At 61.2% G+C, this 112282-nt stretch carries 110 protein-coding genes and 2 pseudogenes (1 of these 112 cut by a window edge); 56 read left to right on the forward strand and 56 right to left on the reverse strand.

Annotation, left to right across the window (positions count from 1 at the left end):
• Positions 1-36 precede the first annotated feature (36 nt).
• The 4 genes from CAG25_RS22605 to ligD all read left to right on the forward strand — a co-directional run bounded on the left by CAG25_RS22605 (position 37) and on the right by ligD (position 5745).
• Positions 37-672, forward strand: coding sequence for a tellurite resistance TerB family protein (locus CAG25_RS22605; protein WP_371857743.1), 636 nt, complete (start codon positions 37-39; stop codon positions 670-672).
• Positions 673-839: 167 nt separating this feature from the next.
• Entirely contained in the window at positions 840-2216 is a 1377-nt protein-coding gene (locus CAG25_RS22610; protein WP_085613004.1) for an iron-containing redox enzyme family protein, read from the forward strand.
• 11 nt (positions 2217-2227) lie between these two features.
• A complete protein-coding gene (locus CAG25_RS22615) occupies positions 2228-3181 on the forward strand; it encodes a methyltransferase (protein ID WP_085613005.1) in 954 nt (317 codons plus the stop codon).
• A gap of 17 nt (positions 3182-3198) precedes the next feature.
• A complete protein-coding gene (gene ligD, locus CAG25_RS22620) occupies positions 3199-5745 on the forward strand; it encodes a DNA ligase D (RefSeq protein WP_085613006.1) in 2547 nt (848 codons plus the stop codon).
• Here the strand turns inward: ligD and CAG25_RS22625 are convergent, their stop codons facing one another.
• Both CAG25_RS22625 and CAG25_RS22630 read right to left on the reverse strand, forming a co-directional pair.
• Positions 5746-6150, reverse strand: coding sequence for a hypothetical protein (locus tag CAG25_RS22625; protein ID WP_178076493.1), 405 nt, complete (start codon positions 6148-6150; stop codon positions 5746-5748).
• 117 nt (positions 6151-6267) lie between these two features.
• Positions 6268-6582 carry a DUF2388 domain-containing protein gene (locus CAG25_RS22630; protein WP_011333537.1) on the reverse strand — a complete coding sequence of 105 codons (315 nt, stop codon included), beginning with the start codon at positions 6580-6582 and terminating at the stop codon, positions 6268-6270.
• A gap of 247 nt (positions 6583-6829) precedes the next feature.
• On the opposite strand from CAG25_RS22630, the pseudogene CAG25_RS29155 reads away from it, so the two are divergent.
• Positions 6830-7588: pseudogene (locus CAG25_RS29155) on the forward strand (MCP four helix bundle domain-containing protein); the annotation flags it as partial.
• A 129-nt stretch (positions 7589-7717) separates the two neighbouring features.
• Complete coding sequence (locus CAG25_RS29160) at positions 7718-8443, forward strand: methyl-accepting chemotaxis protein (RefSeq protein ID WP_371857744.1); 726 nt, start codon at positions 7718-7720, stop codon at positions 8441-8443.
• Positions 8444-8483: 40 nt separating this feature from the next.
• Here the strand turns inward: CAG25_RS29160 and CAG25_RS22640 are convergent, their stop codons facing one another.
• The gene (locus CAG25_RS22640; RefSeq protein ID WP_085613009.1) at positions 8484-8909 is read right to left on the reverse strand and encodes a nuclear transport factor 2 family protein; all 426 of its coding nucleotides are present in this window, start codon (positions 8907-8909) and stop codon (positions 8484-8486) included.
• Between the two features lie 432 nt (positions 8910-9341).
• Between CAG25_RS22640 and mqo the strand changes: the two genes are divergently transcribed.
• On the forward strand, positions 9342-10991 hold the full coding sequence (mqo, locus tag CAG25_RS22645) for a malate dehydrogenase (quinone) (protein WP_064595368.1): 1650 nt from the start codon (positions 9342-9344) through the stop codon (positions 10989-10991).
• Positions 10992-11057: 66 nt separating this feature from the next.
• On the opposite strand, the gene CAG25_RS22650 is transcribed toward mqo, so the two are convergent.
• The 3 genes from CAG25_RS22650 to CAG25_RS22660 all read right to left on the reverse strand — a co-directional run bounded on the left by CAG25_RS22650 (position 11058) and on the right by CAG25_RS22660 (position 13657).
• Complete coding sequence (locus CAG25_RS22650; RefSeq protein ID WP_085613010.1) at positions 11058-11486, reverse strand: nuclear transport factor 2 family protein; 429 nt, start codon at positions 11484-11486, stop codon at positions 11058-11060.
• Between the two features lie 403 nt (positions 11487-11889).
• Positions 11890-12756 carry a CAP domain-containing protein gene (locus tag CAG25_RS22655; RefSeq protein ID WP_085613011.1) on the reverse strand — a complete coding sequence of 289 codons (867 nt, stop codon included), beginning with the start codon at positions 12754-12756 and terminating at the stop codon, positions 11890-11892.
• Positions 12757-12886: 130 nt separating this feature from the next.
• Positions 12887-13657, reverse strand: a complete 771-nt coding sequence (locus tag CAG25_RS22660) for an alpha/beta hydrolase (protein ID WP_085613012.1) — start codon at positions 13655-13657, stop codon at positions 12887-12889.
• 111 nt (positions 13658-13768) lie between these two features.
• Here CAG25_RS22660 and CAG25_RS22665 point away from each other — a divergent pair, with 111 nt between their 5' ends.
• A complete protein-coding gene (locus CAG25_RS22665; protein WP_085613013.1) occupies positions 13769-14713 on the forward strand; it encodes an aldo/keto reductase in 945 nt (314 codons plus the stop codon).
• Between the two features lie 54 nt (positions 14714-14767).
• On the opposite strand, the gene paoC is transcribed toward CAG25_RS22665, so the two are convergent.
• The 4 genes from paoC to CAG25_RS22685 all read right to left on the reverse strand — a co-directional run bounded on the left by paoC (position 14768) and on the right by CAG25_RS22685 (position 20535).
• A complete protein-coding gene (gene paoC / locus CAG25_RS22670) occupies positions 14768-16966 on the reverse strand; it encodes an aldehyde oxidoreductase molybdenum-binding subunit PaoC (protein ID WP_085613014.1) in 2199 nt (732 codons plus the stop codon).
• Positions 16963-17919: a xanthine dehydrogenase family protein subunit M gene (locus tag CAG25_RS22675; RefSeq protein ID WP_085613015.1), complete on the reverse strand. Its 957-nt coding sequence runs from the start codon at positions 17917-17919 to the stop codon at positions 16963-16965. The genes paoC and CAG25_RS22675 overlap by 4 nt, the downstream gene beginning before the upstream one ends.
• Entirely contained in the window at positions 17916-18539 is a 624-nt protein-coding gene (paoA, locus tag CAG25_RS22680) for an aldehyde dehydrogenase iron-sulfur subunit PaoA (RefSeq protein WP_260329069.1), read from the reverse strand. Before paoA ends, CAG25_RS22675 begins: the two co-directional genes overlap by 4 nt.
• Positions 18540-18780: 241 nt before the next feature.
• The gene (locus tag CAG25_RS22685) at positions 18781-20535 is read right to left on the reverse strand and encodes an L-lactate permease (protein WP_085613017.1); all 1755 of its coding nucleotides are present in this window, start codon (positions 20533-20535) and stop codon (positions 18781-18783) included.
• 234 nt (positions 20536-20769) lie between these two features.
• Between CAG25_RS22685 and CAG25_RS22690 the strand changes: the two genes are divergently transcribed.
• Positions 20770-20976 carry a hypothetical protein gene (locus CAG25_RS22690; protein ID WP_064382340.1) on the forward strand — a complete coding sequence of 69 codons (207 nt, stop codon included), beginning with the start codon at positions 20770-20772 and terminating at the stop codon, positions 20974-20976.
• 43 nt (positions 20977-21019) lie between these two features.
• Here the strand turns inward: CAG25_RS22690 and CAG25_RS22695 are convergent, their stop codons facing one another.
• Entirely contained in the window at positions 21020-21292 is a 273-nt protein-coding gene (locus tag CAG25_RS22695; RefSeq protein WP_039770930.1) for a hypothetical protein, read from the reverse strand.
• 224 nt (positions 21293-21516) lie between these two features.
• Here CAG25_RS22695 and CAG25_RS22700 point away from each other — a divergent pair, with 224 nt between their 5' ends.
• Both CAG25_RS22700 and CAG25_RS22705 read left to right on the forward strand, forming a co-directional pair.
• The gene (locus tag CAG25_RS22700; RefSeq protein WP_085613018.1) at positions 21517-22596 is read left to right on the forward strand and encodes a hypothetical protein; all 1080 of its coding nucleotides are present in this window, start codon (positions 21517-21519) and stop codon (positions 22594-22596) included.
• A gap of 2 nt (positions 22597-22598) precedes the next feature.
• Positions 22599-22952: a DUF1428 domain-containing protein gene (locus CAG25_RS22705; protein WP_064595389.1), complete on the forward strand. Its 354-nt coding sequence runs from the start codon at positions 22599-22601 to the stop codon at positions 22950-22952.
• 15 nt (positions 22953-22967) lie between these two features.
• On the opposite strand, the gene CAG25_RS22710 is transcribed toward CAG25_RS22705, so the two are convergent.
• The gene (locus CAG25_RS22710) at positions 22968-23162 is read right to left on the reverse strand and encodes a hypothetical protein (protein WP_007957125.1); all 195 of its coding nucleotides are present in this window, start codon (positions 23160-23162) and stop codon (positions 22968-22970) included.
• A gap of 107 nt (positions 23163-23269) precedes the next feature.
• Here CAG25_RS22710 and thpR point away from each other — a divergent pair, with 107 nt between their 5' ends.
• Positions 23270-23809 (forward strand): RNA 2',3'-cyclic phosphodiesterase, encoded by a 540-nt coding sequence (gene thpR, locus CAG25_RS22715; protein ID WP_085613019.1) that lies wholly within the window; start codon positions 23270-23272, stop codon positions 23807-23809.
• Positions 23810-24064: 255 nt separating this feature from the next.
• On the opposite strand, the gene CAG25_RS22720 is transcribed toward thpR, so the two are convergent.
• The 5 genes from CAG25_RS22720 to CAG25_RS22740 form a co-directional block, all read right to left on the reverse strand.
• Positions 24065-25162, reverse strand: a complete 1098-nt coding sequence (locus CAG25_RS22720) for a polyamine ABC transporter substrate-binding protein (protein WP_039770922.1) — start codon at positions 25160-25162, stop codon at positions 24065-24067.
• 69 nt (positions 25163-25231) lie between these two features.
• Positions 25232-26116 (reverse strand): ABC transporter permease subunit, encoded by an 885-nt coding sequence (locus CAG25_RS22725; protein ID WP_007957119.1) that lies wholly within the window; start codon positions 26114-26116, stop codon positions 25232-25234.
• Positions 26113-27027 (reverse strand): ABC transporter permease subunit, encoded by a 915-nt coding sequence (locus tag CAG25_RS22730; protein WP_085613020.1) that lies wholly within the window; start codon positions 27025-27027, stop codon positions 26113-26115. Before CAG25_RS22730 ends, CAG25_RS22725 begins: the two co-directional genes overlap by 4 nt.
• Positions 27024-28166 carry a polyamine ABC transporter ATP-binding protein gene (gene potA, locus CAG25_RS22735; protein WP_007957110.1) on the reverse strand — a complete coding sequence of 381 codons (1143 nt, stop codon included), beginning with the start codon at positions 28164-28166 and terminating at the stop codon, positions 27024-27026. Before potA ends, CAG25_RS22730 begins: the two co-directional genes overlap by 4 nt.
• Before the next feature lie 219 nt (positions 28167-28385).
• Positions 28386-29147, reverse strand: coding sequence for a gamma-glutamyl-gamma-aminobutyrate hydrolase family protein (locus CAG25_RS22740; protein WP_085613021.1), 762 nt, complete (start codon positions 29145-29147; stop codon positions 28386-28388).
• Positions 29148-29429: 282 nt separating this feature from the next.
• Here CAG25_RS22740 and CAG25_RS22745 point away from each other — a divergent pair, with 282 nt between their 5' ends.
• The 4 genes from CAG25_RS22745 to CAG25_RS22760 all read left to right on the forward strand — a co-directional run bounded on the left by CAG25_RS22745 (position 29430) and on the right by CAG25_RS22760 (position 34714).
• Positions 29430-30806, forward strand: coding sequence for a glutamine synthetase family protein (locus tag CAG25_RS22745; protein WP_085613022.1), 1377 nt, complete (start codon positions 29430-29432; stop codon positions 30804-30806).
• Between the two features lie 188 nt (positions 30807-30994).
• Entirely contained in the window at positions 30995-32485 is a 1491-nt protein-coding gene (locus CAG25_RS22750; protein ID WP_085613023.1) for an aldehyde dehydrogenase, read from the forward strand.
• Between the two features lie 53 nt (positions 32486-32538).
• The gene (locus tag CAG25_RS22755) at positions 32539-33822 is read left to right on the forward strand and encodes an FAD-binding oxidoreductase (RefSeq protein WP_085613024.1); all 1284 of its coding nucleotides are present in this window, start codon (positions 32539-32541) and stop codon (positions 33820-33822) included.
• Between the two features lie 343 nt (positions 33823-34165).
• The gene (locus CAG25_RS22760; protein WP_007957093.1) at positions 34166-34714 is read left to right on the forward strand and encodes a cupin domain-containing protein; all 549 of its coding nucleotides are present in this window, start codon (positions 34166-34168) and stop codon (positions 34712-34714) included.
• A gap of 137 nt (positions 34715-34851) precedes the next feature.
• On the opposite strand, the gene CAG25_RS28485 is transcribed toward CAG25_RS22760, so the two are convergent.
• Together CAG25_RS28485 and CAG25_RS22765 are read right to left on the reverse strand one after the other, a co-directional pair.
• On the reverse strand, positions 34852-35214 hold the full coding sequence (locus tag CAG25_RS28485) for a hypothetical protein (protein ID WP_143492976.1): 363 nt from the start codon (positions 35212-35214) through the stop codon (positions 34852-34854).
• A 247-nt stretch (positions 35215-35461) separates the two neighbouring features.
• On the reverse strand, positions 35462-35737 hold the full coding sequence (locus CAG25_RS22765) for a fructose-bisphosphate aldolase (protein WP_085613025.1): 276 nt from the start codon (positions 35735-35737) through the stop codon (positions 35462-35464).
• Positions 35738-36328: 591 nt separating this feature from the next.
• Between CAG25_RS22765 and CAG25_RS28725 the strand changes: the two genes are divergently transcribed.
• The 6 genes from CAG25_RS28725 to CAG25_RS22795 all read left to right on the forward strand — a co-directional run bounded on the left by CAG25_RS28725 (position 36329) and on the right by CAG25_RS22795 (position 39826).
• Positions 36329-36754: a hypothetical protein gene (locus CAG25_RS28725; protein ID WP_085613026.1), complete on the forward strand. Its 426-nt coding sequence runs from the start codon at positions 36329-36331 to the stop codon at positions 36752-36754.
• Between the two features lie 62 nt (positions 36755-36816).
• A complete protein-coding gene (locus CAG25_RS22775) occupies positions 36817-37230 on the forward strand; it encodes a hypothetical protein (protein ID WP_007957072.1) in 414 nt (137 codons plus the stop codon).
• A 201-nt stretch (positions 37231-37431) separates the two neighbouring features.
• Entirely contained in the window at positions 37432-37821 is a 390-nt protein-coding gene (locus CAG25_RS22780; RefSeq protein WP_085613027.1) for a hypothetical protein, read from the forward strand.
• Positions 37822-37836: 15 nt separating this feature from the next.
• The gene (locus CAG25_RS22785; protein WP_064382327.1) at positions 37837-38259 is read left to right on the forward strand and encodes an HD domain-containing protein; all 423 of its coding nucleotides are present in this window, start codon (positions 37837-37839) and stop codon (positions 38257-38259) included.
• 27 nt (positions 38260-38286) lie between these two features.
• Positions 38287-39306 carry an AbrB family transcriptional regulator gene (locus tag CAG25_RS22790; protein ID WP_085613028.1) on the forward strand — a complete coding sequence of 340 codons (1020 nt, stop codon included), beginning with the start codon at positions 38287-38289 and terminating at the stop codon, positions 39304-39306.
• Positions 39307-39385: 79 nt separating this feature from the next.
• The gene (locus CAG25_RS22795; RefSeq protein WP_064595416.1) at positions 39386-39826 is read left to right on the forward strand and encodes a YMGG-like glycine zipper-containing protein; all 441 of its coding nucleotides are present in this window, start codon (positions 39386-39388) and stop codon (positions 39824-39826) included.
• Here CAG25_RS22795 and CAG25_RS22800 read toward each other — a convergent pair.
• The 3 genes from CAG25_RS22800 to CAG25_RS22810 are packed head-to-tail and all read right to left on the reverse strand — an operon-like array spanning position 39811 to position 43469.
• Positions 39811-40836 carry a DUF2955 domain-containing protein gene (locus CAG25_RS22800; RefSeq protein WP_085613029.1) on the reverse strand — a complete coding sequence of 342 codons (1026 nt, stop codon included), beginning with the start codon at positions 40834-40836 and terminating at the stop codon, positions 39811-39813. The two genes, CAG25_RS22795 and CAG25_RS22800, sit on opposite strands and share 16 nt — an antisense overlap.
• Positions 40826-41923 carry an HlyD family secretion protein gene (locus tag CAG25_RS22805; protein ID WP_085613030.1) on the reverse strand — a complete coding sequence of 366 codons (1098 nt, stop codon included), beginning with the start codon at positions 41921-41923 and terminating at the stop codon, positions 40826-40828. Before CAG25_RS22805 ends, CAG25_RS22800 begins: the two co-directional genes overlap by 11 nt.
• Complete coding sequence (locus tag CAG25_RS22810) at positions 41916-43469, reverse strand: efflux transporter outer membrane subunit (protein ID WP_085613031.1); 1554 nt, start codon at positions 43467-43469, stop codon at positions 41916-41918. Before CAG25_RS22810 ends, CAG25_RS22805 begins: the two co-directional genes overlap by 8 nt.
• A 131-nt stretch (positions 43470-43600) precedes the next feature.
• Between CAG25_RS22810 and CAG25_RS22815 the strand changes: the two genes are divergently transcribed.
• Positions 43601-44116 (forward strand): transporter suffix domain-containing protein, encoded by a 516-nt coding sequence (locus CAG25_RS22815; protein WP_011333574.1) that lies wholly within the window; start codon positions 43601-43603, stop codon positions 44114-44116.
• A gap of 26 nt (positions 44117-44142) precedes the next feature.
• Here the strand turns inward: CAG25_RS22815 and CAG25_RS22820 are convergent, their stop codons facing one another.
• Positions 44143-44919: an NAD(P)H-dependent oxidoreductase gene (locus CAG25_RS22820; protein WP_085613032.1), complete on the reverse strand. Its 777-nt coding sequence runs from the start codon at positions 44917-44919 to the stop codon at positions 44143-44145.
• Positions 44920-45003: 84 nt separating this feature from the next.
• Between CAG25_RS22820 and CAG25_RS22825 the strand changes: the two genes are divergently transcribed.
• Positions 45004-45897: a LysR family transcriptional regulator gene (locus CAG25_RS22825; RefSeq protein ID WP_178076494.1), complete on the forward strand. Its 894-nt coding sequence runs from the start codon at positions 45004-45006 to the stop codon at positions 45895-45897.
• A 246-nt stretch (positions 45898-46143) separates the two neighbouring features.
• Entirely contained in the window at positions 46144-46929 is a 786-nt protein-coding gene (locus CAG25_RS22830) for a DeoR/GlpR family DNA-binding transcription regulator (protein ID WP_085613034.1), read from the forward strand.
• Positions 46930-46978: 49 nt separating this feature from the next.
• Here CAG25_RS22830 and CAG25_RS22835 read toward each other — a convergent pair whose 3' ends face one another.
• From CAG25_RS22835 to CAG25_RS22870, 8 genes are all read right to left on the reverse strand, one after another.
• Positions 46979-48262 (reverse strand): FAD-binding oxidoreductase, encoded by a 1284-nt coding sequence (locus tag CAG25_RS22835; protein WP_085613035.1) that lies wholly within the window; start codon positions 48260-48262, stop codon positions 46979-46981.
• Between the two features lie 143 nt (positions 48263-48405).
• Positions 48406-49770 carry a glutamine synthetase family protein gene (locus CAG25_RS22840; RefSeq protein ID WP_085613036.1) on the reverse strand — a complete coding sequence of 455 codons (1365 nt, stop codon included), beginning with the start codon at positions 49768-49770 and terminating at the stop codon, positions 48406-48408.
• Between the two features lie 424 nt (positions 49771-50194).
• Positions 50195-51538 carry a chromate efflux transporter gene (gene chrA, locus CAG25_RS22845; RefSeq protein WP_085613037.1) on the reverse strand — a complete coding sequence of 448 codons (1344 nt, stop codon included), beginning with the start codon at positions 51536-51538 and terminating at the stop codon, positions 50195-50197.
• Between the two features lie 71 nt (positions 51539-51609).
• Positions 51610-52071, reverse strand: a complete 462-nt coding sequence (moaE, locus tag CAG25_RS22850; RefSeq protein ID WP_085613038.1) for a molybdopterin synthase catalytic subunit MoaE — start codon at positions 52069-52071, stop codon at positions 51610-51612.
• Positions 52072-52074: 3 nt separating this feature from the next.
• Positions 52075-52326 (reverse strand): MoaD/ThiS family protein, encoded by a 252-nt coding sequence (locus CAG25_RS22855; RefSeq protein ID WP_007957033.1) that lies wholly within the window; start codon positions 52324-52326, stop codon positions 52075-52077.
• Between the two features lie 38 nt (positions 52327-52364).
• Positions 52365-52808 (reverse strand): cyclic pyranopterin monophosphate synthase MoaC, encoded by a 444-nt coding sequence (gene moaC, locus CAG25_RS22860; RefSeq protein ID WP_085613039.1) that lies wholly within the window; start codon positions 52806-52808, stop codon positions 52365-52367.
• Positions 52805-53647, reverse strand: a complete 843-nt coding sequence (gene fdhD, locus CAG25_RS22865) for a formate dehydrogenase accessory sulfurtransferase FdhD (protein ID WP_085613040.1) — start codon at positions 53645-53647, stop codon at positions 52805-52807. Before fdhD ends, moaC begins: the two co-directional genes overlap by 4 nt.
• Positions 53648-53807: 160 nt before the next feature.
• Positions 53808-54707: a LysR family transcriptional regulator gene (locus CAG25_RS22870; RefSeq protein WP_007957027.1), complete on the reverse strand. Its 900-nt coding sequence runs from the start codon at positions 54705-54707 to the stop codon at positions 53808-53810.
• 298 nt (positions 54708-55005) lie between these two features.
• On the opposite strand from CAG25_RS22870, the gene moaB reads away from it, so the two are divergent.
• Together moaB and glp are read left to right on the forward strand one after the other, a co-directional pair.
• A complete protein-coding gene (moaB, locus tag CAG25_RS22875; RefSeq protein WP_039770868.1) occupies positions 55006-55545 on the forward strand; it encodes a molybdenum cofactor biosynthesis protein B in 540 nt (179 codons plus the stop codon).
• Positions 55542-56747 carry a gephyrin-like molybdotransferase Glp gene (gene glp / locus CAG25_RS22880; RefSeq protein WP_085613041.1) on the forward strand — a complete coding sequence of 402 codons (1206 nt, stop codon included), beginning with the start codon at positions 55542-55544 and terminating at the stop codon, positions 56745-56747. Before moaB ends, glp begins: the two co-directional genes overlap by 4 nt.
• A 6-nt stretch (positions 56748-56753) precedes the next feature.
• On the opposite strand, the gene CAG25_RS22885 is transcribed toward glp, so the two are convergent.
• The 5 genes from CAG25_RS22885 to CAG25_RS22905 form a co-directional block, all read right to left on the reverse strand.
• Positions 56754-57551, reverse strand: coding sequence for a MipA/OmpV family protein (locus CAG25_RS22885; RefSeq protein ID WP_085613042.1), 798 nt, complete (start codon positions 57549-57551; stop codon positions 56754-56756).
• A 100-nt stretch (positions 57552-57651) separates the two neighbouring features.
• A complete protein-coding gene (locus CAG25_RS22890) occupies positions 57652-58140 on the reverse strand; it encodes a GFA family protein (protein ID WP_085613043.1) in 489 nt (162 codons plus the stop codon).
• An 86-nt stretch (positions 58141-58226) separates the two neighbouring features.
• The gene (locus CAG25_RS22895) at positions 58227-58844 is read right to left on the reverse strand and encodes a DNA-3-methyladenine glycosylase (protein WP_085613044.1); all 618 of its coding nucleotides are present in this window, start codon (positions 58842-58844) and stop codon (positions 58227-58229) included.
• Between the two features lie 3 nt (positions 58845-58847).
• A complete protein-coding gene (locus CAG25_RS22900) occupies positions 58848-59645 on the reverse strand; it encodes an isocitrate lyase/phosphoenolpyruvate mutase family protein (RefSeq protein WP_085613045.1) in 798 nt (265 codons plus the stop codon).
• Positions 59646-59668: 23 nt separating this feature from the next.
• Positions 59669-60751: a bifunctional transcriptional activator/DNA repair enzyme AdaA gene (locus tag CAG25_RS22905; RefSeq protein ID WP_085613046.1), complete on the reverse strand. Its 1083-nt coding sequence runs from the start codon at positions 60749-60751 to the stop codon at positions 59669-59671.
• Positions 60752-60860: 109 nt separating this feature from the next.
• Between CAG25_RS22905 and CAG25_RS22910 the strand changes: the two genes are divergently transcribed.
• Positions 60861-61274 carry a VOC family protein gene (locus CAG25_RS22910; protein ID WP_039770856.1) on the forward strand — a complete coding sequence of 138 codons (414 nt, stop codon included), beginning with the start codon at positions 60861-60863 and terminating at the stop codon, positions 61272-61274.
• Here CAG25_RS22910 and CAG25_RS22915 read toward each other — a convergent pair.
• The gene (locus CAG25_RS22915; RefSeq protein WP_085613047.1) at positions 61271-61891 is read right to left on the reverse strand and encodes a LysE family translocator; all 621 of its coding nucleotides are present in this window, start codon (positions 61889-61891) and stop codon (positions 61271-61273) included. The genes CAG25_RS22910 and CAG25_RS22915 overlap by 4 nt on opposite strands.
• A gap of 275 nt (positions 61892-62166) precedes the next feature.
• Between CAG25_RS22915 and CAG25_RS22920 the strand changes: the two genes are divergently transcribed.
• Together CAG25_RS22920 and CAG25_RS22925 are read left to right on the forward strand one after the other, a co-directional pair.
• Positions 62167-62772: a biliverdin-producing heme oxygenase gene (locus CAG25_RS22920; RefSeq protein ID WP_085613048.1), complete on the forward strand. Its 606-nt coding sequence runs from the start codon at positions 62167-62169 to the stop codon at positions 62770-62772.
• Positions 62769-65006: an ATP-binding protein gene (locus CAG25_RS22925; protein ID WP_085613049.1), complete on the forward strand. Its 2238-nt coding sequence runs from the start codon at positions 62769-62771 to the stop codon at positions 65004-65006. The genes CAG25_RS22920 and CAG25_RS22925 overlap by 4 nt, the downstream gene beginning before the upstream one ends.
• A gap of 8 nt (positions 65007-65014) precedes the next feature.
• Here the strand turns inward: CAG25_RS22925 and CAG25_RS22930 are convergent, their stop codons facing one another.
• Entirely contained in the window at positions 65015-65770 is a 756-nt protein-coding gene (locus tag CAG25_RS22930) for a type 1 glutamine amidotransferase domain-containing protein (protein ID WP_085613050.1), read from the reverse strand.
• A gap of 141 nt (positions 65771-65911) precedes the next feature.
• Between CAG25_RS22930 and CAG25_RS22935 the strand changes: the two genes are divergently transcribed.
• Entirely contained in the window at positions 65912-66538 is a 627-nt protein-coding gene (locus tag CAG25_RS22935) for a LysE family translocator (protein ID WP_085613051.1), read from the forward strand.
• 1 nt (position 66539) lies between these two features.
• Here CAG25_RS22935 and CAG25_RS22940 read toward each other — a convergent pair whose 3' ends face one another.
• Positions 66540-70193: a hypothetical protein gene (locus CAG25_RS22940; protein ID WP_085613052.1), complete on the reverse strand. Its 3654-nt coding sequence runs from the start codon at positions 70191-70193 to the stop codon at positions 66540-66542.
• Positions 70194-70880: 687 nt separating this feature from the next.
• Here CAG25_RS22940 and CAG25_RS22945 point away from each other — a divergent pair.
• Both CAG25_RS22945 and CAG25_RS22950 read left to right on the forward strand, forming a co-directional pair.
• On the forward strand, positions 70881-71252 hold the full coding sequence (locus CAG25_RS22945) for a DUF6124 family protein (RefSeq protein ID WP_085613053.1): 372 nt from the start codon (positions 70881-70883) through the stop codon (positions 71250-71252).
• Positions 71253-71437: 185 nt separating this feature from the next.
• Positions 71438-72175, forward strand: a complete 738-nt coding sequence (locus tag CAG25_RS22950) for a hypothetical protein (RefSeq protein WP_085613054.1) — start codon at positions 71438-71440, stop codon at positions 72173-72175.
• A 38-nt stretch (positions 72176-72213) separates the two neighbouring features.
• Here the strand turns inward: CAG25_RS22950 and CAG25_RS22955 are convergent, their stop codons facing one another.
• Complete coding sequence (locus tag CAG25_RS22955; protein WP_085613055.1) at positions 72214-73047, reverse strand: AraC family transcriptional regulator; 834 nt, start codon at positions 73045-73047, stop codon at positions 72214-72216.
• Positions 73048-73082: 35 nt separating this feature from the next.
• Positions 73083-73586 carry a VOC family protein gene (locus CAG25_RS22960; RefSeq protein WP_085613056.1) on the reverse strand — a complete coding sequence of 168 codons (504 nt, stop codon included), beginning with the start codon at positions 73584-73586 and terminating at the stop codon, positions 73083-73085.
• A gap of 148 nt (positions 73587-73734) precedes the next feature.
• On the opposite strand from CAG25_RS22960, the gene CAG25_RS22965 reads away from it, so the two are divergent.
• The 3 genes from CAG25_RS22965 (at position 73735) to CAG25_RS22975 (ending at position 76652) form a co-directional block, all read left to right on the forward strand.
• A complete protein-coding gene (locus CAG25_RS22965; protein ID WP_085613057.1) occupies positions 73735-75081 on the forward strand; it encodes a hypothetical protein in 1347 nt (448 codons plus the stop codon).
• 165 nt (positions 75082-75246) lie between these two features.
• Positions 75247-75495 (forward strand): transmembrane sensor/regulator PpyR, encoded by a 249-nt coding sequence (locus CAG25_RS22970; RefSeq protein WP_085613058.1) that lies wholly within the window; start codon positions 75247-75249, stop codon positions 75493-75495.
• A gap of 2 nt (positions 75496-75497) precedes the next feature.
• Positions 75498-76652 (forward strand): NnrS family protein, encoded by a 1155-nt coding sequence (locus tag CAG25_RS22975; protein WP_085613059.1) that lies wholly within the window; start codon positions 75498-75500, stop codon positions 76650-76652.
• Positions 76653-76657: 5 nt separating this feature from the next.
• Here the strand turns inward: CAG25_RS22975 and CAG25_RS22980 are convergent, their stop codons facing one another.
• Both CAG25_RS22980 and CAG25_RS22985 read right to left on the reverse strand, forming a co-directional pair.
• Positions 76658-77329, reverse strand: a complete 672-nt coding sequence (locus CAG25_RS22980) for a bifunctional 2-polyprenyl-6-hydroxyphenol methylase/3-demethylubiquinol 3-O-methyltransferase UbiG (protein WP_085613060.1) — start codon at positions 77327-77329, stop codon at positions 76658-76660.
• A 38-nt stretch (positions 77330-77367) separates the two neighbouring features.
• The gene (locus tag CAG25_RS22985) at positions 77368-78516 is read right to left on the reverse strand and encodes a GGDEF domain-containing protein (RefSeq protein WP_085613061.1); all 1149 of its coding nucleotides are present in this window, start codon (positions 78514-78516) and stop codon (positions 77368-77370) included.
• A gap of 110 nt (positions 78517-78626) precedes the next feature.
• On the opposite strand from CAG25_RS22985, the gene CAG25_RS22990 reads away from it, so the two are divergent.
• The gene (locus tag CAG25_RS22990) at positions 78627-79019 is read left to right on the forward strand and encodes a GFA family protein (protein ID WP_085613062.1); all 393 of its coding nucleotides are present in this window, start codon (positions 78627-78629) and stop codon (positions 79017-79019) included.
• 38 nt (positions 79020-79057) lie between these two features.
• Here the strand turns inward: CAG25_RS22990 and CAG25_RS22995 are convergent, their stop codons facing one another.
• A complete protein-coding gene (locus tag CAG25_RS22995) occupies positions 79058-79888 on the reverse strand; it encodes an alpha/beta fold hydrolase (RefSeq protein WP_085613063.1) in 831 nt (276 codons plus the stop codon).
• Between the two features lie 240 nt (positions 79889-80128).
• Here CAG25_RS22995 and CAG25_RS23000 point away from each other — a divergent pair, with 240 nt between their 5' ends.
• The 6 genes and pseudogenes from CAG25_RS23000 to CAG25_RS23025 all read left to right on the forward strand — a co-directional run bounded on the left by CAG25_RS23000 (position 80129) and on the right by CAG25_RS23025 (position 86123).
• Positions 80129-80584 carry a (2Fe-2S)-binding protein gene (locus CAG25_RS23000; RefSeq protein WP_085613064.1) on the forward strand — a complete coding sequence of 152 codons (456 nt, stop codon included), beginning with the start codon at positions 80129-80131 and terminating at the stop codon, positions 80582-80584.
• A 17-nt stretch (positions 80585-80601) separates the two neighbouring features.
• On the forward strand, positions 80602-82764 hold the full coding sequence (locus CAG25_RS23005; RefSeq protein ID WP_064595483.1) for a xanthine dehydrogenase family protein molybdopterin-binding subunit: 2163 nt from the start codon (positions 80602-80604) through the stop codon (positions 82762-82764).
• 1 nt (position 82765) lies between these two features.
• Positions 82766-83344, forward strand: coding sequence for a hypothetical protein (locus CAG25_RS23010; protein ID WP_085613065.1), 579 nt, complete (start codon positions 82766-82768; stop codon positions 83342-83344).
• Positions 83345-83405: 61 nt separating this feature from the next.
• Positions 83406-84371 (forward strand): sensor domain-containing diguanylate cyclase, encoded by a 966-nt coding sequence (locus tag CAG25_RS23015; RefSeq protein WP_064595489.1) that lies wholly within the window; start codon positions 83406-83408, stop codon positions 84369-84371.
• A gap of 144 nt (positions 84372-84515) precedes the next feature.
• Positions 84516-84698: pseudogene (locus CAG25_RS23020) on the forward strand (LysR family transcriptional regulator); the annotation flags it as partial.
• A 213-nt stretch (positions 84699-84911) separates the two neighbouring features.
• A complete protein-coding gene (locus CAG25_RS23025) occupies positions 84912-86123 on the forward strand; it encodes a hypothetical protein (RefSeq protein WP_143492978.1) in 1212 nt (403 codons plus the stop codon).
• A gap of 62 nt (positions 86124-86185) precedes the next feature.
• Here CAG25_RS23025 and fabI read toward each other — a convergent pair whose 3' ends face one another.
• The 8 genes from fabI to gloB form a co-directional block, all read right to left on the reverse strand.
• Entirely contained in the window at positions 86186-86980 is a 795-nt protein-coding gene (gene fabI / locus CAG25_RS23030; RefSeq protein WP_003202751.1) for an enoyl-ACP reductase FabI, read from the reverse strand.
• 19 nt (positions 86981-86999) lie between these two features.
• Positions 87000-88610: an ABC transporter ATP-binding protein gene (locus CAG25_RS23035; protein WP_085613067.1), complete on the reverse strand. Its 1611-nt coding sequence runs from the start codon at positions 88608-88610 to the stop codon at positions 87000-87002.
• Position 88611: 1 nt separating this feature from the next.
• Positions 88612-89631: an ABC transporter permease gene (locus CAG25_RS23040; protein ID WP_007956945.1), complete on the reverse strand. Its 1020-nt coding sequence runs from the start codon at positions 89629-89631 to the stop codon at positions 88612-88614.
• Between the two features lies 1 nt (position 89632).
• A complete protein-coding gene (locus tag CAG25_RS23045; protein ID WP_085613068.1) occupies positions 89633-90706 on the reverse strand; it encodes a microcin C ABC transporter permease YejB in 1074 nt (357 codons plus the stop codon).
• A 4-nt stretch (positions 90707-90710) separates the two neighbouring features.
• Positions 90711-92552 (reverse strand): extracellular solute-binding protein, encoded by a 1842-nt coding sequence (locus CAG25_RS23050; RefSeq protein ID WP_085613069.1) that lies wholly within the window; start codon positions 92550-92552, stop codon positions 90711-90713.
• A complete protein-coding gene (locus CAG25_RS23055) occupies positions 92549-94381 on the reverse strand; it encodes an extracellular solute-binding protein (protein WP_085613070.1) in 1833 nt (610 codons plus the stop codon). The genes CAG25_RS23050 and CAG25_RS23055 overlap by 4 nt, the downstream gene beginning before the upstream one ends.
• A gap of 175 nt (positions 94382-94556) precedes the next feature.
• Entirely contained in the window at positions 94557-96032 is a 1476-nt protein-coding gene (locus CAG25_RS23060; protein WP_064595503.1) for a transglycosylase SLT domain-containing protein, read from the reverse strand.
• A 99-nt stretch (positions 96033-96131) separates the two neighbouring features.
• Entirely contained in the window at positions 96132-96899 is a 768-nt protein-coding gene (gene gloB / locus CAG25_RS23065; protein WP_085613098.1) for a hydroxyacylglutathione hydrolase, read from the reverse strand.
• 65 nt (positions 96900-96964) lie between these two features.
• On the opposite strand from gloB, the gene CAG25_RS23070 reads away from it, so the two are divergent.
• Together CAG25_RS23070 and rnhA are read left to right on the forward strand one after the other, a co-directional pair.
• Positions 96965-97723, forward strand: coding sequence for a methyltransferase domain-containing protein (locus tag CAG25_RS23070; protein ID WP_011333614.1), 759 nt, complete (start codon positions 96965-96967; stop codon positions 97721-97723).
• Positions 97724-97815: 92 nt separating this feature from the next.
• Complete coding sequence (gene rnhA, locus CAG25_RS23075) at positions 97816-98277, forward strand: ribonuclease HI (protein WP_039770807.1); 462 nt, start codon at positions 97816-97818, stop codon at positions 98275-98277.
• Here the strand turns inward: rnhA and CAG25_RS23080 are convergent, their stop codons facing one another.
• Complete coding sequence (locus CAG25_RS23080) at positions 98278-98583, reverse strand: DUF2388 domain-containing protein (RefSeq protein ID WP_064595508.1); 306 nt, start codon at positions 98581-98583, stop codon at positions 98278-98280.
• Between the two features lie 188 nt (positions 98584-98771).
• Between CAG25_RS23080 and dnaQ the strand changes: the two genes are divergently transcribed.
• The 3 genes from dnaQ to CAG25_RS23095 all read left to right on the forward strand — a co-directional run bounded on the left by dnaQ (position 98772) and on the right by CAG25_RS23095 (position 102570).
• Entirely contained in the window at positions 98772-99530 is a 759-nt protein-coding gene (gene dnaQ, locus CAG25_RS23085) for a DNA polymerase III subunit epsilon (protein WP_085613071.1), read from the forward strand.
• Positions 99531-99685: 155 nt separating this feature from the next.
• Positions 99686-101941 carry an Orn/Lys/Arg decarboxylase N-terminal domain-containing protein gene (locus CAG25_RS23090; RefSeq protein ID WP_085613072.1) on the forward strand — a complete coding sequence of 752 codons (2256 nt, stop codon included), beginning with the start codon at positions 99686-99688 and terminating at the stop codon, positions 101939-101941.
• 14 nt (positions 101942-101955) lie between these two features.
• Positions 101956-102570, forward strand: a complete 615-nt coding sequence (locus tag CAG25_RS23095; RefSeq protein ID WP_085613073.1) for a GNAT family N-acetyltransferase — start codon at positions 101956-101958, stop codon at positions 102568-102570.
• Here CAG25_RS23095 and CAG25_RS23100 read toward each other — a convergent pair.
• Together CAG25_RS23100 and CAG25_RS23105 are read right to left on the reverse strand one after the other, a co-directional pair.
• A complete protein-coding gene (locus tag CAG25_RS23100; protein WP_085613074.1) occupies positions 102536-103429 on the reverse strand; it encodes a LysR family transcriptional regulator in 894 nt (297 codons plus the stop codon). The two genes, CAG25_RS23095 and CAG25_RS23100, sit on opposite strands and share 35 nt — an antisense overlap.
• 85 nt (positions 103430-103514) lie before the next feature.
• Positions 103515-103751 carry a hypothetical protein gene (locus CAG25_RS23105; protein ID WP_007956926.1) on the reverse strand — a complete coding sequence of 79 codons (237 nt, stop codon included), beginning with the start codon at positions 103749-103751 and terminating at the stop codon, positions 103515-103517.
• Between the two features lie 185 nt (positions 103752-103936).
• Here CAG25_RS23105 and CAG25_RS23110 point away from each other — a divergent pair, with 185 nt between their 5' ends.
• Complete coding sequence (locus CAG25_RS23110) at positions 103937-104494, forward strand: NADPH-dependent FMN reductase (RefSeq protein WP_007956924.1); 558 nt, start codon at positions 103937-103939, stop codon at positions 104492-104494.
• A 170-nt stretch (positions 104495-104664) separates the two neighbouring features.
• Positions 104665-105948 (forward strand): arsenic transporter, encoded by a 1284-nt coding sequence (locus CAG25_RS23115; protein WP_085613075.1) that lies wholly within the window; start codon positions 104665-104667, stop codon positions 105946-105948.
• 119 nt (positions 105949-106067) lie between these two features.
• On the opposite strand, the gene CAG25_RS23120 is transcribed toward CAG25_RS23115, so the two are convergent.
• Complete coding sequence (locus tag CAG25_RS23120) at positions 106068-107018, reverse strand: DUF1853 family protein (protein ID WP_085613076.1); 951 nt, start codon at positions 107016-107018, stop codon at positions 106068-106070.
• Positions 107019-107133: 115 nt separating this feature from the next.
• On the opposite strand from CAG25_RS23120, the gene CAG25_RS23125 reads away from it, so the two are divergent.
• The 6 genes in view from CAG25_RS23125 to pepN are tightly spaced (at most 30 nt apart) and all read left to right on the forward strand, a layout consistent with a single transcriptional unit that may run on beyond the window.
• The gene (locus CAG25_RS23125) at positions 107134-108024 is read left to right on the forward strand and encodes an NAD(+) kinase (RefSeq protein WP_011333623.1); all 891 of its coding nucleotides are present in this window, start codon (positions 107134-107136) and stop codon (positions 108022-108024) included.
• A complete protein-coding gene (locus tag CAG25_RS23130) occupies positions 108021-108995 on the forward strand; it encodes a metallophosphoesterase (protein ID WP_172829526.1) in 975 nt (324 codons plus the stop codon). The genes CAG25_RS23125 and CAG25_RS23130 overlap by 4 nt, the downstream gene beginning before the upstream one ends.
• Complete coding sequence (locus tag CAG25_RS23135; protein WP_085613077.1) at positions 108992-109861, forward strand: rhomboid family intramembrane serine protease; 870 nt, start codon at positions 108992-108994, stop codon at positions 109859-109861. The genes CAG25_RS23130 and CAG25_RS23135 overlap by 4 nt, the downstream gene beginning before the upstream one ends.
• Before the next feature lie 30 nt (positions 109862-109891).
• Complete coding sequence (locus tag CAG25_RS23140) at positions 109892-110152, forward strand: YeaC family protein (RefSeq protein WP_011333626.1); 261 nt, start codon at positions 109892-109894, stop codon at positions 110150-110152.
• Positions 110149-110979, forward strand: a complete 831-nt coding sequence (locus CAG25_RS23145) for a DUF2797 domain-containing protein (RefSeq protein WP_064595529.1) — start codon at positions 110149-110151, stop codon at positions 110977-110979. The genes CAG25_RS23140 and CAG25_RS23145 overlap by 4 nt, the downstream gene beginning before the upstream one ends.
• A 10-nt stretch (positions 110980-110989) precedes the next feature.
• Positions 110990-112282, forward strand: the 5' end (the start) of a protein-coding gene (gene pepN, locus CAG25_RS23150) for an aminopeptidase N (RefSeq protein ID WP_085613078.1). The gene runs 1365 nt beyond the window's last position; only the first 1293 of its 2658 coding nucleotides appear in the window; the start codon lies at positions 110990-110992; its stop codon lies beyond the right edge, outside the window.

Genomic DNA, 112282 nt, shown 5'->3' on the forward strand with positions numbered 1-112282 from the left:
GCCTTGGCGCAGGGCGGCACGACGCTGGTGATTTACATGGGGGTGGCGAAGCTCGGCGGTCTGCTGGGCGGCGGCAGTGGCGGCGGTTCTGCTGCCGGAGGGCTTGGTGGCCTGGGCGGGCTGCTTGGCGGATTGCTCGGCGGTGGCGGGGCGCTGGGTGGCGGCACGCAGCGTCGGTCCGGCGGCACCAATTACGCGGCGCTGGCCTCGCTGGGCATGATGGCTTTCCAGGCGTATCAAGCCTGGCAACGCAGCCAGGCGTCCGCCGCGCCGCAGCAAACTCCGCAGACTGCGGACCTGTTGTCCGGCCCGCAAGTCGAAGAGCACAGCCACGCCGTTCTGCGTGCGTTGATCGCGGCGGCCAAGGCTGATGGGCGGATCGACGAGTCGGAAAAACACCTCATCAGCAGTGAAATCGGCAAGCACACCGATGACCCGAACCTGCAGCAATGGCTCGACGACGAGGTCGCCAAACCGCTGGATCCCACCGAAGTGGCGCAGGCGGCGCAGAACGATCCAGCCATGGCCGCCGAGATGTACCTGGCCAGCGTGATGCTGGTGGACGATCAGCAGGACGCCGAGCGCAATTATCTGGATGAACTGGCGGCGGCGTTGCAGATCGACCCCGAGTTGCAGGTTCACCTCGAACAGCAGGCCAAAGGCACGGCCTGACCCTCTCACCTCACAGCCTTCGACCGTTCCGTTAAAGCAAGGAGCGAGCCGAAGGCTCCGTCCGTCAGGGCAATTTTCAAGCCGATTGAATTTTTGACGCGCCAAGCCTCTCTGCTTCATTAGAGGCGAGTGACTGAGCGTCCTGCCAATCGATCGAGAATATTGCCATGACTGTCCTGACTCACCTGCAAGCTGCCCCCGCCCCATCACGTCCGCTCGATTCTCTGGGTGGGTTGCGGCGTATCCATGAAGCACTTTTAGCCGAGGAGCATCCGCAGCCGCTGGCGCGCGCCTTTCTGGAAGATCAACTGCTGCAAGCCGCGCAGTTGAAGGATGAGCTGCCATCGGACCCCGCGCAGTGGCATGCCTGGGTGGCTGAGCACTGTGCCGATGTCGCCCGGCAATACGCCGACTACCTGCAACAACGCAAGGCTGGAGGCGCACGGCAGTTCTTCAGTTGCAAGGCTCATGCGCTGTATTTCCTGCAAGCGGTGGCGCCGACCAAACTGGTCGATGGCGCCTGGCTCTACGGCTTGCTCGGACAGTGGCGCGATCCGCGCTTCAGCAGCCTGATCAGCACTTATCTGGAAGAACTGGGCGAGGGCAATCCGGCCCAGAATCACGTCGTGATCTACCGCCAACTGCTCGCCGAACAGGGCCTCGAGCCCAGCAGTCCCCTGCCCGACGAACGCTACCTGCAAGGCGCGCTGCAATTGGCCCTGGGTGCCGGCGGCATGGACTTTTTGCCGGAGGTGATCGGTTACAACCTTGGCTACGAGCAACTGCCCCTGCACCTGTTGATCAGCAGTTACGAACTCAGTGAACTGGGGATCGATCCTTACTACTTCACTCTGCACGTGACCATCGACAATGCCAGCACCGGTCATGCGCAAAAAGCCGTTCAGGCCGTTCTGGATCTGCTGCCTCTGGAGGCTGATCGCCGCGATTTCCTGCGCCGGGTATCGCTGGGCTATCGGCTCAATGACCTGGGGCAGGGCAGCCGCGCAATCATCGAGGGCTTCGATCTGGAGCGCGAACTGTTGGCGATGCTTGAGCGCAAGTGTCCGTTCGCTCAACACATGCACTCCGACTATTGCCGCTTCGAAGGCAAGACCGTCAATCAGTGGCTGGCCGATCCGCAGCAGCTGTCCGGGTTCCTGCAGGCCATGCAGGACAAGGGCTGGATCAAGCGCCACGAAGATCCACAGGGCAGCCGCTTCTGGCAATTGATCGATGGCGATGGTGCGGCGATGTTCGGCGTGTTCAGCGCCTATGAAAAACAACTGGTGCACGACTGGATTGCCGGTGACTGGATTTCTGCGGATAAACCCGTCGCGTTCCGCCGCCGCCCCTCAGTCCCTGCGCCGATCGAGGTGCCCGAACAGGACCCCGATGTGCAGCGCCTGAATGCGGCACTGCAAGGGCAGGACGCTCACAGCAAGTTCGCAACGTTGATCCCCTGGCTCGCGCCGGCCCGGCACGCGCATCCGGCCGGGCTGCTTGCCACTCGCCATTTCATCCAACTCAAATCCGGTCTGCGTTAAGGAAATCATCAATGCATCAGGAAGAACAACTGTCCGCCAACGATCTGGTGCTGCTGCAACTGGGGAGGCGCCTGCAGGCCGACGGCTATCGTTTCATCACCCCGACGCCGCTGACCCATCAACGGGTCAACCAGCGCGACGAAGGGCAGGCCGCCGATTGCCTGCGGGATGTGTTCGGATGGTCGCGCCCGTTCGAACCGGGCCTGCTGTCTGCCGATGAACAGCGACAATTGCAGGACGCCCAGGTGATTGATGCGTTCGACGGACGCTTGAAGAGCCGGGTGCGATGGTCGAGCCTGGATGACATGCTCTTCGTGCATTCCGGGTTTCCCACGGATGCCGCCGATTCGGTGTTCTTCGGCCCGGATACCTATCGCTTTGCCCAACTGATTCACAGCCATTTGCAGCAGAACTTTGCGCCTATCCACCGTGCGGTGGACATCGGTTGTGGCGCCGGAGTCGGCGCGATCCTGATTGGCCGTGCCCGGCGCGAAGCGCAAGTGCTGGCGGTGGATATCAACCCTGCTGCGCTGCGCCTGACCACGATCAACGCGGCGCTGGCCGAAGTGGCCAACGTCGAGGTGCGCGCCAGTGATGTATTGCAAGGCGTGGACGGTGAATTCGACCTGATCGTCGCCAACCCGCCGTACATGGCCGATCCGGCCGGACGAGCTTACCGCCATGGCGGTGGGACGCTGGGGGCGGGGCTGTCGTTGCGCATCGTCGAACAGGCGCTCAATCACCTGACGCCCGGTGGTTCGCTGCTGCTGTACACCGGCGTGGCGATGGTCGATGGCCGCGATCCTTTCCTCGACACGGTATTGCCACGGCTGGATGAAAAACGCTTCGGCTGGACCTACCGCGAACTCGATCCGGATGTGTTCGGCGAAGAGTTGCTCAATCCCGGCTATCAGCGCGTCGACCGGATTGCCGTGGTCGCGCTGACGGTGACTCGAACAGGTTGAAACAAGGCAGGTGCAGGATGAGCAGGAATCTCGACGACTACAACCGGATGCGCGACTTCTCGGCGACATCCGAGCCGGCAGCCGACCACCGGCGGGGCAAGAAGCCCGGCGGTGAGCAGGCTTTGCAATTCTGCATCCAGAAGCATGACGCCTCGCACCTGCATTATGACTTTCGCCTGGAACTCGACGGCGCGCTCAAGAGCTGGGCGGTGCCCAAGGGCCCGTCGCTGGATCCCAAGGTCAAGCGGCTGGCGGTGCACGTCGAGGATCACCCGCTGGATTACGCGACGTTCGAGGGCAGCATTCCCGAAGGGCATTACGGTGCCGGCGATGTGATCGTTTGGGATCGCGGCGTGTGGATTCCGCTGGAAGACCCGGAGAAAGCCTACGCCAAGGGCAAGCTCAAATTCGAACTGCGCGGCGAGAAGCTCGCCGGGGTTTGGAACCTGGTGCGCACCCACATGCCGGGCAAGAAAGAGCAGTGGTTTCTGATCAAGCATCAGGACAGCGCCGCACGCCCGCAAAGCGATTACGACGTGCTGATTGCCGAGCCCGACAGTGTGCTCAGCGAGCGCACGATCGTCGACAAACCCCGGCTCAGTGCGAAGCAGGTCAAACCACTTAAAGGCCCGGCGAAAGCACCGCGCAAGCCAGCTTCCGGCAAACTCACTGGCGCCCACAAGGCGAGTATCCCGGCGCAGTTGAAACCTCAACTGGCGACTCTGGTGGAGAGCGCGCCGGAAGGGGATTGGCAATACGAAATCAAGTTCGACGGCTATCGGATCATGGCGCGTATCGATCAGGACCAGGTGCAGTTGTTCACCCGCAATGGCCATGACTGGACGCACAAATTGCCGAAACAGGCGCAAGCCCTGGCGGCGCTGGGCCTGGAGTCGGCGTGGCTGGATGGTGAGATGGTGGTCGCCGACGCGGACGGCGTGCCGGACTTTCAGGCCCTGCAAAACGCGTTCGATTCGGGACGCAGCGAAAACATCGTCTATTACCTGTTTGATCTGCCGTATCTGAACGGTGTCGACCTGCGCGAGGTACCGGTGGAGGAACGGCGCGCAGCGCTGGCCACCGTTCTGAAAACCCATCAAGACCCGCTGCTGCGTTTCTCCGAAGCGTTCGACGAAACCCCGCAGGCCTTGCTCAACAGCGCCTGCCAGATGCGCATGGAAGGCCTGATCGGTAAACGCCTCGGCTCGTCTTACGTGTCGCGTCGCAGCAGCGACTGGATCAAGCTCAAGTGCAAGCATCGCCAGGAATTCGTGATCGTCGGCTATACCGATCCGAAAGGCGCGCGCAGTTCGTTCGGCGCGTTGCTGCTGGGTCTGCATGATCGTGACAGCGGCGAGTTGCGGTACGCCGGCAAGGTCGGCACGGGATTCAATGAAACCACCCTCAAGAGCATCCTCGCGCAGCTCAAACCCTTGCGAGTGAAGAAGCCGGCGGTGGCCAACCCGCCCACAGGGTTCGAAGCCAAGGGTGTGCACTGGCTCAAGCCGAGTCTGCTGGCGGAAGTGGCCTTCGCCGAAATGACCCAGGACGGCTCAGTGCGTCACGCCGTTTTTCATGGCTTGCGCGAGGACAAACCGGCCAAGGACATCACCGAGGAGCGCGCCAAACCCATGAAGACTTCAAAGACTGAATCTACCGCGCCGTCGCAATCCGGCCTGGCCGACGGCAAGGTGCGGATCACCCATCCCGACCGAGTGATCGACGCCAGCAGTGGCACCACCAAAATGCAGCTGGCCGAGTATTACGCCAGCGTCGCCGAATGGATTCTGCCGCAGCTCAAGGATCGCCCGGTGGCGCTGGTGCGCGCGCCGGACGGTATCGCCGGTGAGCTGTTCTTCCAGAAGAACGCCGAAAACCTGGCGATCCCCGGCATCCGCACGCTCGACAAGGAACTGACCGGCCAGCCGGTGATGCTGATCAACAACGCCGAAGCCTTGATCGGCGCTGTGCAGATGAGCACGGTCGAACTGCACACCTGGAACGCTACCACCACCGATCTGGACAAGCCCGACCGCTTTGTCCTCGACCTCGACCCGGACCCGGCGCTGCCGTGGAAAAGCATGGTCGAAGCCACGGCGCTGACCCTGACCGTGCTGGATGAACTGGGCCTCAAGGCGTTCCTCAAGACCAGCGGCGGCAAGGGCATTCATCTGGTGGTGCCGCTGACCCGCAAGCATGGCTGGGACGAGGTCAAGGATTTCAGCCACGCCATCGTCACGCACATGGCGAAATTGTTGCCGGAGCGTTTTTCTGCGGTGTCCGGGCCGAAAAATCGCGTAGGGCGGATCTTCATCGATTACCTGCGCAACGGCTTGGGCGCCACCACCATTTGCGCCTACGCGGCGCGTACCCGTGAAGGGTTGCCGGTGTCGGTGCCGCTGTTTCGGGAGGAGGTGGGCGAGATCAAAGGTGCCGATCAATGGACCGTGCACAACGTTCACGAGCGGTTGGCGGACATGGGGGATGAGCCTTGGGCGGATCTGAAGAAAACCCGGCAGAGCATCACAGCCGAGATGCGCAAGCGGGTGGGCATGAAGATATGATCAGGTGCCGCGCAGCAAGTCGTGGGCGTTGAGCAGATCGAAGGCGACTTGCGGATTGTTTTCCAGGCCACGGCGGATAGCGGCCGGGATGGTTTTTCGGGTTTTGCGGCAGAGCCCAGGAAGCTCTTCGACCTCGATTTCGATGCCGCCTCGCACAGTCCGCACTTCACCGAACTTCGGCGCGATCAGCACACGAATACCTAGCTGATCGAACATCTTGCCTTGCAGCCGCTGGAGGTCGGCGAGGTCTTTGAGGTTTTCCAGTCGCTCGAGCAGACGCTTTTCTTCCTCGCGGGTCAGCAACAGGATGCGCACATCCGCGCCGGGCGTTTCCAGCAGCGGATCACGCCCGCAGATGCACAGACCCGGCGGGCAAGGGGAGCGGAGTGAGGCGGAAATCGTCATGGCCTCCATCATAGAGGCCGTTCGACGGTTTTGCCCATGGTCGTTCGCCAGCCGTCCATCGGCAGGGCGTAACGGTGGCAAGTCCGTCAGCCACCATCATTATCGAACGTGCCGTGGTTACTGCGACAGACCTTCGTACTGAACCAGTATGGCGTTGGCCAGCTCTTCATCGCTGGCGTTCAGGCCAGGATTGTCCTGACGCACCTGCTGCAGTACCGATTCCAGGTACACGCCACGGATCGTTCCGCCGCTGGCGACGAATGCCGACAAGTCGTCACGGGCCGGAATCACCATTTTGTGATCCTTGAACGTGGAATACAGCGAGGCGGAAACGCCGGCCGAAGTGGCGACATCCCCCGCATCCACGCGGGCGAAAGCCGAACCGAAAGGCAGGCACAGCATAAGAGACGAAACCAGTAGTAAACGACGCATGACGGTGTTCCTCCAGCAGCGTAAAGCGAAAAGGAAGTACCACATAATGTGAGAGGTGTCGGCGGGCACGGGAGTTCCGTAAGTCGGCTCAGGCGGTAGGGGGCGGAATGAGAACCGTCGCACAGTGCGGCGTTTTTACTGGATGTAACGACACACGCTGAGACGCTCTAACGCAGCGGGTTCATGGAAATAGGCTTAACTGAAGCGTTGAACGGCGCCGCGTGGCGCGACCTGGGAGGAAATCACGGTGTCGATCAAACTGCGTTTGGTGTTGCTGATTGCGACCAGCCTGCTGACGGCGCTGATCGTGAGCCTGGTCAGTTATGTGGGCAACCAGCGGATGGCTTCGGCGGTCAGTGACAACGCGGTCAGCATGAGCGCGCTGCGCAACCACATGGAAGCCGACATGATGCACGACGCCCTGCGCGCGGACGTGTATTCGGCGATGCTGGTTGGGCTGGGCAAAAGCACCAGTTCGGCGGACGAGGTGCGCAGTTCGGTCGAAGAGCATGCGGCGCATTTTCGCGAAGTGCTGGGTGAAAACCTCAAGCTGCCGGTCAATCCGACGATCAAGTCCGCGCTGGAACAGATCAAGCCCAGCCTCGACACCTACGTCAGCGCCGGCGAGCAGATCGTCGGTCTTGCACTGGAAAATCCGGACAGCGCCCAGCAGCAACTGGGTACCTTCAATACCGTGTTCAGCCAGCTCGAAGAACAGATGGCCGCCCTCAGCGAGCTGATCGAAACCAATACCCGGCACACCAGCGAAGGCACCGAGGCGGCGATCCACAATGCCAATATCGCCCTCGGCATTGTCCTGGTCGCCAGTCTGTTGCTGCTGTTGGCCCAGGGCCGGTGGGTGATCCTGAGCATCATGGGTCCGCTGAAATCCGCCAGCCGCATCGCCGAAAGCATTGCTCACGGCAACCTCAGCGAGCCGATCGCCGAACCGTCCGGCAAGGACGAAGCCAGTGCGCTGATCCGCACGCTGGCCACGATGCAGCGCGACCTGCGGGACATGATCGACGTGGTGCGACGCAACGCTCACGGCGTCAGCGGCATGAGCGAACAATTGAGCCACGGCTGCCATCAGGTGGCCGACAGCAGTCAGCAGCAAAGTACCGCCGCCGGGACCATGGCGGCCGCCGCGAGCCAGATGACCGCCAGCATCGAGGAAATCACCCGTCACGCCGAGCGTGCACTGGACATGGCCAGCCAGGCCGAGTCACTGGCGAAGAACGGCGGACAGGTGATCCATCAAGTGGTCAGCGACATGGACGACATCGCCCGTTCCGCCCAGCAATCGGCGCAAGTGATCCGCACCCTCGATCAGGAATCCGAAGGCATCTTCAACATCATCCAGGTGATCAAGAGCATCGCCGATCAGACCAACCTGCTGGCGCTCAACGCAGCCATCGAGGCAGCCCGGGCGGGCGAGCAGGGCAGGGGCTTTGCGGTGGTGGCCGATGAGGTGCGCAGTCTGGCTGCGCGCACCAGTGCGTCAACTCAGGAAATCGCCGCGATGGTCGCACGCATCCAGAACAGCACCCGCGAGGCCGTCAGCAGCATGGAGGCGGGCGTCGCCCAGGTCGACAAAGGCATGGCGGTCACCGCCGACGTCGAGCGCGCCATCCGCGAAATCCTCGACGCCACCCTGAGCACCACGCAACTGGTCAACGACATCACCCGCACCATCGGCGAACAGAGCCAGGCCAGCAACGAAATTGCCCATCAGGTGGAGATGATCGCGGGCATGTCGGAGGGCAACAGCAAGGTCATCGGCCAGACGGCCAATACCACGGACGAACTGTCGAGTCTGGCGGGGCGGCTGGCGCAGTCGATGGATCGGTTCAGGTTATAGGAGCGGACTCTGCCGCCTCTTCGACGGCAGAGCTCATGCATCAGAACTTGTACGCCTGACGCCCCACCAGCAACCACTTGCCAGCCTGCTTCTGCCAGATCTGGAAGTTCTCGATTTCCGTCGGCACAACTTCGGTGCCTTTGAGGGCCTGCGCCGAGAAGTGATGGCGTACCAGCGCAGTATCCCCGGACAGGGTGATGGTCTGGTTTTGCATCTCCAGGGTCTTGAACGCGCTCTTGCCGGTTTCGATATCGGCAATGAAGGCTTTTTTGTCCTGGATCTTGCCGCTGGAGTGGCCGTAGGTGAGGTTGTCGGCGGTCAGGGCGTTCAGTTCGGCGATGTCCTTGTGCAGCATCGCTTGGGTCAGGTGGTCGACGGCCTGGGCGACGTCCTGTTCCGCCGGGGCGGCGGCGACGTAACCACTGAAAACGCAGAAAAGACCGAGCAGCACTTTGCTTTTGTTCATGAGAATTCCTTGTTGTTGTAGGTTTCGGAACGACTGGATAATTTGTCAGTCGTCGTACAACTTATCAGGAACAGTACGGCGTTTGAAAGCGCTTGAGGAACCAATCGAAAACTATCCGGTCGCGAACAGACGCGCGGGTTTGCCATGACGTGATATTCTTCGCGCCACTTGTTTTGACCCAATTCAGTCTGGTGCGCTTTTCGGCGGGCCAGGCAGAACCCCTGTCGCTCAAGTAGCTGAAGCCAATAATGATAAGAAGTCAGTTCAGAAGGGACATATAACTGAGGTCGACACTGCCTGTCGGCCTTGTGTGCCCACCCGTCAAAATTGAAGTGTGCCGGAACCTGCGACGCTGGCCTGAGTGTCGCGAAAGAGGGGACCTCATACATACAACAGCGGCGGGCGGAAGGCGTTTTATCATAGGTGCAACGGATGTTTAAAAAAGTGAACACAGCCTTGCTGGGGCTGGCTTTGGCGATGGGGATGTCTTCCGCCAATGCCGAGGAAGCAAAGAAAGTCGACGTCCTGCTGATCGGCGGCGGCATCATGAGCACCACCCTGGGTGTGTGGATCAATGAGCTGGAACCGACCTGGTCGATGGAAATGGTCGAGCGCCTCGATGGCGTCGCCCTGGAAAGCTCCAACGGCTGGAACAACGCCGGTACCGGTCACTCGGCGCTCGCCGAGCTGAACTACACCCCGGAAGACGACAAGGGCAATGTCACCATCCCGAAAGCCGTCGAGATCAACGAAGCGTTCCAGGTCTCCCGTCAGTTCTGGGCCTGGCAGGTTCGTCAAGGCGTCCTGAAGGACCCTCGTTCGTTCATCAACACCACTCCGCACATGAGCTTCGTGTGGGGCGATGACAACATCAAGTTCCTTAAAAAGCGCTATGAAGCCCTGCAAGCGAGCCCGCTGTTCGCCGGCATGCAGTACTCCGAAGACCCGGCTGTGATCAAGAAGTGGGTTCCGCTGATGATGGAAGGGCGTGACCCGAACCAGAAAATCGCGGCCACCTGGAGCCCGCTGGGTACCGACATGAACTTCGGCGAAATCACCCGCCAGTTCGCCGGTTACCTGCAGACCAAGCCTAACTTCAACTTGAAGCTGTCGAGCGAAGTGCAAGACATCACCAAGAATGCCGATGGCACCTGGCGCGTCAGCTACAAGAACCTGAAAGACGGCACCAAGACTGAAACCGACGCCAAGTTCGTGTTCATCGGCGCCGGCGGCGGTGCCCTGCACCTGCTGCAGAAGTCCGGTATCGAAGAAGCCAAGGAATACGCTGGCTTCCCGGTAGGCGGCTCGTTCCTGGTGACCGATAACCCGGCCATCGCCGAACAGCACCTGGCCAAGGCCTACGGTAAAGCTTCGGTTGGCGCGCCTCCGATGTCCGTTCCGCACCTGGACACCCGTGTCCTGGACGGCAAGCGCGTCATCCTGTTTGGCCCGTTCGCGACTTTCAGCACCAAGTTCCTGAAAGAAGGTTCGTACCTGGACCTGCTGACCAGCACCACCACCCACAACATCTGGCCTATGACCCGGGTCGGCATCAAGGAATACCCGCTGGTCGAGTACCTGGCCGGTCAACTGATGCTGTCGGATGAAGACCGTCTGAACGCGCTGAAGGAATACTTCCCGAACGCCAAAGCCGAAGACTGGCGCCTGTGGCAAGCCGGCCAGCGCGTGCAAATCATCAAGCGTGATGAAGCCGCTGGCGGCGTGCTGAAACTGGGCACCGAAATCGTTGCTTCCAAGGACGGCTCCATCGCCGGTCTGCTGGGCGCATCCCCAGGCGCATCGACCGCTGCACCGATCATGCTGAGCGTGCTGCAGAAAGTCTTCAAGGACAAAGTCGCCAGCCCTGAGTGGCAAGCCAAGCTGCACCAGATCGTTCCAAGCTACGGCACCCAGCTGAACAACGATCCAGCCAAAGTGGCTGAAGAGTGGGCTTACACCGCCAAGATCCTGCAACTGCCAACCCCTCCGGTGATTGGTCAGGTTGCAGCTCCAGCGGCGGACGCCTCGGCTGAAAAAGCTCCGGCGCCGAAAGAAAGCGCTGCACGTGACATGGCTCTGTAACTAGACGCCAGACACACGAAGCCCACTGAACCGGTGACGGTCAGTGGGCTTTTTTGTGTCCGGGTTTCAGGCCTTGGCGGCCGCCAGATAAGCTCCCAACCGCCGTCCCATCTCTTCGCCCAACGCCTGCAACCCACTCAGCGGCCGCACCATTACCTCGAACTCGACGATCTTGCCCTGTTCATCGAAGCGGATCATGTCAATGCCCTTGAGCTCTTTCGAACCAACCTTTGCACTGAACTCCAGCACCACATTCAAGCCATCCGCTGTCGCCAGTTCACGGTGGTATTTGAAGTCTTCAAACACTTCGAACACGGTATTGAGGATCATCGCGACCACCGGCGCGCCTGGATAAGGCGTGTGGGCCATCGGCGAGCGGAACACCGCTTTGGGATCGAGCAATTCTGGCAGGGCCTTGAGGTTGACGGTGCGGATCATCTCGTGCCAGCGGTTCAGGGATTCGGCGGCGTTTGGGTGCAGGTTCAAATCGGACATGGTTTCACTCCTGTATTTTTTGTTGTTTTTGGCGCGGCGCTCATGACTCTAGATCAAAGCGGCGCAATGGAAACCCTCTGTCCCGATCTGAATATCGACACATGCGTCAGCCCGATCCATCTGATCCGCTTTTTCCTGTCGAATCTGCATCTGTAACCATCTCAGCCACGGGCCCAAAATGGCGCTGCCGTTCGGCCATACGCGACGCGCTTCATTCCGAAGCGTCCGGTGCGCCGGACATTCAGTATTCAGGAGGCCTTCATGGCTAAGATGGCGTTTTTCCTCGGCGGCTTTCTCGTGTTGACCATCATGATCGGCGTTCTGGCCACGATTTCTCCGGTCTGACTATCCGACGTCGAGTTGCGGCATACAGCGCTTTTCGACGTTTTCGGGTGGAACCTGATCAAGGCGCCCCGAACAGCATCGTCCAGTAAACCCCTTCATCACTGCGCGCCTCACTGGCAAACCCGGCGCCGACCTGGGTGAACATCGGGTTCATCAGGTTGGCGCAGTGTCCGGGGCTGGCCAGCCAGCCGGCCATGGCCTTGCCCGGTGAGCTTTGTCCGGCGGCGATGTTTTCGCCGATCTGCCGGCCACGGTAGCCGGCCGCCCGGGCGCGATCTGCCGGGCCGTCGCCGTCCGGGTCGCGATGAGCGAAGTAGTTGCCGTAGGCCATGGCCTTGCTGTGCCCCTGGGCGGCGGCGCCGAGCGCCGGATTCCAGCTCAAGGGCCGGGCGGCGGCGAAGCGCTGGCGACCACACATTCGCGGTCGGGCGCGGGCGGCGTTGACCTCGGCCAGCAAGGCCTTGCCGACGCTGCGGTTGTCGCCGACGCGGCTGTCAAGCACCGGCCGGGCCAGCACCACTTGCCATTCGCTGCGGGCGCGGCTGATGCCGATGTCGGCGTATTGACCGTCTAGCAGCGCGCCGCAGTAATCGCTTTGCAGCAGATCGAAGGCCTCTTCGGCGTCCTGCGCGCCGACAATCCGGATGCTGCGCACCGCCACGGCTGCGTAGCCGGAATCTTTCAATCGTTCGCGCAATCCACCGCCGTAGCCATAGCCGACCGGCAACGCCAGGTTCGACTTCAGTGTCAGCGGCGCCAGCCGTTGGGCCGGACGTCGGTCACATCGTTGCGGATGGGCGCGGTAGTCGTTGATGGCGGCCACCAGTTGCCGCTCGGCACCGGCGTGGGCAGAGGGGGCGAGCAGGGGAGAAAGGATCAACAGGCACAGCGAAACGAAGCGAGACGAACGAACGGCGTGGCGCATGGGACGCAAAGCTCTGAACAAAAACAAGGCTGAAGGAAAGTGAACCGCAGAACGCGGCGCGGGTAGGACTGGCCTTTTTGCACTTGGTTCACGAGGCGACGCCGGGTTTCTACGGCTGCCGACGAAGTGCTCAGCGATTCAACACATCCTGCATCCATTGCAGATATTGCGGCCGTTCGGAAATCGAATTGTGCGCCGCGTCCGCCACCACTTTGAGCGTGGCCACACCGTCGGGAAAACTGTGCAGCAAGCGCTCGGTGCTGGCCCGTGGAATCACCTGGTCATCGCTCGCCGCCAGCAGCAGCGTCGGCACGCGGATATGCGCCGCGTACTGGCCGGACCGGAAACGATCCTTGAGCAACCACTGCACCGGCACCCACGGGTATTGACGGGCGGCGATTTCTTCGAGGCTGTTGTAGGGCGTGACCAGAAGTAACCGTTCCACCGGTCGCTGGCTGGCCAGCCGCACCGCGACGCCGGAACCGAGGCTGCGCCCCAGCAGCGCGACCTGCGTATGACTGGCATACACCTGATCGAACAGCGCCAGCGCATCCTCGGCGATCGCTTCTTCGGACGGCGAGCCGCCGCTGCCGCCAAATCCCCGGTAATGCAGCAAATACAACGAATAGTCAGGAAATGCCTCGGAAAACTCCGGCAGATTGCGCGAAACATCCTCGGCATTGCCGCCGAAATAGATCAGTGCTCTGGGCCCGGCGCGCTCGCGCACTGTCACGCGGATCTCGGCGTCGGGCATGGCCAGCGTCAACCGTGACTCCGGTGAGTCGAGGCTGGCGGGCTGCGGAAAATAAATCAGCGCCCGCTGAAACACGAACAGCGCCGCGCACAGGATCAAGTACACGGCGAGGATCAATGCGACGAGTGACAACAGGGTTCTGGACATTCGACTAACGTTAACCGGGCGCGCAGGTTGGCTGTCGCAGTGTAGTCCAACGGTTTTGCGGGCTGCATCAAAACACAAGGTGCAACAGATCCACAGGGCAAGGGCGCCAGCATGAACCACACTGAGGGATATTCCCGCCGCCGGTTGCTGACGCTGGCAGCCGGGGTGTCAGCGGTTTTCACCTTTGACCGGGCGCTGGCCGCCATTTCGTTGCCGAACGCCACAGGAGCCCAGACCATGCAGACCCGCGCCATCCCTTCGAGCTCCGAGCCACTGCCGCTGGTGGGGTTGGGCACTTATCGCGGTTTCGACGTCGCCCCCGGCGATCCGGTCTACAAGCAATTGCCGGCGGTGCTCGGCGAGCTGTTCAAAAAGGGCGGCACGGTGATCGACAGCTCCCCCATGTACGGCCGCGCCGAAGAAACCACCGGTGAATTGCTGTCGATCCACGAACCGCGCTCACCGGCGTTTCTGGCGACCAAGGTGTGGACCCGTGGTCGCGAGGAGGGCATCGCGCAGATGGAGCAGTCGTTCAGCCTGCTGCGCACCGAGCGCATCGACCTGATGCAGATCCACAACCTGCTCGACTGGCAAACCCATCTGCCGACCCTGCGCGACTGGAAAGAGCAGGGCCGCATCCGCTACATCGGCATCACCCACTACACGCCGTCGGCGTATGAGGAGGTGGAAGCGGTGCTCAAGGCCGAGTCGCTGGATTTCCTGCAAATCAACTACGCGCTCGATGATCGCGGGGTCGAGAAGCGCATCCTGCCACTGTGCCGCGAACGCGGGGTGGCGGTGATCTGCAACCGGCCGTTCGGCGGCGGCGATCTGCTCGCGCGGCTCAAGGGCAAACCGCTGCCGGGTTGGGCAGCTCAGGTGGGGGCGAAGAGCTGGCCGCAACTGGCACTGAAATTCCTGCTGGCGCATCCGGCGGTGACTTGTGTGATTCCCGGCACCAGCAACCCGTTGTACATGGCCGACAACGCCGGCGCCGGGTTCGGGCTGATGCTGACCGATGCGCAGCGTCAGCAGTTGATTGCGTTGGTGAGTTAGCTATCTCCCGAAGTGATTAGCGCACTAGCACCCCATGCTAGTGCGCTACCGGTTTCAGATCATCGGCGGCAATGCATCAAGAATCTTGTCCAAGGTAATCGGATACTCCCGCACCCGTGCACCCGTGGCGTTATAGATCGCATTCGCCACCGCCGCACTCACGCCGCAAATCCCCAGTTCACCGACCCCCTTGGCTTTCATCGGCGATGAAATCGGATCGGTTTCATCGAGGAAAATCACCTCCTGATGCGGGATGTCGGCGTGCACCGGTACTTCGTAGCCGGCCAGGTCATGGTTGACGAAAAAGCCGTGGCGCTGGTCCACCGCGAGCTCTTCCATCAATGCTGCGCCGACGCCCATGGTCATGGCGCCGATCACCTGGCTGCGGGCCGATTTCGGATTGAGAATCCGCCCGGCGGCGCACACCGCGAGCATCCGTCGCACGCGCACTTCGCCGGTGGCGGCATCCACCGCGACTTCGACGAAGTGCGCGCCGAAGGTCGATTGCTGGTACTGCTTGGCGAGGTCGGCGAATTCGATGCTGTCCTCGACTTCGATCGGGGCGTGTTGCGCGGCGTCACGTAACGGCACGTTCTGGTTGCCCAGCCGCACGTGGCCGTCGACAAACTGCGCTTCACCCGCGTTCATGCCCAGTTTGGTCGCGACCGCTTCGCGCAGCTTCATGCACGCCGCGTAAACCCCGGCGGTCGAGCAGTTGGCGCCGAACTGGCCGCCGGAGCCGGCCGACACCGGGAAATTCGAATCGCCGAGTCGCACCACCACATCGTCCAGGCTGACCCCCATCATTTCCGCTGCAGTCTGACCAATGATCGTATAGCTGCCGGTGCCAATGTCGGTCATGTCGGTTTCAACGGTGATCTTGCCGTCGCGCTCCAGCCGCACTCGCGCGCCGGACTTCACCAGCAGGTTGTTGCGAATCGCCGCCGCAACGCCCATGCCGATCAGCCAGCGACCTTCGCGACGGGTGCCGGGCGTCGCATTGCGCTTATCCCAGCCAAAACGTTCGGCGCCGGTTTGCAGGCATTCGATCAGACGCCGCTGTGAGAACGGCCGCTCGGTTTTCACCGGATCGACCTGCGTGTCGTTGAGGATGCGGAACTGGATCGGATCGAGTTTGAGCTGTTCCGCCATCTCGTCCATGGCGATCTCCAGCGCCATCAGCCCCGGCGTTTCACCCGGTGCGCGCATGGCGTTGCCTTCCGGTAGATCCAGAGGCGCCAGGCGCATGGTCACCAGGCGATTTTCTGCGGCGTAGAGCAACTGGCTCGGCTGCGCCGCGACTTCGACCTTGCCGTCGGCGAGGTTGCCCGACCAGCCTTCATGGGCGATGGCGGTGAGTTTGCCGTCCGCCGTGGCGCCCATGCGGATCCGCTGAATCGTGGCGGGACGGTGGGTGGTGTTGTTGGCGATCTGCGGACGGGCGAGGGCGACCTTCACGGGACGGTTCGCCAACCGTGCACCCAGAGCGGCGAGGATCGCGTCGGCACGAATGAACAGCTTGCCGCCGAAACCGCCGCCAATGTACGGCGAGATCAGCCGCACGTTTTCCTTGGGCAGGCCGAGGGTGGTGGCGATGTCGCCGACGCTCCAGGCGATCATCTGGTTGGAGGTCCAGAGCGTCACGTGATCGCCTTTCCAGGCGGCGAGTGTCGCGTGGGGCTCCATCATCGCGTGGGACTGATCCGGCGTGGTGTAGGTCTGGTCGAACTGCACGGGCGCGGCGGCAAAAGCGCTGGCGAAATCGCCGTGTGTGACGTCCGGCAATTCGTCTTTCGGCTCCACACCCTGATCGCGCACGCTGGCCAGATCAAACTGGCCTTTGTCTTGCGCGTATTCGACGTTGACCAACTGCGCGGCCGCCCGCGCCTGTTCGAAGGTTTCGGCGACCACCAGCGCCACGGCCTGGTGATAGTGCTGCACTTGCGGCCCGGCCAGCAGGTGCGCGGCGTTGTATTGGCCTTTGCCGAGCTTGCCTGCATTGGCGGCGGTGACGATGGTCAGCACGCCCGGCGCGGCGCGGGCGGCCTCCAGATCGATGCGGGTGATGCGACCCTTGGCAATGGCCGAACCGACCATGACGCCATAGGCCTGATTCTTGACCGCCTCATGTTGCTCGTAGGCGTAAGGTGCCTGGCCGCTGGTTTTCAGCGGTCCTTCGATGCGGTCGGTGGGTTTGCCGATGACGTTCAACTGATCAATCGGGTTGGTCGTGGCGGGCGTGTCGAATTTCATGCTTCGTCCCTCGCTTGGGCCAGCACCGAGGCAATCGTGCGCTCGACCAATGTCACTTTGAACTGGTTGTCAGAAGTAGGCGTGGCGCCGTCGAGCAGGCGTGCGGTGACGGCTTTCGCGCCTTGCGGCAGCAGCGCTTCCGCCGCTTCGACTCGCCAGGGTTTCGGCGCGATGCCACCGACGGCGATGCGGCCGCTGCCATCCTTCTGCAGGATCAGGCCGACGGAGACCAGCGCGAAGGCGTACGACGAGCGGTCGCGCACCTTGTGATAGACATGGGTGCCGCCCACTGGCGCGGGCAGGGTGACGGCGGTAATCAGTTCACCGGGCGTCAGACTGGTTTCGACATTCGGTGTGGTGCCGGGCAGTTGGTGGAAGTCCGCGATGGCGATGCGCCGCGTGCTGCCGTCGGCCTTGATCGTTTCGACCTGGGCATCCAGCGCCCGCATCGCAATCGCCATGTCACTCGGATGGGTCGCGATGCAAGCATCGCTGACGCCGATAATGCCGAGTTGTCGACTGACCCCGCCAATCGCCGCGCAACCGCTGCCGGGATTGCGTTTATTGCAGGCTTGATTGGTGTCGTAGAAATACGGGCAGCGCGTGCGCTGGAGCAGATTGCCGGCGGTGGTCGCCATGTTGCGCAACTGGCCCGATGCACCGGCGAGCAAGGCGCGGGACAGCAGCGCGTAGTCTTTCCGGACGCGGCTGTCGGCGGCCAGATCGGTGTTGCGCACCAGTGCGCCGATGCGCAAGCCGCCGTCGTCGGTGGCTTCGATCTGGTCGAGGCCCAGGTGATTGACGTCAATCAGCTGCTGCGGCGTTTCGATGTCGAGCTTCATCAAGTCCAGCAGGTTGGTGCCGCCGGCGATGAAACGCGCACCTTCGATTTGTGCAGCTTGAGCGGCGGCTGCGGCAGGGGAGTCGGCGCGGCTGTAATTGAACGCTCTCATGCTGACACCTCCGCGACTTCGCTGATGGCTTCGATGATGTTCGAGTAGGCGCCGCAGCGGCAGATGTTGCCGCTCATGCGTTCCTGCAATTCGCTGGCGATCAGTTGCGGCGCTTCGGTGAGGCTGGCGCTGGCGTGGCTGGGGATGCCGTCGCGGATTTCCTGGAGCACGGCGACCGCCGAGCAGATCTGCCCCGGCGTGCAATATCCGCACTGGTAGCCGTCATGCTTGATAAATGCCGCCTGCATCGGGTGCAGGTGGTCTGGCATGCCGAGGCCTTCGATGGTGGTGACTTTGGCGCCGTCCTGCATCACCGCCAGGGTCAGGCAGGAATTGATTCGCCGGCCATCGACGATCACCGTGCAGGCGCCGCACTGGCCGTGATCGCAGCCCTTTTTGCTGCCAGTCAGCTGCAGGTGTTCGCGCAGGGCGTCGAGCAGGGTGGTGCGAGTATCAACCTCCAGCGCCTGTGGCTTGCCGTTGACTTCGATGGTTACTTTGGCCATGGCCGGTTGCTCCAGGCTGGCCGCGTAGGCCTTGAGGCTGATGAAGGGGGGCATCGCGAACGCGGTTGCGGTCACGGCACCGAGAATCAGGAAACGGCGGCGGGAGATCGCCATTGGCGGATGGTCGTTCATTGGCTTGGCTTCCTCTATCAGGTCGGCAGGGTGTGAAAGACCCGCACGGGTGCGCTGGCGTGGTTGCCAGTCTCGCTCTGTTCTAGGAGTGACCACGCTGGAGAGGAAAAGGTTTTCTTTGATTTGCGCATGGCCTCATGCGCGCGGTTCATGAATCGACAGAATGAAGGTGGGTGTCGTGGCAGTGAGGCGGATCGCTCTCACAACCGAGACACCCAAGATCTCAATGCGCGCCGACCACCATGGACGTAAACGGCGCCACATACGCCTGCAACGTCACCAGACCGCCGACCAGAATCGCCAGCACGATGGAATGGAAGAACACGTAACGCAGGATTTCCCCTTCATGGCCGTACCAGCGAGTCGCCGTCGAGGCGACCACGATCGACTGCGCGTCGACCATTTTGCCCATCACTCCGCCGGAGCTGTTGGCCGCCGCCATCAGGACCGGGCTGATGCCCAGCTGCTCCGACGTCACCCGTTGCAGGCCGCCAAACAGCACGTTGGACGCGGTATCCGACCCGGTCAGCGCTACGCCAAGCCAGCCGAGCAAGGTGCCGAACATCGGGTAGAAAATCCCCGTGGCAGCGAATGCCAGCCCCATGGTCGCGTCCAGCCCCGAGTAGCGGGTCAGGAATCCCAGCGCCAGCATCGCGGCAATCGTGATCAGCGAAAAGCGCACGACCCACAGCGTGCGTAGGTACTGTTTGATCAGTTGCGGGATCGAGTAGCCCATCAGCAATCCACCGACAATCGCCGCGAGCAGGATGCCGCTGCCGGTGGCAGTGAACCAGGTGAACTTGTACACCGCCTCTTCAGCTTTCGGCGCGGCGACCACCGGCGGGACTTTTTCGATCTGCAGATGCAGGGAGCTGAAAGTCACGGCCGGGGCGAACACCGGATTGGCCTCGCGCAGCGGTTTGCCCTGCGGATCAAGCCTGGCCGATTGGGTAACGGGATCAATCGCCGGACGAGTGTCGAACATGTTCTTGAAACCCTGGGTGCCCCAGGCAAACACGAACACCGTGAGGATGATCCACGGCATCCACGCGCGCATCACTGCCGGGCGCGCCTGATCGCTGAATGCGGCGCTGGCCGTGACCTTTTCTTCTTCGACCTTCGAGTCGTCATGCCGCCCCGACAGCGCGGCCGAGGTGTGGACGGTTGCCGGTTTCCAGACCTTGAGGAACAACGTCAGGCAGGCCATGGAAATCAGCGCGGCGATCACATCCACCAGCATCGGCCCGTGGTAGTTCGAAACCAGAAACTGCGGGATGGCGAAACTGACGCCCGCCACCAGAATCGCCGGCCATACCTCCAACATCTTGCGCCACCCGGCGAAGGCCCAGATCAGCCAGAACGGCACCAGCACCGAAAAAAACGGCAGCTGCCGTCCCACCATCATCGAGAGCTCCATTTCATCCAGCCCGGTGACCTTGGCCAGCGTAATGATCGGTGTGCCCAGTGCGCCGAAGGCCACGGGCGCGGTGTTGGCGATCAGCGCCAGACCGGACGCTGCCAGTGGCGAAAAACCAAGACCGATCAGAATGGCGCCGGTCACCGCCACCGGGGTACCGAACCCGGCGGCTCCTTCGAAGAAAGCACCGAAACAAAAGGCGATCAGCAGCAATTGCAGGCGCCGGTCGTCGGTGATGCGGGCGAGCGAATCCTGCAACACCTTGAACGAGCCGTTCTCGGTGGTCAGGCGATGCAGAAAAATGATGTTGAGCACGATCCAGCCAATCGGCAGCAGCCCATTGGCCGCCCCGAACAGCGCCGCGGAACCGGCCATGTTAGCGGGCATGCCGAAGGCGAAGATCGAGATCAGCAGTGCCGAGGCCAGCGCCAGCAGTGCGGCCAGATGCGCCTTCACATGAAAGAAGGCCAGCGCCGCCAGCATCACCACCACTGGAACGGCGGCCATGATCGTGGAAATCACCGGATTGCCGAACGGGTCATAGACTTGTTGCCAGACCATGTCGCACCTCTACTTGTTGTTTTTGAGGGGCAGATCCTTTGCGCGTTGCAAGCAGTATAGGTGGCATTTGGCCGCCGCTCGGGCGAGGCGGGCGAGGCGATCAACGGTCATCGGCGGTCGGTGAATCATCGTCGTTTTCCCCGGTCGTATCTGCGGCAGCGCACACCGCGCCTTTTCGGTGCGGGCAGCGCTGCCGTTTCCGTCGTCAAGACCTTGGTTTTAGGGAAATTCTGAATGATGCGTGCAACAAGCCTGCTGCTGACCGTTTCCGCCGCTGTACTGCTGGGCGGCTGTGTGGCGGATTTCGATGATGACCATCGCCATGGCCGGCATTACGACCGCGATCATGGCCGTTATTACGATCATGACCGGCGCTGGGACGACCGCGATGACGACCGCCGCGACGGGCGTCGTTATCACCGCGACCGGGATGATGACTGACTGAAACGAAGAGGGCGTTCCCTTGCGGGAACGCCCTCTGGCATTAAAAATGAGCGCTCGCCCGGACGCTGGATCGCGCAGGCACTGAGGCCTCGATGTCCAGCAAATGGGTGGCGAGAATGTCGCTCAGAAAACGGAACTGATCGTTGAGGCCCACCACTTCATTGCTGAAATGATTGCTGGCGGCGGGCATCAACAGATCTTCGAAGGCTTCGTCGAACACCAGCGCTTGTGTCTTGCGCGACACGGCGTGCTGATCGTAGTAGTTGCTGCCGAAGACCGGGAAACTCACGGCGAGGGTGACGGTATTGATCATGATGTGAACTCCTCGTGCTGTGTGTTTCGGATGGGCTAATCGTGCCTTTGGCGAGCAACATGCGGAAGGCAATCGTCGCGATGGTGAATATCGACGGCATTGATGGTTGGACCGGCGCGTCCCTGACCAGCGGATAAACGGCGCACCGCACGCACCTATACTCATGTCATCTCTCTCCGGATTCTTCAGGTCTTGCGACCTAAGAACAGATAAGGACCGCCACCGTGAACCTGCGTGCGCTGCTCGTCGCCGCACTGGTGTTGCTGGCCGGCTGCGCCACCACGGCGCGGGCCCCGGTGACCGCGCCGGCGGTGGTGGTTTCGCCGGCGACCTGGCAGCAGATCGACCGGGAAATCGTCAGCGCCTCGAAACAGGCCACCGAGCAGGTCAAGGTATTCGCCCGTGGCTCGATGGAACATTGGCGCATTCGGGTCTATGAGCAAACTGAAGAAAATTTCATCCCGTGGTTCAGCAGCTACTGGACCCAGGAATGGCTGTCGATGAAGGTCAGCTGGTACACGATCAGTGCCAGCGGCGAGCAGGATGCCTCGGCCAAGCGTCTGGCGGCCTATCTGCTGGAGCAATATCAGGAACGGGTGCTGGCGCCGGTAGCGGTGGAGATCGACCCGGACGCGATCCTCGGCCAGTCCACCGCGTTCTACGCGCAACTGATGGCGCAGCAGATGCCGGTCATCGCCCAGCGCCACGGCGTGCCCATTGCCCAGCTCAACCGGCGATTGCAGAAAATCCCTGCCATCGCCCTTGGCCCGCCGCCGGCGAGGGATGCTTCGCTGTATCAGGTTGTCAGCACTGAACCGTTGAACACGCTGCCGGCCTACGCGGCGCTGATCGACAAGATTCACACCGACGGCGGCTCCAAAGGCGTGACCTCGACTGAGTCGGCCATGGCGCCGGTGGCCAAGCGCGCCAGCCAGCGCATGGAGGCGGAAATGGCCCCGCGCGGCGCGGCCAGCGCGGTGGCGGCCGCAGCCGGCAAACTGGCCGGGGCGCTGATTTCGGTCGGCGTGGCGGGCGTGCGCGCAATCATTCAGGCCAACGACCGCCCGGACAGTGAAGCGCTGATCCGCAGCAGCCTGGGCAACACCTTCGACAAGGCCTGGCTGAAACTGGTGCAAAACCCGACCACCGGCGTGATGGCCGGCACGCTGCACATGGCGGCGCAGGTCGAGGGCAATTTGGGCGGGCGAGATGAACCGTCGGTCGGGTTGGGCGTCAACCGTGTCGAATGGCGGCCGCCCGAGTCGACTACTCAGCAGATCGAACCCACCCTGCAAGGAGAATGATCATGGCTTACATCGATGTTTTCGTGGCGCCCGTGCCGAATGCCAACCGCGAACAGTACAAAAAACACTGCGAAATCGCCGCGAAGCTGTTCAAGGAATACGGCGCGCTGGAGGTGATTCAGGGCTGGGGCGATGACGTGCCGGACGGCAAGGTCACCTCATTCCCGATGGCCGTAAAACTCAAGGAAGGCGAAGTCGTATCGGCCGGTTGGCTGGTCTGGCCGGACAAGGCCACCCGCGACGCCGGCATGGCAAAAATGATGGAGGACCCGCGCATGCAACCGGACGTCAACCCGATGCCGTTCGATGGGCAGCGGATGATCTTCGGTGGCTTCAAGGACATTCTCGAGCCTTGATGCCGCGCCGCCGGGTCACTCCGCCGACGGGGTGATCCGGCAGCCTTTGCGGTTGCGGATCTGCTCGTCCGTCGGTCGCTCGCGGACGAATTCGAAACGTGGCTCACCTTCGCTGTAATGCACCAGCCAGCCCCATTCCAGTTCACTCTCATCCTGTCCGGGATTCGGCGGTCGGGCCCACCAGGGTTCTTTGCTGAGGATCTCGCGCATGACGTCCTCCGGTTGATGGCAATCGTTGAACTATAACCCCCATGCCGAGAGTCGCCAGAAACGGGCGTGTAGAATCCAGGGATCTCGACGAACGAAGGAGCGGGGCAATGACGGACGAAACGCGCGGGGATCAACCGGTCAAGCGGCTGTTCTTCGCACTGGACTGCCCGCCGGCACAGCGCAAGGCGATTGCCCAGTGGCGCAGCGAACTGGGTTTGCGTACCGGCAAACCGGTGCCGGCCGACAATTTCCACCTGACGTTGCTGTTTCTCGGCGCGGTGCCGTTGGCGCAGATTGGCGAGGTCTGCGAGGCGGCGGCGAAGGTGCGAACACCGGGGGAGGCGCTGAGGATTTCGCTGGATCGGTTGCAGGTCTGGCGGCGTGCCGGGGTGTTGTCGCTGGCGCCGGAGCAGGCGCCGCAGGGATTGCTGCGACTGGTGTATGCGCTGGAGCAGGCGATGTTGCCATTCGGGTTTGAAGAGGCGACGCGGGAGTATCGTCCGCACCTGACGCTGGCCCGCGACTATCGGGCGCCGGAACCGGAATCCGCCACTGCGCCAGAGTTTTTCCTGCGCGCTGAACGCTTTGCGTTGTTCGAATCCCACAAGGGCCGTTATCGCTCGCTGGCCGAATGGCCACTGATCTGAGCCGACAAAAAAAGGCGCCCGAGGGCGCCTGAATTCACCTGAACCGAGGAAGCCAGGTGAGGCCGTTCAGAGCAGGGGGCAGCGGTGGTAAGGCGCTGCGTGAACGGAAACTTGTAACTCTGATCGTTCCCACGTCGAGGCGTCGAACCGTCCGCGTGGGAATGCCTCAATGGACGCTCTGCGTCCGCTTTGGGACGCGGAGCGTCCCGGGCTGCATTCCCACGCAGAGCGTGGGAACGATCATCGGTGGTGCAATTACTTGCCGAGTTTCACGCGGGTCCAGCCCCGGGTCATGATCCGTTGCGTGGCAATCGGTTGATCCGGCACCGCATACAGCGTGGCCATCACCGCTTGCGGCGGGTACGACCCCGGGTCGTTGCGGATCGCTTCGTCCACCAGCGGCGTCGCGGCTTCGTTGGCGTTGCTGTAGCCGATGCTGTTGGTGACTTCGGCGATGATGTCCGGGCGCATCAGGAAGTTCATGAACAGGTAGGCGTTCTCGACGTTGGCGGCATCGCGCGGGATGGCGACCATGTCATAGAAACTGCCGGCGCCTTCCTTGGGAATGCTGTAGTCGATCTCGACCTTGTTGCCCGATTCCACCGCGCGGGCCTTGGCCTGCAGCACGTCACCCGAGTAGCCGACGGCCACGCAGATGTTGCCGTTGGCCAGATCGGAGATGTACTTCGACGAATGGAAATACGCCACCGACGGCCGGATTTTCATGAACAGCGCTTCGGCTTCGGCGATGTGCTTCACGTCCTTGTCGTTCACCGGATAACCCAGGTAGTGCAGGGCGGCCGGAAGCATTTCGGTCGGCGAGTCGAGGAAACTGATGCCGCAGGCCTTCAACTTCTCGGCGTTCTCCGGTTTGAACAGCAGGTCCCAGGAATTGGTCGGCGCATTCTTGCCGAGCACTTCCTTGACCTTGTCCGGGTTGAAGCCGATGCCGATCGAGCCCCACATGTACGGGAACGCATGGGCGTTGTCCGGATCACTGGCGGAGGCGTTTTTCAGCAGCACGGGGTTGAGGTTTTTCCAGTTTGGCAGCTTCGATTTGTCCAGAGTCTGGTAGACCCCGGCCTTGATCTGCTTGGCCAGGAAACTGTTGGACGGCACCACGATGTCGTAGCCGGACTTACCCGCGAGCAAACGTGCCTCAAGGGTTTCGTTGCTGTCGAACACATCGTAGGTCACGCGGATGCCGGTCTCGTCCTCGAACTTCTTGACGGTGTCCGGGGCGATGTAATCCGACCAGTTGTAAACGCGCAGCACCTTGTCGTTGGCCTGGGCGCCCGTGGCGATTGCGCCCAATAAGGACAGTGTCAGCAGAGTCCTGCCAAACATTTTCATCGGTGAAACTCCATTCTTTTTATTCAGAAGCTTTTAAGCCAAAGCGCAAAGCCGTAAAACGCGACGGCCCTAGGCCGTCGCTGCCACTCGTTGAGGTTGCGGTTGCTGCCACGATTCGTTGGCGGTCTGATCCATCGCTTCCTGAATCGCCCGCTTGCGGTTGGCTTCTGCCTTGCGGCCGAAGTACCAGACCAGGAAGGTCACCAGCGACACTGCCAGCAGAATCAGGCTGGCCACGGCGTTGATCTCGGGCTTAACGCCCAGACGCACGGCCGAGAACACTTCCATCGGCAGGGTGGTGGAACCCGGGCCGGACACGAAGCTCGCCAGCACCAGATCGTCCAGCGACAGCGCGAACGACATCATGCCGCCCGCCGCCAGCGACGGCGCGATCATCGGGATGGTGATCAGGAAAAATACCTTGAACGGTTTCGCGCCCAGATCCATCGCCGCTTCTTCGATCGACAGGTCCAGCTCGCGCAAACGGGCGGAGACTACCACCGCCACATAAGCGGCACAAAACGTGGTGTGGGCGATCCAGATGGTGACAATGCCACGCTCTTGCGGCCAGCCGATCAGTTGCGCCATCGCTACGAACAGCAGCAACAGCGACAGACCGGTAATCACCTCAGGCATCACCAGCGGCGCGGTGACCAGACCACCGAACAGCGTACGACCCTTGAAGCGCGTTACGCGGGTCAGCACGAAAGCGGCGAGGGTGCCCAGCGCAACGGCGGCAATCGCGGTGTAGCAGGCGATTTCCAGCGAGCGCACCACCGAGCCCATCAGTTGGGTGTTGTCGAGCAGGCCGACGTACCACTTCACCGACCAGCCGCCCCAGACCGTTACCAGTTTCGAGGCGTTGAACGAGTAGATCACCAGAATCAGCATCGGCAGATAAATGAACGTCAGGCCGAAGATCAGCATGAACTTTGCAAAACCGAAGCGTTTCATCCCCGTGCCTCCATCTCTTTGGCCTGGCTGCGGTTGAACAGCAGAATCGGCACAATCAGGATCAACAGCATCACCACCGCCAGCGCGGACGCCACCGGCCAGTCGCGGTTATTGAAGAACTCTTGCCACAGCACGCGACCGATCATCAGGGTCTCCGGGCCGCCCAGCAGTTCCGGAATCACGAACTCGCCCACCACCGGAATGAACACCAGCATGCAGCCTGCGATGATGCCGTTCTTGGCCAGCGGCACGGTGATTTTCCAGAAGTTGTTGAAGTTGCTCGAACCCAGATCCTGCGCGGCTTCCAGCAGGCTGCCGTCGTGTTTCACCAAGTTGGCGTAGAGCGGTAGCACCATGAATGGCAGGTAGGCATACACGACCCCAATATAGACCGCCGTGTTGGTGTTGAGGATCTCGATCGGGTGATCGGTGAGCCCGGTCCACATCAGGAACGCGTTAAGCAGGCCGTTGTTGCTGAGGATGCCCATCCACGCGTAAACGCGGATCAGGATTGCAGTCCAGGTCGGCATCATGATCAACAGCAGCAGGACGTTTTGCGTTTCCTTGCCGGTCTTGGTGATCGCGTAGGCCATCGGGAAACCGATCACCAGACACATCAGCGTACTGAGCAACGCCACCTTGAACGACCCGAGGTAGGCCGACAGGTACAGCTCGTCTTCGCCGAGCAGGGTGTAGTTGCCGATGTTCAGCAGAAGCTGGAATTTCTGTTCGGCGTAGGTGTAAATCTCCGAGTACGGCGGGATCGACAGCGCGGCTTCCGAGAAGCTGATCTTCATCACCAAAAAGAACGGCAGCATGAAGAACAGGAACAGCCAGATGAACGGGATGCCGATGACGAACTTTCGCCCGCTGGGCACCAGGCGCAGGAATTGCTGATTGAAGGTTCTCATGAGCGCAGTACCACGCCGCTGTCGTCTTCCCACCAGACGTAGACCTTGTCGTCCCAGGTCGGCCGCGCGCCACGGCGTTCGGCGTTGGCCATGAACGACTGGACGATCTTGCCGCTCGGCAATTCGACGTAGAACACCGAATGGCCGCCGAGGTAGGCGATGTCATGCACCTTGCCTTCGGACCAGTTGTAGCGGGTCTCGGGCTTGATCGTGCTGACGAGCATTTTTTCCGGGCGGATCGCGTAGGTGATCGACTTGTCCTGCACCGACGTGCTGACGCCATGACCGACGTAGATCTTTTGCTGCAAGTCCGGGCTGTGAATGATCGCGTGACCTTCAAGGTCCTCGACCACGGTGCCGTCGAAGGCGTTCACGTTGCCGATGAACTCACACACCATGCGGCTGACCGGCGCTTCATAGATGTCGACCGGGCTGCCGATCTGGGCGATCCAGCCCAGGTGCATGATCGCGATGCGCTCGGCCATGGTCATGGCCTCTTCCTGGTCGTGGGTCACCATCACGCAGGTCACGCCGACGCGCTCGATGATTTCCACCAGTTCCAGCTGCATCTGCGAACGCAGTTTTTTATCCAGCGCGCCCATCGGTTCGTCGAGCAGCAACAGCTTCGGCCGCTTGGCCAGTGAGCGGGCGAGGGCCACGCGCTGACGCTGGCCGCCGGACAGTTGATGCGGACGACGTTTGGCGTATTGGGTCATGTGGACGAGGCGCAGCATTTCTTCGACGCGGGCGTCGATTTCGCTGGCCGGCAAACGGTCCTGCTTGAGGCCGAAGGCGATGTTCTGCGCGACAGTCATGTGCGGGAACAGGGCGTAGGACTGGAACATCATGTTGATCGGCCGCTCGTACGGCGGCATGTCGGTGATGTCGACACCGTCGAGCAGAATGCGTCCTTCAGTCGGCCGTTCGAAACCGGCGAGCATGCGCAGCAGGGTCGATTTGCCCGAGCCGGAGCCGCCGAGCAGGGCGAAGATTTCACCCTGATGGATCTCCAGGGACACATCGTCCACCGCAGTGGTTTCATCGAACTTCTTGGTGACTCGATCGACTTTCACCAGAACCTTTTTCGGTTGCTGATGACCTTCAAGAGCCTTCCTGTAAGTGCTGGAGGCGTTTGCCATGTGAAACTCCCAACAGGTTTCAGTCGCCGGGCCAACGCGGCCTGGCTTAAGAGTGGATTGCAGACCCGCACCGTGCGGGTTGTTCGGCGCCGCCGTCCTGGCTGCCGGGTGGTGCTTTTTGTTTTCGCGGTGTGTTGCTGATCGCGGATGACGGATGCGCAAGCGCGCAGCCGCCGACCCCGCGGGGGCAGTAAATGGTTTTGCAATCGTTGGGTGGCGTCAGCGCTGGTTGCGTCGCGCCGCACGCTGGCGGCAGGCCTCGCCGAACGCCTGGAAAATCCGCAGGTAATTCGGGTTGTCCAGCACTTGCCATTCCGGGTGCCATTGCACGCCGAGGGCGAAGGTCGGGCTGTGCTCCACCGAGACCGCCTCGATCAGGCCATCCGGCGCCACGGCTTCGGCGCGCAGGCCGGGCGCGAGGCGGTCGATGCCCTGACTGTGAATCGAGTTGACCTGGAATTCACCCGGCAGCTCCAGCGCTTCGAACACGCCACCCGGCAATACCTTCACGGCGTGGGCCGGGGCGTATTGCACGGCGACGTCCGGGCTGTCGGCTTCGCGGTGATCGAGCATGCCCGGCAGTTCATGCACCTTCTGGTGCAGGCTGCCGCCGAACGCCACGTTCATTTCCTGAAAGCCGCGGCAAATGCCGAGTACCGGAACGCCCGCCGCGATGGCTGCACGTAATAGAGGAAGGGTAGTGGCATCCCGCGCCGGATCGTGATCCGTGCCGGGAGCGCTGTCCGGGCCCTGATAGTGGAAGGGTTCCACATTGGACGGCGAGCCGGTCAGCAACAGACCGTCGAGCTGACCCAGCAGGTCTTCGATTTCAGTCAGTTTGCCAAGGGAAGGAATGACGACGGGCAACCCCAGCGCCGCAACGCTGACAGCGCGAACGTACTTGTCGCCGCTGATGTGATAGGGGTGCAGGCCAATCTGTTTGACGCACGCAGTAACGCCGATCAATGGCTTGAATGCCATTTTTATTCACCTCGAAGTTTGACACTTGAACGAGCTTTTCCGGAGCTTAGCGTCGTTGATTTTAATTAACAACTCCCATGTAAAAAATTCTAAACGCCGTTCATCAAATCTTCATGATTCACGGGTCTCTGGCGCCGCCATTGGCACGTGAGTGTTAAAAAAAGCCCGAAAAATAAACGCTGAGCGGCCCTGTGTTCGCTATTGACTTCACTTTGCCGTTCGGGTTGACTGGCTCCGCGAAACAGCAGTGAACATAATAATTAACAGCTAAATAGGTGCATCATGTCGGTCCCTCTGCGTGCCGTTCAACTCAACGAAGCAAACGCATTCCTTAAGAAACATCCTGAGGTTTTGTACGTCGATCTTCTGATTGCAGACATGAACGGTGTGGTGCGCGGCAAGCGCATCGAGCGCACCAGTCTTCACAAGGTTTACGAGAAAGGCATCAACCTGCCGGCCTCGCTCTTTGCCCTCGACATCAATGGCTCCACGGTGGAAAGCACCGGCCTGGGCCTGGACATCGGCGACGCCGACCGCATCTGCTACCCGATCCCCGGCACCCTGAGCATCGAGCCCTGGCAGAAGCGTCCGACCGCGCAACTGCTGATGACCATGCACGAGCTGGAAGGCGAGCCGTTCTTTGCCGACCCGCGTGAAGTGCTGGCCAACGTGGTGCGCAAGTTCGACGCACTGGGCCTGACCATCTGCGCCGCGTTCGAACTCGAGTTCTACCTGATCGACCAGGACAACGTGAACGGCCGTCCGCAATCGCCGCGTTCGCCAGTGTCCGGTAAGCGTCCAGTCTCGACCCAGGTTTATCTGATTGACGATCTCGACGAATACGTCGACTGCCTGCAAGACATCCTCGAAGGCGCGAAAGAGCAGGGCATTCCTGCCGACGCCATCGTCAAGGAAAGCGCCCCGGCGCAGTTCGAAGTCAACCTGCATCACGTGTCCGACCCGATCAAGGCGTGCGACTACGCCGTCCTGCTCAAGCGTCTGGTGAAGAACATCGCCTACGACCACGAGATGGACACCACCTTCATGGCCAAGCCGTATCCGGGCCAGGCGGGCAACGGACTGCACGTGCACATTTCGATTCTGGACAAAGAGGGCAACAACATCTTCGCCAGCGAGGATCCCGAGCAGAACGCCGCACTGCGACACGCGATCGGCGGTGTGCTGGAGACCCTGCCTGCGCAAATGGCGTTCCTCTGCCCGAACGTCAACTCGTACCGCCGCTTCGGCGCGCAGTTCTACGTGCCGAACTCGCCGAGCTGGGGCATCGACAACCGCACCGTTGCGGTACGAGTGCCGACCGGGTCCGCCGACGCCGTGCGTATCGAGCATCGCGTAGCCGGTGCCGACGCCAACCCGTACCTGTTGATGGCTTCGGTGCTGGCTGGTATTCACCACGGCCTGACCAACCAGATCGAACCGGGCGCGCCGGTGGAAGGCAACAGCTACGAGCAGAACGAACAGAGCCTGCCGAACAACCTGCGCGACGCCCTGCGTGAGCTGGACGACAGCGAAGTCATGGCCCGCTACATCGACCCCATGTACATCGACGTGTTCGTCGCGTGCAAGGAAAGCGAGCTGGCCGAGTTCGAGAACTCGATCTCTGACCTTGAGTACAACTGGTATCTGCATACCGTCTGACGCTCAAGCGCGATCTCGCTAACACCGCAAAACCCTGTGGGAGCGACGGTGCGACGATTCGACTTGCCCGCGAAGAGGCCATCACCTTCAACATTGAAGGTGACTGACCCGCCGTATTCGCGAGCAAGTCGCACCGTCGCCCCCACAGGGATATCGGTCACTAATTCTTATGTGTGAGTCACCCCCCCATGACCATGACCCGCAACGACTGGGAACAACGCTTCCAGTCCCTGACCCTCGAATCCCGTGCCTTCATCAACGGCGAATACCGCCCGGCCATCAGCGGCGAAACCTTCGAATGCCTGAGCCCCGTCGACGGCCGTTTCCTGGCCTCCGTCGCCAGCACCGATGAAGCCGACGCCAACCTTGCCGTTGAAGCCGCGCGCCAATCCTTCAATTCCGGCGTGTGGGCGAACAAGGCCCCGGCCGAACGCAAGCGCATCCTGATCCGCTTCGCCGACCTGATCCTGCAACACCAGGAAGAGCTGGCGCTGCTCGAAACCCTCGATATGGGCAAGCCGATCAGCGACTCGATGAGCATCGACATCCCGGCGACCGCCAACGCGATCCGCTGGAGCGCCGAAGCGATCGACAAGATCTACGACGAAGTCGCTGCTACTCCGCACGATCAACTCGGCCTGGTCACCCGCGAGCCGTCCGGCGTGGTCGCCGCCATCGTGCCGTGGAACTTCCCGCTGATCATGGCCAGCTGGAAATTCGCACCGGCGCTGGCGGCGGGTAACTCGTTCATCCTCAAACCTTCGGAAAAATCCCCGCTGACCGCGATCCGCATTGCGCAACTGGCGCTGGATGCGGGCATTCCGAAAGGCGTGTTCAACGTCCTGCCAGGCTTCGGCCACACCGTCGGCAAGGCGTTGGCGCTGCACATGGACGTCGACGTGCTGGCTTTCACCGGTTCCACCGCGATTGCCAAGCAACTGATGATTTATGCAGGCCTTAGCAACATGAAACGCGTCTGGCTCGAAGCTGGGGGCAAGAGCCCGAACGTGGTGTTTGCCGACGCACCGGACTTGCGCGCGGCAGCACAAGCGGCGGCCGGCGCCATTGCGTTCAACCAGGGCGAAGTCTGCACCGCCGGCTCGCGCCTGCTGGTGGAGCGTTCGATCCGCGAGCAATTCATCCCGCTGCTGGTCGAAGCGCTGCAAGCGTGGAAACCGGGTCACGCCCTGGATCCGGCGACCACCGTCGGCGCCGTGGTCGATCAGCGTCAACTGGACAACGTGCTGCGCTACATCAGCATCGGTCGGGAGCAGGGCGCCGAGCTGATCGCCGGCGGCCGCCGCACCCTCGAGGAAACCGGCGGCACCTACATCGAGCCGACGATTTTTGACGGCGTGACCAACGCCATGACCATCGCCAAGGAAGAAATCTTCGGCCCGGTGCTGTCGCTGATCACCTTCGACACCGTTGAAGAAGCACTGCACATCGCCAACGACAGCATCTTCGGCCTCGCCGCCGGGGTCTGGACCAGCAACCTGAGCAAGGCTCATACCTTCGCCCGTGGCCTGCGCGCCGGCAGCGTGTGGGTCAACCAGTACGACGGCGGCGACATGACCGCACCGTTCGGTGGCTTCAAACAATCGGGCAACGGTCGCGACAAATCGCTGCACGCGTTCGACAAGTACACCGAGCTGAAAGCGACCTGGATCAAGCTCTAATTCTATTTACAACGGTGGACGCCGGTTTTTCCGGCGTCCCTCGGAGAACAATAATGAAACAACAACACGTCAACAGTTATTACGCCGCCACCCGCAACGAAGTCATCGACTTCCCGACGCTTGAAGAGTCGGTGGAGTGCGATGTCTGCATCATCGGCGCCGGCTACACGGGCCTGTCCTCGGCGCTGTTCCTGAGCGAAGCCGGCTACAAGGTGACGGTGCTGGAAGCGGCGAAAGTCGGCTACGGCGCCAGCGGTCGCAACGGCGGTCAACTGGTCAACTCCTACAGCCGCGACGTCGACGTGATCGAAGAGCGCTACGGCGACAAGACCGCCGAAATCCTCGGCAGCATGATCTTCGAAGGCGCCGACATCATTCGTTCGCGCATCAAGGAATACGACATCAAGTGCGACTACCGCCCGGGCGGTATTTTCGCGGCGATGAACAACAAGCAGCTCAAGGGCTTGGCCGAGCAAAAACGTAGCTGGGAACGTTACGGCAATAAAAACCTGAAGATGCTCGACGCTGCGGACATTCGTCGCGAAGTCGGCTCGGACGCCTACGTCGGCGGTTTGCTGGACATGCAGGGCGGTCACATCCACCCGCTGAACCTGGCCCTCGGTGAAGCCGCCGCCATCGTGCGTCTGGGCGGCAAGATCTACGAACAGTCCGCTGCGGTGGAAATCAAGTACGGCGAACCCAACGTCGTGCGCACCGCCAAAGGCCAGGTCCGCGCCAAGTACCTGCTGATCGCCGGCAACGCCTACCTGCCGCAAGGCCTCGACAACCGCGTGACCGCCAAGAGCATGCCGTGCGGCTCGCAGATCTGCGTCACCGAACCGTTGACCGAGAAACAGGCCCGCAGCCTGATCACCAACAACTACTGCGTCGAAGACTGCAACTACCTGCTCGACTACTACCGCCTGACCGCCGACAACCGTCTGCTTTATGGCGGCGGCGTGGTCTACGGCGCCCGTGAACCGGACGACATCGAAACCCTGATCCGCCCGAAGATCCTCAAGACCTTCCCGCAGCTCAAGGACGTGAAAATCGACTACCGCTGGACCGGCAATTTCCTGTTGACCATGTCACGCATGCCGCAATTCGGCCGCATCGAGAAAAACGCCTACTACATGCAGGGCTACAGCGGCCACGGCGTCACGTGCTCGCACCTGGCCGGCAAACTGATCTCGGAAATGATCCGCGGTGACGCCGAACGCTTCGACGCCTTCGCCTCCCTGCCACACATGCCGATGATCGGCGGCCGCACCTTCTCCGCGCCACTGACCGCCCTCGGCGCCGTGTATTACTCGCTGCGCGACCGTTTCGGCATTTGATTTACCTCCCCGGCGGCGGTCCCGCACAGGCGCCGCCGGTTTTTTCTGACACCCAAGCTCAAACTGTGTGCGGGCTTGCTCGCGAAGAGACCATATCAGCCAATACTCATGTCGGCTGACACACCGCTTTCGCGAGCAAGCCCGCTCCCACAGTGACCGTATTACCAAGGCAAGAAGGACTTTTTACCCACCGTCCATCGAACCTGCTGAGCAACACCGACAAACGTGATTTAATAGCCGCCTTTCACGGTTCCGGGACACGGGAGCAACGTGATCCGCGCGCCTTGCGCGGCACCCGCCACCCACCCCCATCGCCCTTAAGTCGTTCTCACATAAGGCTGTCATGGATACGGGTTCTCGACTCAAACTAGTACGCGAAAGCTACAAACTCTCCCAGCGCGAGCTGGCCCGGCGTAGCGGCGTGACCAATGCCACCATCTCCCTGATCGAACAGAATCGTGTCAGTCCTTCCGTCAGCTCACTGAAAAAGCTGCTCGAAGGCATCCCGATGTCCCTGGCCGACTTCTTCACCTTCGACCAGCCCCCCCGCGAACACCAATACGTCTTCCGCGCCAACGAACAACCCGACCTCGGCCGCCACGGCCTGCGCCTGCTCCTGATCGGCGCCTCGGTCCCCAGCCGCCAGATGCGCTTGCTGCGCGAGCAATACGCACCGGGCGCGAGCTCCGGGGAAGAGCCGATTGTTCACTCGGAAGGTGAGGAGTGTGGGTTGGTGACCCGTGGCACCGTGGAGTTGACGGTGGATGGGCAGGTGAGCGTGTTGAGTGCGGGGGATGGGTATTACTTTCCGACGACGCTGCCGCACAAGTTCCGGAATATTGGGGCGGATGAGGCGGAGATTATTAGTGCGAATACGCCGGCGAATTTTTGATGATTCGCTTCGCGTTATGCAAGCTCTATTGTTGTCGGTTTTATTCAAAGCCATACCTATTACGCCAGGGGATGGCTTTGATTGATTTTTTATGATTAATGGGCTGGCGGTCCGAATTTTTCTAGGTTCTGACTTGCTTATTCGCCCCGATTTAGCTCCGCTGCCGTTACCCTTTGTGGCGTGTTTGACTCTTTGATAAAATCCATTTGAGCATAACCAGCACCATTTAGAGTGGCAGTCCAATTGTTAAAGGATGGCGCGCCGCCGACGTAGTCCGCTTCCCATCTCCAGGAACCATGTGAAGTATTGAATTGAAGTACTGTCTCATCTTGACCTTCCCCGTAAAAGTGGTAGTGGCCTGTCACTTTTTCCCACTTGTTTGTCTGAGCGTCGTGGAAGTAGCCGCTGCACCAACCGGTTGATTCGTTGAAGTTTTCAATCACAAGGCGGTATATGTTTCCGCTTCCGCCATCATAGTTTCCATTCAGTGGGTATGTCATTTTCAATCTCCAGTTTCGAAATGGGCGTGATTTCCAGAATGCATATTTCTGTGGAGTGATTGTGTTTTAGGTGAGAGATATTGTCACCTGTAATAAATGACAGGTTTTAATAACTTTCACTAATTGTGATTATTCCGATTGGTGCTTGTCCTTTCTTTTCAAGCGCCATGTACTTGGCAAGGCTTAAAACGGGCATAAAAGTTGAAAAGTTTAATTGTGTAAGTCCTTCAGCTTCCAGGCAAGAACATCAAAATCCTCGTTGCTCTATAACCCGAAACACGTCACTCACGTCCTGAATCAAGATTCTGGCGATGGTGCTGACGGTGTTGATGTCATGCTCGGCGTGGTCGGGGAGATGTATGCAGGCCATCAGATCCAAGTATTTCAGAACAGCATCGAGCCGTTCCCTAAGGCAGGCGTGAAGATCGCTCAGTGTGGTGTCGGCGTCGATGAGCAGGACAGGGTGGTCGGTAGCGGGATGGGACATCTTCGCGTGGCGGTGGAGCGGTGTTTTGATCGTCATATGGAAAGGTCTCTTGGTAAAGATGAGCCACCTTTCTGCTGCGAAACAAAGTGGGTGGCAGATGTGTGCGGGTTCGCAGACCGAGGAAGAGACCAAACCCGGCAGACCCGTAAGTCTCCCGCACACAACTGCCGTAAAACGTAATGCCGGCGAATTTTGCCAGAATTGTAGTTTGACGGTGTTAGTCAATTTTCCTTAGGGCTGCGAAACCCTATCGCCAAATTCGTTCAGCGACAGACCCACTCTAGGCACCGATTCCCACCGTCGCAATCAGCCTGTAGGACGTGAAATCACCACGTCTGGCCAGAGAGTTCGCTCGCGTTCGGCGGCGCAACCGGCGTAAATCAAGGGCTGCGGAGCAAAAGGGGAAAACGACTTGCCAGATTTCGGCCCGCTTCGCAGCCCCGCAAGAACAAGCTCCCTCACCACGCGGAGCAATTTCCTACGGCGTTTTCAGATCAAAAAACTCATCACACATTCCACCCCCGGAACTTTCCCCAAAACCGATGTCAATTTGATGGCGTGTCGCGACGCTCATTCATCGGCTCAAGCAGTGCCAGGCTGGTTCCTGGTCAACCAAGGAAGTGTGTGATGAGACTATTACTCGCAATGTTATTGATGTTCAGCGGCTACAGCTTTGCCAGTTGCGGCAACATTGATGACCACGATCAGCGCGCCTATTGCAATGCAAGGGAGAGCGGCAGCAGTTGCGGCAACATCGACAATCACGATCTGCGGGCGGCTTGTAACGCGGAGCAGGGCGGCAGTTCCTGCGGCAACATCGACGACCACGACCAGCGTGCCTACTGCAATGCCAAAAAGAGCGGCAGCAGCTGCGGCAACATCGATGATCATGACCTGCGTGCGCGGTGCAATGCGGAGCAGGGTGGCAGTTCCTGCGGCAACATCGACGACCACGACCAGCGTGCCTATTGCAATGCCACGACGGGCGGCAGCAGTTGCGGGAATATCGACAACCATGATTTGCGTGCGCGGTGTGAGGCCATGAAACGCTGATCTGGTTTTGATTGCTTTACCCAGTGCCAGGCTGTTTCCCGGCAAGCTCAAGGAAGTGTGAGATGAAACTGATTCTTGCGATGTTGTTGCTGTTCAGCGGTTACGTTTCCGCCAGTTGTGCCAGCATCACTGACCCAGACAAACGCAATTATTGCCAGGCCATGGAGGAAGGTAGCAGTTGTTATTCCATCGACAATTACGATTTGCGCACGGCCTGCCAAGCGGAGAAGGGTGGTTCATGCGCGGGTATCCAGGATCGTGACCAGCGCGCCTATTGCGACGCCAAGAAAGGCAGTAGTTGTGCCTCGATCGATAATTACGATCTTCGCACCGCTTGCGAAGGGGAGAAAGGCGGTTCATGCGCGAGTATCCAGGATCGTGACAAACGCTCCTTCTGTGAAGCGAAGCAGGGCAGCAGCTGTGCGAGCATCGGCGACGGGGATCTGCGCAACCAGTGTGAAGCCATGAAACGCTGATCCATCAACCTGAATCCAAACGCAAAAAGGGACACCCAGCGGTGTCCCTTTTTTGTGGGCGACTGAAACAAAATCCCCGGACTACCCATTCAAACTTTTCACTTGCCACGTCCCGGCTCATCGCCAAAGGTTCCCCCCACCAGCACCACGTCGTAGACTGCGAAACAAGTTGTAACGCCTCTCCCACGGACGGAACCGCGCATGATTCAAATCGGCAGCCGCAACAACGCCCCCACGCCGCAGCACAAAACTCAAGACATTTACATCTTCAGCATCGACCTGTCCCGTCCGGCAACCCCATTCTGCTTCGAGCAATCGATTGGCGGCGGGCATGGCGAGCAGGGCGGTGCGCGGTGGCTGGCGCTGCATGAGCTGGATGGTTGGCCCGGTGAATGGCGTGAGCATTTGAAGAAGGCCGGATGTGCCTGGGTAGCCGAGTTGCTGGACGCGCGTTCGGGGGAGAGTCAGGCTGATCTGGTCTCGCTGATCCTTCAGCGGTACGCCGAGCCGGCGCAGCCAGCCGGGCGTTTGCAGGCGATTGGGCGCTGGTTCAAGCGTCACTTCTATATTGGCGGCCGGTACGGCGTCTGACCCGAGGAAAAGCCCATGACTCAGACACTGGAACGCGCCATCGCCATTGCCGCCACGGCCCACGCGGGGCAGGTGGACAAGGGGGGGGCGCCGTATATTTTGCATCCGCTGAAGGTCATGTTGCGCATGAGCAGCCTGGAAGAGCGCATCGTCGCGGTGCTGCACGATGTGGTCGAGGACTGCGGCATCAGCCTGGAGGATTTGCGCAAGGAAGGCTTCAGCGAAGCGGTTTTGTCCGCCATCGAATCGGTGACCAAAGTGCCCGGTGAATCCTACGAGGACTTTGTCGAGCGCGCGGCGCAGAACCCGATCGGGCGGGTGGTGAAACTGGCGGATCTGGAAGAGAACAGCGACCTGTCGCGGATTGCCTCGCCGAGTTGGGAGGATCTGGAGCGGATCGAAAAGTATCGGCGGGCGATTGGACGGTTGCGCGCCTGACTCACTTGAATAGCCAGGAAGGCGACCATGAAATCCATTCTGTGTTTGTTGATTGCTGCCGGCTTCGGCGCACTGTTGCAGTTCGAAGGCGTGCCCCACGGTTTGCTGTTGGGCTCTATTCTCGTGACGGCACTGGTCGTCACCAAATTCAAATTCGCGCCAGCGACGCCCTATGGCTTGGGCTACATTCAGGTCACGCTGGGTATCGCCACCGGGTTGATGTTCGAAGCGTGGGACAGTGCGACGGTATCGACGATGTTGCCGAGCCTCGGCGTGTTGCTGCTGTGCCTGGCAGTGCAAGTGGCGCTGGCCGCCTGGTGGCTGTCGCGCGGTGCGGGGTGGAATCGAACGGATGCCTTGCTGGCGGTGTATCCGGGCGCGCTGGCAGCGGTGTTCGATTTGCTGGAATCGCATCAGGCGTCGAGCAAGGTGATCATCGTGCACTTGATGCGGCTGCTGCTGATCACGCTGCTGGTGAGTTTGCTGATTCCCGGAGCAGCACCGGCTGCGGCGACCGAAGTTGATCCGCTGTCGACGGGCATGGCATTGACCGTGCTGGCAGTGATCGGTTTGAGCGTGGTGGTCGGGCGTTTGCTGCTGGCCGTTGGCGTGCCGGCGCCGTTCATGTTGACGGCAATCATCATCACCGCCGCGTTCGTGAAATCAGGATGGCTGCAGGGCTTTCACATGCCGGACTGGAGTTTGAATCTGGCGGCGCTGATTCTCGGTGTGCGGATTGGTTCGCGATTCCAAGGGCTTGGCCTCGCGGAGCTGGGACGTCACGGCCGCACGGCGCTGGTATCGGTCGGTTTGATGATTCTGGTGGCGGCGGTTTTTGCATTGGCGGCCGCGCGGTTGCTGGGCAGCGATGCGTTGTCGCTGTGGCTCGCGTACATGCCAGGAGCAATCGAAACCATCGCAATCGTGGCGTTCGCCGGCGGGCTGAATGTGGTGTTTATCCTCACTCACCATCTGGCGCGAATGGTGGTACTGCACTTCGCGCCGGCGTTGCTGGTGCAGGTTCGGCGGGTGCGGGAAGACGTTTGAACACGGGCTTTGCGCCCCGTGAACTACACTCCCAGATTACCCCGCCCCCCAGGCAAACCCCGCCGCGTCGGAGGTCATCATGTTCCGCTTCTCACTCTTCATCGCAGCGTGCCTGTGCGCCACACAGGCCAGTGCTGAATCCGTCGTCCCGCTCAAGGGTCAGACTTCCCAGCAAACCCAGATCGACATCAACGATTGCCATTCCATCGCGTCCACCTCAACCACGTCGACACCCCAGGCCGGCGGTCGGTTGAAGGGCGCTGCCGTGGGTGCCGCTGCCGGCGCTACTGCCGCTGAAGTGCGCGGGCGTCAGCACGACGAGTTCTATGAAGCCGTGGACGATGACCGCAAGCAGGATTATCGCCAGAACCGAGCCAAAGAGACGGCTGCCGCCGGTGCGGTGGTCGGTGGTGCGCGGCAGCGGCAGGATCGGCGTGAGCAGCGGCGGACCGATGCTTCAGCCAGTTCAAGCGCCTACACCGGTTGCCTGCAAGGGCGGGGTTATCAGGTCACGCCCTGACGGTTTTCCCGGTGCGCGACGAGCAGGTGCATCATCACGCCGCTGTAGAGCGTCACCAGAATGAACAACCCCATGCGCACCGCGAAGGCGGTGTAGACGTCCTTGCCCGCCGCGCTGTCCTCAACGGACTGACCGAGCAGGATGATCATGGTGATCAGGGTGTTGAGCCAGAACCCCGGGGTGAGTTGCGTCGGGTGCAGCCGATAGAGTTTGCGCGCCAGAAACAGCCCGAACAGCAGCATCCAAAGAAAGAACATCCACAAGTGCACGAACAGGCTCAACGCGCACCAGAACAGCACCGCCAGCAGTCCGCCGAGCAAGGTTGAGCCGAGCAGTTCGCGCCCGGCATGGTGGGTGCGAGTCGTGGTGCTCTGCTGGCCGAGGCTGACGGCTTTGAGGATGATCGGCAGGTAGCTGGCCGGGTCGATCAGCACCAGCAGGAAGGTCGGCAGCACGATCAATGTTGCGCGCATCGCTACGCGAGGCACGTCTTCGGCGGGCAGGGCGGGAGCGGGTGGTGGCGCGGGGCTGTTGGCCGGTTCCGGGAACAGGACGTGGCTCAAGCCGACGATGATGACGGCCAGCAACAGGCCTTTGACCAGCGCGCCGATCACCGCCATGGCCAGCTCGAATGAGGCGAAGCCGGCGGCGGAGATCATGGTCATGCCGATCACCAGAAACGTCATGATCAGCACGTTGCCGCCGCGCAAGCCGTAGGTGAACACCAGAAACAGTCCGACACCGATCAGCAGCACGCCGCACACCGGGTAATAACGCAGCAACGGCACCAGCAACAGCCCGAGACTGGTTGTGAATGCGGCGACCAATGTCAGCACCAGCGCCATTTTGACTGGCAACGGTTGAGGCATGCTGGCCAGCAGCAACACCGCGAGCACCGGCGACAAAAACGACAGCGGCAAGGCGAGGCCGTAACTGGCGGCGGTGCACAACGCCGTGCCGCAGGCCAGGCGCAAGGCACGTTGCGCCGGAACGCTGCGTTCAGTAGGCATACGATAGCCAGCTCATCAACCAGACAAACATCCGCCCGAGTGGATTGAGCAGATTGCCCTCGCTCGGAAACGCCATGACTTCCGCCTGCCCGCCGGCGCGAATCGAACGGCTCTCGAACAGGCGCTTTTTCGCCTCTTCGCTGAACTCGATGATCACCGGAAAACGCTGGGCCGGACGCAGCCAGTCGCGGCTGTTCTGGATTGTCGGCAGGGTGCCGGGCGGCGGCGTCTGGCCGACGCTGACGCCATAACCGACGCTGCGCACCCGGCCATCGAGCACTTCGCCGGGCAGGGCGTCGAGGATGATCGATACTGGCGTGCCGGGCTTGATTCGGCCGAGATTGTTTTCGGTGAGGTCGGCGCTGACCCACACGTCCTGGATCGTGATCAGCGTCATCACCGGGCTGCCGGCAGCGGCGAACTGGCCGACATCGGTACGCAGGTCGGTGATCAGGCCCGCCGAACGCGCACGAATGCGGGTGTTGGCCAGATCCAGTTCGGCCTTGGCCAGCGTGGCGGCGGCGCTGAGCAGTTTGGCGTTGGTGTCGGTGTTGCCGCCTTCCTGCTCCTGGGCGCGCAGTACTTCGGCCCGAGCGGCGGCGACCTGGCTGACAGCGGCCTCGTGATTGGCCCGGGACACTTCCAGCAGCCGAACCGAAACCGTGCCCGGATCTTCTTTGTACAAGCCTTCCAGCCGTCGATTGTCCTGGCGCGTTTTGAGTTCATTGGCTTGCGCGGCCCGCAACGACGCCTGTGCCGAAGCGATGCCCGCGGTGCTGGCGCCGACCGTGCGCCGGGTGTTTTCCAGATCGGCGCGGGCCCGGTCGACAGCAATTTGCAGCGGCTGCGGATCGAGTTCGAAAAGGATGTCGCCGGCCTGCACGTCCTGATTGTTGCGCACGTTGACCTTGATCACCCGGCCCGCGACTTCCGCCGCCACCGGGATCACGAACGCGCCGACCCGCGCTTGCTGGGTGTAGGGCGTAAAACGGTCGGCCAGCAGATACCAGACCAGGCTCAGCACAATCACCAGCAGCACCCAGCGGATGCCTTTTTTCGCCGGATCCGGCGGCGCTTCATCACTCATGGCGGTCTACCTGCGAGGGAATCGGATAGGTCGGTTGCGGCGGCGGGGCGCTCAGCAGATCGCCCCAGTCGGTGCGTTGCTGCATCTGCTGCCGGGTCGCTGAATCAATCTGCGGCCCGGCGCTTTGCCAGCCGCCGCCCACGGCGCGGTACAGGGCGATCAGGTTGCTCACGGCGTTGCTGCGGCTGACCAGATAGTTGTCCTGTAGCTCCAGCAACGCGCGCTGGGCGTCGAGCACCCGTTGAAAGTCCGAATAGCCTTCGCGATATTGGGTATTGGCCAGCACCAGCGAACGCCGCGCCGCGCCTTCGGCCTCGCCGAGAATGCGTTCGCGCTCCAGCGCTTTGGTCAGGCCGCTGGCGGCGTCGTCGGCCTCGCGGGCAGCCTGGCGGACCTTGTCGCGATAGGCTTCGATCAGTTGCTGCAAGCGCGCATCCTGCACGCGAATGTTGTTGTGAATGCGACCGTAATCGAACAGGTTCCAGCGCAGGCTCGGGCCGCCGATCAGATCGAGGCTGCGCGGGGTGGCGCCGAGGGTGTCGCTGGACCAGACGATGCTGCCGAGCAGGGTCAGCGAGGGATACAGATCGGTCTCGGCCACGCCGACCAGCGCCGATTGCGCGGCAACGTTCAGCTCTGCCGCGCGGACATCGGGACGGCGCAGCAGCAGGTTGGCTGGGACATCCTGCAACACGGCGCGATCCACCAGCGGAATCAGCCCCGGTTGCTCCGCCAGAAACGCCGCGCCACCGGGCGGCTGGCCGACCAGCACCGCCAGCGCATTGCGGGTGCGCAGCAACTGGTCTTCGAAAGCCGGAATGCTGCTCAGGGTGCCGAGGTATTGGGTTCTGGCCTGTTGCAGGTCGAGTTCGGCGGTCTGGCCGCTGCGAAAGAGTTTTTCGGTGATCTCGAAATTGCGTTTTTGCTGGGCGGCATTTTCCCGTGCGACCCGCAGCCGGGCTTCGGTGGTGCGCAGGGCAAAGTAGGTGTCGGCCACTTGAGCGCGCAGCAGCACGAGGGCGTCTTCGTAGTTGGCCTGGGCGGCGAAGTAGCTGGCGTCGGCGGATTCGATGGCGCGGCTGAAACGACCCCAGAAATCCAGTTCCCAGCCGACATCGAATGCGGCGCTGTGCTGCCAGAAGTGCAAGTCCTGCGGGTTGTTACCGCCGGACTGACGGCGGTCGATGTACAGGCTGTCGGCGCTGGCCTGTTGCAGCTGCGGGTAGCGACCGCTGTCGGCGATGCCCAGTTGCGCGCGGGCTTCGCGGACCCGCAGGCCGGCGATTTTCAGGCTGCTGTTGCGGGCTTCGGCGTCGCTGATCAAACGGTCGAGGATCGGATCGGCAAACACCTGCCACCACTGGCGCAGATCCGGCACGGTGCCGCGTTCGCTGGCCTGCTCGAGCGCCGGACTTTGCCACTGCTTGCTCCAGTCCTGCGCCGGTGGCTGGAAATCCGGGCCCAGCCGCAGGCAGCCGCCAAGGCTCAGCGCACCGAGCAACAGCAGGTGGCCGGGACGGATCAGCAGGGCTGGCGTTGCAGGCATACCGGGAGGCCCCAGCGGGAAATGTCACTGGAGCATAGACCGCAGATTGCGGGTTGTTCGAAGCAATCAGCTGCTACGCTTTTTCATGCGAACGCCACCGAACCCCGCCCCGGATAAAAAGGTAGGAAGCCATGGACACTGCTCAAGAACCGCTTGCCCCCACCAGCGCCAGTTGGCGTTTCAAGGTCGGCGTGGCAATCATCTGCCTGATGCTCGGTTCGTGGCTGATGGTGCCGATTGCCGCCGCCCTCGACGTGCCGGGCTCGAAAGTCGCGGCGCTGACCGGGGTGCTGTTCATCAGCAATAAAGTGCTGTTGCTGCTGGTGATCGCGGTCATGGGCAAGGCCGGGTTCGCCGAACTCAAGCGCACGATCGGCCACTATATTTCCGGCGTGATTCCGACCCCGGTGGCCGAAGTCAGCCCGATGCGCCACAAGATCGGCGTGGTGATGTTCTGCCTGCCGCTGCTGTCGTCCTTCCTGGAACCTTATTTCGACAACTTCTTCCCCGGCGTGCGGCCCAACCTCTGGCAGATGCAGGCGCTGGGCGACTTGATGTTCGTCGGCAGCTTTTTCGTGCTGGGCGGCAATTTCTGGGACAAGGTGCATGCGTTGTTCGTGCGCAAGGCGCGGGTGGTGGCGGAATGAAAACAGGGGGCATAAGCCCCCCTGTGTCATTTGAGGTGGGCGGCGAAGCCCTCGCTGCCTGGCGCAATGTCGTCCTTTAAGGTCAGCGACGGAATCTCGTAATCACCGCCATTCTGCTGCCGATACGCGATCGGCCGCGTGCTCCACAGTTCATCGAGCCGCGTGCCCAGCGCCTCACAGGTCTGGGCAAACCGGGCTTCATCCATCCGGCTGGTGCGGTACACCACGAAGGGCGGCATCACGTCAAAGCCAGGGTAGTAGAGGATTCCGTGCTGGATGGGGAACAGCACGTCGTCGATCGGGCCGTTGATCCCGCGCGGGCTGTAGTGTGATTCCCAGCCTCCGGTGGTGACCATCAGCATGGCCCGCTTGCCTTTCAGGTGGCCTTCACCGTAGCGGTCGCCCCAGCGAGCATCGGAATGCTCGCCCACGCCGTAGGCAAATCCGTAGGCATACACGCGCTCGACCCAGCCCTTGAGAATCGCCGGCATGGAGAACCACCACAGCGGGAATTGCAGGATCAGTGCGTCGGCCCATTGCAGTTTTTCCTGCTCGCGGGCGATGTCGGCGGCTTGTCGGCCCTGCTCGAAAGCAAGTTTCGAATCGAGGGAGGCGTGAAACGGCCGGGTCGTGTCGCGACCGGGACTGTCGTCGGCGTCGAGGGTGGTTTTCCAGTTCATCGCATAGAGGTCGGAGACCTGCACGGTATGGCCGGCGGCTTGCAGGCGCTGGACGGTGAAGTCTTTGAGCGAGCCGTTGAGTGAGGTCGCTTCGGGATGGGCATAGACCAGAAGTACATTCATGTTGAAGCTCCGTTGCTGTGTGACAGCAGGATCGACGTTTGCCGGGTATATTGGAAATGAATGTCTGATATGTCTGGTATAGCCATGAATAATTTGAGACGGCTGGATATCAACCTGCTGCTGACCCTCGATGTGTTGCTCGCGGAGCACAACGTCACCCGTGCCGCCCAGCGGCTGAACCTGTCGCAGCCGTCGGTAAGCGTGCATCTGGCCAAGTTGCGGGACATCTTCGGCGATCCGCTGTTGCTGCCCGGCCCACGAGGCATGCGTCCGACGGCGCGGGCGGATGAGCTGCGCGAGCCGTTGCGGGACGCACTGGAGGCGCTGGAACGAGCGGTGGCGCCGGCCAGGCCGTTCGACCCGGCGCAAGCGACGAATACCTGGAAAATCGCGGCAACGGACTACGGCGGGTCGACCATTGTCCTGCCGGGCCTGAACGGTTTGCGCAGGCAGGCACCGGGCACACGGCTGGCGGTGATCGACCTGATGCCCAGAGAAATGGTCAAGCAGGCGGAGCAGGGGGTGTTCGATCTGGCATTGCACATCACCGAAGACGCGCCACTGGAGTTGTATCAGCGCCGGCTGTTCACCGAGCGTTATGTGTTGGCCGGACGAGTCGGGCATCCGGGCCTGAACGCCAGACCGACTCGCGAACAGTTCTGCGCGCTGGAACACGTCATGGTGTCGCGCGAGGGCGGGGGCTTTTTCGGGGTGACGGACAAGGCGCTGGCCGAAGTGGGCCTGTCGAGAAAAGTCGTGCTGTCGGTGCCGCACTTTCTGTTGGTGATGTCGGTGCTCGCCAGCACTGATCTGGTGGCGATGCTGCCGTCACGCCTGGTGCGTGACAACCCTGCACTGCAAGTGGTCACTGCGCCGCTGGAGGTGCCGGGCTACGAGATGGCGATGTTCTGGGGCGAACGATCCCATCGTGATCCAGCGCACAGATGGTTGCGCGAACACTTGGCGGCGTCGGTGTGAATCAAGCGTGGCCGAGGGCAATGGCAAACGACACGACGACCATGCAGGCGAAAGCGAAATTGAGGTTCATGGGGTGTTCATCCTGGTCCTTTTGAAAGTGGGGCCATTCTGCCGGGGGCGGGTCGAAAGAAAAAATTCGGCTTTGTGATTCCAATGATCGAAGCCATTGATACCGGCGTTGTGTTTGCCGGTTTGCTTGGCTAAGCTCGCGAAAACCTGCAATTAAAAGCACAAACAGGCAAAACCATGCACGATCATTCCGCTTCCGAGCTTCCCTCCCTGCGCCGGCAGAAAATCCTTCTGATCCTCGAACGTGACGGCAAGGTCATGGCGTCCGAGTTGAGCCAGCACTTTGCGGTGTCTGAAGACACTATCCGCCGCGATCTCGCCGAGCTGGACAACGCCGGACTGGTGCAGCGAGTGCACGGCGGCGCGCTGCCGCGGCCCAAGGACACCGGCAAGGATTACTTCACCCGGCTGGACGAGATCGACGAGGTGAAAATCCGCCTGGCGCAGTTGGCGGCGCAGCAGGTCAGGAACGGGCAAACGGTGATGTTCGACTCCGGTTCCACCTCTTTGCAGGTGGCGCGCTCGTTGCCCAGGGATATCAACCTCACGGCGGTCACGGCGTCGCCGATGACGGCGATCGCGTTGTCAGAATATCCGGGCATCAAGGTGATTCTGGCGGGTGGGCAGCTCAATCCGAAAACCATGTCGGCTGGCGGTCACGAGGCGTTGCGTCTGCTGTCGGGGATCAAGGCGGATCTGGCGATCACCGGGGTCTGCGCGATTCATCCTGAGGTGGGCATCACCTCGCTGCATTTCGACGAAGTGCCGGTCAAGCAGGCGCTGCTCGACTGCGCGGCGCGGGTGATTGCCGTGACCACGGCGGACAAGCTCGGCGCGGTGGAGCCGTTTGTGGTCGCGCCGTGCGAGCGCTTGCACACGCTGATCACCGAACGGCATGTGGCGTCGGGGAGTGTCGAGGATTATCGGCGGTTGGGGATTGAGGTGGAGCAGTTGCGTGACTGAGGTTTTGCGGCAAAAAGAGGCCCCATCACTGGCGATGGGGCCCGCTCGATCAGCGAAGTTTTTCCAGCATCTGGTAGTACCACATGCCCGCCGCCAGCATCGGATTCCCCAGCAAATCCCCCATCGGCACGCGAATGTGCGAGCACGCGGCAAACGTGTCGAACTGCTGCATCTGCCCGGTGATCGCCCGGCTCATGATCTCGCCCATGATGTGGGTCGTGGCAATGCCGTGGCCGGAGTAGCCCTGGCAATACCAGACGTTGTCCGAGAGCTTGCCCAGTTGCGGGATGCGGTTGATGACGATGCCCATCGCGCAGCTCCACTGGTAGTCGATCTTCACCCCTTTGAGCGCCGGGAAGGTCTGTTCGATGCACGGCCGCAGTTCGCCGGCGATGTCCCGTGAGTCCTTGCCGCTGTAGTTGGCGCCGCCGCCGAACAGCAGGCGCCCGTCGGCGGTGAGGCGGTAGTAGTCGAGCACGAAGCGGCAGTCGTAGACGGCGAGGTCTTCAGGGTTGATCTGTTTTGCCAGATCGCCCAATGGTTCGGTGGTGACGATGCCGCCCATGGCCGGGAAAATCTTGCCCTTGAGCTGGCCCGGTTCGAGTTTGTGGTAAACGTCGCCGGCCAGCAGCACCTGATTGGCGTCGATCCGGCCGTGGGCGGTGCGCACGGCAGGGCTGTCGCCGTGAATGATCTCCAGCACTTCGCTGTTTTCGAAGATCAGCGCGCCGAGGCTTTGCGCCGCTCGCGCCTCGCCGATGCACAGGTTGAGCGGGTGCAGGTGCATGTTGCGGGTGTTCTTGATGGCGCCGTGGTAGAGATCGCTTTGCAGCAGATCACGGACCTGGCTGCGGTCGAGCAGACTGACCTCATCGCCCATGCCTCGGCGCACGGCTTCGTCGTAGTCGCTGCGCAAACCGGCCATATGGCTTGGCTTGTATGCCGCATGCAAATGGCCGTGCTTGAGGTCGCAATCGATCGCATATTTCTCGACCCGTTGCTTGATGATTTCGTGCCCACGCCAGCGCAGGTGCCAGATGAAATCGTCGACCTCATCGCCCAATGTATTGCGCATCTGTTTGCGCATCGCGCCGTCGCCGGACAGGCTGCCCGTGACCTGCCCGCCATTGCGCCCGGTGGCGCCCCAGCCGATCTTGTGGCTTTCGACGATGGCGACTTTCAGGCCTTTTTCGGCCAGTTCCACGGCCGTGGCAACGCCGGTGAAACCGCCGCCGATGATCACCACATCGACCTTGTGCCGGCCTTGCAGGGTCGGGTAGTCGGTGTCGCGGTTGAGGGTCGCGGTGTAGTAGGAATTGCTGCGTTCAGTCATTTCAGTGTCCAGATTCGGGAGTCGGTGCACGGACCCTGTGGGAGCGGGCTTGCTCGAGAAAGCGATGTGTCAGTCACCTGAAGTGTTGGATGTGACGACGCCTTCGCGGGCAAGCCCGCTCCCACAGGGGAAGTTGTGAAAGATCAGGCCTCTGTGAGGTACCAGCGCCAGTCCTGCTCACCCACTTCGGCCATGAACTGCCGGTATTCCGCACGTTTCACTGCCAGATACACCCCGAGAAATTCCTGCCCCAGCGCATCCCGCGCCCACACCGAATTTTCCAGCGCCGTAAGCGAGGTCAGCCAGTCGGTCGGCAGCAATTCTTTCGCCTGCGCGTAACCGTTGCCTTCCACCGGTTCACCCGGATCGATGTCTTCTTTTATCCCGCGATGAATGCCCGCCAGGATCGCCGCCGCTGCCAGATACGGGTTGGCATCGGCGCCGCAGATGCGGTGTTCGATGTGCCGGGTGTTGGCCGGGCCGCCGGGCACGCGCAGGCTGACTGTACGGTTGTCGACGCCCCAGGTCGGTGCCAGCGGTGCGTAGCTGTTGGCCTGGAAACGGCGGTAGGAGTTGGCGTTCGGGCAGAACAGCAGCAGCGAATCGAGCAGGGAGGCGAGCATCCCGCCAATCGCCGTGCGCAGCAGCGGGGTGCCGGCCGGGTCTTCGGAGGCAAACAGATTGCGCCCCTCGGCATCGGCGAGACTGACGTGCATGTGCATGCCGGTGCCGGCCAGGTGATCGAACGGCTTGGCCATGAACGTCGCCTGCATCCCGTGCTTGTGCGCCACGGCTTTGACCAGCCGTTTGTAGCGCACGGCCTGGTCCATCGCCTCCAGCGCATCGCCGTGTTCGAGGGTGATTTCCACCTGGCCCGGCGCGTATTCCGAGATAGCCGTGCGCGCCGGAATGCCGTGCAGTTTGCAGGCGCTGTAGAGGTCGGCAAGGAACGGTTCGATCTGCTCCAGCTCACGCAAACCGTAGACCTGCGTGTGTCGCGGTCGTCCACCGTCGGCATCCAGCGCCGGTTGCGGACGACCGTTGTGATCGCGTTTGGCGTCGAGCAGATAGAACTCCAGCTCGCAGGCCATGACCGGGTGGTAACCCTCGGCTTTCAAGCGGTCGATGACCTTGATCAACAGGTGGCGCGGGTCGGCGATGCTCGCTGGCATGCCTTGTTCCGGGTGCATGCTGACCTGCACCGCCGCAGTCGGAATCTGCCGCCACGGCAGGCGCACCAGACTGCCTTGCAGCGGGTAGGCGCGGCAGTCGATGTCGCCGACGTCCCACACCAGGCCTGAGTTCTCCACGTCTTCGCCATGCACGGTCAGGCCAAGGATGGTACTTGGCAGCGGCCGGCCGCTTTCGTATACGGCGAGCAGTTCTTCGCGGTGCAACAGCTTGCCGCGCGGCACGCCGTTGGCGTCGAGGATGAACAGCTCGATCATGTCGATGTCGGGGTTCTGCTCGAGAAAGTGACGGGCGTCTTCAATGGCTGCGAATTTCATAATCAATCACTCACGGTGGCGCCGCACAGGCGCGCAGATTCGGGCCGGACGCAGCTCGGCAAAAGGCGCGGGCGTCCTGGCAGGGATATCGAAAAAAGAGGGGGAGCTGTCGCGGTTTTTACCGGCGCGATCAGACAGGCAGGCAGATATCCGGCGGGCGTGCGGAGTGACGCAGCTTGGAACGGCTCAGGGCCATGGGGAGATTGACGATGCGATTCATGCGCGGCCCCTGTGAAGGAGGGCGCACGGTGCAGAGACGTTCAACGATTCTGATTGTTGGAGTGACGTGCTCATGACGCGTGTTTCCGTTGGCGGAAAACGTCGGCGGCGGGAGTGTCCCGCCAGGCCGGTGTGGCTGGATAGTAAGGGGGAATCCCCGGATAAGTAAACGCCTGTTTCCGCAGGCGTTGGCGTGCACCCCGGTTCAGCGCAGCAGGTAAAACCCCAGCCCGACGAGGGCGCAAACGATCAACACCTCGATCACCCCGCGCTTGAAAAAGAACAGGGCGACGGCGGCAGCCAGGGCCAGCAGGATCGAGAAAATGTCCGGTTGCCCGGCGAATCCATTGGGCCAGAACACATGCCAGGCAAAGAAACACGCCAGATTGAGGATCACCCCGACCACCGCCGCTGTGATCGCGGTCAGCGGCGCGGTGAACTTCAGTTCATTGTGCGTCGACTCCACCAACGGCCCGCCGGCGAGGATGAACAGGAACGAGGGCAGAAAAGTGAACCAGGTCACCAGCGTCGCGGCCAAGGCTCCGGCGGCGAACGCGTGTTCCGGGCCGAACGTCGGTTGCACGTAAGCGCCGACGAACCCGACAAACGCCACGACCATGATCAGCGGTCCCGGCGTGGTTTCGCCCAGGGCCAGGCCGTCGATCATCTGCGTTGGCGTCAGCCAGCCGTAATGCCCGACCGCGCCCTGATACACGTAGGGCAGCACGGCGTAGGCGCCGCCGAACGTCAGCAGCGCCGCTTTGGTGAAGAACCAGCCCATCTGCGTGAAGGTGCCGTCCCAGCCGAACATCGCGGTCAGCAACGCCATCGGCAGGCACCACAGTAGCGCACCGATCAGCGCCAGACGCAGCAGCCTCGGCAGGTTGAACCGCGCATGTTCGGGCGGCGGTGTGTCGTCATCGATCAGCGCCGGGCCGAAGGAATTTTCGCTGCCGCGATGGCCGCCGTTGCTGAACCGCTGCGGCGCCCAGCGTCCGCCGAAATAACCGATCAATGCCGCGCCGAGCACGATCAGCGGGAACGGCACGTTGAAGGCAAAGATCGCCACGAACGCAGCCCCGGCAATTGCCCACAGCCAGCTGTTCTTCAAGGCTCGGGAGCCGATGCGATGGGCCGCGTGCAGCACAATCGCGGTCACCGCCGGTTTGATCCCGTAAAACACCCCGGCCACCGCCGGCACGTCGCCAAGCGCAATATAAATCCAGGAAAGAGCGATCAGGATCAGCAACGAGGGCATCACAAACAGCGCCCCGGCCAATATGCCGCCACGGGTTCGGTGCAGCAGCCAGCCGATGTAAGTCGCCAGTTGCTGGGCCTCCGGGCCGGGCAGCAACATGCAGTAGTTGAGCGCATGCAGGAAGCGCCGTTCGGAAATCCAGCGCCGACGCTCCACCAGTTCCTGATGCATGATCGCGATCTGCCCGGCGGGGCCGCCGAAGCCGATGCAGCCAAGTTTCAGCCAGAAGGGCCAGGCCTGGCGCAGGCTGACGGGTTGAGGGCGGGGCAAGTCCTTTGGCGTTTGGCTCAAGTGCGGCTCCACGTTCGAATCGGCGAGAGTCGCTATCTAATCAGGCTTTTGTCGCATTCGACAGTACCCGGTCAGGCATGCGCCAGACTCCAGCGAAACGCCGCATCCTGATCACTCTCCCGCGGCTCAACCCAATGCGAACCCTCCGGCGTGGTCTCACGTTTCCAGAACGGTGCACGCGTCTTCAGCACATCCATGATGAACGCACAGGCCTCGAACGCCGCATGCCGATGCTTGCTGCTGACGCCAACGAACACGATCGGTTCGGTCACCGACAGCGCGCCGACCCGATGCACAATCTCCACCGTCAGCAACGGCCAGCGCTCCCGGGCCTGTTCGGCGATCTGCTCCAGAGCCTTCTCGGTCATGCCCGGATAATGCTCCAGAAACAGCTCGGTCACCGACTGCCCGACGTTCAGATCCCGTACATAACCAATGAAATTCACCACCGCGCCCACCCGTGGATTGCGCGCATGCAGATCGGCAATCAACTGACCGGCATCGAAGCCTTTACGCTGGACTCGAACACCCATGTTTCAACCCCCCGTGACCGGCGGGAAAAACGCAATCTCGTCGAAATCCTCGATTGCCTGATCCGGCTGACACAGTTCCTGATTCACCGCGCACATCAGGTTGCCGGCGCCGAGCACTTCACGCCAGACATCGCCGCGCTGCATCAGCATCTGCCGCACGTCCTCGACACAGGCGAGGGTGTCGCTGGCCGGAATTTTTTCACCGCCCAGATTGAGCCGGTCACGGTAGCTGGCGAAGTAGTTGATCAGAATCATTGCGGGTTCTCCCATTGAAAGTGGCCGGAGCGGCCGCCCTATTTGCTGAGCAGGCGGATGTCGCCGATGACCATCGCCCGGTCCACCGCTTTGCACATGTCATAGATCGTCAAAGCGGCGACGCTGGCGGCGGTCAGGGCCTCGAGTTCGACGCCGGTCTGGCCGGTGAGGCGGCAGGTGCTGGTGATCTGTACGCGGTCCGGTTCGCAGGCTTTGAGCTCGACGTGGATCGAGCTGAGCAGCAGCGCATGACACAGCGGAATCAATTCGTGGGTACGCTTGGCCGCCTGGATCCCGGCGATCCGCGCCACGGCGAACACATCGCCCTTGGGATGGCCGTTGGACTGGATCATTTGCAGGGTTTCCGGGCGCATCTGCACCCAGGCCTGGGCGGTGGCTTCGCGGCGGGTGGCGGCTTTGTCGCTGACGTCGACCATGTTGGCGCGGCCCTGATCGTCGAGGTGGGTGAGGGCGTTACTCATGCGGTGGGCTCCTGGATCGGGCTGTAGATTCGCGGGGCGTTGCGGTGCGGGACGTGGATCAGGTTCAAGCGGTGTTTGAGCGCCCAGCGCACGGTCAGCGCAGTCGGGGCGGACAGGCTCACGAGGGTGCCGAGGCGGGCGCGCACGGCTTTGTGGATCAGTTCGAGGCTGCAACGGCTGGTGACCACGACGAAGCCCTGACGCGCATCGAGACCTTCGAATTGCAGGGCGCCGATCAGCTTGTCGAGGGCGTTGTGGCGGCCGATGTCTTCGCGGCACAGCAGCGCTTCGCCGTCGGCGTCGAAGTACAGCGCCGCGTGCAGGGCACCGCTGCTGCGGGCCAGTTGCTGGGCCTGCTCGATGCGCTGGCGGATGCCGTTGAAATGCGCGGCGGGTGGCAACGGTGTCGGGGTCAGGATCTCCAGTTGCGGCAGCGCCTGCTCAAGGGCTTCCACGCCGCAGAGGCCGCAACCGCTGGTGCCCGCCATCTGCCGGCGATGATCCTTCAGGGCCCAGAACGCGCGGCTGGAAATCTGCACGTCGGCCTGGCAGGCCTGGTCGAAATGAGTCAGGCGGATGTCGTGGATATCGTCGAGGCGGTCGACGATGGCATTGCTCAGGCTGAAGCCGCGAATGAAGTCTTCGATGTTGCCCGGCGAGACCATCATCACCGCCTGATTCAGGCCGTTGTAGCTGATGGCCAGGGCGATTTCCGCCGCCAGCGCCGCGTGGGACAACGGCGCGTCGTCGAGGTATTCGCGGTAGGCCACTTGCGCCGGTTGTGGCGCGGGGGCGTTGGCGTCGCCCGGTTCGATGAGTTGTTCAACTTGGCACAGCATCTTGAAAAGTCCCCGAAGCGCTGAAGTGGGTTCAGGCTACGGGGCAGGGAAAAGTGCGTCCAATCGCTTGTTCCGATGCAGTGATTGGATTGGTCGATCACTGCTGGCGAACCTGAAGACGCTGCACCGAAGTGCAACGTTTCAGGCAACTTGGGGAGGGTTAAACGGCAGGCGCCTCGATCCCGAACATCTTGCGCGCCTCGGCAAAACACTTCTCGGCAATCGCCGAGCGCGGTTCGGTCTTGCGCATCACCAACCCCAGCGGCGCGAGCACGCTGGCATCCGGCAGGTTAATGAAAGCCAGGTGCTCGATCGGCTCTTCCAGCCCGCTGTCCAGCGGCATGATCGAGCAGCAGAAGCCCTGGTGAATCGCCTGCAGCAGTTGATAGGTCGAGTCGCTTTCCATGATTGGCTGCGGATTCAACCCGCGACTGCGGAAGCTCAGGTCGATGGATTTGCGGTAGTGCATGCCGGTGGTGATCATCCCCAGCGGCAGTTCGGCGGCGTCTTCCCAGCTCATTTCCGGGCCTTCGAAATGGAAGTGGCGGGTGTCGTAGAGCAGGCCTACGCGTGTTTCGCCGATCTCGAAGAACTCGAAATAGTTCGGGTTGACGTGGTCCAGATAACACACGCCCAGGTCCAGTTGATTGTTGCCCAGGCCCTCGATGATCTCGTCCGAACTCAGCGACGACAGGCTGTATTTCAGCTCCGGATAAGTCCCGGACAAACCCTGGATGTAATTGACCGGATTGAAGTTGCTCAGCGGCACCAGCCCCAGCCGCAGGCTACCCACCAGTTGCCCCCGGCAGGCAGCGGCTTCGGCAAACAACCCGTCGTGGGCCGCCAGCAGCGTGCGGGCCCAGGCCAGTACGCGCTCGCCGGCCTGGGTGAAACCTTCGAAGCGCTGGCCGCGATTGACCAGCACCAGATCCAGCTCGTCCTCCAGATTGCGCAGGCGCATCGACAGGGTCGGCTGGGTGATGTGGCAGCGCGCGGCGGCCTGGCCGAAGTGGCGGGTTTCGTCCAGCGCGATCAGGAACTTGAGTTGTTTGATGTCCACGACGGCACCTGCTCGATAAGGAATTTTGGTTGAGTATTGACGCAGATGCGTACAGCGCACGGAAAGCGCAGGGAACGACGATCCCACTGATGGTTTTTTTCGTCCAATCGGCAGTGTTTAAGAGCCTATCGAGGGTTTCGATGACCCCCGGTTTCATTGGGCCGGACAGTGGTCGAGGGGTTGAAGAAAATCACCGATAGAGCAGGTCGATAATGTGGTTGGCCAGAGTGATTAGACAGTCCTCACAGGCGGCACTTAGGCTCGTCATCCATTGAATTGACGACGGCCGGAGAGTGCCATGAGTGTGAAATCGGATGCCTTGTTCGTTCCCCTGAATATTGCCGTGCTGACGGTCAGCGATACCCGCGATTACGCCAGCGACACCTCCGGCCAGTTGCTGGTCAGCCGCCTGCTGGAGGCCGGCCACACCTTGAGCGAACGCAACCTGCTCAAGGACGACCTGTACAAGATCCGCGCCCAGGTCGCGCAGTGGATCGCCGACGACGGCATTCAAGTGGTGCTGATCACCGGCGGCACCGGGTTCACCGGGCGTGACAGCACACCGGAAGCCGTGGCTTGCCTGCTGGACAAGCAGATCGACGGTTTTGGCGAGCTGTTCCGCGCCATCTCGATTCTCGACATCGGCACCTCGACCGTGCAAAGCCGCGCGCTGGCGGGGCTGTCCAACGGCACGCTGGTGTGCTGCCTGCCGGGTTCCACCGGCGCTTGCCGCACCGCGTGGGAAGGCATCCTCGCCGAACAACTGGATAACCGTCATCGCCCGTGCAATTTCGTTCCGCACCTCAAGCCGGTGCAAGCCTGCGGGCCGCGCGGATGAGCAAGCCGGAATTGATGCCGGTCGAGGACGCCCTCGACCAACTGCTGGCGATGGCCGATGAACAACGTCTGCCGGACAGCGAATCGGTGCCGCTCAATGACGCGCGCGGGCGCGTGCTGGCCAGCGATCTGGTCGCCACCCTCGACCTGCCGCCGTGGCCGAACAGCGCCATGGACGGTTATGCCTTGAACCTCGCCGACCTGCATCGCCAGCCGTTGAGCGTGTCACAGCGGGTCTACGCCGGGATGACGCCGGACGCCTTGCTATCCGGCACCTGCGCACGGATTTTCACCGGTGCGCCGTTGCCCATGGGCGCCAATTGCGTGGAGATGCAGGAAAACGTCGAAGTGCTGGAGGACGGTCGCGTACGTTTCCTGCAACCGCTGAAGGTCGGCCAGAACATCCGTCCCCAGGGCCAGGAAAACCGTGTCGGCGACACCTTGCTGCGCGCCGGCAAACGCCTCGGCCCGTTCGAGTTGGCAGTCGCCGCCGGGCAGGGCATGACCCATTTGCCGGTGGTGCGTCGTCCGCGCGTGGCGTTGCTGTCGACCGGGGATGAACTGGTGGAACCGGGCCAGCCCTTGCGTCCCGGTAGCATCTACAACAGCAACCGCACCTTGCTCGACCACTGGTTGCGTGAACTGGGTTGCGAAGTGATCGACGCCGGGATTCTACCCGATCGTCCGGCGCAGACGCGGCTCAAACTCGAGCAACTGCAAGTGGCAGCCGATCTGATTCTGACCACCGGCGGCGTGTCTGCCGGTGACGCCGACTGCCTCGGTCAGGTGCTGCGTGACAACGGTAAACCGTTGCTGTGGAAACTCGCGATCAAACCCGGTAAACCGCTGACGGTCGGCCATTTCGGGACGGTGCCGGTGATCGGTCTGCCCGGCAATCCGACCTCGGCGCTGGTGACCTTCGGTCTGCTGGCGCGCCCGTATCTGCTGCGCATTCAAGGCGTGGAAGAGGTGATGCCGCTGAGCTTCACGGTCAACGCCGGTTTCGACTGGCCGAAACCCGGCAGCCGTCGCGAATACCTGCGGGTGCGTCTGGAGGGCGGGCAGGCGGCGCTGTATCCGAACCAGAGTTCCGGTGTGCTGCTCGGCGTGACCTGGGCCGACGGATTGGTGGAAATTCCGGAGAACAGCACCTTGCAGCTCGGTGATCCGCTGCGTTTCATTCCGTTCGGCGAGCTGTTCTGAGCGCGATCAGAAGCTGTAGACCACTTGTCCGGCCAGCGAGGTCTGCAACCGGCGTTCGACAATCGGGCTGTCGGCCGCTTCGTGGCTCAGGTACTGCACCGCCAGAACGGTCGATACGCTCCATTGCTCATTCAGCGGCAACGACCAGGTCAGGTCCGCACCGCGACTGACCAGCTCACCTCGAGCGTTGTAGGCCCGGAACTGGCTGCGCGAGGCCTGGGCATCGCTGACGCCGTACCAAGTGCGCATGTAATTGCTGTCGCCGAACTGGCTGTTGAGGCCGCCGGTGACTTTGCCGAAACGTCCTTCGTAGAGCGGCGCGCTGATGCTCAGCTTGAGGCGGTTCCACGATGAGCCGGTGTCATGGTCATCGTCATCCTTTTCCAGCGCATGTTCGAAACTCGCGCCGAGGATGATCGGGCCCATGTGATACGTGCCGTCGAGCCCGATCACCGGGCGAGACTTGATCGAACCCATGCCGTTGAGCTCGTCCGAGCCTTTGAATCCGGTCTTGCGATCCTTGCGCACGTCGCTGGCGCCGACGTAGACGCTGAGGCCGAAATCCTCTTCGTCGAAGCCCCAGCCGAGGCCCCGGCTGCTGTCGAGAAACACACCATAGGGGCTGACGATTTCGACCCCCACCAATGGCGCCACTACCCGTTCATCACTGCCGCTGTAACGCGGCGCACTGGCGGCCCCGGCACGCAGGTTGGCATGCCAGTCTTCGGCGCGCAGCGAATCGCCCGGCAGCAGCAGGCAGAGGGAAGTCAGGGACAGCGAAAGTGTGCGTAACGAAACCGGCATGGGGCACCCGAGGGGAAATTGGATGCGCCCATGCTAGTGAGGGGGCGGCCGGCAATCTTTGGCAGCTTTGTCGGGAAACTGTCAAAGACTGTGAAGGCGGTTATCGGGTCAATTTCAGTCGCTCGTGCCATTGGGCGATGGATTCTTCCGGGTAGACCTCGAATTGCTGGTCCCTGGCGCTCGCCTGCACTTCGACCCACGGGGCTTTCGAGCCGAGCATCAGATGAGTGTGTTCCGGCGGCACCGGCAGCGGTGTGTCGATGGCCGAGGCGAACGGGTGGATCAGCTCCGGCCATTCCGGGCTGAACAGCCACAGGCCGCTGCCGCACTGCGAGCAGAAGTGCCGCTCGGCGCTGCTGCGGTGGGCGCGGGCATCGCCTTCGTCTTTCATTTTCGCGTGGTAGATCGTGATGTATTTGCGCCCGCGCACCTTGAGGCTGGCCGCATCGCCGCCCAGGTTGATCGCAAAACCTCCACCGCCCTGGGTCTTGCGGCAGATCGAGCAGTAGCAGCGCTGATAAGGGTAGGGGTGGGCGCTGTCGAGGGTGAATGAAACCGCGCCGCAGTGGCAGGAGCCTTCGAGGTGCATGAGTGGCCTCCGGTGTTTTTTGTCGGTGCGATTCAGCCTAGAAGAGATGGGGAGAGTGTGCTGCTCGCGATGAGCGATAACGCGTTCTACGGCTTGGCTACCCGCCACAAATACCATGCCGCCACGGTGCGAAACGGGCTCCACGCCAATCCGATGTCAATCATCTGCTTGCGCGTCGGTTGCACCTCCAGCCCCTTTAACCGCCGATACCCCTCGCGAACCCCAAAGTCTTCCGCCGGCAGAATATCCGGGCGCTCCAGGCTATAAATCAGCAACATCTCGACCGTCCAGCGCCCGACCCCGCGCAGGCTGACCAGACGCTCGATCAGCGCTTCGTCCTCCATCGCCAGCGCGGTCGAGTAATCCGGCACCACACCGTCCAGAGTCGCCTGGGCAATCCCCTGAATCGTCGCAATCTTGCCCGCCGAAAACCCACAACCGCGCAATTGATCGAAGCCCGTCGCCAGAATCTGCTCCGGACGCGGAAACGTCTGCCCGGGAAACAACCCCACCAGCCGCCCGACAATCGCATCGCCCGCCCTGGCGTGCAGTTGCTGATAGGCAATCGCCCGCACCAGCGACTCATAAGGATCGCGCGCCGGGTGCGGCTGGTGCAGGCAGGGGCCGACCGCAGCAATGTGGCGCTGCCAGTCGGCGTCGAGGCTGGCCAGAAATTCGCTGGCCGGCTGATAGGGATCAGGCATGGTTTACTTCAGCAAACCGTTGACTTCGCCATAGGTGAAGGCCTTGAGGTCATGGGTGTCGAGCTTGCCGCTGGCGAGGAAGCTTTTCACCAGCGAGCCCATGGCGCCGTACAGGAACTCGGCGATGCCGGAACCGGCGCTCAAGCGGCGCACGCCGAGGGTTTGCAGTTCTTCGGGAGAGGGCAGGCAAGCGAAGCCCAGGACGTTGACCGGCAGGGTCGTACCTTTGCAGATCGCTTCGATTTCGTAGGAGGACGTCACCCCGGCAGCGAACAACCCATCGGCCCCGGCTGCCTGATAAAGCGCGGAGCGGTGCAGGGTTTCGGCGACGCGATCCTCGGCAGGCACCAGACTTTTCAGATAAACGTCGGTGCGGGCATTGATAAACAGCTTCACATTGCGCTTGTCGGCCACTTGTCGCGCGACTTCGATCTTGCGCACCAGCAGTTCCGGCGTGCCGCTGCCGTCTTCGATATTGATCCCGACCGCACCCGCAGCGATCACGGCATCGATCACTTCAGCGACCCGGTCGAGGTCATCGGAATAACCGGCTTCGACGTCCACGCTCAACGGCACTTTGATGACTCGCGCAATCGACTCCACGGTGCTGATCAACCGCTCGAGCGGCAGAGTGTTGCCGTCCGGGTAACCGTGGGCCCAGGCGACCGCGGCGCTGCTGGTGGCGACCGCTTTGCCACCCAATTGCTCGACCAGTCGCGCGCCTGTGGCGTCGGCGACGTTGGTCAGGATCAGCAGGCCATCGTGGTGCAACTGGTGAAACTGAGTGTCGAGCGCGTTCATCGAGATCCCTTCTTGTCGGTTGTTCAGAAAGCCAGTTGTTGCGTCAGCTGCACGGCGGCATTTTCCAGCCTGAGCAAAAACGCCTTGCGCGGTTGTCCACCACCATAGCCCGTCAATGAGCCGTCCGCACCGATCACCCGATGGCATGGCACCACGATCGACAGCCGATTGTGCCCGTTGGCCAGCCCCACCGCGCGACTGGCGCCGGGTTTGCCCAGCCGTGCGGCGATGGTGCCGTACGTGCTGGTGTGGCCGTAGGGGATTTGCCGCAGTTCGCTCCAGACCTGGCGGGCAAACTCGCTGCCGGGCAGGTGCAGCGGCACGCTGAATTCGTTCAGTTTGCCGGCGAAGTACAGCGCCAGCTCGTTTTCGATCTGCTGCAAATGCGCGTTGTGCCCCGGTGCGACCACGTAGCCGTAGCGGTTTTGCAGTTCCTCGACTTCCCGGGTCAGCGCCGGGCGGTCGAGAAACTCCAGCAGCACCAGTCCACGGCGTTCGGCCATGGCGATCATCGGCCCCAGCGGCGTGGTCAGGCGAGTGAACAGCAGCGGCTCGCTGGCTGCCGCGCGTCCCGGCGTGATGTGGAACGATTTCTGAAACGCATCGCGAAAACCGCTGAGGGATTCATAGCCGGAATCGAACGCGGCGTGGTCGATGGACGTGCCTTGCTTGATCCCGCCCAACGCCATGCCGAGCCGGCGGGTGCGCAGCCACGCGTGGAAGGTCATGCCGAAATGCTGCTTGAACCAGCGCCGCAGCTTCAGCGGCTCGATGCCCTCGGCGAGCAATTGCGCATCGCTCCAGCGCAGTTCCGGATCGGCGTCGACCGCTTTGAGCAGCCGCTGCACCCAGTCCGGAGCGATGGCGGCAGCATCCAGCGGTTTACAGCGCAAGCAGGCGCGGTAACCGGCGGACAGGCATTCGTCAGCGTGGGCGAAGAACTCGACATTTTCCGGTTTCGGCTTGCGCGCGGTGCAACTGGGGCGGCAGAAGATCCCGGTGGTTTTCACGGCCGTGAAGAACACGCCTTCATAGGCAGTGTCGCGTTCGAGCATGGCGCGAACCATTTCGGCGTGAGGGGGCAGGACAGCGGTCTGTATGTTCATGGGCCGAGGATAAAACCAGTTATTCGATGGCTCCACCGAAAAATCGACAGTGAATTTTCGGGCCGCTGCACTACAGTGATCGGGTCGCTACAACTCGGGAAATGAAGGTATGCCACCGTTCACGATTCAACACATCGATCACATCGTGCTGCGCGTTGCGGATCTGCAACGCAGCATTGATTTCTACGACCGGGTTTTCGGTGCCGAAGTGGTCAAACGCAATGAAAAGTTCGGTCTGGTGCACCTGCGCGCCGGTACGTCGATGATCGATCTGGTCGACCTCGACGGGGAAATCGGCCGCAAGGGCGGCGCCGCTGCCGGCAGCGAACGGCGCAATGTCGATCACTTCTGCCTGCGCATCGAGCCGTTCGATGAAGCGGCGCTGGTCAGTCATTTGCAAGCCTGCGGCCTGACCGTCGAAAAAGCCGCCACCCGTTTTGGCGCCGAGGGCTACGGCCTGTCGCTGTACTGCTTCGACCCGGATGGCAATCAGGTCGAACTCAAGGGCCCGTCCGAAGCTTAGGCGCGCTTGGCCATTAACAATACCGAAGCCGCCGCCGACAGCAGCCCGGCGCAGCAACGGTTGAAGATCCGTTTGCCGCGCGGCTCGGCGAACCAGCGGCGCATGTGCAGGCCCATGTAGGCGTAAGCGCTGATGGCGATCCATTCCAGCAGCAGGAACAACACGCCCAGCAGCATGAACTGCGGGGTGATGGCGCGGGCCGGGTCGACGAATTGCGGCAGGAATGCGGTGAAGATCAGTATTGCTTTGGGATTGCCTGCCGCCACTAAAAACTCCTGACGCGCCAGGGCCAGAAGCCCGTTTGACGGCGCTGCAACCGCGTCTTCGGTGGCAGGATTGGCCCGCCACAGCTGCCACGCCAGATACAACAGATACCCTGCGCCAATAATCTTGATCCCATAGAACAACAGTTCAGACGTTTGCAGCACCACCGCCAGCCCCGCCGCCGCGAGGGCGATCATCCCGGCGAACGCCAGCAACCGACCGATCCCGGCCACGCAGGCGCGACGATAGCCGTAGCGGGTGGCATTGCTGACCGACAGCAGGTTGTTCGGCCCCGGCGCCATGTTCAGGGCAAAACAGGCGGGCAGGAACAGGGAGAGGGTGGCAAGATCCATGGTGCGGGCTCCGGTGACGGGAGCGGTATTTTTATCACGCGGGCGTGGGGGCCTGAACCGTACAGTCAGGCGGCAGAGTCGCAGTACAGCGATGGACGGGCGTCAATCCGTTCGAACTTTCTGCGCTCTCGTCAACTCTGAAACCGTCACAGGGTGATGAATCCGCCAGAAAAAAATCATCTGGCGGGTCAGAAAGGCCAATTGCCGTGTAAGCTTTCGCGCAATGCTTCTCCATTCCCCCATGGCCCCAGGCGGCCCACTGTACGAGCGACTACATGCAAGCAAAGGCCCGCGAGGTTCATGTACCACCGGTGTTGCAGGATCTGCGCGCCGGCACGGCCGAACTGCACATTGCTCTGGAAAAACGCCTTCCTTTCTTCTCCGATACCCTTGATCTGCAGGCTTTCGAGCGATTGATGCGCGCCTATTACGGCTTCTATCAGCCACTGGAAAGCGCATTGCAGGACAGCGGCGAGATCCCCGCCGATTTCGATCTGGTTTCGCGCCTCAAGACCCCGACCCTGCAACGCGATCTGCAGGCGCTGGGCGCAAGCGGCGGAGAGTTTTCGCTCTGCCGCCAGTTGCCCGCCATCGACTCCGCCGCCGCCTGCCTTGGCGTGCTGTACGTGCTGGAAGGCGCAACCCTTGGCGGACAGATCCTGCGCCGGGAGATCGCCACGCGGTTGAATCTCGGCGCGGACAACGGCGCAGCGTTTCTGGACATCTACGGCGCTGCCACGGGCCGGCGCTGGCGCGATTTCATCGAATACCTGGGCAGTCGCCCGATGGACGCCGACGAGCGTGAAGCCGTCGTGGCGGCCGCCCACACTACATTCAGCTGTTTCGAGCAGTGGCTCGAAAGCCAGGAGGTTCTGGTATGAACCCGCAAGACAAAGAAGCCTTTGAAGAGTTGCTGGCCAACTGTGCCGACGAGCCGATCCGCTTTCCCGGCGCAATCCAGCCGCACGGTTTGCTGCTGACCCTGAGCGAGCCGGACCTTTCGATCATTCAGATCAGCGCCAACGTCGAGACCCTGCTCGCACGCCCGGCGCAAGAGCTGATCGGCCAGCCCCTGCAAAGCCTGATCGGCGATGCCCATGCCGCACAGGTTCGCCAGGCCTTGCAGCAACCGGCCTTGTCCGATGCGCCGCCGCTGCACTTTCGCCTCAACGGCACCGCGTTCGAAGGCTTGCTGCACCGGCATCAGGATGTGCTGATTCTGGAGCTGGAAATCCACGTCGAAAACTTCCAGCCGCGCAACGTCGCCGGCACCGAAACCCATCTGGGGCGGATGCTCGCGCGCCTGCAAAAGGCCCAGAGCCTGCAGGCGCTGTACGACATCAGCGTCAAGGAAATCCAGGCCATGACTGGTTACGACCGGGTATTGATCTACCGTTTTGAGGAAGAGGGCCACGGTCAGGTCATCGCCGAAGCGTCCGATCCGTCAATGGAAGTCTTCAACGGTCTGTTTTTCCCGGCCTCGGACATCCCCGAGCAGGCCCGCGAGCTGTACCGCACCAACTGGCTGCGGATCATCCCGAATGCCGACTACCAACCGGTGCCGCTGGTGCCCAAGTTGCGCCCGGATACCCAGACCCCGCTGGACCTGAGCTTTGCGACACTGCGCAGCGTGTCGCCGATCCACTGCCAGTACATGAAAAACATGGGTGTGCTGTCCTCGATGAGCATTTCCCTGCTCAAGGGCGACAAGCTCTGGGGCCTGATCAGTTGCGGCAATCGCCAGCCGCTGCATGTACCGCATGAATTGCGCACCGCGTGCCAGACCATCGGCCAGGTGCTGTCGTTGCAGATCAGCGCGATGGAAGCACTGGAAGTCAGCCGTCAACGGGAAGAAAAAGTCGAAGCGCTGGCGTTGCTCAATCAGGCGATGATCGATTCGCCACAGAACGTCTTCGATGGCCTGGCCAACCAGCCACAAGTCCTGATGGCGCTGGCCAATGCCGGCGGCATCGCGATCATCGAAGACAAGCAATTGCACCGTTACGGCAACTGCCCGGAGCCGGAAGAGATTCGCGCCCTGCACAAATGGTTGCAGGAGCGTGGCGAGCCGGTGTTTGCCAGTCATCACCTGGCCAGCGTCTATCCGCCGGCCGCGCACTATCAGCAGGTCGCCAGCGGTGTGCTCGCCATGAGCCTGCCCAAACCGGTGGACAACGGCGTGCTGTGGTTCCGGCCCGAAGTCAAAGAGAACATCAACTGGAGTGGTGATCCGCGCAAGCCGCTGGACCTGGAAAACTCTGACGCCGGCCTTCGTCTGCGGCCGCGTACTTCGTTCGAAATCTGGAAGGTCGAGATGGCCGGGATTTCCACCAAGTGGAGTCACGGCGATCTGTTCGCCGCCAACGACTTGCGTCGCTCGGCGCTGGAAAATGATCTGGCCCGTCAGGTGCGCCGCGAGCAGGAAGCGGTGCGTGCCCGCGATGAGCTGGTGGCGGTGGTGTCCCACGACCTGCGCAACCCGATGACCGTGATCTCAATGCTGTGCGGCATGATGCAGAAGGCTTTCAGCTCCGACGGGCCGCACACCTCGCGGCGCATCTCCACCGCCATCGACACCATGCAACAAGCCGCCGGACGCATGAACACGCTGCTGGAAGACTTGCTCGACACCTCGAAAATCGACGCCGGCCGCTACACCATCGCGCCGCAGAAACTCGATGTCGCGCAGATGTTCGAAGAGGCGCAATCGCTGCTCGCGCCGCTGGCGCTGGACAAGGACATCAGCATCTCGTTCGAGGCCGATCCCGACCTGAGCATCCATGCCGACCCCGAGCGGTTGTTTCAGGTGCTGTCGAATCTGGTCGGCAACGCGATCAAGTTCACTCCGCGCCTGGGCACGGTCGACGTGTATGCCAAATCGGTCGGTGACGACATCGTCTTCACGGTGCGCGACAGCGGCGAAGGCATTCCCAAGGATCACCTGCCGCACGTATTCGACCGTTACTGGACGGTGAAGGAAGGCAATCCGACCGGCACCGGGCTGGGCCTGTACATCACGCAGGGCATCGTCGAGGCCCATGGCGGGCAGATCGTTGCCGAGAGTGAGCCGGGGCAGGGCAGCGAATTCCGCTTCACCGTGCCGCGTCTGGACTGAAACGCGGATCAGCGCTCGGGTGGCTGCAACATGGCCACCCACTCGGCGGCGAATCGATGGCAGTCGCCGGGCCAGCGCGCCGTCAGCAGTTGGCCGTCGCGCACCACAAATCCTGATTGCAGTTTCTGCGCACAATCGCGTTTGGCGATCAGCGGCCCGCGTTTGAAGTCGGCTTTGCTGGCCAGCGCGGTTTTCACTTCCGCCTCGACGGTCTGCTTGTAGGTGCGGTAGTAGCGCCCCAGCCAGGCAGCCGTCATCAGCCACGCCGGCAACTCCATGGTTGCCGCGAGCAATGCCGTCACTTTGCGCCCGAACAACACCGACCGTCCGGTATCGGGGTCGAGCGTCCGGGCCAGCAACAGCACGCCATGACACACCGCCGCCACGGGTTTTTCGGCCTTGAAAAATTGCAGGGCGATCTGCTGAGCCTGCGTCGATTCGAGCAGCGTGCGCATCCCTTTGGCGTGGCCGCCGGGAATCAGCAGACCCTCAAATTGGCTCGTATCGACATCGGCATACGCCAGCGGCTGCCTGAACGCTTCGGACTCGATCATCTGCGTGTAAATGCCCAGATCGGCCTTGCGCGTCATCAGCATCGGGCTCAACGGGCCGAAGCCGATATTCACCAACCGTGGATCGGCGTGGGCAGGCAAGCCTTGCGGCGTGGCAAAACGTACTTCGATGCCCGCATTGCGCATCGTCTGCCAGGGCACGCTGCTTTCGGTCGGGTCGTAATCGGCGGAGGGCAAAAGAATCAGAATCATCGCGGGCAGACTTCCTGGTCAAAGTGGTCGCATAGCCAGAGCGTAGTGGTTCTGCGCGTGCGGGGGTAATTTCCTTCAATACCGTCCGGTGTCTGTTGGCTACCGTGGGTGCCTTGTTCCTTGATTTGAAGCAGGTGTGCGATGAGTCTGATTGTGTCGATGGCGGCGTTTGCCCTGGCCGCGTCCATTACCCCGGGGCCGGTGAATATCGTGGCGTTGAGTTCGGGGGCGCAGTTCGGTTTTCGCGCCAGCCAACGGCATGTGGCCGGGGCGACGCTGGGGTTTGTGTTGCTGCTGGTGTTGATGGGGCTGGGATTGCATGAAGTGCTGGAACTGTGGCCGTCACTGACCCGTGTGGTGCAACTGGCCGGGGTCGCGTTTCTGCTGTTCATGGCCTGGAAACTGGCCACCGATGACGGCCAGTTGAGTGCAGGCGAATCGAAACGTGCGCCATCAATGCTCTATGGCGCAGTGATGCAATGGCTCAATCCCAAGGCCTGGCTGGCGTGCGTGGCGGGGATGGGCGCGTTTGTCGCCGATGGCGAAGCGCGGCTGGTGTGGCAGTTTGCGGCGGTGTATCTGGTGATCTGTTATCTGTCGGTGGGGTGTTGGGCATATGCCGGGACCTTCTTGCGCGGTTATCTAGGGAATCCGGCGGGGATGCGCTTGTTCAACCGGGTGATGGCGCTGCTGTTGGCGGTGAGTGCGATTTACCTGCTGGCGCCTCAAGCCCCGTGGGAATCACTCCCACGGGTATTTGCAGGTTGAATCAGTTCAGTCCGCTCAGGGCGTCTTCAGCCGCTTTACCTAAAGGATGAAAGCGATTTTTGCGCAGCTCCGCAATCGCATACACCGCTCGCGCCGTGCGCCCGTTGCCATCGACAAAGCTGTGATAACCGAGCATCGCCCCCAGCATCTGCCGGGAAAAATGTTCGCCCTCAGGATCCAGAGATTTGGCGTGTTGTTCCAGCAACGCTGCGCCTGAAACATTGGAAGGATAGCGTGCCTCCCCCGTTGGGCTGCGCAAGCCGCCGGCATCCTTGGGAGCAATGCGTTTGTGCAGCTCGGCGTATACCGCCGGATCGTTCAGTGGCTTGTTGTTACGGCTGAATTCGAGCAGAAGGTCCGTCACACGATCGACGTCGTTACGAGAACTGGATGCGTGAACAATCCAGGCCGCGGCGCGCTCTGTGTTATCGGTCAGCCCAGCGGGATTGAACTTCAGTTCATCCAGTATGCTGTCGAATGGCGCCTTGCCCAAATCCATGGTCAGCAGTGTGCGCTGGTGGTTGTGCATGAACTGCAGGTTTTTGTATTCAATGGTCAACGTCGTTTCGAACAACTCGGGCAGTGTCTTGTGATTGCTGAACTGGTGGAGATTAGCCAGCGTATATTTTTTCGCCTGTTGCCTGATCAGACTTTCGACCACTTGTGGATCCAGCACTTTCTTCAACGACTGGGCCGCGTCGGACTGGCGTGCAATGTCGCCCAATGTCTTTTCCAGCAGGTGCGCGATCTCCGACTCGGGAATCTTGCTCAATCGTTTTGCGTCGTTTGCATGCAGTTTCTGCAGAACCTGATGCGCATCCTCTATGAGATCATTTTTGAACAGTGCTCGAGCGTGAGCGACGGTATCCAGCGACGTTCGAAGTTGGGTAGCCGAGCCGGTGTGCTCAATGGCTTTGATCAGGTCGTAGCTGTTGGCACCGGTCAGAAACCTGAGTTGCTGCTTGGCTTGATGTGCCAGTGAGAGCGTATGGCCGCTCAGTTTCGTCAGCCCTCGTCCGATCAGTTTGCCACCCGCCTTGAGCAGTTGCGGCAAACCCGATAACGGATTGAACAGGCTGAGGGCCGTCTTTGCCAGAACCCGCGAAGCGGACAGCAGTTTGCCGGCGATGGCCGCAGCTTTGCTGGCGGCGGCAGCGATCGCCACAGGCGCAGTGAAAACGGTCATCGCCAGTACGGCGGCATCGACAATGCAGTCGAAAATTGCACCATTCTGTTTTTTTGGATCCCCTGAGCTCAGTCCTTCCACGCAGCCCTTGAAGGGAATGATCAGGTTGAGAATCACGTTGAAGATGGCATCGGTCTTTTCAATCGCCTTTTCCCGTACGGTTTGATTGAGACCCAGTTGGTGAATTTCGCTTTCGGTGATGTAAGGGTTCTTTTCGGCGATCAGGCGCGCAAGCGCCACAATGCGTTCAGAGCTGAAAGAGGGAATCGGATCGTAGTCATCGGTGTAGACACTGGCAGCAGCAAGCACACCAATCTTGCGTACGTTGATTCTCCTTTTAAGGCCGACCGAGGGGGCTACGTTCGTTAAGTAGGCCTTCAGATCGACAGGAACTTTTGTCATTTCTCGTTGATCGGCGAATCGGCTGTCGAGATTGAAGAAACCGCCGGAAACCAGCGGTGAAAAGAAACTTGTCAAATCCGGGTTGTAGCGACACTCCATGCGCAATGGAAACAACTCAAAGCATTTGATGGTGTGGTTGTGATGTGCGCACAAAATGACGCCGTAACGCCCAATTTCGCCAGGGGTGTAGGTGGCAGGTCTGACACCACCGCGTCCGTTGGTTCTTGCGGGTATGTAGTTGATTTTCTGAACGCAGTAAACGCCAATTGCAGCTTGTTTGAAAAATTCCGAATCCTGTAGAAACACATTGGAAATGGCGATCTGGGCGTTGCGTCTCAGGCCTTCGACAATGGCATTGAAGCTGCGGGATGTTTCTGTTTCATAAAGTTCGGCGACGGGAAACAGAGAGGGCAGGGACGGAAAGGATTTGTAGATACTGGTGCCTTTGATTCGGTCCCAATCTTGAGTGTGAAGCTCATCTCCCATGTAAAGATCCAGCACCGATACTTTCCTGCCGGCACCACCGCCACTGCCGCGATGTTTCACCAGCAGTTCATTGGGGTCGCAATTTCGTTCCTGTGACTTCAGCTCTTGCAGAGCCAGTTGTCTACGGTCGGGCAATGGCCTGGAAAATCGTTCGACAGCTTCCAGCATCATGTCGACGTACTGATCATATTCGCGTATGGCGTGCTTGATGTCCTTTGCGCTGAAGTTGCCTTGTGCATCCCGATTGATGAGTTCGTTCATCCATGCCCAGGTCACCACCGGATCCACTGAGCCTTCGGCCTGCAAAGCAGCCAGTGGCGCGAGTGATTTCGTTGACTGGCTGAATCCCATCAGATGCTGATAGGTCAATTGGCGGCTGACACCGGGTACCAGCGTTTCTACCAGATGCACAGCTTGCGTAGCGATCACCCAGGCCGGTGTCCCCATCTGCAGGCTGGGCGGCCAGTCGGTAAAAAGATATTCCGGCGCCATGCCTGCCAGGATCATTTGTGATACCAACGGGGCGAGCGCAGGCGCGACGTGCAGGTTCTTGATCAGATGCGCTTCCAGTTCCGTTCGAACCTGGGTCGGATGCTGTTTGAAGTAACGTCTGGAATACAGATCGAACCCGGCGAAGTGGGTATTGGTGATATCGAGCGTCGGGTCGAGATCAAGCAATATCGCGGCAACCGCCAGTTGCTCTGCGAGTTCAGTCGATTGTTGGGTGGCAGCTGCTTCATTAAGCCAGCCCAGTCGGGACAGATAATCTTGCCCGTGCCGGGACGCTGCACTTTCGAGCAATTGTTGAAGGCGGTAGTCCATGCTGGTTGTAGCGCCGTCGCTTGCTCCGGTCTCAATCAGCACGCGTCTGCCGAGGACATTGATGACGGCTTCAGAATACAGGGTAAAACTTTGTTTCAGATCAAGAATGATTGCCCGGTTGTTTCCCTCAAGCTTGAATGGCGACGTGTCTGGCGCGTCCAGTAATTGCCAATAGTTTCCATACTTCGGGGGCTCGGGCAATGTCGAGAAGTTCAACAGGTCCAGCAAGTCACGGGTCTCTTGTTCGTTTGTCGGTACTTGCAATCCGTTGAATCGCAGCCATTGGCCGACACTGATGTCGTCTCCTGACACGATCCATCCGCCGCTGGATGCGGCGACCCTGGCCAATAACCGCAGGTCGTCTTCGAAGTCCGCCTGACCTGCGACATCCACGGTGATATCCCGGAGAGAAACAAACGGGGTAGCAGGTCGGTCGTTGCTGGAAACCGAGCTTCGATGACTGAAGTAGAGCCGGCCTCGCTCATCCAGCAGAAAAATCGCGTTGTCCGGAATCTGGTGGCGAGCGCGGACAAAGTGAAAATCGTCGTGGCGAAGAAGTATGGAAAGCGAAAGTTTACCGCTGCGATGAATTCGCTCAAATATGCTGTCCTCCACGCACGGAACCAGAATTTCATCCCATTTCCAGCCAAGACGTTCATTGGCGTATTTATCACTGATAAAGTTTGTAATGGTCTGGCTTACTGTCTTCTTTTGAAGTGTGTTTTTGGAATCGTAAAGATAGTTGTCCATTGGCTTCATGATTCAGAATCCATTCTCTGATAGCGAAATAAATGAGATGTGGTGGTTGTTTATTGATTGTCATGCTTGTGCGGTAGACAGGTTTTTAGAGTAAGGCGCCAAGGAGAAAAGTTGGCGTGGATTAATGTTCGAAGTGTTTCTTTGTGGTGGCGCGAATAAGGAGGGAGAGACTGTTTTTAAAGACCTGAAGCTTTGTCGGCGATAAATATGTATATCTTTCCGGGTGTGTAGACTTATGAAAGTGACCGGGTAAACCCAGTTGAGCGCTCTGAATACAGATTTGAAATGGTACGAAAAAGAGTGGGGGAGCAATCAACTGTGGCGCAACGGAGGACTGGCTGGGGTGGTTTAAAGGTGTTTAAGAATACTTCCGGCAAGCCACAACACCTTGCGCCGCTGCCTACGCATCCGCCAGAATCCGCCGGCTTGTGCGCCTTGGGGGCGGGTTCTATTGTGGATCGGTCGCTGACGAATCAGCGATCGGGTTTCGCAGCCCGGATCAATCAAGGCGCCCAGAGCGTCGTTTCCGTTCAGCTTTTTTGGCTGATCGCGTAATGGCGGTTGTGCGCGGGATACCTTCGGGTATGCCGGGTTCCTTGATTCCCGGTCTGCGAACCCGCGTACAGCTGTCACCTCCCTTCGTTTCGCAGCGAATCGTGGCAGCTCCATCAATCAGGGAGTTTTACCATGATCAAACCAACGCCAAACCCGCCTGAAACCGACCCGACTTCGCCCTACGAAACCCTCGATTCCAAGAAATTCCACGAAGCCGCCGAATGCGCCCTCGATCACTACCTCAATCCGCTGCTCCCCCGAAAACCGCTGCTCAAACCCAACACCCGCTACCTCATCGCCCCCGGCATCGACAGCGAAGAACTGCTGGCCGACGCCTGCGAAACCCTGACCTCGGCCAAAACCATGGCCACCGACTTCGCCGGCTTGGTGGACGGCTCGCATCGGCATGTGCTGCTGGGGATTGCGCAACTGATCATGCTGGGGGAGCTGGCGGTGAATCGGGCGCTGGATAATCTGGAGGTGACAGCGGAGTCGACTGTCTGATGCGTTGAACAAGAAACGGCCTGCAGGCCGTTTTTTTCTGTCTGGAAAAGCGGATGAACCACCATGACCACTCATCGCTACTGTCAGAGTTGACAGTAGCGTGACTCTGGCCGGTGGGTGTTCGATGGCATATGTCGAATGTGGTCAATGCTGCGTCGGCCTACCTGCCAACAAGGAGCGTTTCCATGACAAGCCAGACTCCAAGCTTCGCCGGGTGCACTACTTATCCCGGTGGAACCCCTATTTTGAACGGGGGACAAACTTCATCCACGGGCATTGAGCTGATAAGTCGGGATGGCGTGCCCCATAGTCCATTCGAGATACTCGACAATAACGTTGTTGTGAGTAAGCCGAACAGTCAATTCAATGCCAGTGGTGCATTCGTCGAGCAGTTTCAGGGTCTAGCTCTGGGGGGGCATCACTACCAACTGCGCGCAAATGCCAGTTCGTTGCCGACCTCCGAGTGGAGGTTGACGGTCAGCCAGCAGGCGTTGGGCGAGAACTTCGAAACAGTGCCACAGCAAGTGATTGTTCAACCCGGGCAAATCATTGATTGCCCGACCATGACTATCTCGTTTACAGGGCCTGGTGCCGTGGCGATCGGTACTTACAATTACCCGATGCCGCCGATTTCAGGGCATTTCGTTTTTATCAGTCCCAATAATCAGTCCACGGAGCGCACGCAGTTTCGGCTCAAGTCAACTTACTCTCGGGTCAGCTTCTGGTACACGTCCACGCTGCGTCCCGCTACGGCTTACAGTTACGACGGTAACGGTAATTTGCTGGAAACCAGACCCATGCAACTGCTTAATATTCCAGCGACGGCACAAATGCTCTTCACTGTGCCCGGGATCAGAACCGTCGAGATTGCCGGTACTTTGAGAGACAACCTTATCGTGGACAATTTCGAGTTTGTTGTCTGATTCACGGGAGCGAGAACAGCATTAAAGCTGCACGGTTCTCACCCCCGATACTGCCCCGGCGTAGCCGCCAAATGCTGCTTGAACGCCCGCTGAAAATGCGCCTGATCGGCAAACCCCGCCTCTAGCGCCACATCCGCAATCAACTGCCCGCGCCGCAGACGCTCGCGGGCGAACTGGATGCGCTGGTTGACCAAAAACGCATGGGGCGTCATGCCGAAGTGCTGTTTGAAAGCACGGATCAGGTACGACGGTGACAGTTCGGCAGCGGCGCAGATGTCGTCGAGGCTGAGCAGGTCGGTGCAGTGCTGGCGGATGAAGTCGGCGGCACGTTCGAGTTTGAAATTCGGTTCGCGGATGGGTTGTTCGATGGGGTTCAGGCGCAGTTGCAGCTCGCTGAAAAACTCCACCGCTGCGCTCTGCTTGCACAGCACGTCTTGCTGATCGTCGACCAACACGCTGTACAACCCATTCAAGTCGCGAAACAGGCGGGCGTCATTCAAATGGGTATCGGCAAACCGCCGAAACTCAAGCTCCGCGCTGAACCCCAACTGGTGCTGCAGATCCGTCAGCCACGGCGTTTCCACATACAACATCAAATACGACCACGGCTGATCATCGATCGGGTTGCACGCGTGCACGTCCCCCGGATTCATCAGCACCACCGTGCCGGCCGCCACCTCGAACGAGGATTGCTCATGCACATAGGTGCTGCGCCCGGCGGTGATCGCGCCGATGGAAAAGTGCGCGTGGGAGTGTCGTGAATAGCAGACCTCACGCCCGTCGGCGATCGCCCGCGCTTCGATGAAGGGCAGGGCGTCGTCGCGCCAGAAGCGCGGGGCTTGTTCGGAGTTTTTGGCGGCAGCGTGTTTCATTGTTGGGGTTCTCGGCAGGCCAGTGCCCGAGTGTATTAGCTCTGGCCGGCGAAGGCTCGTTCGAGTTCGGCGATGTCGAGTTTTTTCATCCCGAACATGGCCTGCATTGCCCGTTGGGCTTTGGTCTGGTCGGGGTCGGTCATCATGTGCATGAACGCCACCGGCACGATCTGCCACGACACGCCGAACTTGTCCTTGAGCCAGCCGCATTGCTGCGCTTGCACCGGCCCGCCGGCGCTGAGGTTACCCCAGAAATGGTCGACTTCCTCCTGGTTCTGGCAGTTGACCTGAAACGAAATCGCCTCGTTGAACGTAAACACCGGGCCGCCGTTGAGCCCGGTGAAGGTCTGGCCGTCGAGTTCGAAACTGACGGTCATCACCGAGCCTTCCGGGCGGCCATGGAATTCCTGGCCGACCTTGCTGTAGTGGGTGAGGGCGGTGATTTTCGAATGATCGAAGATCGAGCAGTAAAACTTCGCCGCCGCTTCCGCCTGATCGTCGAACCACAGGCACGGCGTCAGCTTTTGAAAGCGTTGCATGGCAGTCATCCTCGGCAGGTTGGACACGCTGGTTTAATAGCGTAGTCAGTCCGAAGCGGGTCGTAGGCGCCATAGATCGACAAGTGCGCCCAAAAACGTTTGTCGTTAGACTTGCCGCCCCGATTTTGCCGCAAGGACGCTCTGCATCATGGTTGCCTCTCGTACATGGATTTTTTTCTGCCTGTTTGCCGCCGTGTCGGCCAGTGCCGAACCGTTGAGCTGTCAGCTCTCGGATCCGGCAAACAGGTACAGTGTCGATGTGACCATCGAGCATCCACCGACGCAGAACTTCGAGCCAGTGGCGGCACAAGTCATCCTGCGCGACAAGTCCAGTGGCGAAGTGTTGCAACGAATCGACACGGCCGATGCCGTCGACCTGGTCGCGCTCAACGATTCAGCCAAGGCCTTGCGATGCGAAGAGCAACGTTTGGTGGTGTTTGGCGACTTCAATTTCGATGGACACCAGGATCTGGCGCTCCGTAACGGTAACGACGGTGGCTACGGCGCGGCGTCCTACGACATCTATCTGTTCGATCCGTCGAGCCCGGTACTGGTGCCGAACAAGGCATTGTCGGAGCTGACTCGCGAACCGTATCTGGGATTGTTCGAAGTCGATTCCGCCGCTCATCGCGTGGTCTCTCACGCGAAAAGCGGTTGCTGCTGGCGCCAGAGCCGTACCTGGCTGGTGCAGAACAATTCGCCGGTCAAGGTGACCGAAACCATAGAGGTGACGCAGCGGCCGTCCGAAGGCAGCCCGCTGATGCCGGCGGGGTATACCGACGTCACGCAGCGGGAGTTGAGGGACCGCAAATGGCTGGAACAGCGTCGCCTTGAGGGGCCCGTGGGTGAAGCGCCGGTGATGCTGCGGGGCAAGCTTGACGGCAAGATCGCATTCGAGCTGTGGTGGCAGATGCTGGGTGGCGTCTACATTGGCGAGGTTCGTTATACGAAAACGGGCAATGGCCAACCGATCCGGCTGGTGGGCGAGACCTACGATGACGGAGCTGTATTGCTGCATGAGCTGGACGCCCAGGGCCGTGTCACCGGCGACTGGTACGTGGCAGGTGAGCCTGATGAGCACGGCTTTCAGGGCGGAACATGGCACGACGGCGACAAGTCTCTGATCTTCGAAGCGCGGCCGACGGCGTTTCGGGTTGCACCGCAAAAGTTTCAGACGCCCCCGGGCGATCAGCGTGAAGGACGTTACGTGATGATGGCGCCGGACGAGCGATCGGCGTGGCTGACGATCAAAATCGTGCCGGCCACCGCGACGGGCGCGGGTGAGCAGGCGTTGATCCAGATGGCCGTGACGCAACCGGGCAAACCACCCCGTCAGGAGAACCGGCAGTGGCCGTTGCAGGCGGGAAATCTGGTGATTGGTCAGGATCAGATCGCCGAGCCACTCTATCGATTGCGGCTGCTCGACGGAGCGGTGCAAGTGGAGGGGGCCGGCGAGTTCTCTGATTTCAGAGGGGCTTACGCAAAGCAACCCTGAAGGCGATTGTTGTCGTTATGACAAACATAGAAGTCAATATGACTCTTTCCTGGTCGAGTCATATTGACTTCTTATGGATTATCTAGCTGATTTATAAAGATAAAAAATCTGGCACAAGAGTTGATATATCAATCGTACAAACTGATCCGCTCAGGAGTACGAAACATGTTCACTTTCTTCGAGAATCCGCTGAACGTTCTGCACCTGTCGAGCAAGGTGCTCGTCGCCGGTCTGGTCATGTTGCTGGCCGGAATCTACGGCGCTTATCTGTATCAGGGCCACATGCCGATTGCGCTGCTGGTGGTGATGCATGCGATGACCATCATCGGCCCGACGCTGCTGAAAATCGGCTACGTGATGCGGCTCCTGTCTCAATATCGGCTGGGCCAGCATCACGCCGCCGTGGTGGCGTGAACATGCGTAGTCTCGCTGAAGCACCGCTGTTCAGCCTGGGCTTCCGGCCGCTGTTTCTGGCTGGGGCCGGATTCGCCGCGCTGGCGATCCTGATCTGGGGCCTGTGGCTTTACGGCCATTGGTTCGATTTGCAGCCGGCGGGCGGCATGCTTGCCTGGCATCGACATGAAATGCCGTTCGGTTTCGCGGCGGCGATCGTTGCCGGGTTTCTGCTGACGGCGGTGCCCAACTGGACCGGCATTCCCGGCGTGCGCGGCGGGGCGTTGATCGCGTTGGTGTCGGTCTGGCTGCTCGGGCGTGTGGCCTGGTGGCTGCCGTTGTCGACCGGGCTGATTCTTGCGCTGCAATGGGGTTTTCTGCCGCTGCTGGCGGTGATGCTGGCGCGGGACCTGATCGCCGCGCGCAAACGCGACAATTACCCGATTGTGCTGGTGCTCGGGTTGATGGCGGGTTGTCAGGCGCTGACCTTGATTGGCTTGTTCAACGATGACGCCGGTTTGCAGCGCCAAGGCGTGCTGGGCGCGTTGTGGCTTATTGCGGCGCTGATGACCGTGATTGGCGGGCGGGTGATTCCGTTCTTCATCCAGCGCGGCTTGAACCGTCCACCGGCACCGGCCGCCAATCCACTGCCAAACCGCTTGCTGCTGATCGGCAGCCTGCTGACCGCCGTCACTTTTGCGGCAGGCCTCAATGATTCGCCACGGTGGTGGCTGGTGGGGCTGTTCGTGCTGACCGACAGTTTGCAGTTGATGCGGCTGATCCGCTGGCATGATCGCGGGATCTGGCGGGTGCCGCTGCTCTGGTCGCTGTACCTGGCTTACGCCTGGATGGCGTTGGCAACCGGGGCCATGGCGCTGTGGCATCTGGGCTTGATCGGCCAGCAAAGCCTGGCGACCCATGCATTGGCGGTCGGCGGGGTAGGCGGGTTGATTCTGGCGATGATCGCGCGGGTCAGCCTTGGGCATACCGGCCGGTTGTTACAGCCTTCGAAAGGCATGGTGTCGGGCTTTGCGCTGGTGCTGATCGCCGCGGGTTGCCGGGTGTTGCTGGTGCCGTTTTCCAGTCTCGGGCTGGGGCTGTCCGTGGTGCTCTGGTGCGCAGGGTTCGCGCTGTTTGTGCGGCATTACACCGGGATTCTGCTCAAGCCGAGGCTCTAGCGTTTTTACCCGCGACGCTCGGCAATCATCAGCAACGATTGCGGCACCGGGCTTTGCGGATGTTGCGGTTCGCGCAGGCCGGTCAACTGCAGGCCGGCCATGTCCAGCGCATTGAGCCAGCTGGACAAGGTGCGGAAATACCACGGCATCGGCTGCCAATCGCCCTGGAGTCCGTCGAAGGTTTCTTCCCGCCAGCCATCCTGATAATCACCGGCGGCCGCCGACCACGGATGCAGCGTCTGGATCACCAACGCACCGCCCGGCACGAGCAGTGCATGCATCGCCGCGAGCAGCGGAATGATGTCCTGATGCAGCAGGGAAAAATTGGCGCAGATCAGGTCGTAATCGCGGCCAATGTCGACCTTCGCCTCAACCAAGTCTTCGTAGCTGGCGACCTGCACGGGCGATGAACCGGCCACTCGCGCGGCCTCGACCAGCGTCACATCGCCGTCTACGCCGACCGCCTCCAATCCTCGCTCGGCCAGCGCCCGCAACAGCCAGCCCTCACCGCATCCGAGATCGAGCACGCGCTCCGGCTGGCGCCCCATCACCGCCAGCAACATGGCCTGATCGGTCACCTGCCGGCGACTCTCGATGGCGCCGCTGCGCACGGCTTCGGTCCAGGCCCGGGCGTTGTGGTGCCAGCTCTGGAGCAGGGTGGATTCAGGCGAGGACATGACGGACTCCGGGATCACGGGATGCAGGCAAGGATAGGTCAGGTGTAGTCGGCCAGTTGAATCCGGTTGCGACCGCCGCGCTTGGATTCGTAGAGCGCGCTGTCACCCTGTTCGATCAACGCTGCGAGGCTGGCCGGCGGCTGATCGAACACTTTGGCGCCGATGCTCAGGGTGACGGCCTGCGGGGTGGTGTAGCTCTGGGAAGTCATCTGCTGAAACTGCTTACGCAGCGCACAGCCCAGATCCATGATCTGGGCGTGGGACGCATCGCCCAGCAGCATCACGAATTCGTCACCGCCCAACCGCGCCGCCAGTGCGCCTTTGGGCAGCACCGCGCGGATCATTTCGCTAAGGGCGATGAGCAACCGGTCGCCGGCGGTGTGGCCGTACAGGTCGTTGATCAGTTTGAAATTGTCGATGTCGATCAGCAGCAGCGCGCCCGGGCGGGCGCTGGAGACTTCGTCGAGCAGGCGCGGTGCGCGGACTTCCAGGGCGCGGCGGTTGTACAGCGCGGTCAGCGGGTCCCGGGCGGCCAGTTCGGCAATCTGTTTTTCCCGCCGGTAGCGCTCGGTGCCGGTCATCGACAGCGCGATCAGCATGATCGCCATCGCGCCCTCTACCAGGGAAATCTGAATGATCTCGCCGCGCAGCGACGCCAGATCGATCAGCGTGCCTGGAATCACCGCGATGATCGCCTTGGTGAAATAGAACGCGCCGTGGATCAGCAACACATAACGCAACTGCACCGCGCCGACGCTCAACGACTTGCCATGAGGGCGCAGCAACAGGCTGGCCCGCAGCATCGATGCGGCCACCAGCAGCGAGTTGGCCATCAGCATGATCTTCGACCACGACGGGTCTTCCGGTAACAGCAGCAACGAAAGCCAGAGCAGGAACATCAAGTACCAGGCCCGCGACAACCGTCGCTGCGTAAACCGCGCGACCCCGAGCAGAAACAGCCAGTGCGCGACCACCAGCAAGCCGTTGGCGAACCAGATGCCGATCAGCGGATAGCCGTTGGCGCGCAGCAGGGCCAGGCTAGAGCCGACGGTGATGGTGGCGAAACCGGCGCTCCACAGCAGCAGGGAAGATTCGCGGATACTGCGCCATTCGACCGCCAGATACAGGGCGGCCGCCGCGGCCAGGGCGGTGGAAATGGTGAGCATCGTGAGAGGATCGAGCGCCATGAAAGGACTGGTCTGCCTGGATAGTGTTAATGGGCCACGATTGTAAGCGTTCCCCCAATGGGCTGCTATTTTCACTCACCGGATATTCCATTTTCAGGCGGAGGTGTCCCATGGACCGATTGACCGGCGGTTGTCTGTGCGGCGAAGTGCGGATCGAGGCGTCAGGGCGACCCTACAGGGTTGGCGTTTGCCATTGTCTTGACTGCCGCAAACACCAGGGCGCGCTGTTTGCCGCGTCGGCAATCTTTCCCGAGGCGGCGGTGACGATCAGCGGCGAGACCCATGACTACGCGGGGCGGCATTTCTGTCCGCGCTGTGGCTCGTCGGTGTTTGGCCGCAGTGGCGATGAAGTGGAGGTCAATCTCGGCGCGCTGGATGCACCGGATCAATGCCAGCCCACGTACGAGCTGTGGACGGTGCGTCGCGAGTCTTGGTTACCGGCCTTTCCATTGGCCAGACACTACGTGCGCGATCGCGACAGAACGGGGCGAACCGAAGAATAGCCGGGGTCAGGCAGGGCGCCTGACCCCGGCGGATATGATCAGCCGCGAATGAACGCCAGCAAATCCGCGTTGATCGTCGCAGCCTCGGTGGTCGGCATCCCGTGGGGGAAGCCCGGATAGATCTTCAGCGTGCTGTTTTTCAGCAGTTTCGCCGACAGCAAGCCGGCGTTTTCATAAGGCACGATCTGGTCATCGTCGCCGTGCATCACCAGCACCGGGATCGAGATGCTTTTAAGATCAGCGGTGAAGTCGGTCTGGGAAAAGGCAACGATGCCGTCGTAGTGAGCTTTGGCGCTGCCGATCATGCCTTGGCGCCACCAGTTCGCAATGATCCCTTCGGATGGATTGGCGCCGGGGCGGTTGTAGCCGTAGAACGGCCCACTGGGCACGTCGCGATAGAACTGCGCACGATTGGCTGCCAGTTGCGCCTGAAGATCGTCGAACACTGATTTGGGCAGGCCGCCGGGGTTGCTCTCGGTTTTCACCATCAGCGGCGGCACGGCGCTGATGATCGCGGCTTTCGATACCCGATCCTCGCCATGCCGGGCGATGTAGTGAATCACTTCGCCGCCACCGGTGGAGTGGCCCACATGCACGGCTTTCTGCGTCCCCAGATGATTGACCACCGCCGCCACATCATCGGCGTAGTGATCCATGTCGTGGCCGTCCCAGACCTGGCTCGAACGTCCGTGGCCCCGTCGATCATGGGCCACGACCCTGAATCCCTGCGCCAGGAAGAACAGCATCTGCGCATCCCAGTCGTCCGCGCTCAGCGGCCAGCCGTGGTGGAAGTGAATGACCGGGGCGTCCTTGGGCCCCCAGTCCTTGTAGAAGATTTCGACGCCGTCTTTCGTTGTGACAAATCCCATGTTCGCGACTCCTGGAAAGTGTGAAAGGGCAGTTCTTGCGGTGACAAGCGGTATCAACTGTAGGAGCAAAAACGACACCCTGATCGATGATTTTCCGAACGGTGCCGGATGACCGGTGGTCGCGGCGGCTGGTCGTCGGGTCAAAATGCGCTTAGCTGAAAGGGATAAGCCGAGGCGCGCACCGCCAACGATGGCCGTAGCAGCGCCCTTCAGAACACCGTGAGTCTGAGGAAATCCCCGATGCTGACCTTGAACATCAATGGCAAGGATCAGGAGCTCGATGTCCCCGCGGACATGCCGTTGCTCTGGGTCCTGCGCGATGTCGCGCACCTGACCGGTACCAAATTCGGCTGCGGCATGGCCCAGTGCGGTGCCTGCACCGTGCACGTCGATGGCGCACCGCTGCGCTCGTGTATCACCCCGGCCACGGCTGTCGCCCATGGCCAGAAAATCCTCACCATCGAAGGCCTGTCCAGCGACGGTTTGCACCCGGTGCAGCAGGCCTGGGCCGAACTGGACGTGGTGCAATGCGGTTACTGCCAGTCCGGGCAAATCATGTCCGCCGCCGCGTTGCTGGCGAAAATCCCCAAACCCACCGACAGCGATATCGATCAGGCGCTCTCCGGCAACATCTGCCGCTGCGGCACCTATCCAAGAATCCGCGCGGCGGTCAAACGTGCTGCCGACATCGGCTGAACGAAGGGAGGTGGGTGATGAACAGTCCAGTATCCCGTCGCGGATTTCTCAAGGGCAGCGCCGTGCTTGGCGGTGGTCTGGTGGTGGCGTTCGTGGTGCCTGGCGGCAACCGCTTTGCCATGGCGGCCGAGAATGAAGGCAAGGTGTTTGCGCCGAACGCGTTCCTGCGCATAGCGGCAGATAACAGCGTCACCGTGCTGCTCGGCCATTCGGAAATGGGCCAGGGCATCTGGACCGGCCTGACCATGTTGATCGCCGAAGAGCTGGACGCCGACTGGTCGAAGATTCGCGTTGAGCACTCGCCAGCCTCGGCGGCGGATTACGGCATGCCCGGTTTTGGCGGAATGCAGATTACCGGCGGCTCCACTTCAACCTGGATGGAGTTCGACCGTTACCGCCTCGCCGGCGCCACCGCCCGGCAGATGCTGATCGAGGCGGCGGCCAAGCGCTTCAACGTGGCGCCGTCGACGATTCGCACCGAAGCCGGCGTGGTGATTGCCGGCGACAACCGCGCCACCTACGGCGAGCTGGCGGACGCCGCCGGTCAACTGCCGGTGCCGGATCCGAAGTCGATCACCTTTAAAGAAGCCAAGGACTGGAAAGTCATCGGCAAACCCACCAAACGCCTCGACACCCCGGAAAAAATCACCGGTCGCGCCAAATTCGGCATGGACGTGCAGTTCGACGGATTGATGACCGCGATGGTTGCCCGAGCGCCGGCGTTCGGCGCCACGGTGAAATCCTTCGAAGGCGCTGAGGCGTTGGCGATTCCCGGCGTGCACAAAGTGGTGCAAGTGCCGACCGGTGTGGCGGTGGTCGCCGAGCATTACTGGGCAGCGAAACTCGGTCGCGATGCGCTGAAAGTCGATTGGGACCTGGGGCCGAACGCTGATCTGAGCAGTGAAAAGCTGTTGGCGAGTTTCCGCAAACTGGCGGCCACACCGGGCACCTCGGCGGCGCAGGCCGGCGATGCCAAGGGCAATTTCGGCAAGGCAGCGAAGAAAATCGACGTCGAATACAGCGTGCCGTATCTGGCCCACGCGCCGATGGAGCCGCTCAACTGCACGGTGAAGATCAGCGCCGACAAGTGCGAGATCTGGACCGGTACCCAGTTCCAGACGCTGGATCAGATGGTTGCCGGCAAGATCACCGGGCTCAAGCCGGAGCAGGTGGAGATCCACACCGAATTTCTCGGTGGTGGTTTTGGTCGCCGAGCCAACCCGACCTCGGACTTTGTCGCCGAAGCGGTGCAAGTGGCGAAGGCTGCGGCGATGCCGGTGAAAACCGTGTGGTCGCGCGAAGACGATATTCGCGGTGGTTACTACCGCTCGATGTTTCTGCATCAGGCGAAAATCGGCCTCGGCGCCGACGGCCTGCCGCTGGCCTGGCAGCATGTGCTGGTCGGGCAATCGATCATGGCCGGCACCATGCTCGAGAAAACCATGGTCAAGAACGGCGTCGACCAGACGTCGGTCGAGGGCGTTTCCGACAGCCCGTACATCAAGGGCTTGGCCCATCATCAGGTCGATCTGCACTCGCCGACCACCGGCATCAACGTGCTCTGGCTGCGTTCGGTGGGCCATAGCCACACCGCGTTTGTCATGGAATCGCTGATCGATGAAATGGCCACGGCGGCGGGCAAGGATCCGGTGGAGTACCGACGAACGCTGCTCAAGGATCATGCCCGGCATCTCGGCGTGTTGAACCTGGCGGTGGAGAAGGCCAACTGGAAAGCCCCGCTGCCGGACGGCCATGCGCTGGGCGTGGCGGTGCATGAGTCGTTCGGCAGCTATGTGGCGCAGGTGGCGGAAGTGTCCCAGGACAATCTGGCGATCCGCGTGCATCGGGTGGTGTGCGCGGTGGACTGCGGGATTGCGGTCAACCCGCAGAGCATCGCGGCGCAGATGGAGTCGTGCATCACCTTCGGCCTGGGCATGGCGCTGCACAGCAAACTGACGCTCAAGGACGGCCATGTCGTTCAGTCCAACTATCACGACTATCAGGTGTTGCGGCTCAATGAAATGCCGCTGGTCGAGGTGCACATCGTGCCGAGCAGCGAGAAGCCCGGCGGCATCGGCGAGGCGGGTGTGCCGCCCACGGCGCCGGCGGTGGCCAACGCAGTGTTCGCCCTGACCGGGCAGCGCCTGCGGGAACTGCCACTGCAAATGTCGGGGGTGTGAGATGAAACGACATCTGTTGTTGGGCACGGTGATTCTGCTTGGGCTGGGCGGTTACGCCTCGGATCTGTTTGCCGACGATCAGGACGCCTTGAAAGCTTTCGGCACGGTGCAGAAAGTCTTCCAGAGCCCGCGCTGCCAGAACTGCCACATTCCCGGTGATTCGCCGTTGCAGTTCGACGCCGGCATCCCCCACGCGATGAACGTGGTGCGCGGCATGGACGGCAAGGGCGCCGCCGGTTTGCCCTGCGCCACCTGCCACGCCGAAAGCAATCCGCCGGCCAGTTACGGCCCTCACGCGCCACCGGGTGCGCCGCACTGGAGCCTGCCGCCGGCCGCGCACAAAATGGCCTGGATCGGTCTGCCGCCGGATCGTTTGTGCGCAATGATCAAGGACCGCGCCAGCAACGGTGACCGCGATTTCGCCGCGCTGATCAAACACGTCAGCGAGGACAAACTGGTGCTCTGGGGCTGGAGTCCCGGGGCAGGGCGCGCGCCGGTGCCGGTGCCGCACGATATCTTCGTGACCCAGTTCAAGCTTTGGGCCGATGCAGGCGGGCCGTGTCCGGTGGCCGGCGAATGAGAGGTTGAGTCATCGCTGATTCGGGCTACGCTCAACTGCATCGACGACAAAGGAGTGTGTGATGCTGGTACCCGGCAAACCCGCCAATGAAGCTGTCCGAGTTCAAGTGCTGCATGATTTGAAATTGCTCGATTCCGCACCGGAAGAGCGCTTCGACCGGCTGACGCGACTGGCCAAGCGGCTGTTCAACGTGCCGATCGCGCTGGTCACGCTGGTGGACAAGGAGCGGCAATGGTTCAAGTCCTGCGTGGGTCTGGACACGACCGAAACGCCACGCTCTGTTTCATTCTGTGGCCATGCGATTCTCAGGGACGAGCTCATGCTGGTACCTGACGCCCGAGAGGACGAGCGTTTCCACGACAACCCTTTGGTTACCGGGGAGCCGAATATCCGGTTTTACGCCGGTTATCCGCTGACCGTACCCAGCGGCAACAAGATGGGCACTTTGTGCCTGATCGACACCAAACCCCGCGATCTCGACGAAGAGGAGCGTGCCCTGTTGCGCGATCTGGCCGGCATGGCCGAGCAGGAACTGATGGCCGTGCAGATGGCGAGCATGGACGAGCTGACGCTTCTGTCCAACCGTCGCGGCTTCAAGATGCTGGCCCAGCACGCGCTGGACGCCTGCGCACGGCTGGAAAAACCGGCAACGCTGCTGTTTTTCGACCTCAATGACTTCAAGCAGATCAACGACCTTTACGGCCATGCCGAGGGCGACAGCGCGCTCAAGACTTTCGCCGATGTGCTGCGCATCGCCTTTCGCGAGAGCGATGTGGTGGGACGGCTAGGCGGTGATGAGTTCGTGGCGTTGCTGACCGGCTCAAGCCATGTCGAAACGACGGCGATCATGGCGCGACTCAAGGAAATCCTCGAAGAGCGCAATGCCACGTTGCACCGCGGCTACGCGATTCGCTTCAGCGTCGGCCAGATCGAATACAACCCGCAGCGCCATGACACCGTGGATAAGTTGCTGGCGGATGCGGATGCGGCAATGTATGAGCACAAGCAGGCGTTGAAGCGTTGCTAGTGCTGACCTCATCGCGAGCAAGCTCGCTCCCACAGCAGGCGTATTTCAACGGTTGGGATGAACTGAGTCTAGCGCCGTGCTTTTCGATTGAAAGACGATAGTTTTTGCGCCGAGCTCAAATTATTTCGATCAGTCTAGACGCCCATGCTGCGTGAACTGAAAACCTTTCTGGCGGTGGCACGGCATGGCACGTTTGCGGCGGCCGGTCTGCATGTCGGCCTGGCGCAATCAGCTGTCAGCGCGCAGATCCGCAATCTGGAGCAGGCCTTGGGCGTGCGTCTGTTCGATCGCACCGGGCGGCATGCGATTGATCATCCAGCGATACAGCTGCCGCAACTTGCCGCTGCGAATAATGTTCAGCAAATGTCTGCAGATCGAAAGCGAAAAGCCTTTCTGATGAAAGTCAACTGTCAGTCCTGACAGTGTCTTTATCTGTTATCAGGCGTTAGCGTGGGCGCTGTAAAAGACATTCTGCCGGAGTCGGGAAGACTGGTTGTTTTTTCTCAGGGCGGAGAATATTGACAATCAGAGGAAAACCCCATGTCAACCCTGGCCAAAACACATCGCAATGCTGGTGATCTGGATCCAACTTTTGCCAAAAATGGAGTCATTCATATCGGACCAGGCAGTTGCGGCTCCGTGGTGGAGACAAAAACTGGACGTATTGTTTATGTTCATGATTCGGGAGACGGATTGAAGCTGATTCGGGCCTACGGCGATGGTTCTATCGACCCTTCATTCGCGAATCCACCTTGGCAATATGGGCCAAAATATTCCGCTTCGCGTCAACTTGCCATTCAAGACGATGACGGTATCGTTGCTATCGGTAGCACTGGCGATGGCTTTAACCGGTTAGCTGCAGTCACGAAGTTCAATGAGCACGGCAGTCAGAATCTGGTCTTTGGCACGAAAATCTTTCCCGACATTCCACTTGACCCTGGGCAAAGTGTGACAACTCACGAAGCAAAGGGTTGTGCCCTCTCCGATGGGCGTGTCCTGTTGGGTCAAAGCCACATTCTGCATGATGGAACAGGAGCTCCCGTTAAGGGGAGTGGAACCATCCGCTGCTATCTCCCTAATGGCGATCTTGACGATACATTCGGTGGAAATGGCGAAGTTAAGATCATATTCGACAACGCACGCTACTCGAGTATCGAGAGCATCAAGCCGAAGCTGCAGGGAGGGTTCATAGTCAGTGGATCGCTCGATAACTCCACCGGCAATGAATCAGAAGCCAAAAGTGTTCTGGCTAGTTATGACGAAAGCGGAAAGTTGGACAAAGGGTTTGCAACAGGCGGTCTGTACAAGATTTCTGAGGGATTCAGTTTATTTAACAACATAGGCGTATCGCGTCACGGAATAACCTTTGCGGCATCCGTACACTCTGCCGAAGGAATTAGCGTCGCAACTGTACGCTTGCAGAATGATGGAACGCCCGATCCCCGTTTCAACAATGGCCAAGTACTGTGGACCGACATTAATGGACGCTTCGTGACTATTCAAAACGTGGTCGTTCCACCAGATGGAAGCATCATTGTGGGGGTGCGTTCCGACCTTGTGCTGACCCTTCTGCGTATTCTGGAAGACGGTAAACTCGATGATAACTTCGGGGTTGGAGGCGTTGCCAGGTTGGAGGGGTGGCGCATGAATGACTGCATCGTCCAGAGCAATACAGGGAGAATCATCGCTGCTGCTGACGAGATTGATCCTGCGGGTAAACCGCCGGCGCAGGTGTTGGGTTTCGTGGGATGAAGGGGACCCGCGAGCAAAAAAACCCGCCAGAACTGGCGGGTTTTTTAGCGGCTAGCAGAAGATTACTCTTCGATGTTGCCCATGGCGGTGGTGTTGAAGCCGCCGTCCACGTACATGATTTCACCGCTGATGCCCGACGCCAGGTCGGAGCACAGGAAGGCGCCGGCGTTGCCGACTTCTTCGATGGTGACGTTGCGGCGCAGCGGGGTTTGCGCTTCGTTGGCGGCCAGCATCTTGCGGAAGTTCTTGATGCCGGAAGCTGCCAGGGTGCGGATCGGGCCGGCCGATACGCAGTTGACGCGGGTGCCGTCCGGGCCCAGGGAGCCGGCCAGGTAACGTACGCCGGCTTCCAGCGACGCCTTGGCCATGCCCATCACGTTGTAGTTCGGCATGGTGCGCTCGGCGCCCAGGTAGGACAGGGTCAGCAGGCTGCCGTTGCGGCCTTTCATCATTTCGCGACCGGCTTTGGCCAGGGCCACGAAGCTGTAGGCGCTGATGTCGTGAGCGATGCGGAAACCTTCACGGGTGGTGGCTTCGGTGAAGTCGCCGTCCAGTTGGTCGCCCGGGGCGAAGCCGACGGAGTGCACGATGCAGTCCAGGCCGTCCCACTTCTTGCTCAGTTCTTCGAAAACCTTGGCGATTTCTTCATCGCTGGCCACGTCGCACGGGAAGCACAGCTCAGGGCTCGAACCCCAGCCCTGTGCGAACTCTTCTACGCGACCTTTCAGTTTGTCGTTCTGATAAGTGAAGGCAAGCTCAGCGCCCTCGCGATGCATGGCGGCAGCGATGCCGGATGCGATGGACAGCTTGCTGGCGACACCGACGATCAGTACGCGCTTACCGGCGAGAAAACCCATGTGTTGCTCCTCTTTCAGGTTATTGCGCAGTGGCTGGTGCCAGGAAAGCGGCCTCCAGCAACTGCTGTGTATACGGATGTTGGGGGGCGGCAAAGATACTTTGCGCGTCTCCCTGTTCGACCACTTGGCCATGCTTGACCACCATCAGCTGGTGGCTCAGCGCTTTCACAACAGCCAAGTCATGGCTGATGAACAAATACGTCAGGTTGTACTTGGCTTGCAGTGAACGCAACAGCTCCACCACTTGCCGCTGCACCGTCCGGTCGAGGGCCGAGGTCGGCTCGTCCAGCAGGATCAGCGCCGGTTTGAGCACCAGGGCCCGGGCAATGGCAATCCGCTGCCGCTGCCCACCGGAAAATTCGTGGGGGTAGCGGTGCCGGGTTTCCGGATCCAGACCTACCTCCTTCAATGCCGCAATAATTGCCGCTTCCTGCTCGGCGGCGGTGCCCATCCTGTGGATCCGCAGGCCTTCGCCAACGATGTCATTCACGCACATCCGCGGGCTCAGGCTGCCGAACGGGTCCTGAAACACCACCTGCATTTCCCGGCGCAGCGGCCGGACTTCGCTCTGCGTCAGGCAGTCTAGCTGCTTGCCCTCAAAACGGATCCCGCCCTGGCTGCCGATCAATCGCAGGATCGCCAGGCCAAGGGTGGATTTGCCGGAACCGCTTTCCCCCACGATCCCCAGAGTCTGACCCTGGGGCAGGCTGAAATTGATGCCGTCCACTGCCTTGACGTGATCCACCGTGCGCTTGAGCAGGCCTTTCTTGATCGGGAACCAGACTTTCAGATCCTCGACTTCAAGCAGCGGCGCCCCGATTTTATTGCTCGCCGGGCCTCCGCTGGGCTCCGCACCAAGCAGTTCCCGAGTGTACGGATGCTGCGGCGAACGGAACAGCTCTGCGCACGATGCCTGTTCGACGATGCAACCGCGCTGCATGACACATACACGATGCGCAATTCTTCGCACGAGGTTCAAATCGTGACTGATCAGTAACAGCGCCATGCCCAATCGGGCCTGCAATTCTTTGAGCAGGTCGAGGATTTTCAGCTGAACGGTCACGTCCAGCGCAGTGGTCGGTTCGTCGGCAATCAGCAGTTCCGGCTCGTTGGCCAGGGCCATCGCAATCATCACTCGCTGGCGCTGGCCGCCGGACAATTCGTGGGGCAGGGCCTTGAGGCGCTTGTGCGGCTCGGGGATGCCGACCATCTCCAGCAGCTCCAGCGTGCGCTTGGTCGCGACCTTGCCGGTCAGGCCCTTGTGGATGCCCAGCACCTCGTTGATCTGCTTCTCGATCGAGTGCAGCGGGTTGAGCGAGGTCATTGGCTCCTGAAAGATCATCGCGATCCGGTTGCCACGAATGTGACGGATGGTCTTTTCGCCCAGCTCCAGCAGGTTTTGCCCGGAATAGTTGATGCTGCCGGCCGGATGCCGCGCCAGCGGGTAGGGCAGCAGGCGCAGGATTGAGTGCGCCGTCACCGACTTGCCCGAGCCGCTTTCGCCGACCAGCGCCAGGGTTTCGCCGCGCTTGATATCGAAACTCACGCCTTCGACCACCCGTTGCACGCGATCACCGATGCCGAATTCGACGGCCAGGTCGCGGATTTCGATCAGATTGTCCTGATTCATGTCACTTCCTCGGGTCGAAGGCATCGCGAGCGGACTCGCCGATGAACACCAGCAAACTCAACATCAGCGCCAGCACCGCAAACGCGCTCATGCCCAGCCACGGCGCCTGCAGGTTGGATTTGCCCTGGGCCACCAGTTCACCCAGCGACGGACTGCCGGCGGGCAAGCCGAAACCGAGGAAGTCCAGGGCGGTGAGGGTGCCGATGGCGCCGGTCAGGATGAAGGGCATGAAGGTCATGGTCGAAACCATCGCGTTGGGCAGGATGTGGCGGAACATGATCGCGCCGTTCTGCATGCCCAGCGCCCGGGCTGCGCGCACGTATTCGAGGTTACGCCCGCGCAGGAACTCGGCGCGCACCACGTCCACCAGGCTCATCCATGAGAACAGCAGCATGATCCCCAGCAGCCACCAGAAGTTCGGCTGGACGAAACTGGCAAGAATGATCAGCAGGTACAGCACCGGCAACCCCGACCAGATCTCCAGGAAACGCTGGCCGGCCAGATCGACCCAGCCGCCATAGAAGCCCTGCAAGGCGCCGGCGATCACGCCGATGATCGAGCTGAGCACGGTCAGGGTCAGGGCGAACAGCACCGAGACCCGGAAGCCGTAGATGACCCGCGCCAGTACATCGCGGCCCTGATCGTCGGTGCCCAGCAGGTTGTCCGCCGACGGCGGTGCGGGGGCCGGGACTTTCAGGTCGTAGTTGATGCTCTGGTAACTGAACGGAATCGGCGCCCACAGCACCCACGCATCCTTGGCCTTGAGCAGTTCGCGGATATACGGGCTCTTGTAGTTGGCTTCCAGCGGGAATTCGCCGCCGAAAGTGGTTTCCGGGTAGCGCTTGATCGCCGGGAAGTACCAGTTGTTGTCGTAGTGCACCACCAGCGGCTTGTCGTTGGCGATCAGCTCGGCACCGAGGCTCAGGCCGAACAGGATCAGAAACAGCCACAGCGACCACCAGCCACGCTTGTTGGCCTTGAACAGTTCGAAGCGCCGGCGGTTGAGAGGGGACAGGTTCATCTCAATGCTCCCGGCTGGCAAAGTCGATGCGCGGATCGACCAGGGTGTAGGTGAGGTCGCCGATCAGTTTCACCACCAGCCCCAGCAGGGTGAAGATGAACAGGGTGCCGAACACCACCGGGTAATCGCGGTTGATCGCCGCTTCAAAGCTCATCAGGCCGAGGCCGTCGAGGGAGAAGATTACTTCGACCAGCAGGGAACCTGTGAAGAAGATGCCGATGAACGCCGACGGGAACCCGGCGATCACCAGCAGCATCGCGTTGCGAAACACATGGCCGTAGAGCACGCGGTGGCGGGTCAGGCCCTTGGCCTTGGCGGTGACCACGTACTGCTTGTTGATTTCGTCGAGGAAGCTGTTTTTGGTCAGCAGGGTCATGGTCGCGAAGTTGCCGATCACCAGCGCTGTCACCGGCAGCGCCAGGTGCCAGAAGTAATCGAGAACCTTGCCGCCCAGGCTCAGTTCATCGAAGTTGTTCGAGGTCAGGCCGCGTAAAGGAAACCAGTCCAGATAACTGCCGCCAGCAAACACCACGATCAGCAAAATCGCAAACAGGAACGCCGGAATCGCATAGCCGACGATGATCGCCGAACTGGTCCAGACGTCGAAATGGCTGCCGTGCCGCGTGGCCTTGGCGATCCCCAGCGGGATCGACACCAGGTACATGATCAGCGTGCTCCACAGCCCGAGGGAGATCGACACCGGCATCTTTTCCTTGATCAGGTCGATGACCTTGGCGTCGCGGAAGAAACTGTCGCCGAAATCCAGCTTCGCGTAGTTCTTGACCATGATCCAAAGACGCTCCGGGGCCGACTTGTCGAACCCGTACATCTTCTCGATTTCCTTGATCAGCGCCGGGTCCAGGCCCTGCGCTCCGCGATAGGAGGAGCCGGCCACCGACACTTCGGCACCGCCGCCGGCGATGCGGCTGGTGGCGCCTTCGAAACCTTCGAGCTTGGCGATCATCTGCTCCACCGGCCCGCCGGGCGCGGCCTGGATGATCACGAAGTTGATCAGCAAAATGCCGAACAGGGTCGGGATGATCAGCAGCAGTCGCCGAAAAATGTAAGCCAGCATCTGATTACTCCGTGCCCACAGGGTCGGCTTGCAGTTGGGTTTCGACTTCTACCGCAGGTTTCGCATCGGGTTTGACCCACCAGGTGTTAATGCCGATGTCGTACTTGGGGGAGACTTTCGGGTGGCCGATGTGGTTCCAGTACGCCACGCGCCAGGTCTTGATGTGCCAGTTGGGGATCACGTAGTAGCCCCATTGCAGCACACGGTCCAGAGCGCGGGCGTGGGCCACCAGGCTTTTGCGCGAATCGGCGTTGATCAGGTTTTCCACCAGATGGTCGACCACCGGGTCCTTGAGGCCCATTGAATTGCGGCTGCTGGACTTGTCGGCGGCGGCGCTCATCCAGAACTCACGCTGTTCGTTACCCGGCGAGTTCGACTGCGGGAAGCTGCCGACGATCATGTCGAAATCCCGCGAACGCACGCGATTGACGTATTGCGAGACGTCGACGCGGCGAATCACCAGATCGATGCCCAGATCGCTGAGGTTGCGCTTGAACGGCAACAACACACGCTCGAATTCGGTTTGCGCCAGCAGGAATTCGATGGCTACCGGTTTGCCAGTGGCGTCGACCATTTTGTCGTCGACGATTTTCCAGCCGGCCTCTTGCAGCAGCTGATACGCCTCGCGCTGTTGCGTGCGGATCATACCGCTGGCGTCGGTTTTCGGATTTTCGAAGGCTTCGCTGAACACCTGCGCCGGCAGCTGGCTGCGGAACGGATCGAGGATTGCCACCTGTTCTGCATCCGGCAGGCCGGTGGCGGCCATTTCCGAGTTTTCAAAGTAGCTGCGGGTGCGCGCATAAGCGCCGTTGAACAGTTGCTTGTTGGTCCATTCGAAGTCGAACAGCAGGCCGAGGGCCTGGCGTACCCGCACGTCCTGAAACACCGGACGGCGCAGATTGAAGACGAAGCCCTGCATGCCGGTCGGGTTGCCGTTGGCAATCTGTTCCTTGATCAGTCGCCCTTCGGTCACTGCTGGCACGTTGTAGGCGTTGGCCCAGTTTTTCGCGGCCATTTCCAGCCAATAGTCGAACTGCCCGGCCTTCAACGCTTCCAGCGCAACGGTGTTGTCGCGGTAGTAGTCGGTGGTCATCACGTCGAAGTTGTAGAAACCGCGATTGACCGGCAGGTCCTTGCCCCAGTAGTCCTTGACCCGCTCGTAACGCACCGAACGCCCGGCCTTCACTTGGGTGACCTTGTACGGGCCGCTGCCAAGAGGAATTTCCAGGTTGCCCTTGTTGAAATCACGCTCGGCCCACCAATGTTTGGGCAGCACCGGCAACTGGCCGAGGATCAGCGGCAGTTCGCGGTTGTTGGTGTGCTTGAACTTGAACAGCACCTTGAGCGGATCTTCGGCGATTACCTCCTCAACGTCGGCGTAGTAACCGCGATACATCGGCGCGCCTTCCTTGGTCAGGGTCTGGAAACTGAACACCACGTCGTCGGCGCGTACCGGGTGGCCGTCGTGAAACTTCGCTTCGGGACGCAGGTAGAAGCGCACCCAGCTGTTGTCCGGAGCCTTTTCGATCTTGCTGGCGATCAGGCCGTATTCGGTGAACGGCTCGTCCAGGCCCTGTTTGGCCAGGGTGTCGTAGATCAGGCCGATATCGTCCGCCGGCACGCCTTTGCTGATGAACGGATTGAGGCTGTCGAAGCCGCCGAAGCCGGCCTGGCGGAAGATCCCGCCCTTGGGCGCGTCGGGGTTCACGTAATCGAAGTGTTTGAAGTCGGCGGGGTATTTCGGCGGCTCGTTGTACAGGGTCACGGCGTGTTGCGGGGCGGCACAGGCCAGCCCGGCGAACAGCAGACCGCTGGCCTGCACAAGCAGGGCGCGGATAGGCTTCATCGATCTTTCTCCGAAGATTTCAGCCACCACGCGCTCAGGCCCAGGGTGTAGGGCGGCGTGGTGACGAAGGCGAACCGGTTGCGGTACGCCAGACGGTGATAATTGAGGTACCAGTTGGGAATGCTGTAGTGCTGCCAGAGCAGCACGCGGTCCAGCGCCTTGCCGGCGGCGACTTGTTCGTCGCGGGTTTGCGCGGCGAGCAAGTGTTCAAGCAGATGATCGACCACCGGATTGGCGATGCCCGCGTAATTCTTGCTGCCCTTGACGTTTACCTGGCTGGAGTGGAAGTACTGCCATTGTTCCAGGCCCGGGCTTAAGGTCTGGCCCAGCGTCATCGAGATCATGTCGAAATCAAATTGATCGAGGCGCTGTTTGTACTGCGCGCGATCGACGGTGCGCAGGCGCGCCTCGATGCCGATGCTGTTGAGGTTCTCGATGTACGGCTGATAGAGACGCTCCAGGCTGGGATTGACCAGCATTAGCTCGAAGCGCAGCGGCTGGCCGGCGGCGTTCTGCAGGCGCTGGCCGTTGAGCTTCCAGCCGGCCTCGTCCAGCAACGCCAGGGCTTTACGCAGGGTTTCCCGGGGGATGCCGCGCCCCTCGGTCTGCGGCAGCGTGAACGGTTCGGTGAACAGACGCGCCGGCAGTTGATCCTTGTACGGCTTGAGCATCAGCCATTCATGGCCGACCGGCAGGCCGACGGCGCTGAACTCGCTGTTGGGGTAGTAGCTGGTGGTGCGCTTGTAGGCGTCGCTGAACAAGGCGCGGTTGGTCCACTCGAAGTCGAACATCAGGCCGAGGGCTTCGCGGGTCTTGACGTCAGCGAAGGTCGCGCGCCGGGTGTTCATGAACAGACCCTGGCTCTGGGTCGGGATCTGGTGCGGGATCTGCGCCTTGATCACTTCGCCACGGCGCACGGCCGGGAAGTTGTAGCCATTGGCCCAGTTCTTCGCCTGATGCTCGATATAGATGTCGAACTCGCCGGCCTTGAACGCTTCGAAGGCCACATCGCTGTCGCGGTAGAACTCGACTTCCATGCGATCGAAGTTGTATTTGCCGCGATTGACTGGCAGGTCCTTGCCCCAGTAGTCCTTGACCCGCTCGAAAATCAACTGCCGGCCCGGTGTGACCGAGGTGATGCGGTACGGCCCGCTGCCCAGTGGGGGCTCGAAGGTGGTGGCCTTGAAGTCGCGGCCCTTCCAGTAATGCTGGGGCAGTACCGGTAATTCGCCCAGACGCAGGATCAGCAACGGATTGCCGCTGCGCTTGAGTACAAACCGGATGCGCTGCGGGTTGAGGATGTCGACGCGCAGTACTTCCTGAAGGGCGGTGCGGTACAGCGGATGACCCTCCTTGAGCAGCAAACGGTAGGAGAACGCCACGTCGTACGCGGTGATCGGCGTACCGTCGTGGAAGCGCGCTTGCGGGCGCAGATTGAACACCACCCAGCTGCGATCTTCGCTGTACTCCACCGATTGGGCGATCAGTCCGTAACTGGAGGCCGGCTCGTCCCCCGACGGCGCGTATTGCCCGGTGCCGACCATCAGCGGCTCGTTCAACTCGTTGATGCCGTATTGCAGGAAATTCGCCGTGGTGACCGGGCTGGTGCCCTTGAACGTGTAGGGGTTGAGCGTATCGAAGGTGCCAAACGCCATCACCCGCAACGTACCGCCCTTGGGCGCTTGCGGGTTGACCCAGTCGAAGTGGGTAAATCTGGCCGGGTACTTGAGCGTGCCGAACTGCGCATAACCGTGGCTTTCGGTGATCGTCGCGCTGACGGGGGAGCTCAAGGCCAGGCTGATCAGGAGCAGGAGGAGGGGACGCTTCAAGTCAGATCCGATCCAGGCGGCTTGGGCTTTGTGGGCCGTACAGTAACAGCTTGTATGGACAGGAAAAAGACAGGGGCTTAATGCGCGGTTAATTGTGGGAGCTGTCTGCGCCGATCTACGGAAATATCAGAAAATGACAGGCGAAAAAAAGCCCCTGAAATTCAGGGGCTCTTGGTCAGTGCGGCTGGTAGACCGTGAGCATCTGCCCAGGCTTGAGCGCCTTGCCGGCGCCCGGGTTCCAGCGCTTGAGATGCTGCATCTCGACGTTGAAACGCTTGGCGACCACGTACAGCGTGTCGCCGCGTTTAACCTTGTACTGGGTCTGTTTACCGTCGTCCTTTTCTCTGGTCTTGCTGCTGGTCTTGCTGTTGGCTGCGATGACCGTGTTGATGCGCCCGCCACTGCTGCGCGCCGGCGTGCGCTTGCTGGTGTCCTGCATGACCAGGGTCTGGCCGACCTTGAGGTTCTTGCCGGTGAGCTTGTTCCAGCGTTGCAGGTCCTTGACCTCGACCTTGTTGGCCTTGGCGATGGAACCGAGGTTGTCGCCACGCTTGACCCGATAGGCACGCTTGGCCTGGGCGATCTCGCTCGGATCGGCGCCTTCGAACACCGGTTTCAGCGAACGCGGGCTGATCAGTTCGTCAGGGCGCATGGTCTGGAGGCTGGCGGTCAGCAGCTGCGCCTTCGAGGTCGGCACCAGCAGGTGCTGCGGGCCGTCGATGGTGGTGCGCTGCTTGAAGGCGGGGTTGAGCTGGAACAGCTCGTCTTCGTCGATGTTGGCCACCGCCGCGACCTTGGACAGGTCCATGCGCTGGTTGATTTCGACGACCTGGAAATACGGTTCGTTGGCGATCGGGTTGAGGTTCACGCCATAGGCTTCAGGCGTCAGGACCACTTGCGAGAGCGCCAGCAGTTTCGGCACGTAGGCTTGGGTTTCCGCTGGCAGCGGCAGGTTCCAGTAGTCGGTCGGCAGGCCGAGCTTTTCGTTGCGCTCGATGGCGCGGCTGACCGTGCCTTCGCCGGCGTTGTACGCGGCCAGTGCCAGCAACCAGTCACCGTTGAACATGTCGTGCAGGCGGGTCAGGTAGTCCATCGCTGCCGTGGTCGAGGCAGTAATGTCGCGACGGCCATCGTAGAAACGGGTCTGACGCAGGTTGAAGTAGCGCCCGGTGGACGGGATGAACTGCCAGAGGCCCACCGCGTCGGCCCGGGAATAGGCCATCGGGTTGTAGGCGCTTTCGATGACCGGCAGCAGCGCCAGTTCCAGCGGCATGTTGCGTTCTTCGAGGCGCTCGACGATGTAATGAATGTAGAGGCTGCCGCGTTCGCCGGCGTTCTCGAGGAAGGAAGGGTTACTGGCGAACCACAGGCGCTGTTGCTCGATGCGCGGGTTCACGCCCAGACCTTCCTGCAGCTGGAAGCCGCCGCGCATGCGTTCCCAGATGTCCTGAGGCACCTGCGGGCTGGGCTTTTCCGACAACCAGATGGGCTTCTGCTTGGCTCGCGCAGCAATGTTCGGCGTATGTGTCGCTTCAGTCTGCGGAGCATGGCTGGAACAGCCCGCCAGTGTGGCGGACACAGCCACCGCGATGGCCTGCGCCAGGCGGGTCAATGCATCTGAATTGACGGACTTACGTATGGATGACGACATTGGCTGGAAGTAAGTTCCGGGCAAAAATGTCGGGCGATTCTAGAAAGCGCACCCCCTGCGGTCAACCATTCAGAATTTTTGTACCAGGCAGGGAGCCACTTAGAACGTATCTTTCCATGCCCGCAGAGCCGCAAAAACCTCACTCGGCGCCCGGTTTTGAGGGCCGTTCCGTTCGTCCACTTTTTGTGTAACCAATATTTCACCGGTGCGTAAAAACGGGTTTGTGAGCTTTTCCAGCGCAAGGGTCGAGGGCAGCGTCATCACGCCATTCGCACGTTGCTGGCTGACTTTTTCCAGACGGGCGGCGATGTCCCGGTTGCCCGGCTCCACGGCGGCGGCGAATTTCAGGTTGCTCAGGGTGTACTCGTGGGTGCAGTAGACCAGGGTGTCTTCCGGCAGCGCCGCCAGACGGCTCAACGACCGGTGCATCTGTTGCGGCGTGCCTTCGAACAACCGGCCGCAGCCGGCAGCGAACAGGGTGTCGCCACAGAACAGCAGGCCATGATGGTAGTAAGCGATGTGTCCCAGGGTGTGGCCGGGCACGGCATAGACGTCGAAGTCCCAGCCGAGCACGCGCACCGTGTCGTTGTCCTTGAGGGCCACGTCGCGCCCCGGAATGCTTTCGCTGGCCGGTCCGTAGACCGTGGCACCGGTGGCCTTTTTCAGCGTCTCGACGCCGCCGACATGGTCGTGGTGATGGTGAGTGATGAGGATGTCGCCGAGCACCCAGCCCGGATGCGCGTCGAGCCACGCCTGCACGGGGGCGGCATCCCCCGGATCGACCACCGCGCAACGCTGGGTGGCATGATCCTGTAACAACCAGATGTAGTTGTCGGTGAAGGCGGGCAGGGCACTGATCTGTATCATCGTCGAATTCGCCAAGCGGGTAACATTGGCGCATCTTAGAGGTTCCTGGCGTGTTGGAGAATGCAATGATCGATAAAGCGTTCGCTCAGGCCGATCCTGACTGGCTCGCGCTGATCGGTGCAGCCCGTGAATGGCTGTCCGGCCCCCTCGGGCAATTTCTGCTGGACGAAGAACGGCGCATGCTCGAAGACGAGCTGGGCCGGTTCTTCGGTGGCTATCTGGTGCATTACGGCCCGTCCGCCGAAACGCCGCCGTCGGCGCCGCAGGTGCAGCGCAACGTGCGGCTGGGCGCGCCCTTGCCGGGCGTGGAGATCGTCTGCGAAGAACAGGCCTGGCCGTTGAGCGAGCACGCCGCCGATGTGGTGGTGTTGCAGCACGGCCTGGATTTCTGTCTGTCGCCCCACGGTCTTCTGCGCGAAGCGGCCAGCAGCGTGCGCCCCGGCGGGCATCTGTTGATTGTCGGCATCAACCCCTGGAGCACCTGGGGGCTGCGCCACGTGTTCGCCCATGACGCCTTGCATCAGGCGCGCTGTATCTCGCCGTCGCGGGTGGCGGACTGGCTTAACCTGCTGGGCTTCGCGCTGGAGAAACGCCGCTTCGGGTGCTATCGTCCGCCGCTCGCGTCACCCAAGTGGCAGGCCCGTCTGGCCGGCTGGGAACGCAAGGCCGGCGATTGGCAACTGTCGGGCGGCGGCTTCTATTTACTGGTCGCGCGCAAGATCGTGGTCGGCCTGCGTCCGGTGCGTCAGGAACGCCGCGAGCCGATGGGCAAGCTGATTCCGCTGCCGATGGCCAAGGTCAACCGCCGGCGCATCGAACCGTAAACCTTCTTTTATTTATGGCCGGGTATATCCCGGCCTTGGCCATCGTCGATCCGTGATCGGCGAGGCCACGCATTTTTTCTGGATAGACTGGCATGAGCGAAAGCGTCGATAGCGTAGAACTGTTCACTGACGGCGCCTGTAAAGGCAACCCCGGCCCCGGCGGCTGGGGCGCCTTGCTGGTGTGCAAGGGTGTTGAAAAGGAACTGTGGGGCGGCGAAGCCAACACCACCAACAACCGCATGGAGTTGCTCGGCGCGATTCGCGGCCTCGAAGCCCTCAAGCGTCCGTGCGAAGTGCTGCTGGTCACCGACTCGCAATATGTGATGAAAGGCATCAACGAGTGGATGGCCAACTGGAAGAAACGCGGCTGGAAAACCGCTGCCAAGGAGCCAGTCAAAAACGCTGACCTGTGGAAGGAGCTGGATGAGCAGGTCAACCGCCACAAGGTCACCTGGAAATGGGTCCGCGGCCACATCGGCCACCACGGCAACGAACGGGCTGACCAGTTGGCCAACCGTGGGGTGGATGAGGTTCGCGGTTACAAGCAGGATTGATCAAAGCATCAAAATGGCCGTGGCCAGTTGCAGGTCGGTATAGGGCTGACCTGGCAGCAGGCTGCGAATTCGCGTCAGCGCCGCTTCCATCTGTGCGCCACGAATGTCCCCGTCGCTGGCAACGAACGCCGCGGCGTCATCCTTGGCCGCCAACACGATCTTGTCGTCCTTGAACGAACCGCTGGTGCCTTTGCTGGAGCTGAGCGTAAGGCTCATGGTGATGTCGGTGCTGATGACGAAACTGGTGGCGTGCGCTTCGGCCGCCAGCAGGCAGCCGCCGAGCATTAAAACGTATGCAGTCTTCATGACGCTCTCAATCCGCAGGAAACAAGCCGCGCACGCTAACAAGGCGGTTTGCCGCCGACTTTATGAACATTGCTAATGATTGTTAAAAACTGCATGAGCGCCGGTCACCTGACGGCGCGCGACGCGTACCGCGAGCGTGTTAACATCGCCGCTTTTGCACGATTGACCCCGTTGAGAGCTGAACACTGATGGCCACCAGATCCGTTGTACTCGATACCGAAACCACCGGCATGCCGGTGACCGACGGCCACCGGATTATCGAAATCGGTTGTGTCGAGCTGATCGGTCGACGTCTGACGGGCCGGCACTTTCACGTTTACCTGCAACCGGATCGCGAGAGTGATGAAGGCGCGATCGCCGTTCACGGCATCACCAACGAATTCCTGGTCGGCAAGCCGCGCTTCGCCGAAGTGGCCGACGAATTTTTCGAGTTCATCAACGGCGCGCAGCTGATCATCCATAACGCGGCGTTCGACGTTGGCTTCATCAACAATGAATTCGCCCTGATGGGCCAGCAGGATCGCGCGGACATCACGCAGCACTGCACGATCCTCGACACCCTGATGATGGCCCGGGAACGTCACCCGGGTCAGCGCAACAGCCTCGATGCCCTGTGCAAACGCTACGGCGTCGACAACTCCGGCCGTGAGCTGCACGGCGCATTGCTCGACTCGGAGATTCTCGCCGACGTCTACCTGACCATGACCGGTGGCCAGACCAGCCTGTCGCTGGCCGGCAACGCCTCCGACGGCAATGGCACGGGCGAGGGCGCGGACAACTCGGCCACCGAAATCCGCCGTCTGCCGGCAGATCGCAAACCGGGGCGGATCATTCGCGCTACCGAAGCCGAGCTGGCCGAACACCAGGTGCGCCTGGAAATCATCGCCAAATCGGCCGGTGCCCCGGCGTTGTGGACTCAACTGCAGGAAGCCGAAGCTCAGGCGTAAGGCAAAAAAGGATCGCCCGAACATCCAGGCCGTGTTCAGGCGATCCTTTGTTTTTGGCAGTACTGACAACTGGCCACCCTCGCCACATCCGCTCCGACCCTCTACCCTGAGGACATTGGCAGATCACTCTCCGCCGCCTCAGGACACTGAGCCTCATGTACAAAGATTTGAAGTTCCCGGTGTTGATCGTCCACCGCGATATCAAGGCCGACACGGTTGCCGGTGAACGCATTCGCGGCATCGCCCGAGAGCTGGAGCTGGAAGGTTTCAGTATCGTTTCGGCCACGGACTACACCGAGGGCCGGCTGGTGGCGTCGACCCACCATGGTCTGGCGTGCATGCTGATCGCCGCCGAAGACGCCAGCACCAACTCCCACCTGTTGCAGAACATGGCCGAACTGATCGGTCTGGCCCGGGTGCGGGCGCCGGATCTGCCGATTTTTGCCCTCGGCGAGCAAGTCACCCTGGAAAACGCCCCGGCCGATGCCATGGCCGAGCTCAATCAGTTGCGCGGCATTCTCTACCTGTTCGAAGACACGGTGCCGTTTCTCGCCCGGCAAGTGGCGCGGGCGGCACGCAAGTACCTGGACGGCCTGCTGCCGCCATTCTTCAAGGCGCTGGTGCAGCACACCGCCGATTCCAATTATTCCTGGCATACCCCGGGCCATGGCGGCGGGGTGGCTTATCACAAGAGTCCGGTGGGGCAGGCGTTTCACCAGTTCTTCGGGGAAAACACCCTGCGCTCGGACTTGTCGGTGTCGGTGCCGGAGCTGGGCTCTTTGCTCGACCACACCGGGCCGCTGGCCGAGGCGGAAGCACGCGCCGCGCGCAATTTCGGCGCCGATCACACGTTTTTCGTGATCAACGGCACCTCGACCGCCAATAAGATCGTCTGGCACTCGATGGTCGGGCGCGATGATCTGGTGCTGGTGGATCGCAACTGCCACAAGTCGGTGTTGCACGCGATCATCATGACTGGCGCGATTCCGCTGTACCTGTGCCCGGAGCGCAACGAGCTGGGCATCATCGGCCCGATTCCGCTCAGTGAATTCAGTCGCGAATCAATCCAGGCCAAGATCGATGCCAGCCCGTTGACCAAGGGCCGCGAACCGAAAGTCAAACTGGCGGTGATCACCAACTCCACCTACGACGGCCTCTGCTACAACGCCGAGCTGATCAAGCAGAGCCTGGGCAACAGTGTCGAAGTCCTGCATTTCGACGAGGCCTGGTACGCCTACGCCGCGTTTCACGAATTTTTCGCCGGTCGTTACGGCATGGCCACCTCGCGCAGCGAGGACAGTCCGCTGGTGTTCACCACCCATTCCACCCATAAACTGCTGGCGGCGTTCAGTCAGGCTTCGATGATTCATGTGCAGGACGGCGGGGCGCGGAAGCTGGATCGCGACCGGTTCAACGAAGCATTCATGATGCACATCTCGACGTCGCCGCAGTACAGCATCATTGCTTCGCTGGACGTGGCGTCGGCGATGATGGAAGGTCCGGCGGGGCGTTCGCTGCTGCAGGAAACCTTTGACGAAGCCCTGAGCTTTCGCCGGGCGCTGGCCAATCTGCGCCAGCACATCGCCGCCGACGACTGGTGGTTCTCGATCTGGCAGCCACCGGGTGTCGAGGGCATCGACCGGGTGCAGACCGAGGACTGGCTGCTGCAACCCGATGCGGATTGGCACGGGTTCGGCGAGGTCAGCGACGACTACGTGCTGCTCGATCCGATCAAGGTCACCCTGGTCATGCCGGGCCTGACCGCCGGCGGCGCTTTGAGCGACAAGGGCATTCCGGCGGCAGTGGTCAGCCGTTTCCTCTGGGAGCGCGGACTGGTGGTGGAGAAAACCGGCCTGTACTCATTTCTGGTGCTGTTCTCCATGGGTATCACCAAGGGCAAGTGGAGCACGCTGCTGACCGAACTGCTGGAGTTCAAGCGCAGCTACGACGCCAACGTCAGTCTCGACACTTGCCTGAAGTGTGTCGCCCAGGAAGATCCTGTGCGTTATCGCGGCATGGGCCTGCGCGATCTGTGCGATCAACTCCACGCCTGCTATCGCAGTAACGCCACCGCCAAACACCTCAAGCGCATGTACACCGTGCTGCCGGAAATCGCCATGAAACCGGCCCACGCTTACGATCAATTGGTGCGTGGTGAAGTCGAGGCGGTGCCGATCGATGAACTGGAAGGCCGGGTGGCGGCGGTGATGCTGGTGCCGTACCCGCCGGGCATTCCGCTGATCATGCCTGGCGAACGTTTTACCGAATCCACGCGCTCAATCATCGAATACCTCAGGTTTGCCCGCACCTTCGACGCAACTTTTCCGGGGTTTGTGGTCGATGTGCACGGGCTGCAACACGAAGATGAGGGCAATGGACGGCAATACACCGTCGATTGCGTCAAGGAATGAGGGCTTTTCCGAGTATGCAACCGGTCATGAATCCGAAATACCCAGGGTTGTCGGTGCGGGTCGCCGACGAGGGGTTTGCCGAATATATCTGGGGCAGCGATTTCAGCTTCGAGGTGGCCGCCTACGGCACGGCCGAAATCGGCAAACCCGTGGCGCAATGGGCCGTGACGCCCATCGTGCCGTATCGCAAGTGCTACGGCATCGATCCGGAGGAGTTCAGCAGTTTTCGCGATGCTGCCGACAGCGCGATTTTCATGGCGTACCTGGAGGATGAGCCGGTCGGGCACCTGGTGATCAGTACCAACTGGAACGGCTTCGCTCATATCGATGAACTGGCGGTGCACGCCCCGGCGCGGCGCCATGGGGTGGCCAAGGCCCTGCTCGACGTGGCGCAGTTCTGGAGCCGCAAGAAAAAGCTGCCGGGAATCATGCTGGAAACCCAGAACAACAACCTTGGCGCCTGCCGCCTATATGAGCGTTGCGGGTATGTGATCGGCGGCATCGACCACTTGCGTTATCGCGGCATCGATCCGAACACCGCCGAAGTGGCGTTGTTCTGGTATCGATTGTTCGATAACCCGCTGGAGCATCCGATCAGTTCGCCAGCATCGCCTCGGCTTGTTCCGTGACGATCCCGAGCAGCGTCTGAATCGCCGCTGACGGCGTGGCGTGTTTGAAGGTCAGGGCATAGAGGCTGATCGGCACCGCCGGCGACAACGGGCAGACATCGAGACCGCCCGCCCGCGCACCAATGGCGGTGAACGGGTCGACGATCGCCAGGCCTTCGCCGGCCTCGACCATGCTGCGCATCATCTGGTGGGTCTGCACCCGGGTCTGGATGGTCGGCGCCGGGCGCAGGGCCTGGAGCTTGTTTTCCAGGGCCGGGCTCAGCGGGTCCTGGCCCTCGAGGCCGACCATCGCCTGACCGGCCAGATCCTGCAGGGAAATGTATTTCTGCTTCGGTTGCAGCCAGCCGTGGGGCGCAAGCAATTGCAACTTGCCCTGGGCCAGCGGCTGGCAATGGATATCGGGGTGTTGTGGATCGTGCAGGCTCAGGCCCAGATCGCTGTCGCGCAGCAGCAGATGTCGGACGATGTCGCGGGTCGGTTCGCTGAGCAGGGTGCAGGGCACGTCGGGCAGGCGCCGACGCAGGGCGGCGAGGCTTTGCGGCAGCAGTTGCTGGGCCAGCGGCGGGGTGCCGATGATCCGCAAGGGTGGGGCGAGATATTGCTTGAGGCTGCTGGCCAGCCGTTGCACCGGTTCCAGCGCTTCATAGATGTGGCCGATCTCGACTTGCAGCGCCCGGGCCTCCGGGGTCGGCTGAAGTCGTCCGCGTACGCTGGCGAACAGCATGAAACCGAGCTGACTCTCGGCTTCGCGCAAACGCTCCTCGACCTCGGGTGCCGCTAGTTGCAGCCATTCGGCGGCGGTGCCCACGTGACCGGTCTGCAAAAGCGCCTGAATCACTTCGATATGACGTAAACGCATGCGTGAAGTCCATGTCCGGCCGTTGGGGTCAGTGGCTGAATCCTACCCCAACTCGGCGCGGATGACTTCTGCTCATAACGATCGGTTATGAAGCGACCGATGGCTCGGGTTCGCGGATCAGGGTGATGCCCGATTGAACCAGCAAAAACTCGTTGTCGTCGATTTTGTTGACGCGGTCGCCAATCGCCAGCTTGTAGGTGGTAACGGGTTCCGTGCCGGTGAAGCCGTCTGCCGACGGGTTGGATTCCTGGAACTCATGCACGGAATAAACGCGGCCTTCCGCATCTCTTGCATGGAACTGACCGACGAGTACTGCTGCCATCTGCTTAGAACCTCTGGAGATAAAACGCTTGATTTGCGGCTTGGTAGACCGTCATCGAGCTTGGTAAGTTTTCCTACAGGAAAAAAATATTCCAGACGCGGGAAATAACCTTCGGCGTCTGGTGGAATCGTCATCGGATCATCTATAACTACTGGCTCCTCCCACGGACAGTCGAGAGTCTTCCAATGAGCAATGTCTATAACGTCGCAGTAGTGGTCGGCAGCCTGCGCAAGGCGTCCATCAACCGCAAGGTCGCCCTGGCGCTGGCGGAACTGGCACCGGCCAATCTCAAGCTGAACATTGTCGAAATTGGCGATCTGCCACTCTACAACGAAGACATCGACGGCGATTCACCGCCGGCAGCCTACAGCACTTTCCGGCAAAAAGTGGGTTCATCCGACGCTCTGCTGTTTGTCACCCCGGAGTACAACCGCTCGGTGCCGGCGCCTTTGAAGAACGCGATCGACGTCGGTTCGCGGCCCTATGGCAAGAGTGTCTGGAGCGGCAAGCCGGGGGCGGTGATCAGCGTTTCGCCAGGTGCCATCGGCGGTTTTGGCGCCAACCAGCATCTGCGTCAGTCCTTTGTTTTCCTCAACGTGCCTTGCATGCAGCAGCCGGAAGCCTACCTGGGCGGCGCGGGCACGGCGTTCGATGAAGCGGGCAAGCTTAACGAGTCGGTGAAGCCGTTTCTGCAAAGCTTCATCAATGCGTTTGGTGAGTGGGTGGCGCAGCACAAGAAGTGATTCGCTGAATTTTCTGACAAGATATTGCCCCTGTGGGAGCGAGCCTGCTCGCGATCTCGGTGTATCAGCTGGCACATCAGTTGAATGACACACCGCCATCGCGAGCAGGCTCGCTCCCACAGGTTTTGTGGTGTGGCTCAATTTTTCCCTTTTATTGAAGGCTGTCGCGAATGCTCGCTGCGTCACTGATTTTCCTGCTGACCATTACCCTGGTGATCTGGCAACCCAAAGGCCTCGGGGTCGGCTGGAGTGCAACATTCGGCGCCATCGTTGCGCTGATTTTCGGCGTGGTGCATCTGAGCGACATCCCGCTGGTATGGCAAATCATCTGGAACGCCACCGGCACGTTCGTGGCGCTGATCATCATCAGTCTGCTGCTCGATGAAGCCGGTTTTTTCGCTTGGGCGGCCTTGCACGTGGCGCGCTGGGGGCGGGGCAGCGGGCGCAAGCTGTTTGCCTTTATGGTGCTGCTCGGCGCGCTGGTGTCGGCGCTGTTCGCCAATGACGGTGCGGCGCTGATCCTCACGCCTATCGTGATTTCCATGCTGCTGGCCCTGCGTTTTTCCCCGGCGACGACTTTGGCGTTCGTCATGGGCGCGGGGTTCATTGCCGACACCGCGAGCCTGCCGCTGGTGGTGTCGAACCTGGTGAATATCGTCTCGGCCGATTTCTTTCACATCGGATTCAACCGGTATGCGGCGGTGATGGTGCCGGTCAACTTTGTCAGCGTCGCTGCCACGCTGGGCATGTTGCTGTGGTTCTTCCGCCGCGACATTCCCAAGGCCTACGACCCGGAACAGCTTGAACACCCGCAAACCGCCATCCACGACAAAGCCACGTTCTACGCCGGTTGGGCGGTGCTGGTGATTCTGCTGATCGGCTGTTTCGCGCTGGAGCCGCTGGGCATTCCGATCAGTGCGATCTCGGCGGTGTGCGCGGCGCTGTTGCTGGCGATTGCCGCGCGCGGGCACAAGATCTCCACGCGCAAGGTGATGAAAGAGGCGCCGTGGCAGATCGTGATTTTCTCGCTGGGCATGTATTTGGTGGTCTACGGGCTGCGCAATGCCGGGCTCACCGATTATCTGGCCGGGTGGCTCAATGTATTCGGCGATTACGGTGTATGGGGAGCGGCGATGGGCACCGGGGTGCTGACGGCCTTGTTGTCCTCGATCATGAACAACCTGCCGACGGTGCTGGTCGGTCTGCTGTCGATCGATGCCAGCCAGGCCAGCGGTGTGGTGAAGGAGGCGATGATCTACGCCAACGTGATCGGCAGCGACCTGGGGCCGAAAATCACCCCGATCGGCAGTCTGGCGACCTTGCTCTGGCTGCATGTGCTGGAGCGCAAGAACATCAAGATCGGTTGGGGTTATTACTTCAAGGTCGGGATCGTGCTGACGGTGCCGGTTCTGTTGGTCACCCTGGCGGCACTCGCCGTGAGACTTTCCATTTAGACCGAGTTGGCCCTTTCGCGAGCAAGTCGAATCGTCGCACCGCCGCTCCCACATTTGAAATGCATTCCACTGTGGGAGCGGGCTTGCTCGCGAAGGGGCCAGATCAGGCGCCACAGAAATCAGGACTGGCCCGGCACATTCGGCCACAGGTCCGACACCAGAAACAGCCGCTCCGCTTCTTCCCACTCGCCCCGGGCATTTTCGCTCAGGCGCACCATCAGTTGCGCCGGGGCCAGCGGTTCGAGTTCATCGAGCCAGGCCTGCAAGTGCCCGTTGCTCCAGGTCTGCTCCGCCGGGTAGTGCGCCGGCGCCAGCCAGGCGTGGCGGGGCAGGGGTCGCCAGCGTCCGGCCGGGCGCTGGGCGACAAACGCCGGCCAGTCTTTCTGATGCAGCCAACTGCCACGCAAATGCTGAGGATGGGCGCCGCTGGGTGGCACCGACTGGCCGGGCCACGGATACAGCAAGTATCCGCCCAGCCACAGTTGCGCACTGAACGACCCGACATCCAGCGCCGCCAGCACTTCGCGGCTTTCCGGGCGCGCGGAGATCGGCAGCTGATGTTCGCTCAAATGCGCCAGTTTGCGATCCAGTCGATCATGACAGCCCGGCCCCAGCCACGACGCCGGATCATGCCCGTCGCCGTTCTGTGGGCCGAGGTAGAGCTTGATCGCCAGTTCCAGGTGATGCACGCCGTCGCGGTCGCGCAGCAGCATGTCCAGCTCGCCGAGGGTGTGACCGTCGCGGCGGATCGGCAGGTTGGCGGCGATCAGCTCAATGCCCGGCGCGTGTTCCACCGCAAATTGCCACAACCGCTCGTAATACAGGCCCAGGCGCCGGGTACGGGCCTGGGACAGCCAGTGCAGCAGGCCGTAACTGTCGCGATCAAGCTGGCGCAACCAGTGTTCCAGCCGCTCGGGGTCGCTGACCCAGTCGCTGCCCGCCAGCGGATGGCGCTGCGGCCACGGGGTGGCGGCGAGCATCGGCGGGGCGAGGATCACCCACGCCAGATCACGCACCTCGGGGTGGCGTAACTGGTGGGGCAACTGCAGCAAATCGGGAAATAGGATCATCTTGCGAGCATAGCCTCAAACACCGGTGCAGCCTCGGGGCTGAAAGGATTTTGTCTATCCGGCGCTTTCGCCCATAATCGTGCTTTTCGCCGTCTCAGTCCCCCGCAGGAGTCCCATGGAGCAATTTCGTAATATCGGCATCATCGGTCGCCTGGGCAGCTCCCAGGTGCTGGATACCGTCCGCCGACTGAAACGCTTCCTGCTCGATCGTCACCTGCATGTGATTCTCGAAGACACCATCGCCGAAGTCCTGCCGGGCCATGGCCTGCAAACTTCGTCACGCAAGATGCTCGGCGAAGTCTGCGACATGGTGATCGTGGTCGGCGGTGACGGCAGCCTGCTCGGCGCGGCGCGGGCACTGGCCAAACACAATATTCCGGTACTCGGGATCAACCGTGGCAGCCTCGGCTTTCTCACCGATATTCGCCCCGACGAGCTGGAAATCAAGGTCGCCGAAGTGCTCGACGGCCATTATCTGGTGGAAAACCGCTTCCTGCTGCAGGCCGAAGTCCGTCGTCACGCCGAGGCCATCGGCCAGGGCGACGCGCTGAACGACGTGGTGCTGCACCCGGGCAAATCGACGCGGATGATCGAGTTCGAGCTGTACATCGACGGCCAGTTCGTCTGCAGCCAGAAGGCCGACGGCCTGATCGTCGCCACTCCGACCGGTTCCACCGCGTACGCACTGTCCGCCGGTGGCCCGATCATGCATCCCAAGCTTGACGCTATTGTGATTGTGCCGATGTACCCCCATACCTTGTCGGGCAGACCGATCGTGGTCGATGGCAACAGTGAGCTGAAAATCGTCGTGTCCAAAGATATGCAGATCTACCCGCAGGTCTCCTGCGACGGGCAGAACCACTTCACCTGCGCGCCGGGCGACACCATCACCGTCAGCAAGAAAGCGCAGAAGCTGCGGCTGATCCATCCGCTCGACCACAACTACTACGAAGTCTGCCGGACCAAGCTCGGCTGGGGCAGCAAGTTGGGTGGTGGAGGCGACTGATGCTCGATCCCGCGCGCAGTTATGACCTGATTGGTGACGTGCACGGATGCGCCCTGACTCTGGAACACCTGCTGGACCGTCTCGGTTACCACAAGCAGGGCGGGGTCTGGCGGCATCCGTCGCGCATGGCCGTGTTTGTCGGCGACATCATCGACCGCGGCCCGCGGATTCGCGAGGCGCTGCACATCGTCCACGATATGGTCGAGGCCGGTCAGGCGTTGTGCATCATGGGCAACCACGAATTCAACGCGCTCGGCTGGAGCACTCCGGCACCACCGGGCAGCGGCAAGCAGTTCGTCCGTGAACACACCCCGCGCCATGCCCGCCTGCTGCATGAAACCCTGACCCAGTTCGAAAACCATCCGGGCGACTGGCACGATTTCCAGCAATGGTTCTACCAACTGCCGCTGTTCGTCGACGCCGGACGTTTCCGCGTGGTGCATGCCTGTTGGGATGCCGGCCTGATCGAGCCGCTGCGCGCGCTGTTCCCCGATGGCTGCATCGATGAACACTTCCTCCAGGCCTCGGCGGTGCCGGGCAGTTTCGCCTGCACCGTGTTCGATCGCCTGCTGCGCGGCACCGACATGCGCCTGCCGGATGGCCTGACCATGACCAGCGGTGATGGCCTGGTGCGTTCGTTCTTCCGCACCAAGTTCTGGGAAGACGACCCGCAGACCTACGGCGACATCGTGTTCCAGCCAGATGCCTTGCCGGAGCCGGTGGCGCAGAAGCCGCTGACCTCCAGCGAAAAAAATTCCCTGCTGCGCTACGGCGTCGATGAGCCGTTGCTGTTCGTCGGTCATTACTGGCGCAGCGGCAAACCGGCGCCGATCCGCCCCAACCTCGCGTGCCTGGATTACAGCGCGGTGCTCTACGGCAAACTGGTGGCCTATCGTCTGGATCAGGAAACTCGCCTCGATCCGCATAAATTTGTCTGGGTCGACGTCGAGCGGCCGGAGGTGCTGCGATGAGTGCCATAGCCGTCTTGCGTGTGCCGTTGGCGGCGGACCTGAGTGGGTTCGTCAAACTGCTGCAACGCATGCAAGTGCCCCATCGTGTCAGCGAAGAGGCGGGCGAGCAGGTGTTGTGGGTGCCCTCGGAAATCAGCGACGACGTGCGCTCGCTGTACGAGCGTTTCCCGGCGGGCGACCCGGATCAGCAACTGGAAATTCCGGCGGCGCCGACGCTCAAGCGCCCGAGCTTCGCCGAGCAACTGAAACATGCCAAAGCCACCGGATTCATTCTGCTGCTGAGCCTGATCGTCGGCGGGTTGACCTTCCTTGGCGATAACCTCGACACCATGCGTTGGCTGACCTTCCTCGATTTTCGCGTGGTCGGCGACTACATCCACTTCACACCACTGGCCGACAGCCTGGCAGCGGGGCAGTGGTGGCGCCTGTTTACGCCGATGCTGATCCACTTCGGCATCCTGCACCTGGCCATGAACGGCATGTGGTACTGGGAGCTGGGGCGGCGCATCGAGTCGCGCCAGGGCAGCGTCAACCTGATCGGTCTGACGCTGCTGTTCGGCCTGGTTTCCAACTATGCGCAATTCGCGTGGAGCGGCCCGAGCCTGTTCGGCGGCCTGTCCGGCGTACTTTACGGATTGCTCGGTCACTGCTGGATCTTCCAGTTGCTGGCGCCGAACCCGGCCTATCGCCTGCCGCGCGGCGTGCTGGCAATGATGCTGGTGTGGTTGCTGGTGTGCATGTCCGGGCTGATCTCGATGATCGGTTTCGGCGAAATCGCCAACGCTGCCCACGTCAGCGGGTTACTCATCGGATGCTTAACCGGTTTGTTGGGCGGTTTGTACAACCGCCGTAAACTGGCCGCCTGAATTTTTTGAATAAAGAGCACGGAGACCCTGATGTCCTCTTTTAACGATTTGATCAAGAACATCACCCCGGACATCTACCAGAGCCTGAAACTGGCGGTAGAGATCGGCAAATGGTCCGACGGCGGCAAACTCACCGCCGAGCAGCGCGAGCTGTCGTTGCAGGCAATGATCGCCTGGGAAATGCAGAACCTGCCCGAGGAAGAGCGCACCGGTTACATGGGCCCGCAGGAATGCGCGTCGAAGTCGATCGAAGTACCGAACATCCTGTTCAAGTCGGACGCCCTCCATTGATCGAGATCGGCCGCGGTGCAATCAGCAAAATGTCGGCACGCCTGGACGGGCCGAACGTGCAGTACGCGTTTCGTCTGGATGACGTCGAGGTGCCGGTCAACCCGTTGATCGGCAGCACGGTGCGTCTGGAATACCTGGGGGCGATTCACTGCACCCATTGCGGGCGCAGGACCAAGACCAGTTTCAGTCAAGGCTACTGCTACCCGTGCATGACCAAACTCGCCCAGTGCGACATTTGCATCATGAGCCCGGAGCGCTGCCACTTCGAGGCCGGCACCTGCCGTGAGCCGGAGTGGGGCGAGAAGTTCTGCATGACCGACCACATCGTCTACCTGGCCAATTCGTCGGGGATCAAGGTCGGCATCACTCGCGCCACCCAGTTGCCGACCCGCTGGCTCGACCAGGGCGCCAGTCAGGCGCTGCCGATCATGCGCGTTTCGACGCGGCAGCAGTCGGGCTTTGTCGAAGACCTGTTCCGCAGCCAGGTGGCGGACAAGACCAACTGGCGCGCCTTGCTCAAGGGCGACGCGGCGGCGGTGGATCTGGCGCAGGTGCGCGATCAACTGTTCGAAAGCTGCGCCCCGGGTCTGCAAGGTTTGCAGGAGCGATTCGGTCTCCAGGCCATTCAGACCATCGCCGATGTCGATCCGCTGGAAATCCGCTACCCGGTCGAGCAGTACCCGGCCAAGATCGTCAGCTTCAACCTGGACAAGAACCCGATTGCCGAAGGCACGCTGCTGGGGATCAAGGGCCAGTACCTGATCTTCGACACCGGCGTGATCAACATTCGTAAATACACGGCTTACCAGCTCGCCGTGCATCAATAAGGACTTCAGCATGCGCACCGAACAACCGAAGATGATTTACCTGAAGGACTATCAGGCGCCCGAGTACCTGATCGACGAAACACACCTGACCTTCGAGTTGTTCGAGGACCACAGTCTGGTCCACGCGCAACTGGTGATGCGCCGCAACCCGGCCCGTGGCCCGGGCCTGCCGCCGCTGGTGCTCGATGGCCAGCAGCTGGAGTTGCTCTCGGTGACCCTGGCCGACCAGGAACTGAGCGCCGCCGACTACCAGCTGACGGAAAATCACCTGACCCTGCAACCGGCCAGCGAAACCTTCACGGTCGACACCAGCGTCAGGATCCACCCGGAAACCAACACTGCACTGGAAGGCCTGTACAAGTCCGGCACGATGTTCTGCACCCAGTGCGAGGCCGAAGGCTTCCGCAAGATCACCTATTACCTCGACCGCCCGGACGTGATGAGCAAGTTCACCACCACCGTAGTGGCCGAGCAGCACAGCTATCCGGTGTTGCTGTCCAACGGCAACCCGATCGCCAGCGGCCCTGGCGAAGATGGTCGGCACTGGGCGACCTGGGAAGACCCGTTCATGAAACCGGCGTACCTGTTCGCGCTGGTGGCCGGTGACCTGTGGTGCGTTGAAGACTCCTTCACCACCATGACCAACCGCAACGTGGCGCTGCGCATTTACGTCGAGCCGGAAAACATCGACAAGTGCCAGCACGCCATGAACAGCCTGAAGAAGTCGATGCGCTGGGACGAAGAGGTCTACGGTCGCGAGTACGATCTGGACATCTTCATGATCGTCGCCGTCAACGACTTCAACATGGGCGCCATGGAGAACAAGGGCCTCAACATCTTCAACTCCAGCGCCGTGCTGGCCCGCGCCGAAACCGCCACCGACGCTGCGCACCAGCGGGTCGAAGCGATCGTCGCCCACGAATACTTCCACAACTGGTCGGGCAACCGCGTGACCTGCCGCGACTGGTTCCAGCTGTCGCTGAAGGAAGGCTTCACGGTGTTCCGCGATGCCGGTTTCTCCTCTGACATGAACTCGGCCACGGTCAAGCGCATTCAGGACGTGGCGTACCTGCGTACCCACCAGTTCGCCGAAGATGCAGGTCCCATGGCCCACGCCGTGCGCCCGGACAGCTTCATCGAGATTTCCAACTTCTACACCCTGACCGTGTACGAAAAGGGCTCTGAAGTGGTCGGCATGATCCACACCCTGCTGGGCGCCGAAGGCTTCCGCAAGGGCAGCGATCTGTACTTCGAACGCCACGACGGCCAGGCCGTGACCTGCGATGACTTCATCAAGGCCATG

Source organism: Pseudomonas sp. B16(2017), from assembly GCF_002113205.1.
Taxonomy (GTDB): domain Bacteria; phylum Pseudomonadota; class Gammaproteobacteria; order Pseudomonadales; family Pseudomonadaceae; genus Aquipseudomonas; species Aquipseudomonas pharyngis.

Bases quoted from the DNA above. Each gene is read 5' to 3' on its own strand.
- CAG25_RS22605 (WP_371857743.1), top strand. From the start codon at position 37: ATGGGGGTGGCGAAGCTCGGCGGTCTGCTGGGCGGCGGCAGTGGCGGC.
- CAG25_RS22610 (WP_085613004.1), top strand. From the start codon at position 840: ATGACTGTCCTGACTCACCTGCAAGCTGCCCCCGCCCCATCACGTCCG.
- CAG25_RS22615 (WP_085613005.1), top strand. From the start codon at position 2,228: ATGCATCAGGAAGAACAACTGTCCGCCAACGATCTGGTGCTGCTGCAA.
- ligD (WP_085613006.1), top strand. From the start codon at position 3,199: ATGAGCAGGAATCTCGACGACTACAACCGGATGCGCGACTTCTCGGCG.
- CAG25_RS22625 (WP_178076493.1), bottom strand. From the start codon at position 6,150: ATGACGATTTCCGCCTCACTCCGCTCCCCTTGCCCGCCGGGTCTGTGC.
- CAG25_RS22630 (WP_011333537.1), bottom strand. From the start codon at position 6,582: ATGCGTCGTTTACTACTGGTTTCGTCTCTTATGCTGTGCCTGCCTTTC.
- CAG25_RS29160 (WP_371857744.1), top strand. From the start codon at position 7,718: ATGGCGGCCGCCGCGAGCCAGATGACCGCCAGCATCGAGGAAATCACC.
- CAG25_RS22640 (WP_085613009.1), bottom strand. From the start codon at position 8,909: ATGAACAAAAGCAAAGTGCTGCTCGGTCTTTTCTGCGTTTTCAGTGGT.
- mqo (WP_064595368.1), top strand. From the start codon at position 9,342: ATGTTTAAAAAAGTGAACACAGCCTTGCTGGGGCTGGCTTTGGCGATG.
- CAG25_RS22650 (WP_085613010.1), bottom strand. From the start codon at position 11,486: ATGTCCGATTTGAACCTGCACCCAAACGCCGCCGAATCCCTGAACCGC.
- CAG25_RS22655 (WP_085613011.1), bottom strand. From the start codon at position 12,756: ATGCGCCACGCCGTTCGTTCGTCTCGCTTCGTTTCGCTGTGCCTGTTG.
- CAG25_RS22660 (WP_085613012.1), bottom strand. From the start codon at position 13,657: ATGTCCAGAACCCTGTTGTCACTCGTCGCATTGATCCTCGCCGTGTAC.
- CAG25_RS22665 (WP_085613013.1), top strand. From the start codon at position 13,769: ATGAACCACACTGAGGGATATTCCCGCCGCCGGTTGCTGACGCTGGCA.
- paoC (WP_085613014.1), bottom strand. From the start codon at position 16,966: ATGAAATTCGACACGCCCGCCACGACCAACCCGATTGATCAGTTGAAC.
- CAG25_RS22675 (WP_085613015.1), bottom strand. From the start codon at position 17,919: ATGAGAGCGTTCAATTACAGCCGCGCCGACTCCCCTGCCGCAGCCGCC.
- paoA (WP_260329069.1), bottom strand. From the start codon at position 18,539: ATGGCGATCTCCCGCCGCCGTTTCCTGATTCTCGGTGCCGTGACCGCA.
- CAG25_RS22685 (WP_085613017.1), bottom strand. From the start codon at position 20,535: ATGGTCTGGCAACAAGTCTATGACCCGTTCGGCAATCCGGTGATTTCC.
- CAG25_RS22690 (WP_064382340.1), top strand. From the start codon at position 20,770: ATGATGCGTGCAACAAGCCTGCTGCTGACCGTTTCCGCCGCTGTACTG.
- CAG25_RS22695 (WP_039770930.1), bottom strand. From the start codon at position 21,292: ATGATCAATACCGTCACCCTCGCCGTGAGTTTCCCGGTCTTCGGCAGC.
- CAG25_RS22705 (WP_064595389.1), top strand. From the start codon at position 22,599: ATGGCTTACATCGATGTTTTCGTGGCGCCCGTGCCGAATGCCAACCGC.
- CAG25_RS22710 (WP_007957125.1), bottom strand. From the start codon at position 23,162: ATGCGCGAGATCCTCAGCAAAGAACCCTGGTGGGCCCGACCGCCGAAT.
- thpR (WP_085613019.1), top strand. From the start codon at position 23,270: ATGACGGACGAAACGCGCGGGGATCAACCGGTCAAGCGGCTGTTCTTC.
- CAG25_RS22720 (WP_039770922.1), bottom strand. From the start codon at position 25,162: ATGAAAATGTTTGGCAGGACTCTGCTGACACTGTCCTTATTGGGCGCA.
- CAG25_RS22725 (WP_007957119.1), bottom strand. From the start codon at position 26,116: ATGAAACGCTTCGGTTTTGCAAAGTTCATGCTGATCTTCGGCCTGACG.
- CAG25_RS22730 (WP_085613020.1), bottom strand. From the start codon at position 27,027: ATGAGAACCTTCAATCAGCAATTCCTGCGCCTGGTGCCCAGCGGGCGA.
- potA (WP_007957110.1), bottom strand. From the start codon at position 28,166: ATGGCAAACGCCTCCAGCACTTACAGGAAGGCTCTTGAAGGTCATCAG.
- CAG25_RS22740 (WP_085613021.1), bottom strand. From the start codon at position 29,147: ATGGCATTCAAGCCATTGATCGGCGTTACTGCGTGCGTCAAACAGATT.
- CAG25_RS22745 (WP_085613022.1), top strand. From the start codon at position 29,430: ATGTCGGTCCCTCTGCGTGCCGTTCAACTCAACGAAGCAAACGCATTC.
- CAG25_RS22750 (WP_085613023.1), top strand. From the start codon at position 30,995: ATGACCATGACCCGCAACGACTGGGAACAACGCTTCCAGTCCCTGACC.
- CAG25_RS22755 (WP_085613024.1), top strand. From the start codon at position 32,539: ATGAAACAACAACACGTCAACAGTTATTACGCCGCCACCCGCAACGAA.
- CAG25_RS22760 (WP_007957093.1), top strand. From the start codon at position 34,166: ATGGATACGGGTTCTCGACTCAAACTAGTACGCGAAAGCTACAAACTC.
- CAG25_RS28485 (WP_143492976.1), bottom strand. From the start codon at position 35,214: ATGACATACCCACTGAATGGAAACTATGATGGCGGAAGCGGAAACATA.
- CAG25_RS22765 (WP_085613025.1), bottom strand. From the start codon at position 35,737: ATGACGATCAAAACACCGCTCCACCGCCACGCGAAGATGTCCCATCCC.
- CAG25_RS28725 (WP_085613026.1), top strand. From the start codon at position 36,329: ATGAGACTATTACTCGCAATGTTATTGATGTTCAGCGGCTACAGCTTT.
- CAG25_RS22775 (WP_007957072.1), top strand. From the start codon at position 36,817: ATGAAACTGATTCTTGCGATGTTGTTGCTGTTCAGCGGTTACGTTTCC.
- CAG25_RS22780 (WP_085613027.1), top strand. From the start codon at position 37,432: ATGATTCAAATCGGCAGCCGCAACAACGCCCCCACGCCGCAGCACAAA.
- CAG25_RS22785 (WP_064382327.1), top strand. From the start codon at position 37,837: ATGACTCAGACACTGGAACGCGCCATCGCCATTGCCGCCACGGCCCAC.
- CAG25_RS22790 (WP_085613028.1), top strand. From the start codon at position 38,287: ATGAAATCCATTCTGTGTTTGTTGATTGCTGCCGGCTTCGGCGCACTG.
- CAG25_RS22795 (WP_064595416.1), top strand. From the start codon at position 39,386: ATGTTCCGCTTCTCACTCTTCATCGCAGCGTGCCTGTGCGCCACACAG.
- CAG25_RS22800 (WP_085613029.1), bottom strand. From the start codon at position 40,836: ATGCCTACTGAACGCAGCGTTCCGGCGCAACGTGCCTTGCGCCTGGCC.
- CAG25_RS22805 (WP_085613030.1), bottom strand. From the start codon at position 41,923: ATGAGTGATGAAGCGCCGCCGGATCCGGCGAAAAAAGGCATCCGCTGG.
- CAG25_RS22810 (WP_085613031.1), bottom strand. From the start codon at position 43,469: ATGCCTGCAACGCCAGCCCTGCTGATCCGTCCCGGCCACCTGCTGTTG.
- CAG25_RS22815 (WP_011333574.1), top strand. From the start codon at position 43,601: ATGGACACTGCTCAAGAACCGCTTGCCCCCACCAGCGCCAGTTGGCGT.
- CAG25_RS22820 (WP_085613032.1), bottom strand. From the start codon at position 44,919: ATGAATGTACTTCTGGTCTATGCCCATCCCGAAGCGACCTCACTCAAC.
- CAG25_RS22825 (WP_178076494.1), top strand. From the start codon at position 45,004: ATGAATAATTTGAGACGGCTGGATATCAACCTGCTGCTGACCCTCGAT.
- CAG25_RS22830 (WP_085613034.1), top strand. From the start codon at position 46,144: ATGCACGATCATTCCGCTTCCGAGCTTCCCTCCCTGCGCCGGCAGAAA.
- CAG25_RS22835 (WP_085613035.1), bottom strand. From the start codon at position 48,262: ATGACTGAACGCAGCAATTCCTACTACACCGCGACCCTCAACCGCGAC.
- CAG25_RS22840 (WP_085613036.1), bottom strand. From the start codon at position 49,770: ATGAAATTCGCAGCCATTGAAGACGCCCGTCACTTTCTCGAGCAGAAC.
- moaE (WP_085613038.1), bottom strand. From the start codon at position 52,071: ATGGGTGTTCGAGTCCAGCGTAAAGGCTTCGATGCCGGTCAGTTGATT.
- CAG25_RS22855 (WP_007957033.1), bottom strand. From the start codon at position 52,326: ATGATTCTGATCAACTACTTCGCCAGCTACCGTGACCGGCTCAATCTG.
- moaC (WP_085613039.1), bottom strand. From the start codon at position 52,808: ATGAGTAACGCCCTCACCCACCTCGACGATCAGGGCCGCGCCAACATG.
- fdhD (WP_085613040.1), bottom strand. From the start codon at position 53,647: ATGCTGTGCCAAGTTGAACAACTCATCGAACCGGGCGACGCCAACGCC.
- moaB (WP_039770868.1), top strand. From the start codon at position 55,006: ATGAGTGTGAAATCGGATGCCTTGTTCGTTCCCCTGAATATTGCCGTG.
- glp (WP_085613041.1), top strand. From the start codon at position 55,542: ATGAGCAAGCCGGAATTGATGCCGGTCGAGGACGCCCTCGACCAACTG.
- CAG25_RS22885 (WP_085613042.1), bottom strand. From the start codon at position 57,551: ATGCCGGTTTCGTTACGCACACTTTCGCTGTCCCTGACTTCCCTCTGC.
- CAG25_RS22890 (WP_085613043.1), bottom strand. From the start codon at position 58,140: ATGCACCTCGAAGGCTCCTGCCACTGCGGCGCGGTTTCATTCACCCTC.
- CAG25_RS22895 (WP_085613044.1), bottom strand. From the start codon at position 58,844: ATGCCTGATCCCTATCAGCCGGCCAGCGAATTTCTGGCCAGCCTCGAC.
- CAG25_RS22900 (WP_085613045.1), bottom strand. From the start codon at position 59,645: ATGAACGCGCTCGACACTCAGTTTCACCAGTTGCACCACGATGGCCTG.
- CAG25_RS22905 (WP_085613046.1), bottom strand. From the start codon at position 60,751: ATGAACATACAGACCGCTGTCCTGCCCCCTCACGCCGAAATGGTTCGC.
- CAG25_RS22910 (WP_039770856.1), top strand. From the start codon at position 60,861: ATGCCACCGTTCACGATTCAACACATCGATCACATCGTGCTGCGCGTT.
- CAG25_RS22915 (WP_085613047.1), bottom strand. From the start codon at position 61,891: ATGGATCTTGCCACCCTCTCCCTGTTCCTGCCCGCCTGTTTTGCCCTG.
- CAG25_RS22920 (WP_085613048.1), top strand. From the start codon at position 62,167: ATGCAAGCAAAGGCCCGCGAGGTTCATGTACCACCGGTGTTGCAGGAT.
- CAG25_RS22925 (WP_085613049.1), top strand. From the start codon at position 62,769: ATGAACCCGCAAGACAAAGAAGCCTTTGAAGAGTTGCTGGCCAACTGT.
- CAG25_RS22930 (WP_085613050.1), bottom strand. From the start codon at position 65,770: ATGATTCTGATTCTTTTGCCCTCCGCCGATTACGACCCGACCGAAAGC.
- CAG25_RS22935 (WP_085613051.1), top strand. From the start codon at position 65,912: ATGAGTCTGATTGTGTCGATGGCGGCGTTTGCCCTGGCCGCGTCCATT.
- CAG25_RS22940 (WP_085613052.1), bottom strand. From the start codon at position 70,193: ATGAAGCCAATGGACAACTATCTTTACGATTCCAAAAACACACTTCAA.
- CAG25_RS22945 (WP_085613053.1), top strand. From the start codon at position 70,881: ATGATCAAACCAACGCCAAACCCGCCTGAAACCGACCCGACTTCGCCC.
- CAG25_RS22950 (WP_085613054.1), top strand. From the start codon at position 71,438: ATGACAAGCCAGACTCCAAGCTTCGCCGGGTGCACTACTTATCCCGGT.
- CAG25_RS22955 (WP_085613055.1), bottom strand. From the start codon at position 73,047: ATGAAACACGCTGCCGCCAAAAACTCCGAACAAGCCCCGCGCTTCTGG.
- CAG25_RS22960 (WP_085613056.1), bottom strand. From the start codon at position 73,586: ATGCAACGCTTTCAAAAGCTGACGCCGTGCCTGTGGTTCGACGATCAG.
- CAG25_RS22965 (WP_085613057.1), top strand. From the start codon at position 73,735: ATGGTTGCCTCTCGTACATGGATTTTTTTCTGCCTGTTTGCCGCCGTG.
- CAG25_RS22970 (WP_085613058.1), top strand. From the start codon at position 75,247: ATGTTCACTTTCTTCGAGAATCCGCTGAACGTTCTGCACCTGTCGAGC.
- CAG25_RS22975 (WP_085613059.1), top strand. From the start codon at position 75,498: ATGCGTAGTCTCGCTGAAGCACCGCTGTTCAGCCTGGGCTTCCGGCCG.
- CAG25_RS22980 (WP_085613060.1), bottom strand. From the start codon at position 77,329: ATGTCCTCGCCTGAATCCACCCTGCTCCAGAGCTGGCACCACAACGCC.
- CAG25_RS22985 (WP_085613061.1), bottom strand. From the start codon at position 78,516: ATGGCGCTCGATCCTCTCACGATGCTCACCATTTCCACCGCCCTGGCC.
- CAG25_RS22990 (WP_085613062.1), top strand. From the start codon at position 78,627: ATGGACCGATTGACCGGCGGTTGTCTGTGCGGCGAAGTGCGGATCGAG.
- CAG25_RS22995 (WP_085613063.1), bottom strand. From the start codon at position 79,888: ATGGGATTTGTCACAACGAAAGACGGCGTCGAAATCTTCTACAAGGAC.
- CAG25_RS23000 (WP_085613064.1), top strand. From the start codon at position 80,129: ATGCTGACCTTGAACATCAATGGCAAGGATCAGGAGCTCGATGTCCCC.
- CAG25_RS23005 (WP_064595483.1), top strand. From the start codon at position 80,602: ATGAACAGTCCAGTATCCCGTCGCGGATTTCTCAAGGGCAGCGCCGTG.
- CAG25_RS23010 (WP_085613065.1), top strand. From the start codon at position 82,766: ATGAAACGACATCTGTTGTTGGGCACGGTGATTCTGCTTGGGCTGGGC.
- CAG25_RS23015 (WP_064595489.1), top strand. From the start codon at position 83,406: ATGCTGGTACCCGGCAAACCCGCCAATGAAGCTGTCCGAGTTCAAGTG.
- CAG25_RS23025 (WP_143492978.1), top strand. From the start codon at position 84,912: ATGTCAACCCTGGCCAAAACACATCGCAATGCTGGTGATCTGGATCCA.
- fabI (WP_003202751.1), bottom strand. From the start codon at position 86,980: ATGGGTTTTCTCGCCGGTAAGCGCGTACTGATCGTCGGTGTCGCCAGC.
- CAG25_RS23035 (WP_085613067.1), bottom strand. From the start codon at position 88,610: ATGAATCAGGACAATCTGATCGAAATCCGCGACCTGGCCGTCGAATTC.
- CAG25_RS23040 (WP_007956945.1), bottom strand. From the start codon at position 89,631: ATGAACCTGTCCCCTCTCAACCGCCGGCGCTTCGAACTGTTCAAGGCC.
- CAG25_RS23045 (WP_085613068.1), bottom strand. From the start codon at position 90,706: ATGCTGGCTTACATTTTTCGGCGACTGCTGCTGATCATCCCGACCCTG.
- CAG25_RS23050 (WP_085613069.1), bottom strand. From the start codon at position 92,552: ATGAAGCCTATCCGCGCCCTGCTTGTGCAGGCCAGCGGTCTGCTGTTC.
- CAG25_RS23060 (WP_064595503.1), bottom strand. From the start codon at position 96,032: ATGTCGTCATCCATACGTAAGTCCGTCAATTCAGATGCATTGACCCGC.
- gloB (WP_085613098.1), bottom strand. From the start codon at position 96,899: ATGATACAGATCAGTGCCCTGCCCGCCTTCACCGACAACTACATCTGG.
- CAG25_RS23070 (WP_011333614.1), top strand. From the start codon at position 96,965: ATGATCGATAAAGCGTTCGCTCAGGCCGATCCTGACTGGCTCGCGCTG.
- rnhA (WP_039770807.1), top strand. From the start codon at position 97,816: ATGAGCGAAAGCGTCGATAGCGTAGAACTGTTCACTGACGGCGCCTGT.
- CAG25_RS23080 (WP_064595508.1), bottom strand. From the start codon at position 98,583: ATGAAGACTGCATACGTTTTAATGCTCGGCGGCTGCCTGCTGGCGGCC.
- dnaQ (WP_085613071.1), top strand. From the start codon at position 98,772: ATGGCCACCAGATCCGTTGTACTCGATACCGAAACCACCGGCATGCCG.
- CAG25_RS23090 (WP_085613072.1), top strand. From the start codon at position 99,686: ATGTACAAAGATTTGAAGTTCCCGGTGTTGATCGTCCACCGCGATATC.
- CAG25_RS23095 (WP_085613073.1), top strand. From the start codon at position 101,956: ATGCAACCGGTCATGAATCCGAAATACCCAGGGTTGTCGGTGCGGGTC.
- CAG25_RS23100 (WP_085613074.1), bottom strand. From the start codon at position 103,429: ATGCGTTTACGTCATATCGAAGTGATTCAGGCGCTTTTGCAGACCGGT.
- CAG25_RS23105 (WP_007956926.1), bottom strand. From the start codon at position 103,751: ATGGCAGCAGTACTCGTCGGTCAGTTCCATGCAAGAGATGCGGAAGGC.
- CAG25_RS23110 (WP_007956924.1), top strand. From the start codon at position 103,937: ATGAGCAATGTCTATAACGTCGCAGTAGTGGTCGGCAGCCTGCGCAAG.
- CAG25_RS23115 (WP_085613075.1), top strand. From the start codon at position 104,665: ATGCTCGCTGCGTCACTGATTTTCCTGCTGACCATTACCCTGGTGATC.
- CAG25_RS23120 (WP_085613076.1), bottom strand. From the start codon at position 107,018: ATGATCCTATTTCCCGATTTGCTGCAGTTGCCCCACCAGTTACGCCAC.
- CAG25_RS23125 (WP_011333623.1), top strand. From the start codon at position 107,134: ATGGAGCAATTTCGTAATATCGGCATCATCGGTCGCCTGGGCAGCTCC.
- CAG25_RS23135 (WP_085613077.1), top strand. From the start codon at position 108,992: ATGAGTGCCATAGCCGTCTTGCGTGTGCCGTTGGCGGCGGACCTGAGT.
- CAG25_RS23140 (WP_011333626.1), top strand. From the start codon at position 109,892: ATGTCCTCTTTTAACGATTTGATCAAGAACATCACCCCGGACATCTAC.